General features: G+C 61.6%; 94 protein-coding genes (1 of these 94 only partly in view). 31 read left to right on the top strand and 63 right to left on the bottom strand.

What is annotated here, in order from left to right:
• The 7 genes from LVD12_RS09335 to LVD12_RS09305 form a co-directional block, all read right to left on the bottom strand.
• Positions 1 to 779: the 5' portion of an AAA family ATPase gene (locus tag LVD12_RS09335; RefSeq protein ID WP_237067429.1), read on the bottom strand. 352 nt of this gene lie to the left of the window's left edge; the window shows 779 of its 1,131 coding nt (coding positions 1-779); it begins with the start codon at positions 777 to 779; its stop codon lies off the left edge, out of view.
• Positions 780 to 1,613: 834 nt separating this feature from the next.
• Positions 1,614 to 2,669 carry a zinc-binding dehydrogenase gene (locus LVD12_RS09330; RefSeq protein WP_237067428.1) on the bottom strand — a complete coding sequence of 352 codons (1,056 nt, stop codon included), beginning with the start codon at positions 2,667 to 2,669 and terminating at the stop codon, positions 1,614 to 1,616.
• Positions 2,670 to 2,802: 133 nt separating this feature from the next.
• Positions 2,803 to 4,002, bottom strand: coding sequence for a multidrug effflux MFS transporter (locus LVD12_RS09325; RefSeq protein WP_237067427.1), 1,200 nt, complete (start codon positions 4,000 to 4,002; stop codon positions 2,803 to 2,805).
• A 100-nt stretch (positions 4,003 to 4,102) separates the two neighbouring features.
• Complete coding sequence (locus LVD12_RS09320) at positions 4,103 to 4,579, bottom strand: potassium channel family protein (RefSeq protein WP_237067426.1); 477 nt, start codon at positions 4,577 to 4,579, stop codon at positions 4,103 to 4,105.
• Complete coding sequence (tadA, locus tag LVD12_RS09315) at positions 4,548 to 5,003, bottom strand: tRNA adenosine(34) deaminase TadA (protein ID WP_237067425.1); 456 nt, start codon at positions 5,001 to 5,003, stop codon at positions 4,548 to 4,550. The genes LVD12_RS09320 and tadA overlap by 32 nt, the downstream gene beginning before the upstream one ends.
• A gap of 49 nt (positions 5,004 to 5,052) precedes the next feature.
• On the bottom strand, positions 5,053 to 5,856 hold the full coding sequence (locus LVD12_RS09310) for a putative RNA methyltransferase (RefSeq protein WP_237067424.1): 804 nt from the start codon (positions 5,854 to 5,856) through the stop codon (positions 5,053 to 5,055).
• Positions 5,853 to 7,484 carry a GMC family oxidoreductase gene (locus tag LVD12_RS09305; RefSeq protein ID WP_237067423.1) on the bottom strand — a complete coding sequence of 544 codons (1,632 nt, stop codon included), beginning with the start codon at positions 7,482 to 7,484 and terminating at the stop codon, positions 5,853 to 5,855. The genes LVD12_RS09310 and LVD12_RS09305 overlap by 4 nt, the downstream gene beginning before the upstream one ends.
• An 86-nt stretch (positions 7,485 to 7,570) precedes the next feature.
• Between LVD12_RS09305 and LVD12_RS09300 the strand changes: the two genes are divergently transcribed.
• The gene (locus LVD12_RS09300) at positions 7,571 to 8,257 is read left to right on the top strand and encodes a class I SAM-dependent methyltransferase (RefSeq protein WP_237067422.1); all 687 of its coding nucleotides are present in this window, start codon (positions 7,571 to 7,573) and stop codon (positions 8,255 to 8,257) included.
• A 58-nt stretch (positions 8,258 to 8,315) separates the two neighbouring features.
• Here the strand turns inward: LVD12_RS09300 and LVD12_RS09295 are convergent, their stop codons facing one another.
• Entirely contained in the window at positions 8,316 to 11,012 is a 2,697-nt protein-coding gene (locus LVD12_RS09295) for a family 20 glycosylhydrolase (protein WP_237067421.1), read from the bottom strand.
• A 423-nt stretch (positions 11,013 to 11,435) separates the two neighbouring features.
• Here LVD12_RS09295 and LVD12_RS09290 point away from each other — a divergent pair, with 423 nt between their 5' ends.
• Together LVD12_RS09290 and LVD12_RS09285 are read left to right on the top strand one after the other, a co-directional pair.
• Positions 11,436 to 11,924, top strand: a complete 489-nt coding sequence (locus LVD12_RS09290; protein WP_237067420.1) for a hypothetical protein — start codon at positions 11,436 to 11,438, stop codon at positions 11,922 to 11,924.
• Positions 11,925 to 12,053: 129 nt separating this feature from the next.
• Positions 12,054 to 12,548 (top strand): RDD family protein, encoded by a 495-nt coding sequence (locus LVD12_RS09285; RefSeq protein ID WP_237067419.1) that lies wholly within the window; start codon positions 12,054 to 12,056, stop codon positions 12,546 to 12,548.
• Positions 12,549 to 12,574: 26 nt separating this feature from the next.
• On the opposite strand, the gene lptG is transcribed toward LVD12_RS09285, so the two are convergent.
• Both lptG and lptF read right to left on the bottom strand, forming a co-directional pair.
• A complete protein-coding gene (gene lptG, locus LVD12_RS09280; RefSeq protein WP_237067418.1) occupies positions 12,575 to 13,636 on the bottom strand; it encodes an LPS export ABC transporter permease LptG in 1,062 nt (353 codons plus the stop codon).
• Positions 13,629 to 14,774: an LPS export ABC transporter permease LptF gene (gene lptF, locus LVD12_RS09275; RefSeq protein ID WP_237067417.1), complete on the bottom strand. Its 1,146-nt coding sequence runs from the start codon at positions 14,772 to 14,774 to the stop codon at positions 13,629 to 13,631. Before lptF ends, lptG begins: the two co-directional genes overlap by 8 nt.
• 197 nt (positions 14,775 to 14,971) lie before the next feature.
• Here lptF and LVD12_RS09270 point away from each other — a divergent pair, with 197 nt between their 5' ends.
• The 4 genes from LVD12_RS09270 to LVD12_RS09255 all read left to right on the top strand — a co-directional run bounded on the left by LVD12_RS09270 (position 14,972) and on the right by LVD12_RS09255 (position 20,882).
• Positions 14,972 to 16,438, top strand: a complete 1,467-nt coding sequence (locus LVD12_RS09270) for a leucyl aminopeptidase (protein WP_237067416.1) — start codon at positions 14,972 to 14,974, stop codon at positions 16,436 to 16,438.
• A gap of 200 nt (positions 16,439 to 16,638) precedes the next feature.
• The gene (locus LVD12_RS09265) at positions 16,639 to 17,067 is read left to right on the top strand and encodes a DNA polymerase III subunit chi (protein ID WP_237067415.1); all 429 of its coding nucleotides are present in this window, start codon (positions 16,639 to 16,641) and stop codon (positions 17,065 to 17,067) included.
• Positions 17,068 to 17,091: 24 nt separating this feature from the next.
• The gene (locus tag LVD12_RS09260) at positions 17,092 to 17,910 is read left to right on the top strand and encodes a hypothetical protein (RefSeq protein WP_237067414.1); all 819 of its coding nucleotides are present in this window, start codon (positions 17,092 to 17,094) and stop codon (positions 17,908 to 17,910) included.
• Positions 17,911 to 18,110: 200 nt separating this feature from the next.
• Positions 18,111 to 20,882 carry a valine--tRNA ligase gene (locus tag LVD12_RS09255; protein WP_237067413.1) on the top strand — a complete coding sequence of 924 codons (2,772 nt, stop codon included), beginning with the start codon at positions 18,111 to 18,113 and terminating at the stop codon, positions 20,880 to 20,882.
• 182 nt (positions 20,883 to 21,064) lie between these two features.
• On the opposite strand, the gene LVD12_RS09250 is transcribed toward LVD12_RS09255, so the two are convergent.
• From LVD12_RS09250 to LVD12_RS09230, 5 genes are all read right to left on the bottom strand, one after another.
• Positions 21,065 to 22,216: a DUF1214 domain-containing protein gene (locus LVD12_RS09250; RefSeq protein WP_237067412.1), complete on the bottom strand. Its 1,152-nt coding sequence runs from the start codon at positions 22,214 to 22,216 to the stop codon at positions 21,065 to 21,067.
• 69 nt (positions 22,217 to 22,285) lie between these two features.
• Positions 22,286 to 23,131, bottom strand: a complete 846-nt coding sequence (locus LVD12_RS09245; protein ID WP_237067411.1) for a DUF1214 domain-containing protein — start codon at positions 23,129 to 23,131, stop codon at positions 22,286 to 22,288.
• Between the two features lie 602 nt (positions 23,132 to 23,733).
• Entirely contained in the window at positions 23,734 to 25,170 is a 1,437-nt protein-coding gene (locus LVD12_RS09240; RefSeq protein ID WP_237067410.1) for a DUF1254 domain-containing protein, read from the bottom strand.
• A gap of 457 nt (positions 25,171 to 25,627) precedes the next feature.
• Entirely contained in the window at positions 25,628 to 25,942 is a 315-nt protein-coding gene (locus LVD12_RS09235; protein WP_237067409.1) for a hypothetical protein, read from the bottom strand.
• A 416-nt stretch (positions 25,943 to 26,358) separates the two neighbouring features.
• Entirely contained in the window at positions 26,359 to 27,324 is a 966-nt protein-coding gene (locus tag LVD12_RS09230) for a right-handed parallel beta-helix repeat-containing protein (protein ID WP_237067408.1), read from the bottom strand.
• Between the two features lie 424 nt (positions 27,325 to 27,748).
• On the opposite strand from LVD12_RS09230, the gene LVD12_RS09225 reads away from it, so the two are divergent.
• The 14 genes from LVD12_RS09225 (at position 27,749) to LVD12_RS09160 (ending at position 43,204) form a co-directional block, all read left to right on the top strand.
• Positions 27,749 to 28,165: an NADH-quinone oxidoreductase subunit A gene (locus LVD12_RS09225; RefSeq protein ID WP_237067407.1), complete on the top strand. Its 417-nt coding sequence runs from the start codon at positions 27,749 to 27,751 to the stop codon at positions 28,163 to 28,165.
• A 9-nt stretch (positions 28,166 to 28,174) separates the two neighbouring features.
• On the top strand, positions 28,175 to 28,828 hold the full coding sequence (locus LVD12_RS09220) for a NuoB/complex I 20 kDa subunit family protein (protein WP_237067406.1): 654 nt from the start codon (positions 28,175 to 28,177) through the stop codon (positions 28,826 to 28,828).
• A complete protein-coding gene (nuoC, locus tag LVD12_RS09215) occupies positions 28,825 to 30,648 on the top strand; it encodes an NADH-quinone oxidoreductase subunit C/D (protein ID WP_237067405.1) in 1,824 nt (607 codons plus the stop codon). The genes LVD12_RS09220 and nuoC overlap by 4 nt, the downstream gene beginning before the upstream one ends.
• A 9-nt stretch (positions 30,649 to 30,657) precedes the next feature.
• Complete coding sequence (gene nuoE, locus LVD12_RS09210; RefSeq protein ID WP_237067404.1) at positions 30,658 to 31,212, top strand: NADH-quinone oxidoreductase subunit NuoE; 555 nt, start codon at positions 30,658 to 30,660, stop codon at positions 31,210 to 31,212.
• Positions 31,190 to 32,464, top strand: coding sequence for an NADH-quinone oxidoreductase subunit NuoF (gene nuoF / locus LVD12_RS09205; protein ID WP_237067403.1), 1,275 nt, complete (start codon positions 31,190 to 31,192; stop codon positions 32,462 to 32,464). Before nuoE ends, nuoF begins: the two co-directional genes overlap by 23 nt.
• Before the next feature lie 40 nt (positions 32,465 to 32,504).
• Entirely contained in the window at positions 32,505 to 35,384 is a 2,880-nt protein-coding gene (nuoG, locus tag LVD12_RS09200; RefSeq protein WP_237067402.1) for an NADH-quinone oxidoreductase subunit NuoG, read from the top strand.
• Complete coding sequence (nuoH, locus tag LVD12_RS09195) at positions 35,381 to 36,337, top strand: NADH-quinone oxidoreductase subunit NuoH (RefSeq protein ID WP_237067401.1); 957 nt, start codon at positions 35,381 to 35,383, stop codon at positions 36,335 to 36,337. Before nuoG ends, nuoH begins: the two co-directional genes overlap by 4 nt.
• A 19-nt stretch (positions 36,338 to 36,356) precedes the next feature.
• A complete protein-coding gene (gene nuoI / locus LVD12_RS09190; protein WP_439651339.1) occupies positions 36,357 to 36,872 on the top strand; it encodes an NADH-quinone oxidoreductase subunit NuoI in 516 nt (171 codons plus the stop codon).
• Positions 36,873 to 36,901: 29 nt separating this feature from the next.
• On the top strand, positions 36,902 to 37,417 hold the full coding sequence (gene nuoJ / locus LVD12_RS09185; protein WP_237067400.1) for an NADH-quinone oxidoreductase subunit J: 516 nt from the start codon (positions 36,902 to 36,904) through the stop codon (positions 37,415 to 37,417).
• Positions 37,410 to 37,739, top strand: coding sequence for an NADH-quinone oxidoreductase subunit NuoK (gene nuoK / locus LVD12_RS09180; RefSeq protein WP_237067399.1), 330 nt, complete (start codon positions 37,410 to 37,412; stop codon positions 37,737 to 37,739). Before nuoJ ends, nuoK begins: the two co-directional genes overlap by 8 nt.
• A gap of 1 nt (position 37,740) precedes the next feature.
• On the top strand, positions 37,741 to 39,573 hold the full coding sequence (gene nuoL, locus LVD12_RS09175; RefSeq protein WP_237067398.1) for an NADH-quinone oxidoreductase subunit L: 1,833 nt from the start codon (positions 37,741 to 37,743) through the stop codon (positions 39,571 to 39,573).
• Positions 39,570 to 41,147 (top strand): complex I subunit 4 family protein, encoded by a 1,578-nt coding sequence (locus LVD12_RS09170; RefSeq protein ID WP_237067397.1) that lies wholly within the window; start codon positions 39,570 to 39,572, stop codon positions 41,145 to 41,147. Before nuoL ends, LVD12_RS09170 begins: the two co-directional genes overlap by 4 nt.
• Positions 41,144 to 42,667, top strand: a complete 1,524-nt coding sequence (locus tag LVD12_RS09165) for an NADH-quinone oxidoreductase subunit N (RefSeq protein WP_237067396.1) — start codon at positions 41,144 to 41,146, stop codon at positions 42,665 to 42,667. The genes LVD12_RS09170 and LVD12_RS09165 overlap by 4 nt, the downstream gene beginning before the upstream one ends.
• Before the next feature lie 78 nt (positions 42,668 to 42,745).
• Positions 42,746 to 43,204 (top strand): hypothetical protein, encoded by a 459-nt coding sequence (locus LVD12_RS09160; RefSeq protein ID WP_237067395.1) that lies wholly within the window; start codon positions 42,746 to 42,748, stop codon positions 43,202 to 43,204.
• Between the two features lie 171 nt (positions 43,205 to 43,375).
• Here LVD12_RS09160 and gltS read toward each other — a convergent pair whose 3' ends face one another.
• From gltS to trmJ, 26 genes are all read right to left on the bottom strand, one after another.
• A complete protein-coding gene (gene gltS, locus LVD12_RS09155) occupies positions 43,376 to 44,578 on the bottom strand; it encodes a sodium/glutamate symporter (protein WP_237067394.1) in 1,203 nt (400 codons plus the stop codon).
• A 153-nt stretch (positions 44,579 to 44,731) separates the two neighbouring features.
• On the bottom strand, positions 44,732 to 45,559 hold the full coding sequence (locus LVD12_RS09150; protein WP_237067393.1) for an MBL fold metallo-hydrolase: 828 nt from the start codon (positions 45,557 to 45,559) through the stop codon (positions 44,732 to 44,734).
• Between the two features lie 172 nt (positions 45,560 to 45,731).
• Positions 45,732 to 46,235: a protein disulfide oxidoreductase gene (locus LVD12_RS09145; protein ID WP_237067392.1), complete on the bottom strand. Its 504-nt coding sequence runs from the start codon at positions 46,233 to 46,235 to the stop codon at positions 45,732 to 45,734.
• Between the two features lie 25 nt (positions 46,236 to 46,260).
• Positions 46,261 to 46,875, bottom strand: coding sequence for a thioredoxin family protein (locus LVD12_RS09140; RefSeq protein WP_237067391.1), 615 nt, complete (start codon positions 46,873 to 46,875; stop codon positions 46,261 to 46,263).
• Entirely contained in the window at positions 46,872 to 48,893 is a 2,022-nt protein-coding gene (locus LVD12_RS09135; protein WP_237067390.1) for a protein-disulfide reductase DsbD family protein, read from the bottom strand. The genes LVD12_RS09140 and LVD12_RS09135 overlap by 4 nt, the downstream gene beginning before the upstream one ends.
• Positions 48,894 to 49,017: 124 nt before the next feature.
• A complete protein-coding gene (locus LVD12_RS09130; protein ID WP_237067389.1) occupies positions 49,018 to 49,479 on the bottom strand; it encodes a hypothetical protein in 462 nt (153 codons plus the stop codon).
• Positions 49,480 to 49,513: 34 nt separating this feature from the next.
• Positions 49,514 to 50,206 carry a tRNA (N6-threonylcarbamoyladenosine(37)-N6)-methyltransferase TrmO gene (gene tsaA / locus LVD12_RS09125; protein WP_237067388.1) on the bottom strand — a complete coding sequence of 231 codons (693 nt, stop codon included), beginning with the start codon at positions 50,204 to 50,206 and terminating at the stop codon, positions 49,514 to 49,516.
• Positions 50,207 to 50,225: 19 nt separating this feature from the next.
• Positions 50,226 to 51,689: an NAD-dependent succinate-semialdehyde dehydrogenase gene (locus LVD12_RS09120; RefSeq protein ID WP_237067387.1), complete on the bottom strand. Its 1,464-nt coding sequence runs from the start codon at positions 51,687 to 51,689 to the stop codon at positions 50,226 to 50,228.
• A gap of 50 nt (positions 51,690 to 51,739) precedes the next feature.
• Entirely contained in the window at positions 51,740 to 53,137 is a 1,398-nt protein-coding gene (gene der, locus LVD12_RS09115) for a ribosome biogenesis GTPase Der (RefSeq protein ID WP_237067386.1), read from the bottom strand.
• A 123-nt stretch (positions 53,138 to 53,260) separates the two neighbouring features.
• Positions 53,261 to 54,430, bottom strand: coding sequence for an outer membrane protein assembly factor BamB (bamB, locus tag LVD12_RS09110; RefSeq protein ID WP_237067385.1), 1,170 nt, complete (start codon positions 54,428 to 54,430; stop codon positions 53,261 to 53,263).
• The gene (locus LVD12_RS09105) at positions 54,427 to 55,164 is read right to left on the bottom strand and encodes a YfgM family protein (RefSeq protein ID WP_237067384.1); all 738 of its coding nucleotides are present in this window, start codon (positions 55,162 to 55,164) and stop codon (positions 54,427 to 54,429) included. Before LVD12_RS09105 ends, bamB begins: the two co-directional genes overlap by 4 nt.
• An 87-nt stretch (positions 55,165 to 55,251) precedes the next feature.
• On the bottom strand, positions 55,252 to 56,514 hold the full coding sequence (gene hisS, locus LVD12_RS09100; RefSeq protein ID WP_237067383.1) for a histidine--tRNA ligase: 1,263 nt from the start codon (positions 56,512 to 56,514) through the stop codon (positions 55,252 to 55,254).
• 189 nt (positions 56,515 to 56,703) lie between these two features.
• The gene (gene ispG, locus LVD12_RS09095) at positions 56,704 to 57,816 is read right to left on the bottom strand and encodes a flavodoxin-dependent (E)-4-hydroxy-3-methylbut-2-enyl-diphosphate synthase (RefSeq protein WP_237067382.1); all 1,113 of its coding nucleotides are present in this window, start codon (positions 57,814 to 57,816) and stop codon (positions 56,704 to 56,706) included.
• 176 nt (positions 57,817 to 57,992) lie between these two features.
• Positions 57,993 to 59,105 carry a helix-turn-helix domain-containing protein gene (locus tag LVD12_RS09090; RefSeq protein ID WP_237067381.1) on the bottom strand — a complete coding sequence of 371 codons (1,113 nt, stop codon included), beginning with the start codon at positions 59,103 to 59,105 and terminating at the stop codon, positions 57,993 to 57,995.
• Positions 59,095 to 59,874 carry a type IV pilus biogenesis/stability protein PilW gene (pilW, locus tag LVD12_RS09085; protein ID WP_237067380.1) on the bottom strand — a complete coding sequence of 260 codons (780 nt, stop codon included), beginning with the start codon at positions 59,872 to 59,874 and terminating at the stop codon, positions 59,095 to 59,097. The genes LVD12_RS09090 and pilW overlap by 11 nt, the downstream gene beginning before the upstream one ends.
• A gap of 83 nt (positions 59,875 to 59,957) precedes the next feature.
• Positions 59,958 to 61,085, bottom strand: a complete 1,128-nt coding sequence (gene rlmN, locus LVD12_RS09080) for a dual-specificity RNA methyltransferase RlmN (protein WP_237067379.1) — start codon at positions 61,083 to 61,085, stop codon at positions 59,958 to 59,960.
• A 170-nt stretch (positions 61,086 to 61,255) separates the two neighbouring features.
• Positions 61,256 to 61,684 (bottom strand): nucleoside-diphosphate kinase, encoded by a 429-nt coding sequence (ndk, locus tag LVD12_RS09075; protein WP_237067378.1) that lies wholly within the window; start codon positions 61,682 to 61,684, stop codon positions 61,256 to 61,258.
• 208 nt (positions 61,685 to 61,892) lie between these two features.
• Positions 61,893 to 62,087 (bottom strand): Fe-S cluster assembly protein IscX, encoded by a 195-nt coding sequence (iscX, locus tag LVD12_RS09070; protein ID WP_250459896.1) that lies wholly within the window; start codon positions 62,085 to 62,087, stop codon positions 61,893 to 61,895.
• Between the two features lie 38 nt (positions 62,088 to 62,125).
• A complete protein-coding gene (gene fdx / locus LVD12_RS09065; protein WP_237067377.1) occupies positions 62,126 to 62,464 on the bottom strand; it encodes an ISC system 2Fe-2S type ferredoxin in 339 nt (112 codons plus the stop codon).
• A gap of 89 nt (positions 62,465 to 62,553) precedes the next feature.
• Positions 62,554 to 64,413: a Fe-S protein assembly chaperone HscA gene (gene hscA, locus LVD12_RS09060; RefSeq protein WP_237067376.1), complete on the bottom strand. Its 1,860-nt coding sequence runs from the start codon at positions 64,411 to 64,413 to the stop codon at positions 62,554 to 62,556.
• 2 nt (positions 64,414 to 64,415) lie between these two features.
• A complete protein-coding gene (gene hscB, locus LVD12_RS09055) occupies positions 64,416 to 64,940 on the bottom strand; it encodes a Fe-S protein assembly co-chaperone HscB (protein WP_237067375.1) in 525 nt (174 codons plus the stop codon).
• Between the two features lie 95 nt (positions 64,941 to 65,035).
• Positions 65,036 to 65,359 carry an iron-sulfur cluster assembly protein IscA gene (gene iscA, locus LVD12_RS09050; RefSeq protein WP_237067374.1) on the bottom strand — a complete coding sequence of 108 codons (324 nt, stop codon included), beginning with the start codon at positions 65,357 to 65,359 and terminating at the stop codon, positions 65,036 to 65,038.
• Positions 65,360 to 65,375: 16 nt separating this feature from the next.
• Positions 65,376 to 65,783 (bottom strand): Fe-S cluster assembly scaffold IscU, encoded by a 408-nt coding sequence (iscU, locus tag LVD12_RS09045; RefSeq protein ID WP_237067373.1) that lies wholly within the window; start codon positions 65,781 to 65,783, stop codon positions 65,376 to 65,378.
• Positions 65,784 to 65,812: 29 nt separating this feature from the next.
• A complete protein-coding gene (locus LVD12_RS09040; RefSeq protein WP_237067372.1) occupies positions 65,813 to 67,027 on the bottom strand; it encodes an IscS subfamily cysteine desulfurase in 1,215 nt (404 codons plus the stop codon).
• Positions 67,028 to 67,090: 63 nt separating this feature from the next.
• Entirely contained in the window at positions 67,091 to 67,570 is a 480-nt protein-coding gene (gene iscR, locus LVD12_RS09035) for a Fe-S cluster assembly transcriptional regulator IscR (RefSeq protein WP_237067371.1), read from the bottom strand.
• A 110-nt stretch (positions 67,571 to 67,680) separates the two neighbouring features.
• A complete protein-coding gene (gene trmJ / locus LVD12_RS09030; RefSeq protein WP_237067370.1) occupies positions 67,681 to 68,460 on the bottom strand; it encodes a tRNA (cytosine(32)/uridine(32)-2'-O)-methyltransferase TrmJ in 780 nt (259 codons plus the stop codon).
• 189 nt (positions 68,461 to 68,649) lie between these two features.
• Between trmJ and LVD12_RS09025 the strand changes: the two genes are divergently transcribed.
• Positions 68,650 to 69,453: an inositol monophosphatase family protein gene (locus LVD12_RS09025; RefSeq protein ID WP_237067369.1), complete on the top strand. Its 804-nt coding sequence runs from the start codon at positions 68,650 to 68,652 to the stop codon at positions 69,451 to 69,453.
• A gap of 33 nt (positions 69,454 to 69,486) precedes the next feature.
• Here the strand turns inward: LVD12_RS09025 and LVD12_RS09020 are convergent, their stop codons facing one another.
• Complete coding sequence (locus LVD12_RS09020; protein WP_237067368.1) at positions 69,487 to 71,487, bottom strand: ATP-binding response regulator; 2,001 nt, start codon at positions 71,485 to 71,487, stop codon at positions 69,487 to 69,489.
• 684 nt (positions 71,488 to 72,171) lie between these two features.
• On the opposite strand from LVD12_RS09020, the gene LVD12_RS09015 reads away from it, so the two are divergent.
• Positions 72,172 to 73,320 (top strand): acyl-CoA desaturase, encoded by a 1,149-nt coding sequence (locus LVD12_RS09015; protein ID WP_237067367.1) that lies wholly within the window; start codon positions 72,172 to 72,174, stop codon positions 73,318 to 73,320.
• A gap of 179 nt (positions 73,321 to 73,499) precedes the next feature.
• Here LVD12_RS09015 and LVD12_RS09010 read toward each other — a convergent pair whose 3' ends face one another.
• The 6 genes from LVD12_RS09010 to LVD12_RS08985 form a co-directional block, all read right to left on the bottom strand.
• Positions 73,500 to 74,522: an alpha-L-glutamate ligase-like protein gene (locus tag LVD12_RS09010; RefSeq protein ID WP_237067366.1), complete on the bottom strand. Its 1,023-nt coding sequence runs from the start codon at positions 74,520 to 74,522 to the stop codon at positions 73,500 to 73,502.
• A gap of 4 nt (positions 74,523 to 74,526) precedes the next feature.
• Positions 74,527 to 76,059, bottom strand: coding sequence for a UUP1 family membrane protein (locus tag LVD12_RS09005; RefSeq protein WP_237067365.1), 1,533 nt, complete (start codon positions 76,057 to 76,059; stop codon positions 74,527 to 74,529).
• 64 nt (positions 76,060 to 76,123) lie between these two features.
• A complete protein-coding gene (locus tag LVD12_RS09000; protein WP_237067364.1) occupies positions 76,124 to 76,795 on the bottom strand; it encodes an ATP-dependent zinc protease family protein in 672 nt (223 codons plus the stop codon).
• Positions 76,796 to 77,060: 265 nt separating this feature from the next.
• Positions 77,061 to 77,384, bottom strand: a complete 324-nt coding sequence (locus tag LVD12_RS08995) for a YqcC family protein (protein ID WP_237067363.1) — start codon at positions 77,382 to 77,384, stop codon at positions 77,061 to 77,063.
• Between the two features lie 50 nt (positions 77,385 to 77,434).
• Positions 77,435 to 79,573, bottom strand: coding sequence for an ATP-dependent DNA helicase DinG (gene dinG, locus LVD12_RS08990; protein WP_237067362.1), 2,139 nt, complete (start codon positions 79,571 to 79,573; stop codon positions 77,435 to 77,437).
• 101 nt (positions 79,574 to 79,674) lie between these two features.
• Positions 79,675 to 80,844, bottom strand: coding sequence for a 1-acyl-sn-glycerol-3-phosphate acyltransferase (locus LVD12_RS08985; protein WP_237067361.1), 1,170 nt, complete (start codon positions 80,842 to 80,844; stop codon positions 79,675 to 79,677).
• A 334-nt stretch (positions 80,845 to 81,178) separates the two neighbouring features.
• Here LVD12_RS08985 and nhaC point away from each other — a divergent pair, with 334 nt between their 5' ends.
• The 3 genes from nhaC to pgi all read left to right on the top strand — a co-directional run bounded on the left by nhaC (position 81,179) and on the right by pgi (position 86,209).
• Positions 81,179 to 82,669: a Na+/H+ antiporter NhaC gene (gene nhaC / locus LVD12_RS08980; protein ID WP_237067360.1), complete on the top strand. Its 1,491-nt coding sequence runs from the start codon at positions 81,179 to 81,181 to the stop codon at positions 82,667 to 82,669.
• A complete protein-coding gene (locus tag LVD12_RS08975; RefSeq protein WP_237067359.1) occupies positions 82,666 to 83,721 on the top strand; it encodes a DUF3549 family protein in 1,056 nt (351 codons plus the stop codon). Before nhaC ends, LVD12_RS08975 begins: the two co-directional genes overlap by 4 nt.
• An 865-nt stretch (positions 83,722 to 84,586) precedes the next feature.
• Positions 84,587 to 86,209 carry a glucose-6-phosphate isomerase gene (pgi, locus tag LVD12_RS08970; protein WP_237067358.1) on the top strand — a complete coding sequence of 541 codons (1,623 nt, stop codon included), beginning with the start codon at positions 84,587 to 84,589 and terminating at the stop codon, positions 86,207 to 86,209.
• 252 nt (positions 86,210 to 86,461) lie between these two features.
• Here pgi and LVD12_RS08965 read toward each other — a convergent pair whose 3' ends face one another.
• The 6 genes from LVD12_RS08965 to sbcB form a co-directional block, all read right to left on the bottom strand.
• Positions 86,462 to 87,109, bottom strand: a complete 648-nt coding sequence (locus tag LVD12_RS08965; RefSeq protein WP_237067357.1) for a MarC family protein — start codon at positions 87,107 to 87,109, stop codon at positions 86,462 to 86,464.
• A gap of 22 nt (positions 87,110 to 87,131) precedes the next feature.
• The gene (locus LVD12_RS08960; RefSeq protein ID WP_237067356.1) at positions 87,132 to 87,893 is read right to left on the bottom strand and encodes a slipin family protein; all 762 of its coding nucleotides are present in this window, start codon (positions 87,891 to 87,893) and stop codon (positions 87,132 to 87,134) included.
• Between the two features lie 49 nt (positions 87,894 to 87,942).
• Complete coding sequence (locus tag LVD12_RS08955) at positions 87,943 to 89,436, bottom strand: NfeD family protein (RefSeq protein ID WP_237067355.1); 1,494 nt, start codon at positions 89,434 to 89,436, stop codon at positions 87,943 to 87,945.
• A gap of 110 nt (positions 89,437 to 89,546) precedes the next feature.
• On the bottom strand, positions 89,547 to 91,265 hold the full coding sequence (gene ggt, locus LVD12_RS08950; protein ID WP_237067354.1) for a gamma-glutamyltransferase: 1,719 nt from the start codon (positions 91,263 to 91,265) through the stop codon (positions 89,547 to 89,549).
• A gap of 205 nt (positions 91,266 to 91,470) precedes the next feature.
• Positions 91,471 to 92,487, bottom strand: a complete 1,017-nt coding sequence (locus LVD12_RS08945; RefSeq protein ID WP_237067353.1) for an aspartate carbamoyltransferase — start codon at positions 92,485 to 92,487, stop codon at positions 91,471 to 91,473.
• Positions 92,488 to 93,035: 548 nt separating this feature from the next.
• Positions 93,036 to 94,463: an exodeoxyribonuclease I gene (gene sbcB / locus LVD12_RS08940; protein WP_237067352.1), complete on the bottom strand. Its 1,428-nt coding sequence runs from the start codon at positions 94,461 to 94,463 to the stop codon at positions 93,036 to 93,038.
• Between the two features lie 137 nt (positions 94,464 to 94,600).
• Between sbcB and argS the strand changes: the two genes are divergently transcribed.
• Positions 94,601 to 96,337, top strand: coding sequence for an arginine--tRNA ligase (gene argS / locus LVD12_RS08935; protein WP_237067351.1), 1,737 nt, complete (start codon positions 94,601 to 94,603; stop codon positions 96,335 to 96,337).
• Positions 96,338 to 96,430: 93 nt separating this feature from the next.
• Positions 96,431 to 97,312, top strand: coding sequence for a dTDP-4-dehydrorhamnose reductase family protein (locus tag LVD12_RS08930; RefSeq protein WP_237067350.1), 882 nt, complete (start codon positions 96,431 to 96,433; stop codon positions 97,310 to 97,312).
• A gap of 93 nt (positions 97,313 to 97,405) precedes the next feature.
• Here the strand turns inward: LVD12_RS08930 and LVD12_RS08925 are convergent, their stop codons facing one another.
• Positions 97,406 to 97,708: a hypothetical protein gene (locus tag LVD12_RS08925; RefSeq protein ID WP_237067349.1), complete on the bottom strand. Its 303-nt coding sequence runs from the start codon at positions 97,706 to 97,708 to the stop codon at positions 97,406 to 97,408.
• 547 nt (positions 97,709 to 98,255) lie between these two features.
• On the opposite strand from LVD12_RS08925, the gene gcvP reads away from it, so the two are divergent.
• Complete coding sequence (gene gcvP / locus LVD12_RS08920; protein ID WP_237067348.1) at positions 98,256 to 101,147, top strand: aminomethyl-transferring glycine dehydrogenase; 2,892 nt, start codon at positions 98,256 to 98,258, stop codon at positions 101,145 to 101,147.
• Positions 101,148 to 101,216: 69 nt separating this feature from the next.
• Here gcvP and LVD12_RS08915 read toward each other — a convergent pair whose 3' ends face one another.
• From LVD12_RS08915 to purU, 8 genes are all read right to left on the bottom strand, one after another.
• Positions 101,217 to 102,437 carry an acetyltransferase domain-containing protein gene (locus tag LVD12_RS08915; RefSeq protein WP_237067347.1) on the bottom strand — a complete coding sequence of 407 codons (1,221 nt, stop codon included), beginning with the start codon at positions 102,435 to 102,437 and terminating at the stop codon, positions 101,217 to 101,219.
• A 416-nt stretch (positions 102,438 to 102,853) separates the two neighbouring features.
• A complete protein-coding gene (locus tag LVD12_RS08910; RefSeq protein ID WP_237067346.1) occupies positions 102,854 to 105,451 on the bottom strand; it encodes a TonB-dependent receptor plug domain-containing protein in 2,598 nt (865 codons plus the stop codon).
• Positions 105,452 to 105,770: 319 nt separating this feature from the next.
• Entirely contained in the window at positions 105,771 to 107,966 is a 2,196-nt protein-coding gene (locus LVD12_RS08905) for an RHS repeat domain-containing protein (RefSeq protein ID WP_237067345.1), read from the bottom strand.
• A 341-nt stretch (positions 107,967 to 108,307) separates the two neighbouring features.
• Complete coding sequence (locus tag LVD12_RS08900) at positions 108,308 to 108,679, bottom strand: MHYT domain-containing protein (RefSeq protein ID WP_237067344.1); 372 nt, start codon at positions 108,677 to 108,679, stop codon at positions 108,308 to 108,310.
• Positions 108,649 to 109,041, bottom strand: a complete 393-nt coding sequence (locus LVD12_RS08895; protein WP_237067343.1) for an MHYT domain-containing protein — start codon at positions 109,039 to 109,041, stop codon at positions 108,649 to 108,651. Before LVD12_RS08895 ends, LVD12_RS08900 begins: the two co-directional genes overlap by 31 nt.
• Before the next feature lie 263 nt (positions 109,042 to 109,304).
• Positions 109,305 to 109,979 (bottom strand): DUF1294 domain-containing protein, encoded by a 675-nt coding sequence (locus LVD12_RS08890; RefSeq protein ID WP_237067342.1) that lies wholly within the window; start codon positions 109,977 to 109,979, stop codon positions 109,305 to 109,307.
• The gene (locus LVD12_RS08885) at positions 109,980 to 110,441 is read right to left on the bottom strand and encodes a hypothetical protein (RefSeq protein WP_237067341.1); all 462 of its coding nucleotides are present in this window, start codon (positions 110,439 to 110,441) and stop codon (positions 109,980 to 109,982) included.
• A 54-nt stretch (positions 110,442 to 110,495) separates the two neighbouring features.
• Positions 110,496 to 111,332, bottom strand: a complete 837-nt coding sequence (gene purU / locus LVD12_RS08880; protein ID WP_237067340.1) for a formyltetrahydrofolate deformylase — start codon at positions 111,330 to 111,332, stop codon at positions 110,496 to 110,498.
• A 112-nt stretch (positions 111,333 to 111,444) separates the two neighbouring features.
• Between purU and pepQ the strand changes: the two genes are divergently transcribed.
• Complete coding sequence (gene pepQ, locus LVD12_RS08875) at positions 111,445 to 112,755, top strand: Xaa-Pro dipeptidase (RefSeq protein WP_237067339.1); 1,311 nt, start codon at positions 111,445 to 111,447, stop codon at positions 112,753 to 112,755.
• 257 nt (positions 112,756 to 113,012) lie between these two features.
• Entirely contained in the window at positions 113,013 to 115,058 is a 2,046-nt protein-coding gene (locus LVD12_RS08870; RefSeq protein WP_237067338.1) for an amidohydrolase family protein, read from the top strand.
• The last annotated feature ends 285 nt before the right edge of the window (positions 115,059 to 115,343 follow it).

The raw sequence follows: 115,343 nt of genomic DNA, 5'->3' as shown, positions 1-115,343 counted from the left end.
ATCACCGCAGCCGCACTGATCAGACGCTGGCTTTTGACAATTCTGCGATCGGATAGCTTGATATTCTCCTTGCGCAACAAACGGATGCAGTCCGCCAAGAGAGAATGAACGCCTGTTACGTCCGCAGACCTCGCTATAGCAGTGAGCCTATCCAAAAGCTCCATATCAATTTTTACTTCTGGAAGAACTCGATCACTTTCCCACCCCTGCGCTAGCAGTGATTCAAGCTGCGAATCTGGAACCTCGTCAACAAAATGGCGCACCAAAAATCTATCAGCGAATGCGGAAAGGGATTCATCCTCCGGCAGACTATTTGCCGCGCCTACACATATTCTTAAGGGGCACTCTTTTGATGTTTGACCACGCCTAAACCGGCGCTCATTTAGAATGCCGAGCAGAGTGTTCAATATGGCCGTAGAGCCAAGGAATACCTCATCAAGAAACACGATTTCTGCTTCTGGCAACATGCCTTCTGTGGCCGTTTCCACCACACCAACCTTTAATTTTTGTATATCGACAGGACCAAATAGTTCGCTGGGCTCTGTAAACCGGCCCAACAAATAATCGAAATAGGAGCCATTCAAAACCTTGGCAACTCTACGGACAGCCGCACTTTTTGCAGTACCGGGCGGCCCGATCACTAACAAATGTTCTCCCGCTACAGCAGATAGCAGTATCAAATCTACAAGCGATCTCCGCTCTACCAGGCCACTTGCTGCAGCCACTGCTGCTGCTCGTAGTATCTGTGCTGACTCAGCAAGCGATATATTTTCTTTCATTTATATTAAAAGCCACCAGATTCAGAAACATACGAATATATTAACTTTACAGACCCACAGCCCAACCCCTAACAAACAACAACCTCAAAATGAACACCCAAGGAAAAAATGAAAGACACGCCAGTGATGCCCCGGGTGCTGCTATCGATATGTACAGATGGAAAAATCACTAAAGTATGCCTCGCCTATAAACTTATCGCTACAGTTCTAAGTCAGTCCAAGTATGGCGCGCATTGCATCATCAGAGGGGAAGATATCGCTTGTTAAGTCGAAATACTGCTATTGAACTACAAAAAGGCTGAGCTCTCTTGGTGAAGCTTCCAAAACTATATTCATGAGCGTCATTGGTATACCCAGGCGATGTACTTGCAAGGCTACCTCCCCTGCCCTGAGCGACTATCTCATTCACTAGCGCTCTTATCACGGCACACCTATCGCCGAGCATCATGCGGCATATTCTCAACCAACAGATGTGAGCTCAGAATACAACGAAAGCCTTGCAGATAGCAGTGAGCATTTCCGTACCGCTAAGAAACCATCCATCACAGGAAAATGTATTGCATCATTGTTTAGCCTCAGGGCAGCGGAAGCGTGGCAATACGGGATGAGGCCAGTCATTTCAGATGCATAGGACTTCTAGCAGGGGTTAGTGGCCGTGCGGCCTTACCGCATCCTGAAATAGTCTCAACATTGCACCCGTGCATTTGCAGTGCAGAAAAGTTCTCCCCGGGCGAGTCTATTTCTACCTACAACCCAGTGCGGCCGCCTCTGCCACCGAAGCAATACGCTAGAGACTGTGCACGAGAAACCTCAGCAGCATCCGAACCGACTGACTTAGTTGCTATCCACTGGCGGATCGTTGAGCCGGCCTGTGTTCAAAACTACCTTCCCCACCGAACCCCCACTCCGCAAGCATGCAATCGCCTCATGCGCCTGCTCAAAATCAAACTCATGTCCCACATGCGGCGCCGGCAAACCCATTCCGGCACAACCATCCAGTAGTGCTTCAAAAAGCGACTGTTCCTGCCACAGCCAGAGCAGGTTGAAGGCCAGTACCGAGCGGTTGCTGCTGATCATATCCATGACGTCATAACGGGGCCGATTCAGGTAGAGCCAGGCGGCCTTGAGCCAGTTGGGTCTATTCCCCGGGGTAAATTCGGCAGCGCCGAAGACCACCAATCTGCCCATGGGTGCCAGGGCTTCGAAGGACTGCTTCTGGATCTTGCCACCGATGCCGTCCAATACGGCATGCAGCCGCCGGCCGGCAAGTTGTGATTTGAGCTGACTGGCAAAGTCGGCTCCGCGCACGATCACTTCATCGAAGCCCTGCTGCTGCAGGAACCGGCGCTTGCCCTCCGAGCCCGCAGTACCGATCGGGGTAGCCCCCATCTGGCGCAACATGCGCATGGCCTGCAGGCCGACGCCACCTGCGGCGCTGTGAACGAGAATATTCTGGCCCGGTTTTACAGCTCCAAGATCATTCAAAGCGTAATAAGCGGTGAGGCTCTGCACCGGGAATGCAGCCGCCTCGGCAAAGCGCCAGTCTGCCGGTATTCTCCGGCAGTGCCGAGGTAATACATCCAGGCAGTCCGTGTAGCCACCGAAGCGGGTGCAGCCGTATACCCGGTCCCCTGCGCTCAAGCCGGTATCCGCCGCTGCGCCAACCTCTGCCACGATGCCGGCAAATTCCAGGCCGGGCACAAAGCTGCCCCTGGGCGTAGCGGAATAGAGCCCGGTCAGCGCAAAGATATCGGCAAAATTGAGACCGACGGATTCAACCCGGATACGGATCTTCTCGCGATCCAAAACACCCAGCGGCTCCTCCACCAGGTGCAAATTACTGATGGCTCCGGCTTTGGCCGTGCGCCAGACGCGTCGCAATTTTGACATGGGTACCTTCCCGATTATTGGCTCATCGCCTTATCGCCAGGTGCTGGGGCAGGCATAGTCTCAGGGGGAAACGCTCCCTGACCCAGCCTTCTCCAGACGTTCTGGCAATTCCGTGCGAGCCCTGCCCCAAGGCTCAGCTTCCCCTGGCCAACTGGGGCTCAAAGCGCAACGTGATCATGGACAGACACTGTGCCAGCAGCGCACAGGTCATGATACCGGCCACCAGCGGAAGTGGTTCGCCATCGAAGAACAGACTGACCACCACGATGCCCACCGCCCCGAGTAACATCTGCAGCGCACCACCGAGGGCCGCCGCGGTACCGGCGATGGGGCCGTGTGCCTCCAGCGACAGCACCATGGTGGTGGGAACCACCAGGCCAAGGAACGCATTGCTGATCATCAGCATGGTAATGAGCAGGGGGAAGCTGTCCGCACCGAGGGAGAACAATGCGAACATCGCGGTGGCGCTCGCAGCAAAACTGGTTATCGCCCACTTCACCACCACTACCTGTCCGTATCGTTCGCCAAGGGTGGCGGCAAACTGGCTGGCGATAAAGAAACCGACCGCGTTGAGGGAGAATGCCAGGCTGAACTGGGTGGATGTCAGCCCATAATACCCGGTGTAGATAAAAGAAGAGGTGGACAGGAAGATAAAGAAGCTCGCCATACCCAAGCCACCGATGGCGGTCAGGCCCATATAGCCGCGATCGCGGAACAGGGTATGGAAAGCCCGCATCATGGCAGAAAACCGGAAAGGGACCCGCTGCTTTTCCGGCAGGGTTTCCGGCAGGCTCCAAAACGCGAGCGCCAGTCCCAGCAGCGCTGCCAATCCCACCGCAACAAACACCGCTGGCCAGCCGAAGGGAGTAATCACCAGGCTCCCCACCAAGGGGGCCAGCATCGGTGAGATGGAGATCACCAGCATGACCGTGGTCATCAGGCGTGTGGCGCGGGTGCCGGTGTAGCAGTCCCGGATCACAGCACGGGGGATGGACATGCCCGCAGCAGCGCCGATGCCCTGCAGGAAGCGCAGCGCGATCAGCCACTCGATGGACGTAACCAGCGCACAGCCAATCGAGGCCACTGCAAACAGGCCGAGGCCGAAATAGAGCGGCGGCTTGCGCCCGAACATGTCCGCTGCCGGACCGTACAGCAACTGGCTCACGCCGAAGGCAATAAAAAATGACATCAGGGTGTACTGGGTCAACTCTACCGGCGCATCCAGGCTCTCGGCGATCTGCGGCAGTGCCGGCAGGTACATATCGATGGCGAAAGGGCCAACACAACTGAGCAGCCCGAGAATCAGGGCCATCTTGATAAAACCGGGGTTCATTACTGCTTTAAACCTTATCGGCCCAGCTCCGGTGTCACGGAGCGGAGCACTTTTTATTGAATTACTGAGCCGCGCAAGGAAAACACGAGCAGAATCCGTTTCAGTGACCGGTTCCGTCTTGCCGGTGGATCCAGTATCTCTGCATCTTCAGGAACATGAATGAAGCGGTCCAGGTAATCATCACGAGACCGGTCAGCGCTTCCAGCCCTGCAGTGAATCGCAGGTGTCCCAGCGGCTCGATATCCCCGAACCCGAGCGAGGTATAGGTGGTGAAGGAGAAGTAGGCACAATCAATCAGTGTGCCGTCAAAATTTCCCTGCAAAGTCTCGAAAGACTCTGAATGCACCATGTAGAAATAGCCGATGGCGAAAAGCCAGATCTCGATAATATGGGCAATGAGCGCACCGAACACACCGATCAGCAGTGCCAGGTTACGGTGTACTGTCAGTTTCTGGCCGATTCGGAACAGGCCATTCAGGGCTTCATGGTGAATCACCACCACTGTGGCCACCAGCAGGGTATTGATCAGGAATGCCAGCGCCATCTCAACGCTTTCGTTGGAAAAAGTCCCTGACAAGATCTCCACCCTCCTCAGCCATGACACCGCCCTCGACGGCAATGCGGTGATTGAAGAATCCTGCCTGCCCCAACTGCAGCTGGCTTTCAACCACCCCGGCACGGGGCTCAGTGGCGCCGTAAACCAGCCGTGCGATCCGCGCGTGCACCATGGCCCCGAAGCACATGGTACAGGGTTCTATGGTCACGTACAGGGTGGCCTCCGGCAGGCGATAATTGCCGGCACGCTCGGCCGCACGGCGCAGGGCGACGATCTCCGCATGGGCACTGGGGTCACAGTTGCCAATGGGCCGGTTGCTGCCCTCACCGATGATCTCCCCGTTTTGCACCACCACCGCGCCCACCGGGACCTCGCCCCGCTCAGCGGCGATCTCTGCCAGCTCCAGGGCCCGCTGCATAAATCCGTAATCTCTCGGCGTTGCCATTGGCAGGGTAATTCCAGCTCGGTCTGTGATATGTTGTTTTTGGCAGGATTTATTTGCGACTCACCATGCGCCGCACGACAAAGTCCGCCTCCAGCCTGAGGGTCTCTCGCTGCTCCAGCCCCGCCCGCGCCTCCGCATCGCCCTTCCAGGCGAAGGGTGTCATGGCCAGAAAATCACGGATCGCCTCTGCTCCTCGCAGGGTGAACAGGAAACAGCAGCGCAGCTCCACTTCCGGAACGAACCCCTCCAACGGCTTGGGTGGCGCGTGTTCCCGCGGTTCCCGGTAAAGTGCCTGCTTGAGGGACCAGAGGTGCTCCGGCCCCGGTGCCACATCGACGATCGAGCCACCGGGATTGACCACTCGGTTCAGTTCCGCCGCATCACCGGGGGCAAATACCCGCAGGATATGGTCGACACTGTCTTTGACGATCGGCAGGTCGAAATTCCCGGCCACCACATACTGGCTGTCCCGCTGGGCCTTCGCCGCCATGCGCACACCCGCCTTGGCAATATCCACCCCCGCAAGCGCATCTGCCGGCCAGCCGGCCGCGCGCAGTTGGCGCGTGTAGTAACCTTCACCACAGCCGACATCCAGCAACTGGCGCCCGGACTCGTAGGGCAGCAGGGCGGTGATGGCCTCTGCCAGCGGGCGGTAGTGCCCCGCCTCGAGGAAGCTCCGGCGGGCGCGCAACATATCGGCGGAATCCCCCGGCTCCTTCGAGTGCTTGTGCTGTACCGGCAACAGGTTGACGTAGCCCTCACGCGCGAGGTCAAACAGGTGCCCACTGCCACAATGCCAGTCGTGTTCCCGGCACTCCAGGGGCAGATGGCAGAGGGGGCATTGCCAGATCATTGCAGTTCCAGTGTTTCCAGGTCGACGGCGGCAGCGCGCTCCCTGTTCAGGATTAGCTCTGCAGCCTTTTCGGCGATGGCAATCACCGGCGCATTGGTGTTGCCGCTAATGAGGGTGGGCATTATGGAGGCGTCCACCACCCGCAGTCCATCGACACCGCGGACCCGCAGCTCTGCATCGACGACCGCATCGTCATCACGACCCATTTTGCAGGTCCCCACGGGATGATAGATGGTCTCTGCATGCTGGCGGACAAAAGACTCGATGGCCTTGCGCTTGCTCAATGATTTACCCGGACTCCAGAGGCGTTTCTGGTAACGCTTGAGATCTTCCTGTTCGAGGATCTCCCGTGCCATCTCGAACCCTTCCGCCAGCACCTGCAGGTCATCCGGCTCAGCCAGATAATTGGGCTGGATTCGCGGCAGGTCCCGGGGATTATTGCTCACTAGGGTGATTTCACCACGGCTTTTCGGGCGCAGGGCACAGGCGTGCAGTGAATAACCGTAGCCACGCTCTTTTTTCAGGCCGTGTTCGAACAGCGGTGCGGACGTAAAGTGGAACTGGATATCCGGGTGCGCGCCGGCAAGGCTGGAGCTGGCAAAGCCGCCTGCCTCCGCCACATTGTTGGTGAGCGGTCCGCGGTTGGCGAACAGAAATTCCGGCAGGTGCGCCGCATTTTTCAGCATCGCCCCGAAGGACGTGGAAAAAGTCACAGGCGCCGATGCCTCCACCACCTGGGTAACATCCAGATGATCCTGCAGGTTGCGGCCGACACCGGGCAGATGGGCCTGGGGCACGATGCCCAGCTTTTTCAGTTCCGTCTCATTGCCAATCCCGGAGAGCATCAACAGTTGCGGTGACTGGATGGCCCCCGCGCTGAGAATCACTTCCCGGTTGGCCAGTACCCTGTGGCCATTCAACATTTCCACGCCGATAACCCGGTCGCCACGAAACAACAGTCGAGCGACCTGGCTCTTGGTAAAAATACTGAGGTTGGGCCGGTTCTTCACCGGATGCAGGTAAGCCCGCGCCGAGGAGCAACGCCGGCCATGCTTCTGGGTGACCTGGTAAAACCCGACCCCACTCTGCTGGCTGCCGTTGAAATCGTTGTTCAGGCGATGGCCTGCGGCCTGCGCCGCACGTACAAAGGCATTGCCAGCCTCGGAGCACCACTTGAGATCAGACACCGCCAGTGGGCCATAGCCGCTGTGATGGGCGTCGCTGCCACGCTCATTGCCTTCCGAGAGCAGGAAATATGGCAGCAAATCCCTCCACCCCCAACCGGGGTTGCCGGCGGCCTCCCAGGCATCGTAGTCGGCGCCATTGCCACGGATGTAGATCATGGCATTGATGGCACTGCTGCCGCCAAGTGTGCGGCCGCGGGGCCAGAACAGGCGGCGGTCATTGAGCTCCGGCTGCGGCTCGGTGTAATGATGCAGGTTGTAGCTCTTGCCCGGCACCAGGTAGCTGATCCCGGCCGGCATCTGGATCAGCAGGCTGCGGTCGGTACGCCCGGCCTCCAGCAGGCAGACCCGGTGTTTTTCATCGGCGCTCAACCGGTTGGCCAGCACGCAGCCAGCGGAACCGCCGCCGACAATCACATAGTCGAAGATCATCTCTCGGGGCATCGCGTTATCTCTTTTATCTTCTCCCTCGATACACTGGGACACTACACCCAGTCCCGGGAATTTCCCACCGCAGAGAAGCGTCAAACATGACCGATTCCGAATTCAGCGACGAAAAAGTACTGCGCAGCTGGCGGCGCAATGCAGAACCCTGGCAGCGGGCTATCAATCGCGCCGAGATCGGCAGCCGAGTCCGGGTCACCGATGCTGCAATTGTAGCCGCCGCCCTCGGCTACCGGCCCCGGGCGGCGCTGGATATCGGTTGCGGTGAAGCCTGGCTCTGTCGTGCGCTGGCATCGGAAGGCGTTGTGACGTGGGGTGTGGACGCGGTGCCGGCACTGATTCAGGCGGCGCAGCGCCGGTCGGAGGGAATGGATTGCCAGTTTATGGAAATGCGCTACGAGGAGATGGAATGCGCACGCTTCCCCCAGCGTTTTGACCTGCTGGTGTGCAACTTCTCGCTGATCGGCGAGCAATCGGTCCAGCAGCTGCTGGCCGCGGCCCCCACCCTGCTGCAGCCGGGCGGGCACCTGCTGATCCAGACGTTGCATCCCTGCTGGGCAGGCGACGGCGACTACCAGAGCGGCTGGCGGCAGGGGTCCTGGGAGGGATTTAACAACGAGTTCCGGGATCCCCCACCGTGGTATTTCCGCACGCTAGGGGACTGGATTGCGCTTCTGGGGAGTTCAGGACTGGCTCTTTGCCGGCTGGACGAGCCCGTCGACCCGGCGACGGGCAAGCCCGCCTCCGTCATCTTCCACGCCCGTCCCGTCTGAATCCCCGGTTCGCCGAACCTCGTATCGCTGAGGGAACGGCGGTTGGGGAAACGACAGTTCAGCGCTCTGCGGTCTGGTGGAGTGGAGGCAGCTCCACGGCGCGGCCCGGTCGCTGACCGTCACTGCTGCGGGCCCGCACCGCCAGCGCGCGTTCGGCGTCTGTTACATTCTCGACCGGCTGCCAGCGCTCGCCATCGAACACTTCTACCGGCAGGCCCGGGAACGGCAGTGCGGTGCGTAAGTCGCCATCTATCCGCACGGCGCCCAGGACCGGTACACGGTAACCCACGCCAGCGCGATCCAGCTTGGCCAGTTCCTTGTGCCCCACTGTCGCGGCAAATTCAGCCCAGTCGCGGGCGAGAGCAGCTTTATCGACCAGGTCGGTTTCGGCCGAGAAGGCCTGGCCCTCCCGCGGTGACAGCTCCCATTCAGCGCGATGCCAGGCCCGCTCTGCCAGGGCCAGCAGGCGCGGGTAGACCATGTATTCCACCTGGGCATCGGTGCGCACTACCTCACTCCAGAGCTGCCCCTGGATTCCCCGCACATGCTCGGCGAACTCTGCCGGCGCCGCAGTGGCAGACCAGCCGTTGCCGTCGCGGTCGGTGGACACCTCGGCCAGCTGGGCGGTGTTGAGCGGGGCGTAACTGAAAGTCTTCTCGGTATCGATGTAACGGGAGGCCCAGTAGTAACCGCTCTCCTTCGGGTCCACTTCGTAGGGCATGTCGAAGTAGAGGAAATCGGAATGGGACTGCACCACATCGAAGCCCGCTTCGGCCAGGTGCACACTCTCGTCACCGCCACCCCAGAACAGCGGTCCCCAGGAGTTGGCGTAGTTGTCACCGGTGGCGAGCTCGGCACCGGCCTCTTCGATGCGCTTCACTCCATCATTCCAGGCCGCCATGGTGGTGACACCGGCGTCAGCCAGCAGCGCACTCACGCGCTTGGCGTAGTGTTCACCGAGCTGGTCCAGGGATGCCACTTCGCCCTCTGCCACCAGTTTCTGGCATTGCGGCGAGCCGCTCCAGGGCTGCTGGCGCGCGGAGGCCGGTGCATCGCCCTTTTCCGGGTTCTTGCCGGGCGCGTCTTCAAAACTGCCAGACGCCAGGATATTCACCGCTTCATCCCCGCCAAAGTGCCAGGTCTCCAGGGGCACACCGGCCGCGCTGTGCATCGCCTGCACTTCCCGGATCACCTTTTCCACGAAATGGTAGGTGGAGTCGATGCAGGGGTTAATGTAACTGTCGTCGTAGTACTGTACCGAAAGGTACTGGGTATCGTCCTGCGGGTCGATCAGCCGGTACTCAGCAGCCTGCTCCGGCGCGATCTCTGCCAGGCGGCGATAGCGGGCCTCCATGGCCACCACGGCCGCACGGGCGTGGGCCGGCATGTCGAACTCGGGAATCACCTCGATATGCCGGGCGGAGGCATAGCGCAGGATGTCGACATAGTCGTCGACGGAAAACCAGCCGCTGCCGTTGTTGTCGGCAGCGGGGCCGGAACCCAGCTGCGGCAGCAGGCAGCGGTCCTCAGCCAGGTCGAAACAGCGGCGCCCACCCACTTCGGTCAACTCCGGCAGACCGGGGATCTCCAGCCGCCAGCCCTCGTCATCGGACAGGTGGAAGTGGAAGCGATTCAGCTTGTAGGCCGCCATCTGGTCCAGCAGCCTCAACACCACCGCCTTGGTGTGAAAGTTGCGCCCCACATCGAGGAACATGCCGCGGTGTTCGAACCGCGGCGCGTCCTCGACCACCACCCGGGCCAGGCTCTGCTGCCGGATGTCGGCGAGCGCCAGCAGGGATTGCAGGCCATAGAAGGCCCCCGCCTGGTCATAACCGGTCACCCTGCCCCCGGTATCCCCGGTTTCCAGCCGGTAAGCGCCGCTCACGCCCTCGGCAAAACTCTCTGCGTCGATGACCACCGAAGCGGGGTAGCCATTGGCACCCCCGGCGGTCGACAGCCCCAGAGTTTCCAGGCGCGCCTCGATCGCAGCGAGGCTCTCGTTACTAAGGGGGCCGGGATTCAGGGCGATGCCCTCCCCGACTGATACCGGCTCACCCACCACCTGCGTCCTCAGCGGCTGCGGGATGATGCGCTCACGCCAGCTGTCCACCGTCGCAGCTCCCTCTGAGGTGAAGTCCGCATAACGGCTGGCGGCATCCGCCAGGGTATTGGCGTCTGCCGCGGTGCGCTTCCAGTTGTCCGGGTCGTGCTTGCCGATGGGCTCCACCATCCCATCGATGCTGTCGCTGTCCGTGGATGCAATCACCCGCGCCTGGCCCCCGGCATCCACCACGAACAGCCGTGGCAGGAAGTCGGACTCGAACTGCCTCCAGTACTCGGCCAGGAGATCCAGTTCCAGGGTTTCACCGGCGGCGAGACCGGTGAAGCGCTCGTTGGGCACCAACCGGTGGAGGTCACCTTTGACATGCTCCAGATCGAAGTCATCGCGGTTAAGCAGGCGGAAGGTACGGCGGACACTGTGAAAGTACAGTGTCCATTCGTCTTCATCCGCGCCGATTGCCGGGCCCTCATTGGTCAGCGAGATGCGGTAGGTCGAACAGATGGCACCACTGCCCCCCGCCTTCTTGCACTCCGACCGCAGGGCCTGATCCACCCCCTGGAAGTTGGTCAGCACCTCCTGGGTTACGAGGAAGTGGTCGGCGATCCGCTTGGCGACCGGGTTCTGAACCTCTTCTGGATTGCCGCAGGCGGCGACCAGCATGGAAAGGACAAAGACGGGAAGGAGACGGTTCATAGGGCTTCTGGCTTTTATCTGATTATCGTGTGACGAGCCTCCCCATTCTGCGTCACGTGCCGACAAAAGACAACGCTGTCATCCCCACAGCGAAAAGGAATAAAGCGCCAGGCCGCTATGGTCTGCCGGTGGCGCCTCCTAGATTAAATTTGCATATCAACGATTTTTGCGCCGCCTCTCCGGTGATAAAAAACAATGGCGCAGGGGTGGTCGCAGCCCCCGGATTTTCGGCAACAATAAACGGGGCCAGCGCTCACGCGGCCTGTGACGCAATGACCAAATTCCACATCAAATCCACACAGCGGGCTTGCGCTTCTGCTGTTGGGTATGAGATACAACAGTTCGCAAAAGGGTGAACCATAATAAATTCAGCGGCGGTTAACGCGCCGCGCAGGAAGAAGTAAACACCCCGGGGTAGATCCAATGGAACTCTGCAGCAATAGTCCTCGTGCCATCCGACACCTCCCGTATGTGTTCGCCCTGTTTTTGTCGCCAATCTCTACCAATTGCCTCGCCGACGAACTTTTCATCCCCGATTCCAACACCGCCCTGAACCTGCAGGCGGACAATGCCTTCTTTGTCGACAGTGCTTTCGGAATGGACAATACCGCCCTCTACAAGTCGGCGGAGAACCTGCGCAACAACTCCATGGGCAATGTGCAGCGCCAGCTGAATTACCAGTGGCTGCAAATGTACACGAACCCCGACGAATTCGAGCCCACCACCGGTGGCAAGGCCGTCAATGAGATCCTCAAGATGGGCTGGCGCACCTGGCGGGAGCAGAATCGTCGCAGCAGCAGTAATGGCCTGCTGCGCTATACGGACGGTCATGGCAAAATCGGCCAGGCCTTTGACTACGATGTGCGCCTGTCTGGCGACAAGTTCAAGTTCTCTTTCGAGTACGAGTTCTGATACTCGATCCGCGGACACGGAAGTCCGACCACTCCTGCCCTTCCCGCATCCCCGCACGCACTGCCATCCCCTTCACCACCGGCTCTGATAGAATCCGCCGCCATACCATCAGTTCAGGCGGAGTAACCCGTGACCCAGCAGCAGCCCCCTAGCAGTTTTACCGATTTGCCCTATGCCGGTGTCGGCAGGCGCCTCGCGGCGCTGGTCTATGACGCGCTGATCGTTCTGGGTCTGCTGATGGTTTACGGCTTCCTGGCCATCATGGTGGCCTCGGCAGTTGGCGGGCTGGAATGCAAACCGGGGGAGCTGGATTACACCCCCTGTGTCGGCGGGCCGCTGGTACAGCTGGGAATGCTGGTGGTGGTTGCCGGCTACTATTTCTGGTCGTGGCGGGGCGCCGGCCAGACCATCGGCATGCGCGCCTGGCGACTGATGGTCGCGAGCCCGCAAGGTGTTCAGCTGAGCTGGAGCCAGTGCGCGATTCGCGCACTGGTGGCACCTGTCTCACTGACTCTCTTCGGTGCCGGCTATTTCTGGGCCTGGACCCGGGGCGACCGCGCCAGCTGGCACGATCTGGCTTCCGGCTCACAGGTACGGCTGCTGCCCAAACCGGGCAAGAAGTGATCGGCCGGGAGCGACCTGCAGTCGGGCTAGCGGGCCCGCCGCAACAGCATCCAGCCCAGGGCAAAGCAGAGCAGGATCGGCACCAGTACCGCCACAAAAGGTGAGAAGCCGAATACCAGCGACGACGGCCCGAGCATGTCCTGCAGGAACTTGAACACAATCCCTACGATTACGCCGGTAAACACCCGCAGGCCGGTGGTCACCTCCCGCAGCGGACCAAAGATGAAGGAGATCGCCACCATCACCAGGCTGGCGATGGTGAGCGGCTGCAGCAGCTTTTTCCAGAACTGCAGCCAGTAGCGGCCGGCATCCTCTCCCTTGCGATCGAGGAAGCGTCCGTAGGACCACAGGCTGCTGGGCGACAGGTCGGAAGGTAGCGGTACCAGCAGCGAGAACAGCTGCGGTGAGATGTCCGTCTGCCAGATCCCGCGGTCCCGGGCGTCACTCTCCACGAACTCCTCAGAGAAGCGCGTGGCGCGGCTGTTGTTCAGCACCCAGTTGTCTTCGGCAAACTGTGCCCGCTCGGCGAACTCCACCCATTCCAGTTCCCGCTCGCCGCCAAAGTGGTAGCGGGTAATACCGTACAGGCGGCCGCCGGCAATCGCCGCATTGAAGTGGATAAACTCATCGCCGTCACGCATCCACATGCCGCTTTCAAGGCCGGCATCCTCGAGGTCACCAAGGGCTATCGCCTTGCGGCTCTCCGCCGTCTGGTTGGTCAGTGGCACAACGTATTCGGCCAGCGCCAGCCCGAGAGCAATCAACAGGATGACCGGCTTCATCACCGCCCAGGCAATGCGGCCGATGGAGACACCGGCGGCGCGCATCACGGTCAATTCGCTGGTACCGGCCAGGGTACCCAGACCGACCATGCAGCCCACCAGCGCGGAAAAGCCCAGCTGCTCGTAAAGCCGGCCGGGAATGGTCCAGATCACATACTGGATCATCTGCCAATTCTGGTAATCCGCGTCCCGCTCACCCCACTCATCGACGATGGCAAAGATGATGTCCAGCCCGAGGATCACCATCAGCACGGCGCCCACGGACAGGGCCACGGTGCGGCCGATATACATATCGAGCTTATGCATGGCGCGCCTCCGTACCGGGCTGCGGACTGCCCGCTCCGGGATCTCGCTTGGGCTTACGGCCCCAGTTACGTCCGCCGAGAAGCAGCAGCCCCAGGATCAGGAATGGCGGGTGCACCAGCCAGATCACGGCCGGATTCTCAAACTTGCCATCCTCCACTGCGCCCCGGACACCCTGCAGTAATACCAGGTAAACCATGTAGAGCAGGATGGCGGGGATCATCTTGGCGTAGCGACCCTGGCGGGGATTGGTGCGGCTGAGTGGCACTGCCAGCACTGCCACCACCAGCACCAGCACCGGCAGGCTGAAGCGGTAGTGCAGGTAGGCCCGCTCCTCGCGGCCATCGCTGCGGAGCAGGTCCAGGGTAGAGGCAGCCTCGATGCGGTCGCTGGAACTCTGGCGCAGCCGCGGGATATCCAGCAGGATCTCGTAGCTGTCGAACTTCATCACCCGGTAGTCCCGCTGCCCGGGCACACCCTCGTAGCGGTAGCCGTCCTGCAGCACCAGGTAGCGCAGCCCGGTCTCAGCATCGATCTTCTGAACCCCGATGCGGGCGAAATGCACGATCTGGTAATCGGTCTCGGTATCGGCACGGGTGGAACCCAGCTCAGCCAGAAACACGTCATACATGGTGGATTTGTCCTCACTGAGCGCATCGGCGTAATAGACCGCCCTGTCGCCCTCAGTGGAGACAAATTTCTTCGGTACCAGGTGATCGAATTCGTTGCGGGACTTGTCAGCGGTCAACAGGCCGGAGGATCGCTCGGCACCAGTAGGCGTGAAATACAGGCTCATGGCGCCAACGACCAGTGCCACCAGCAGCGCAGGCGCCAGGGTGTAAGTGAGCAGCCGGCGCTCACTGAAGCCGCAGGCGTGCAGCACCGTCATCTCGCTCTCTATGTAGAGCCGGCCGTAGGCCAGCAGGATGCCGACAAAGAAACCCAGCGGCAGCACCAGCTCCAGGAAGCCAGGCAGCCGGTACCCCATAAGGGAAAACAGGATACCCGCGGACAGGTCTCCCGCCGCCGCCTCGGCCAGATATTTCACGAAGCGACCGCTCATCGCCATCAGCAGCAATACAGCGCTGACTGCCAGCGTGGCGAAAAGCAGCTCGCGGCAGAGGTAGCGGAAGATAATCACAGGATAAACGCGTTCCTTGGTGACAGCGGAGACTGGCAGTTTGGATCAAATTTGATCAAGTTTGGGGCCCTTGCAGCATTCCCGGCCACCAGGGGTTAAACTTGTGCGCGCATTATCGCCAAATTTATTTCCGATGTCTCGGTCGCGAGGCATCCCCGCGGACTAAGAGTGGGTCAATAAGAGAAGGAAAAGGAATCATGCAGTTCTCTGCCAAGGTCTCCGAAGCCAACAAACAACGTACCGCCTGCGCCATCATCCCCGTCGATGCCAAAAACCGGCTGTCCGCCAGCGGCACTGCGCTGGACGAGGCCTGTGGCGGCGCCATCAGCAAACTGCTGAAGCGTAACGACCTGGGCAGCCGAGTGGGCGCCACCCAACTCCTGCCCATGACCGAGGGCCCGGCAGAGCGCGTGTTGCTGGTGCGCAGTGGCGAGGGTGTGCTGAGCCAGGCCGATTTCCGCAAGCTGGCAAAAGCGAGTGCTGAGGCGGTCAAAGGCTACAAAGACGTCTTCAGCTACCTGACGGAACTGGAGGTCACTGAGGCAGACAGCGCCTGGCAAGCGCAGCAACTCGCCCTGGCAGCCGGCCTGGCCACCTACAAATTCACCCGCTGCCTCAGCAACGCCAAACCGCACGCCCTGGCCAAGTTTCAGGTGCATGCACCAGATCGCAAGCAACTGAAAGCGGTCAAGGATGGCGTGGCCATGGGGGCCGCCCAGGCCACCGGCAGCAATGTGGCGCGGGAGCTGGGCAACCTGCCCGGCAACATCTGCACCCCCACCTATCTCGCCAACCAGGCCAAAGAGCTGGCGAAAAAACACACAAAAATCACCACCTCCGTGGTGGATGCCAAAAAAATGCAGTCCCTGGGCATGGGCGCCTTCATGAGCGTCGCCAAGGGCAGTGACGAGCCGCCGGCGCTGATCGCCATGCAGTACAAGGGTGGCAAGGCCGGCGAGAAGCCGGTGGTGCTGGTGGGCAAGGGTATTACCTTCGATACCGGCGGCATCAGCCTGAAGCCCGGCCAGGCCATGGACGAGATGAAGTTCGACATGTGCGGGGCCGCCAGTGTGTTCGGCGTCATGGCCGCACTGGCCGAGCTGCAGCCGGCCATCAATGTGGTGGGCCTGGTGGCCGCCGCGGAGAATATGCCCAGCGGCCGCGCCAGCAAGCCCGGCGATATCGTCACCTCCATGTCCGGCAAGACCATCGAGATCCTCAACACCGATGCCGAGGGGCGCCTGGTGCTGTGCGATGCCCTCACCTACGCTGCCAAATTCAAGCCGGAAGTGGTGATCGATGTCGCCACCCTCACCGGTGCCTGTGTGATCGCGCTGGGTAACCATGCCACCGGCCTGTATGCCAACAAGGACGAACTGGCGCAGGCCCTGATCAAGGCCGGTGAGCGCACTGGCGACCGCGCCTGGCAGATGCCCCTGTGGGACGAATACCAGTCCTCTCTGGATTCCAATTTTGCCGACATGCAGAATATCGGCGGCCGCGAAGCCGGCTCGGTTACCGCCGCCTGCTTCCTGTCGCGCTTTGCCGAGGACTATACCTGGGCCCACCTGGATATTGCCGGCAGCGCATGGAATTCCGGTGGCAACAAGGGTGCCACCGGCCGTCCGGTGCCGCTGTTAATGGAATACTTACTCACTAAATAAGGTTTGGCCCTAAGCCTTCACATAGGGACAAAGCGAAGGCTCTGGGGCCGGCAGTTACTGGCGGGACCGTCGGAGGCATGGATGCCGACGCCGAGCTTACAGGGATGCATGCACAGCGTGTCCCGCCAGTAACTGCCGGCCTCAGAGCCGCTAGTGCGCCCGGATAGCTCATCCACTAAAGACTTGCCGGCACCTGCTACATGACCCGCATCGACTTCTATATCCTCTCGTCCGACACCATGGAATCCGGAGACCAGTTCGCCTGCCGGCTGGCCGAGAAAGCCTATCGCGCCGGCCTGCGGGTGCTGGTGGCGGTGGACAACGCCGAGCGGGCCGAAACCCTAGACAGGCTGCTGTGGACCTTCCGCGAGGACACCTTTGTGCCCCACGACCGCCAGCAGGCGGAGAAACAGGCCGCGGTGGAGATCAACTGCGGAGAGGACCCCGGTGCCCATCACGGCCTGCTGATCAACCTGTGCAGCGAGGTGCCCGGCTGGTTCAGCCGCTTCGAGCGCCTGGCCGAGATCGTCATCCAACAACCAGAGGCCCTTGCCCGTTCGCGCCAACGCTACAGCTACTTTCGCGACCGCGGATATCCGTTACAATCTCATCGCATCAGTAACCACTAACTCCGCTCCCCCGGGACTCAGCAGATGGCCGGCAAAAAGCATAAGCACAGACACCGCCAACAACAGCAGGGCAAGCCCGATGTGCTGCTGAACGAGCTCAGTTCCCTGCGCGACCTGCTCGGCACCGACGATCTGGGCGATATCCCGCTGCTGGATCAGGTGGCGGAGCCAGCCCCGGTCGACTCGCCACACCAGACCAGGCCCCCCGTGCGCCAGCCTGTGCAAGAACCCCTGGACGAAAGTGATCTCCCCGTCCTGTTCTCTCCCGTGGATGAAGAACTGCCGGAAGACATCAGCCCCGAACTGAACGAGGCCGACCGCGCCCTGTTGCGCCCGCTACAGGACCTGCCCTCATCTCCGGATACAGGCAAGACGGTGACCGTGGAGCAAACACCACGCCCGCAGCAAGCGGAGCAGCAGACCGACCTGTTCGATCCGCCGGCACCCAAGCCTGCAGAGAACCCCTTCCTGCCAGCCCATATCCGTGCCCGCCTGACCGGCGGCAGGGTGCCGCGGGACCCGGATCCGGCGGATACACTGGCTGAACCCGGCCATCAGCAACTGGAGCCGGCGCCCCCTGCCCCGAGAACTATCGAGACAGAACAGGAAGAGGAAGCTGCGGTTGCAGAGGCCCTGCGGGAACTGGAACAGCAGGTGACAGGTGGCCAGGCCGCCGAGCCCGGCGAGGACCGTGCCGAGCAGTCTTCCTCTGGCGATCGGGAGCGGGACCCGCAGCGGCAGAAACTGGTGGATCGACTGGTGGCCAGTCAGCTGCCGGAACTGGAACGCCAATTGCGCGCCCGTATCGAGCTGATGCTCGACGAGCTGGAAGCCAAGCGCTGACCCCCGGTCAGCCACGTCCTCCACTACGACTTTCTGGCGCCACTGAATTCTGGCGCCCTGGAGCCGCCTCCTCCCTTTTGCCGCCCGCGGCCGCGGCGGTATAATTCCCGCCTTTTTCGGCGCTGTGACAGCCTTGCCCGCACGTTCCCGTGCGCAACGCCCGCGCCCGCAGTCAGTCAACACAAGGTTTCCCCACCCGCATGGACAAGACATACCAGCCCAACGCCATTGAACAGCAGTGGTACAAAACCTGGGAAGAAAACGGCTACTTCAAGCCCAGCGGCGATACCCAGGCCGATCCCTACTGCATCATGATCCCGCCGCCGAATGTCACCGGCAGCCTGCACATGGGCCACGGATTCCAGGAATCCATCATGGATGCGCTGATCCGCTACCACCGCATGCAGGGCGACAACACCCTGTGGCAGGTGGGCACCGACCACGCCGGCATCGCTACCCAGATGGTGGTGGAGCGCCTGCTGGCTGCCGAAGGCACCACCCGCCACGAGCTGGGCCGCGACAAGTTCATCGAAAAGGTGTGGGAGTGGAAGGAGCAGTCCGGCGGCAATATCACCCGCCAGCTGCGTCGCCTGGGCGCCAGCCCGGACTGGTCCCGCGAGCGCTTCACCATGGACGACGGCTTCTACAAGGCCGTACAGGAAGTGTTTATCCGCCTGTATGAGGACGACCTCATCTACCGCGGCAAGCGCCTGGTGAACTGGGACCCGAAACTGCACACCGCCATCTCTGACCTCGAGGTACTGAACGAGGAAGAGCAGGGCCACCTGTGGCATTTCCGCTATCCGCTGGCAGATGGTTCCGGTCACCTGGTGGTCGCCACCACCCGCCCGGAAACCATGCTCGGCGATACCGCCGTGGCCGTGCATCCGGAAGACGAGCGCTACCAGCACCTGATCGGCAAGGCCATCAAGCTGCCGCTGGCCAACCGCGAGATCCCCATCATCGGCGACGACTACGTCGACCGTGAATTTGGCACCGGCTGCGTGAAGATCACCCCAGCCCACGACTTCAACGACTACGAAATGGGCCAGCGCCACAACCTCGAGATGATCAACATCCTCGATGCGGACGCCAACCTGAACAACGAAGTGCCGGAAAAATACCGCGGCATGGAGCGCTTTGCCGCCCGCTCACAGGTTGTCGATGACCTGGATGCCCTGGGCCTGCTGGAAAAAGTCGAACCGCACACCCTGAAAGTACCCCGCGGCGACCGCTCCGGTGTTGTCATCGAGCCATGGCTCACGGACCAGTGGTACGTCAAGACCCAGCCCCTGGCGGAAGAAGCCATCAAGGCAGTCGAGGACGGCAGCGTCAACTTCGTACCCAAGAACTACGAGAACATGTACTTCTCCTGGATGCGCGATATCCAGGACTGGTGTATTTCGCGCCAACTGTGGTGGGGTCACCGCATCCCGGCCTGGTATGACGACAGCGGCAATGTCTACGTCGGCCGCAGCGAAGAGGAAGTACGCCAGAAGCACAACCTCGGCGATATCGCCCTGCGCCAGGATGAGGACGTCCTCGACACCTGGTTCTCCTCCGGCCTGTGGACCTTTGGCACCCTGGGCTGGCCAGAAGACACCGAAGAACTGAAGACCTTCCACCCCACTTCGGTACTGGTCACCGGCTTCGATATCATTTTCTTCTGGGTCGCGCGGATGATGATGCTGACCCTGTATTTCAAGAAGGAAGTGCCCTTCCATACCGTATACGTACACGGTCTGGTGCGGGACAGCCACGGGCAGAAGATGTCCAAGTCCAAGGGTAACGTGCTCGACCCCATCGACCTGATCGACGGCATCGACCTGGAGAGCCTGGTACAGAAGCGCACTTCCGGCATGATGCAGCCGCACCTGCGCGAGAAGATCGAGAAGCAGACCCGCAAGGAATTCCCCGAGGGCCTGGCTGCCTACGGTACCGATGCCCTGCGCTACACCTATTACTCGCTGGCCTCCACCGGCCGCGACATCAAATTCGATGTGGGCCGCATCGAGGGCTTCCGCAATTTCTGCAACAAAATCTGGAACGCCTCCCGCTACGTGCTGCAGAACTGCGATGGCCACGACTGCGGCCAGGACGGCAGCGGTGACTTTGAGCTGTCCCTGGCGGACCGCTGGATCATCTCCCAGTTGCAGCGCACCGAGAAGGCTGTGCGCGAGGCCATGGACAACTATCGCTTCGACCTCGCCTCCCAGGCCCTGTACGACTTTATCTGGGCCGAATACTGCAGCTGGTATCTGGAGCTGTCCAAGCCGGTGCTGTGGGACGACGCCGCTTCCCCGGCGGTGAAGAAAGGTACCCGCCGCACCCTGATCCGGGTACTGGAAACCGTGCTGCGCCTGGCACACCCGATGATGCCGTTCATCACCGAGGAAATCTGGCAGAAAGTGAAAGACCTGGCAGGCCAGAGCGGCGACACCATCATGCTGCAGTCCTACCCGGAAGCAGACGAGCACCGAATCGATACCGAGGCGGAAGCCGCCATCGCGGCGCTGAAACAGGTGATCGAGGGCGTGCGCAATATCCGCGGCGAGATGAAAATCTCCCCGGCCACCAAGATCCCGCTGATCCTGCGTGGCGGCAGCGCCGAGGACCGTCAGAACCTGGACAACGCCCGTGCGCTGATGATCAAGCTGGCAAGCCTCGAGTCGGTATCCTGGCTGAACACCGGCGAAAGCGCACCGGCTTCCGCCACCGCACTGGCAGGCGACGTGGAACTGCTGGTGCCCATGGCCGGCCTGATTGATGTCGCTGCCGAATCTGCACGACTGCAGAAGGAAATCGACAAGCTGGGCAAGGAACTGTCCCGGGTCGAAGGCAAGCTGAAGAACCCGAAGTTTGTGGACAAGGCGCCTGAGGCGGTGGTTGAAAAGGAGCGCGGCAAGCTGGCGGAATTGCAGAGCGCCCAGGATCGCCTGCAACAGCAGCTGGAGGAGATCTCCAAGCTGTGAGCTGTAACGCGCTCGGCGCATTGAACACCCCGCTCTCAGGCGGCGACTTTACTGCCTGAATGGATGTCCGGGTTGAGCCGACCGCTACACTCAACCTGCAACAAGTATTAAAGGCCTGCTCCGCAAGGGGCGGGCCTTTAACATTTTGGGAGCCTATGCGGATGAGGGCCGCTGGCTCGGGTTCAATCTTCCCTGAGCTTCATCGGGCGTGACATCGTCCACTCACCCTTCATGATCTCTGGCTTCGGAAGATAGTATCGCGCGGCCACGTCGAAGGGCCCCGCAGGAACCTCCAGGCAGTTCACATCGCTGTCTTCGCACTTGACCTTGAATAAGAAGGTGAAGGTGCCGTCCGCATTCTTGACCGCGGTGGTGTTGTTGATGTGGTAGCGGTCGTCGTTGTTGGGGTGAAAACGGCCGGTGTTACTGTCATAAACGGTCACCGACCAGAAGGCGTTGACTGGAGGTGCCTCGGTGGTCAGCGCGTAATCGCCCTTGGATCCGTCGAGGGTTTCGCCGGCCGCATCGTTGAACATTGACTCATAGGCACTGTGGGAGGTGGCAGGCCCGCCCCAACCCTCCTTGGTGCCGGTAGCGAAGTTCAGATAGGAAACGTCTTTACCCGGCTCCTGACCCGGTCCGGCGATCATCTGGCTATAGGGCACGGACACCTTCGCCTGATCCATGCGCTTGTTGGCTTCCTGGACCACCCCCTTGTCGAACCCACTCAGGAGATCGACTTCAGGCATTTTGCCGATGGTCGGCCCCTCAATCGTAATGCCGTCGGAGACCTTGAGCGCATCGGCAAGATCGTCGGGATCTTTCGCGTCCTTAACCTCGATACGCACGATGAGGCTGGACAGAAGCGATGGGACTTCGACCGCCTCACCGATGATGTTCCCTGGTTTCTCACCATGGTAGAGCGTGTAGCTGCCGTGCGGACCGATGATATTCCGGTAGTTCACATTACGATCGTCTTGGAACTGGAACGAGGTGAACCGTTCCTTGGAGGGCGACGTGGAGCTCAGAACCACAGGGCCATCACCGAGGTAGATCCACGCCTGCTTGTAGAGTGTATCGTTGTTGCTCCGAACCACATCGTCGGTGCCGGCCTTGAGCAGCTTGCGCAGCGCCACGACCCAGGTATTTAGCTTGGCCGGATCCCCCCCGGTCTGTACCAGCGCGTAGCGATAGGTCTCCTGATAAGGAAATTTCTTCAGGTAGTCCCCCACCTGCTCCTCGAAATCATCCCCTGCCGAAGACGCTTCCAGTGAACAGGCTGTCATCATTAAACCGCAGGTTAAAATTACCCGGGTTTTATAGAGGTGCTTCATGGTCGGCATCCGTCTTGCACTCGCTTCCAATTTCCGCTTGGTTCGCAATAACCCATTGGCCCGCAATTTTTATTCAATGGGTTTCACTTCGGGGAATCTCCAGCTTCCATCCAGAATTTCCTTGCGCGGTTTATAAAGGCGCACAGTGGAATTCCAGCCCTCGGCAATCGGCAGATAGTTGATGCTTTGCGGGTCACCGCCGAAGTGAATGGTAAAGGAGCCGTCCTCGTTGGGCGCCCCGGTCAGGCTGTTCACGCTGTAGGAATCCTGATCATTGGGCTCGAAGTAGCCATCCTTGTTGTACAGACTGACGGACCAGAATGCATCGACCGGAACATCGCGCACGGTAAGCTGGTAGGCACCGACCGGGAGATTGGGCTCCACATTGAGGTAATAGGCTTCTTCTTCCGGCAACCCTCCCCACCCCCACGCGGTTCCCAGCAGGTGGCGCACCGGGTCGACATCCTCTTTGCTGCCGAAGGTGGCACTGGCATCCGGCATGCCTCGTCCGAGGACCAGCAGCGCATCGTAGGTGGTCTGGTAGCTTTCCTTGTCGTAGCTTGAGTGGGTGTAGGGCCGGGCGGATGTGGCCTGAATGTTCAGCTGGTCCTGCAAGGCATTCGCATTCTGGATATCCACAGAGTCGGATGCATCGACCAGGGTACGCACAGAGAGATTCACAAAGGGCGTCCCGAACTCCTCAACGGTCAACTTGTGCTCGCCCGGTTCGTGGATGACCTTGTTAATGTAGTGGTCCTCGTTAACCACCATGATCGACATATACCGGTCTCCCGGGTCGGGCACGGTGAGTGTGGCGCCTTTGCTGATATCCACCACCGCCGCACTGTAGATCGTATCCCGATTCATGCGAATGACGGTCTGTTGGTCCAGCGGCGTCGGTTCGCGTAGATGCAAGAAACGATTGACCCCGCCAGCCGCGTTTACAATACGGTCGAACTGGGCGGCCGTTTCCGCTCTGTCAAAGTTGTCGACGTTGACCTTTACGGGTTCACTCTGAGCGTCTTCGCCTGAGGCCGACTCGATAAAAAAGAGCGCGAGGAAAGCCCCGACCGATGTATTTATTCGGAAACGAGGGTTCTGCATGTACATATATTATTTTTCCAGTTAGTTGCGCTATGAATCATTCACTGAACGAGCCGAATCGTTAATTACGGCTCTGTGGCCTCGATGCAATCCGACATAGGGCAGAGGCGTCGTCGGTTCAATCCACACGTATAACTCCTGGCGTGCTGCAACGGCCATCAATCAGCGACCTATGCACACCATAGCAGCGAGCTGAAAACTAAAGCTGACTTCGGCACCGGCAACCAGTTCCGGCGCTATTTCTGGCCCCTTGGTTCGCGCGCTGCACAGAGATCCGATGCGCAACCGGGCTCTCATTGGTGCGCGATCCAGATTCAAGCTGTTGATGTCAGAAAACCACCGACTCTTCTCGTTCCGGATGATTTTGTAGCGCTGAGGATAAATCGCCACGGATGCCTGCCTTGGAGAAATTCTTACTTGGCACGCACAATAGCCGGCGGCACCCAGCTGCCATCCAGTACGCTTTCCTGCGGCACATAAAGACGCAGTGCAAGCTTGAATGGCCCGGCCTTCGGTGCGGGTAACCAGTTTGCCTGTCTGTCCTCGACCGGTGATTCGCTCTGAATATAAATCGTCAGCGAACCATCGGGATTCGCTACCATGCCGCTTCGATCACCGATGGCATAGCGATCCAGCGAGTTTTCCACCAGGTAGCCTTCCAGGTCGTAGAGAGTCAAAGACCAGAACGCATCCGCAGGCGGCCAGGCACCCTCCGGGAAGGTGAGCGTATAGCGGTGCTCGCCGCTCAGTGGTTTGCCGTCGGCATCGTTCAACGCGAGCGGATAGAAGGCATCTTCAATCCTGTTTCCGCCGATGCCGACAAAGGTCCAGGCGGCACGATACGCGTACTTAGTGCCATAACGGCCCATGTCATAGGTCAGCCCCCACTGGTTGACCATTTTTCCAAGGTTGTTCATTTCAGCCGTCATGGCTGCTTTACCCTGGGCCACTCCCTCCTCGAGGGCCGCAACCACATCGGCTCTCAGATGTTCGGTGGAGAATGGCGCGCCCGGCGCGATGCCCAGCAGGCGCAGCTTCTCAAGCATCGGAGCATCCTCGGCATAGGGCGGATTCGTTACCAAGAGGCGATTCAGGTTGCTGAAGAATTGCCCGGCATCGAGGGCCATCACCTGTGTGTTGACCAAGGTCTCGCCATCTGCATCTTCCTTCAGAGGTACACTGTCCGGTGGCGCGTGATGCTTCCCCCAGGCGGACAGAGGTATCAGTTGGTACTGGTCCTGTAGTGCATTGACGGTATCGTAATCGTCAGCGCCGGCACAATAGGTGCGGCCACCGATGCCACCGAGATTAGTCGGCGAGCGCAGCAGTTCCATGCCATCTGGAACCGTCCCCTGCCAGTCAGGCCCAGCGATTAGAAAGACATGTGGCTTGTCTCCACTGTGCGTCCGGGAGCCGGGTGCCACCGGCACACCATTCCAGGCGTCGACGATCTGCATCATCCAGTAGCGATCACCCATGACCGGCACGGTGAGCACAAGCGGCTCTTCCTCAAGATCGATCCAGGCGAGTGAGTAGAGGTTGTCCACATTAAAACCGACGATCGATCGGTTCGATGCGTCGACGAACCGGCGGTAGTGCGCAAACTGATTTATCGGTGCCCGGGCTTCCCCCGCCTGTGTGGCGTAGGTGCTGTAATCGATTTGCTTCTCAAACATCACCAGCGGCAGGCCGAACAGCCAAGCCTCCTTGGCCAGGGCCCTAGCCTCACCCGCACTGAGCTCGTCTTCTGCACCCACATTTGTACACAGAACCATCGCCACACCGCTGAGTAGCGCCAGCGCAAGTGTGCGCAGCATCGCCCTGGAGCGCAAAACAAATATCTGATACATGAGTCAAATCTCCACTGCTGGGCTCTATTGCAGCAATCTCATGATCCGATAGCACTCGCTCAAGCTAGCGCTCCGGGTCAGTGGCGAGAGCTGATCACTGGCTCCCTATGCGCTGAACTTGACCGGTGTGCTTTTGATGATGCTGATTCTTCCTCATTCACTGCAACTGCAATACAGAGATCCAATCTTTAAAGAAACTTACCTGAAAGAACACAGGAACTTGTGATGACGCCGACAATACATGATCAGCCATATTAAAAAATTAGCCTAGGGGACACTTTCCTTGGACTTTTATAGTTGACGTATAAATCTTCAGAATTTACACGCATATAAAAGCAAGTTAACGAGAGAGGAGTATCAAACCCATCCCTTTGCGGCATCTCGCGGTCGAAAATGAACGAGGGACCTGCTCTTTGGCATCCTCTACTGACGGCCAACCCCGAGACTGGAGCGGCAATCACTGCCCCAGGTCCGTGAAAACCCCCACGGCCAGCTCGGCCCATGCCCACAGAAACAGCAGGATAAACGCTCCAATCACTGGGAAACGCCAGCGGGAATCAAGCTTGCCCAGAAAGAAGATGCACAAGCTGCCAAGCCCAAACTGGAGTGCTCCCATCACCAGAAAATCGCCGAATCCCCACTGGATTTCCCCGGCCAACTGCATGGCAAAAATGGGGATCGAGAGAGCGGCGGAAACGAAAAGCAACAGCCACAGATAGCTTCTGCCACGCCCAATGCGGGCATCCCGTCTGAAAATGACCTGCTTTCCCATAACCCTCCCCTGTTCCGCATGAGTTACAGAGCCCTACCGAAAAGAGTTCCCGGTGACAGGCATTTCTCTGCTGCCAATACCTTCAGCAGAAAATACGACCATATCAAAGTGGATCGGCCAATCATCAACCATTCACGCTGCTTCAGCAAACAGAAAATTGGCACCAGAAGGCAGGAGATGGAATATCTGAGGAAAATCAAGAAAAAGCGCATCCAGAATGGCCGCGAACTCAAGGCATCATATCCACGCCAGCTTGCTCTGCGAAAATCCATCAACCACCCTTGCCTGAATAAGCGGGTCAAGCTGCGCTCAGGACACACATCCGTACCAATTGCCTTCTGCAATGCGTCATACTCAGGAACGATGACGCACCCGATCGGATGCTTACAGCCCGGCGAGTTCCCGATGCGAATCCGTCAATACGGCCACTCCGGGCAATTCGAAGTCTTGTGGTCGACGCCGTGGAAGCGGTCAACGCCATTCTGGTACTCCCGGATAAGATTTCCATCTTCGAGCCGATTGCAGGAGGCAGCATGGCCACCCTTGCCCTTGAGATATCCAAAGAGTAGTTTTCCATAGCCCAGCAGGTACATATCCTCGTAGGCCTGCTCGTAGACATTATTGCGGATCGTGCAGCTGCTTCCCTCTCCACCGCAACGGATGGTGCGCAGCCCCCAGACCCGGAAGAAATTATCCTCGATCTGAAGTTTCACCCGGGATTTCCCCTCGGCAAATATGGTATCGGTCTTTGGTCCCTCGGCATTGGCCCAGAAATAGTTGCCACGGATAATCGCTGAACCTGAAGTGGGCACCATACCGAACTGAAAACCATCTGCATGGGACTTTGGCGTCAGCGTCAGTGAGTGCATGTAGTTGTAGGTAACCTCGAGCCCATCGTTATTGCCACTGAGGAAGAACAGGTCTTCGCATCCACGGGTTTCCGTGCGATGGACCGAAAAATTCTGGTAATCGATAAGACGGAACACCTTGGTGGGAGAGGAGCACTCCACCAGACTGTACTCGATTCTAGTATTCGCGTGGTCGGTGGCCTTGACCGGATAGAAGGAGTCACAGCGGATGACCACATTCCGCAGTGTCACATTATCACTTTCAATGCGCAGGCAACCATCAATGACAACATTTTCAATCGTGGCCGGGGAACGTACCTTCATCGGTCCGCGATAGGTACGGGTTGGAAATGGTGCGACGACACCAGCCCCGATAGTGACACCGACATCCTGTGGTCGGACATGCCGGTAGGGGCCGATGACGAGTTCTGGCGGCGTCCTGGACAGAACATCTTGCTCCGTTTTACGGGTATCGTCTGCCGCCAGAGAAAAGCACGCCCCAACGGCAAGAACAATCGTCAGCAATCTTCGCATCTCAGCCTCCCTGTATCTCCTGCGCCAGCAGAATTATCGACCAAAGCATGCTTTTATGCTGACCGGGGATGGAAATCGTCGCCCGAGCCGTTTCTTTGCAAGTGCGATCGTCCCCCTCGATGCCAACCAGTCACCACCAGCTTCCCGCAAAATTCCACACTCGATACCAACCTATAGCCGGATAGTGACGACGACTCAGCCGCCGTTCACTGGCACCTGCGCCTTTTCCCTTCTATAAACCCTGCAGTGCTTTGCCTTGGGCTTTTGTCCTCCCAGCCAATTCAGGCATGGCCCAAAGAATTGTCGCGCCAAAACAATGAAAAGTGCGCTGGCAGTCTCTGAACAGGCAACTTTTACCTGCCCCTTCAAACGCATTCAGAACCAGATAGCCGACATCAATAAAACACAGGCATTGGAGCAAGCAGTGGCAGAAACAGCGACTTCCGGCGAAATCTGGCCGCTTTTCGTCTACGCATTGGCCATCCTGGGCCTGATTGCGCTGATGCTGGGCTTGTCCCACTTCCTGGGCCAGCGCCGCAGTGATCCCGCCACCCACGAACCCTACGAATCCGGCATCGTTTCCCAGGGCAGTGCACGGCTGCGATTCACGGTGAACTACTACGTCGTCGCGATACTTTTCATCATCTTCGACCTGGAGGCCGTGTTTCTTTTTGCCTGGGCGGTAGCCTTTCGCGAAGCGGGCCTCACAGGCTTCATCGAGGCAACCATCTTTATCACCATTTTGCTGGTAGGCCTCGTCTACCTGTGGCGTCTCGGGGCACTGGACTGGAGCGGCCGGCAACAAAGCCTGGAAGAGCGGCAAGGCGACAGGCCGCACTGAGGAGCAAAAATGCGCTGGACACTGACCCGGGCGCAAGCGCCCGAACCGGAACTGATCGCAAGTGAGAAGGCGGGAGACGAACCACCTGACCGCGACGTCCACCGCAATGTCCTGCTGGGCAAGCTGGAGGACCTGGTGGCCTGGGGGCGCGCAAACTCCCTGTGGCCTTTCAATTTCGGCCTGTCCTGTTGTTACGTGGAGATGGCGACCGCTTTCACCAGCCGTCATGACCTGGCCCGATTTGGCTCCGAAGTGATCCGTGCAACGCCGCGGCAGGCCGACCTTATCGTCATCTCCGGCACCGTTTTCCTGAAGATGGCACCGGTGATCCAGCGGCTCTATGAACAGATGGTGGAGCCGCGCTGGGTCATCTCCATGGGCTCCTGCGCCAATTCCGGTGGCATGTATGATATCTACAGCGTCGTGCAGGGCGTCGATCGTTTTCTGCCCGTGGACGTCTACGTGCCCGGCTGTCCACCTCGACCGGAGGCGTTGATGCAGGGCCTGACACTGCTGCAAAAGTCTGTGGCAGAGGATCGCCGCGAACTCAGCTGGGTCGTGGAGGATCAGGGAATCCGACGAGTGCCCCGTGTCAGCCAGCGGGACCTGCATCGGGAAGAGCGCATGCGTGCACAACAATTGCGTACGCCGGACTCAGTGTGAAAGGCGAAGGTGCCATGGGGGATGTGATCGCCGAATGCCAGCCGCCTCAGTCACCCTACCGGGCTGCTGCTGAGCAATTTGTGGCGGATCTACGCGAGCAACCCGGTACGCCAGGCTACTGGCTGCAACCGGACTGCCTCGATTTACCCACACTCTGGGTACAGCCGGGCACTCTGCTACCAATACTGATTGCACTGAAAAGAGAGCTCCCCCGGCCGTTTCGCATGCTCTATGACCTGAGCGCAATCGACGAGCGACTGCGAACCCGGCGTGGCCGGGAGCAAAGCCGGCAACCGGAAAGCGACTTTACCCTCGTCTACCACCTGCTCTCCCTGGAACGGGATCTGTTTATCCGCATCAAGGTGCCGCTGACAGAGACCGACCTGCGCATCCCATCCATTACCGGTATCTGGCCCAGTGCCAACTGGTACGAGCGGGAAGTATGGGACCTGTTCGGCATCGACTTCAGCGGCCACCCCAACCAGCGCCGCATCATGATGCCGGAAACCTGGCAGGGGCATCCGCTGCGCAAGGATCACCATGCCCGCGCCACGGAAAAAGATCCCTTCAGTCTCGATGAGAAAAAGGAACGGCGGGAGCAACAGGCACTGCTGTTCAAGCCGGAAGAATGGGGCATGAGCCGCTCCGGCGAAACCAGCGACTTCATGTTCCTCAACCTTGGGCCCAACCACCCCAGTGTGCACGGTGTCTTTCGTGTGGCGCTGCAACTGGATGGAGAGCGCATTGTCGATGCGGTGCCCGATATCGGCTATCACCACCGCGGCGCCGAGAAGATGGCCGAGCGGCAGTCTTGGCACAGCTACATCCCCTATACCGACCGGGTGGATTATCTCGGCGGCGTGATGAACAACCTGCCCTATGTGCTGGCACTGGAGCAGCTGGCCGGTATTACGGTGCCCCCGCGGGCACAGGTGATCCGGGTGATGCTGTGCGAGCTCTTCCGCCTCTCCAGTCACCTGGTGTTCTACGGCACCTTTGCCCAGGACGTAGGGCAGATGTCGCCGGTATTTTACATGTTCGAAGATCGCGAGCGCCTGTTCGGCATCGTCGAAGCCATTACTGGCGCCCGTATGCATCCATCCTGGTTTCGCATCGGCGGCGTCGCCATGGATCTCCCGCGGGGCTGGGAGCAGAAGGTTCGTGAGTTTATCGACTACCTGCCCGCACGCCTGCGGGAATACGAAGGGATGGTGCTGAAGAATGGCACGGTCAAGCGACGCACCCGGGGCATCGGGGTATACAACACCGAAGAGGCCATCGAGTGGGGCGTAACCGGTCCGGGGTTGCGCGCCACCGGTCTGGACTGGGACCTGCGCAAGCGCCGGCCCTATAGTGGCTATGAGCAGTTTGAGTTCGACATTCCCACTGCGGTGCACGGTGACAGCTACGATCGTTGCCTGGTACGCGCAGAGGAAATGCACCAGAGCCTGCGCATCATCCGCCAGTGCCTGGACAATATGCCCGGAGGTCCGGTGAAGGCCGAGCACCCGCTCACGACACCTCCGGACCGGCCGCGGACCATGCACGATATCGAGACCCTGATCCAGCATTTCCTCAATGCCAGCTGGGGCCCTGTCATGCCGGCGGGGGAAGTATGCGTACCCGTGGAGGCGACGAAAGGGCTCAACAGTTACCAGCTGGTCAGTGATGGCGATACCAGTGCCTACCGGGCCCGGATCCGCACGCCGTCGTTTCCGCACCTGCAGATGATTCCGCTGATTTCCCGGGGACTGATGGTGGCAGACCTGATCGCCATCATCGCCAGTATCGACTTCGTGATGGCGGATGTGGATCGCTAGGAACTGCCTATGACCAATCCAACCGGCAAAGTGTGGCAACGGATACCGGCACGGCAGGAAGGGCCAGCACCGGAACTGTCAACGGAAGAAATCCGTGCGATCGACGAGGAACGCAGTCACTACGAGAACGACGCCGCTGCCGGCCTGGAGGCACTGCGCATCGTACAGCGAGCGCGCGGCTGGATCTCCGATGACAGCCTGCGGGCGATCTCCGCTTATCTCGGGATCGCAGAGGCGGAACTGGAGGGACTGGCCACTTACTACCAGCTGCTGTTCCGCCGCCCGCCGGGCGCCGAGGTCCTTCAGCTGTGCAGAAGCTCCAGCTGTTGGATTCTCGGCTGTGAACAGCTGCAGGGTTGGCTGGAGCAGGAGCTGCAGGTGCGACCGGGAGAAACTACTGCAGACGGCATTTTTACCCTGCTGGAAAACCCCTGTCTCGGCGCCTGTGACCGGGCACCGGTAATGCTGCTCGGCGAGGCACTGCATACCAACCTGACAGAGGAAAAGCTGCGCGAGGTTCTGGCAGAAAAAAGACGACGGCATGCTGACCAATCCGCTGACTAAAAATATCGGCGCTGAGGATGTTGCGACCGACCTGCAGACCTATCGCGACAGCGATGGCTACGGTGGCTGGCTGCGCGCATTGAAAATGTCGCCGGACGAACTGACCCAGCTGGTACAGAAAGCCGGGCTCCGCGGCCGTGGCGGCGCCGGGTTCAATACCGGCCTCAAATGGAGCTTTGTTCCAACGGACCGCCGGGCCCATCCGGTCCGCTACCTGGTCTGCAACGCCGACGAAATGGAGCCGGGCACTTTCAAGGACCGGCTGCTGATGGAGCGGGATCCGCACCTGTTACTGGAGGGCATTGCCATCGCTGCCCACGCCATCGGTGCCGCCACCGCCTATATCTTTATCCGCGGCGAATACCATCTGGCGACGCAGCGCCTGCAGCGAGCCATCGACGAAGTTACTGAGTCCGGCCTGATCGCCGGCGAGACCACCAGCTTGGACCAGCCCCTGCAGATTTACCTGCACTGCAGTAGCGGCAACTACATCTGTGGCGAGGAGACCGCACTGCTGAATGCCCTGGAGGGCAAGCGCGCGATTCCGCGGGCGAAGCCCCCCTACCCGCAGGTCAGCGGCCTCTGGGGCAGGCCTACGGTGGTCAATAATGTGGAGACACTGTGCAACCTGCCGCATCTGCTCCTGCATGGTGCCGAGTGGTACCGGAAGCTCGGACGCGGTGAAGACAGCGGTACCAAGCTGTTCGGCGCCAGTGGCAAAGTGAACAATCCGGGCCTGTGGGAATTGCCCATGGGCACGCCGTTCCGCGAGGTGATCGAACACCATGCCGGCGGCCTGCGGGATGGGCTTACCCTGCGCGGCTTTTTGCCCGGCGGCGGCTCCACCGACTTCCTCGGCCCCCAGCACCTCGACCTGCCGATGGACTACGACACCGTGCGCAAAGCGGGCAGCAGGCTCGGCACCGGCACCATCACCGTGCTCGATGAGGCCACCTGCCCCATCGGTCTGGTGCTCAATCTTTCACGCTTCTTTGCCCGCGAATCCTGCGGCTGGTGCACACCCTGCCGGGATGGCCTGCCCTGGGTTGTGGAGATACTGCAGCGGCTGGAAAACGGTGAGGGGACAACCAATGACATCGAGCTGTTGCGGGAACATACCGCCCGTATGGGCCCCGGCAATACCTTCTGCGCCCTGGCCCCCGGTGCCGCGGAGCCGATCCAGAGTGCACTGAAACTCTTTGAGCAGGATTTTATCGATCATATCCAGGGCGGCGGCTGCCCCTTTCATTGAGGCCCCACCGGGCGAGCGATCACGGACGAACGACAGCATTATGCTAACCATTACCATCGACGGCGAAGAATGCGAAGCAGAGGCCGGGCAGAACCTGCTCAGTATCTGCCTTGCCCGGGGTATTGACCTGCCCTACTTCTGCTGGCATCCGGCCATGGGCTCAGTAGGTGCCTGCCGGCAGTGCGCGGTGATCGAGCACAAAGACGAGCAGGACCAGCAGGGGCAGCTGGTGATGAGCTGCATGACTGCGATCCGCGATGGCGGTCGCTACAGCGTGGACGCACACGCCGCGCGGGAATTCCGTGGCGGCATCATCGAAAACCTGATGACCAATCACCCCCACGACTGCCCGGTTTGCGAGGAAGGCGGCGAGTGCCACCTGCAGGACATGACGGAAATGACCGGGCACACGGTGCGGCGTTACCGGGGGCCCAAGCGTACTCACCGCAACCAGTACCTGGGGCCGTTCATCAATCATGAAATGAACCGCTGCATCGCCTGCTACCGCTGCACCCGCTATTACCGCGACTACGCCGGTGGCAGCGACCTGGAGGCGCTGGGCCGCAACAATCAGGTCTACTTCGGTCGCCATGAGGACGGCCGCCTGCTGAACGGCTTCAGTGGCAACCTGGTGGAGGTCTGCCCCACCGGGGTATTCACCGACAAGACCTTCAGCCGCCACTACGTGCGCAAGTGGGACCAGCAGATGGCGCCGTCGATCTGCGAACACTGCGGCGTCGGCTGTAATACCGCACCCGCGGCACGCCAGCCGGGGCGCCCCGGGGATCCGTGGCTGCGCCGGGTGACCAACCTCTACAACCGCGATATCAACGGCTACTTTCTCTGTGACCGCGGGCGCTTCGGATACGAGTATGCCAACAGCCCGGCCCGCCTGAGCCAGGTACTGGAACGGGATAATGTCGATGTGATCGGGTCCAGCGCCGGAGAGGGAGTGCTCTCCCATCGGGAAATCCCGCCCGGAGAAGGTGTCGAGGCTTTCGCCCGCCATCTGGAAGACCAGGGGCCCGGCAAACACCTGCTGCTCGGGATCGGCTCGCCGCGCAGCTCGCTGGAAAACAATTTTGCCCTGCGCACTCTGGCCGGTGCCGAACATTTCTATGCCGGACTCGGCGCCACCGACCTGCAACTGCTGCGGTTGGTGGACACCATCCAGCGCGACGACCGCATCCGCAGCGCAACAACCCCGGAAATCGAACAGGCAGATGCCATCCTGATCCTCGGCGAGGATATCGACAATACCGCACCACGGGTGGCGCTCGCAGTGAGGCAGGCGGCCCTGAATCACCGCCGCCAGCGCGCAGCAGAGCTGAAGATTCCCGACTGGCAGGATGCCGCCGTGCGTCAGCTGCCTGCACCACCGGTGCCGATCATTTTTGTCGGCTGGGAGATCCCCCCTCTGGCAGACTGCTGCACGAACCAGATGATCGGCACTCCTGAGATCCTGGTCAGTTTTGCCGAAGCGGTGCTCGCTACTATTCGCAAAGGCTCTGGCGACAAGGACATACTGCCGGCAGGTACTGAGGCATCACAGGACAGTGACATCGGTGAAGTCGCTACCGAGACGGCCCAGGCACTGGCCGCGGCAAAACGGCCACTGGTGATCGCTGGCTGTGGCGCCAGGCAACCGGGCCTGCTGCGCGCGGCGGGGCTGATCGCGACCGCACTGGCGGAGAAAAAAGGCAACGCGGTCAATACCTACCTGGCCTGCCCCGAAGTGAACAGCCTCGGACTGGTGCAACTGCTGGCATCCGGGGACATGCACCTGGAGCGGCTGCAGGGCATCGTCACGGAAGCACGACAAAAGGGCACAGCGGTGACCCTGGTCGTTCTGGAGAATGACCTCTCGCGGCGTCTGGAGCGGTCGCAGGCCCGAAACCTTCTCGCCGAGGCAGATACGGTTATTGCCCTGGACCACCTCCCCAACGATACCACCCGACGCGCGCACCTGGTCTTTCCAACCGCGGCCACACCCGAGTGCCAGGGTAGCGTGGTCAACAGCACTGGCCGCGTGCAGCGTCACTATGGCGTTTATGAGGGTATCGGCTTTATCCAGGAGGGCTGGCGCTGGCTGGCAGATGCGCTCAGTGCCAGCAACCAGCACAGTGATTCCGCCGACCAGATACGCAGCTGGCAGCACTGCGACGATGTGATCCGGACTCTGGCAGAAACCCTGCCGGTATTTTCCAAGTTGCCGGCCGTCTCAGTCACCGTGCCGGAAGGGTTTCTGGTGGCGCGCCAGAGTCACCGTGCCAGTGGCCGCACCGCCATCGGTTCAGCCAGGCACGTGGCCGAACTGCCGCCACCGGAGGATACCGATGCACCGCTCAGTTACTCCATGGAAGGCATACACGATCCCGCGGCCTCAACGCTGCAGGCAATGATCCGCGCACCAGGCTGGACCTCCAACCAGTCGATTCACCAGTTTCTTCACGGCATCAATGGACCACGCATCGGCCGGCCTGAACCGGTAACCCTGCAGAGAACCACAGCCCCCCTGCCCCACTGGCAGTCGGTGGAATTGCACGGGAGCCGCCATCAGCCCGGCGAAAACAAGGATGCTAAAGGCTTGCTCGCCATACCGCTGTATCGACTGATCGGCAGCGGTGAGCTCAGCAACAGTGCCGAAGGGATCGCCAGTGTGATGACAGAGGCCTTCGCCAAAATACATCCCGCAGACGCCGCAGCGCTGGACATCAATCAGGGTGACGAGATACAGCTCAGCCTCGGCGAAACCAGCCTGCAACTGCAATCGCAGCTGGACTTTGAAATCGCCCCCGGCGTAATCGGGCTCCCCTGCGGCCTGCCGAAATTCGGTGACATCGCGGCCCTCTTGCCTTCGCAGGCGCGCATCATAAGAGTCATCCGTTACGGCCAGAAGATGGAGGGCGACGACTGTTGAGTTCCTCCATCTTCATACAGCTGGTGAATATCTTCGGCATACTCACCACGATCGTGCTGCTGGCGGCACTGCTCACCTGGGTGGAACGGCGACTTCTGGGCTTCTGGCAGGACAGGCCGGGCCCCAACCGGGTTGGCCCCTTCGGCCTGTTACAGGTGGTCGCGGACATGATCAAGCTCTTCTTCAAGGAAGATTTTATCCCGCGCTTTGCAGACCGCCCCGTGTTCGTCCTCGCTCCCACCCTGGTGATGGCCACCATGCTGCTGGGATTTGCGGTAGTCCCGTTCGCACCGGGTATCGGTATCGTGGACCTGAATGTGGGCCTTCTGTTTGTGCTCGCCATGTCCTCGCTGGCCGTCTACAGCGTGGTGCTCGGCGCCTATGCCTCCAACAACAAATACGCCCTGCTCGGCGGCTTGCGGGCCGCGGCGCAGACGGTTTCCTACGAAGTTTTCATGGGCATCAGCCTGATGGGCGTGGTCATGCTGGCGGGCAGTTTCAATCTTCGCGATATCGTGGCTGCACAGGCCGATGGCTGGTTTGTGCTGCCGCAACTTCTGGGCTTCGTGATCTTTTTTATCGCCGGGATCGCCGAGAGCCATCGGTTGCCATTCGACCTGCCGGAGGCGGAACACGAACTCACGGCCGGCTTTCATACCGAGTATTCCAGTATGAAATTCGGCATGTTCTTTGTGGGCGAGTACCTGTCCGTCATTCTTATCTCGGCGCTGGTTACCACATTGTTTCTCGGCGGCTGGCTCGGCCCTTGGTTACCACCACTGGTCTGGTTCAGCCTGAAAACGGCACTGCTGGTCTGTGTCTTCGTACTGCTGCGTGCGGCCCTGCCGCGCCCTCGCTATGACCAGCTCATGCAATTCGGCTGGAAAGTACTGTTGCCACTGTCACTCGCCAACCTGCTGGCCACCGGGGGGATACTGCTATGGCTCCAGTAATACGAGAGGGACCGGCATCGTGATCAGTCAATTACGCAGTCTCTGGCTGGTGTTTCGCCACCTGTTTACACCACGGGTCACCGTGGAGTACCCGGACGAAAAACCCTATCTGGCACCGCGCTATCGCGGTCGGATCGTGCTGACGCGGGAACCGGATGGCAGCGAACGCTGCGTGGCCTGCAACCTCTGTGCGGTGGCCTGCCCCCCGGACTGCATTTCCCTGCAGAAAGCCGAAGACGAAAACGGGCGCTGGTACCCGGCCTATTTCCGCATCAATTTTTCCCGCTGCATTATGTGCGGCCTGTGCGAGGAAGCCTGCCCGACCTACGCCATCCAGCTCACTCCGGATTTCGAGATGTGTGAGTACGACCGCCAGAACATGGTCTACGAAAAGGAGGACCTGCTGATCAGTGGCACGGGCAAGTATCACGATTACAGCTTCTACGGTGTCGCCGGCAAGGCTGTAGTCGGCAAGGACAAGGGCGAAGCGGAAAATGAACGCGAACCCGTGGATATCCGCGGGCTGAACCTCTGACCACAGCAGGGAGGAACAGGAGCCAGGACATGTCGATATTTTTTTACTTCAGTGCAGCGATAGCGCTCATCGCCACCCTGTTCGTCATCACGGCGCGCAATGCCGTGCATGCGCTGCTGTACCTGATCGTTTCCCTGCTGGCGATTGCGCTGATCTTTGTCCTTTATGGCGCCCCCTTTGCCGCGGCTCTGGAGGTCATCGTCTACGCGGGCGCGATCATGGTGCTGATACTGTTCGTGATCATGATGATGAACCAGGGTGATGCGTCAGTAGAGCAGGAGCGCCAGTGGCTGGCGCCAGCGGCATGGATTGGACCCGGACTGCTGTCAGCGATTCTTCTGCTCCTGTTCCTGTTGCTGATCGGTACCGGTGCGCACTCTGGAGACGTGCATTACGTGGGCCCGAGGCAGGTGGGCGCGGCGCTGTTTGGCCACTACCTGCTCGCCGTTGAACTCGCGTCGATGGTGCTGCTGGCGGGCCTCGTCGGGGCCTTTCACCTGGCCCGCCGCGACAACCCGGAAGCGGAGAGACCCGGGCATGACTGACGTGACTCAGGCCAGTGCCGATATCGCCCTGCAGCACGGCCTGCTGCTGGCATCTGCGCTCTTTTGCCTCGGGCTCATCGGGATGCTGGTGCGGAGAAATGTACTCTTCATGCTGATGAGTGTGGAGATCTGCACGAATGCAGCCGCGCTCGCCTTCGTTGTGGCCGGTGCGCACTGGGGCAACGCCGATGGACAGGTGATGTTTGTTTTTGCCATCACCGTGGCGGCGGCCGAGATCGCCATTGGTCTGGCCCTGGCCCTGCACTTCTACCGCCACCACAAGACGGTGGATATCGACCAGCTGAGCGGGATGCGGGGGTGATATGCCGAGTCTGCTGGCACTGATACCACTGCTGCCACTCACCGGCTTCCTGCTGCTGGTAACCAGTGCACTGTTACGGCCGCGGCCAGTGTCAGAAACACCCGTCGCCGTGATTGCGGTCGGGGCGGTCGGCCTCTCGGCCGTCGCCAGTCTTGCACTTTTTCTCGGGCAATTTGTGCAAAACCCCGCCGCCGAACACACCTATACCGCGGGATCCTGGATGGCGGCAGGGTCTCTGCAACTGGGCTTTGACCTGTACGCCGACTGGCTGACCGTGGTCATGTTGCTGGTGATTTCCGGTGTCGGCTTTCTGATCCATCTCTACTCCACGGGCTACATGCGCGGCGACGGTGACTTCCGGCGCTATTTCGCCTACCTGAACCTGTTCGTGGCGGCCATGCTGTTGCTGGTGCTGGCGGACAATCTGGTGTTGCTCTACCTGGGCTGGGAGGGCGTGGGCCTGTGCAGCTATCTGCTGATCGGGTTCTGGTATCGCAACCGGGACAACGGTCAGGCGGCCATCAAGGCGTTTCTGGTCACCCGCATCGGGGACACCGCCCTCGCCATCGGACTGTTTCTGCTGTTCAGGGAGTACGGCACCCTGCAGATCCGCCCGCTGCTGGAGGCAGTCACCGCCAGCCCGCAGCAACCAGTCGTCACCATCGCCGCATTACTGTTGCTGGGCGGTGCAGTGGGCAAGTCGGCCCAACTGCCACTGCAGACCTGGCTCCCCGATGCCATGGCCGGCCCCACACCGGTCAGCGCCCTGATCCATGCGGCCACCATGGTCACCGCCGGCGTTTACCTGATTGCGCGCCTGCACCCGCTCTTTGCCCTCTCCAACCTGGCGATGGCCACCGTGGCGACCGTGGGCGCACTGACACTGCTACTGGCAGGCTGCAGTGCGCTGGTCCAGACCGATATCAAACGGGTACTGGCCTACTCCACCATCAGTCAGCTGGGCTACATGTTCCTAGCCCTCGGTGTCGGTGCCTGGTCTGCGGCCATCTTCCACCTGGTGACCCATGCCTTTTTCAAGGCGCTGCTGTTTCTGGCGGCAGGCTCCATCATCCTGAGTCTCCACCACGAGCAGGCACTGGAAAAGATGGGGGGCCTCTATCGCAGGCTGCCGTTCACCTTTGCCACCTTCGCCGTGGGTTGTGCCTGCCTGGCCGCCCTGCCGTCCACTTCCGGCTTCTTCAGCAAAGAAGCCATTCTCGCCGGTGCCTGGGGTACCGGTCAGGGCGCACACCTGTTCTGGTGGGCTGGCATCCTGGGCGCGGTGATTACCGGCGCCTATACGGCACGGCTGCTGCTGAAAGTTTTCTTCGGCAAGCCCGGGAGTGCCAGCACCCATTGCACCGATGCCAATCGCACGGCGATGCGACTGCCGCTGCTGGTGCTCGCGATCCTCGCACTGGCCGGTGGACTGCTCGCGCCACCATTGCAGGACGTTTTCAGCACCGGAGAAGCCCTGCATCCACCCACCTGGACGATCGTCCTTGCCAGTATTGCGCCGATCCTCGGCGCCCTGCTGGCATGGCAGCTTTTCCGTCGTCGAGCACCGCGGTTGTCGAACTCCGGGCTGGCATTTTTCTGGCGCCACGGCTGGGGCTTCGACACGCTCTACTCCTGGCTGCTGGTCCGCCCCTTTCGCTGGCTGGCACAGCTGAACCGCAATGACATCATCAACGCACTATGGGCGCTTGTCGCTACTGCCAGCCGCCACCTGCACGGCCTGCTCAGCCTGTCCCAGAGTGGACAGCTGCGCTGGTACCTGGCCACTGTTGCCGGCGGACTCACGCTTTTCCTGCTGATGGTGGTGCTGCTGTGATCCTTGCGCTGCTCATTGTCCTGCTCGCAGCTGGTGGCATGATCGCCGGCCTCTGTGAACGTGTGCGCAAAGGCAGCGCGCGCTGGCTCGCGTTGGCGATCCTGGTGGCGGCCTCGCTGCTGTTACTGGGGGAGGTGAGTGCTTTTCCCGCTTCCGACAGCGGCGCGGGATGGTGGTATGAACTTTCCCTGCCCTGGATTCCGCGTTTCGGTATTCACTTCCACCTGGCGATGGACGGACTCAGTTTCAGCCTGTTGCTGCTGACCCTGGCGATGGGGATTTTCGGTTTGCTGGTTACCTGGAACCAGGTGAGCGATCGACGCGGTTTTTTCTACGCGAACTATCTCTGGGTGCTGGCGGGCATCACCGGCGTCTTTACCGCGGTAGACCTGTTCCTGTTTTTCTTCTTCTGGGAAGTGATGCTGATACCCATGCTGCTGCTCATCGCCATCTGGGGCTATGAGGGGCGCACCGCAGCGGCGATCAAGTTTTTCATTTTCACCCAGGCCAGCAGCCTGCTGATGCTGGTGTCGATTATTGCCCTGGTGTTCATCCACTTCCGGACCACCGGCGAGGTGACCTTCGGCTACCAGGCCCTGCTCTCCACGCGGATAGACCCGGAAACCGCCTACTGGCTGATGCTCGGTTTCTTCCTTGCCTTTACGGTAAAACTGCCATCGATTCCGTTTCACCCCTGGCTGCCGGATGCGCATACCCAGGCGCCGACGGCCGGCAGCATCCTGCTCGCTGCGGTTCTGCTCAAAACCGGTGCCTATGGGCTGATGCGCTTTACCCTGCCGCTGTTCCCTGAGGCCTCGCAGGCTTTTGCGCCGGTGGCGATGACACTGGGGGCCATCAGCGTCGTTTACGGTGCGGTGCTGGCTTTTGCCCAGAGCGACATGAAACGCCTGGTGGCCTATTCCAGTATCAGCCATATGGGCTTCGTACTGCTGGGGGTCTATGCGTTCAACGCCATCGCCATGCAGGGGGCGGTGGTCCAGCTGTTTGCCCACGGGCTGAGCACCGCGGCACTGTTTGCCCTGGTGGGCGCCCTGCAGCACCGGCTGCACACCCGTGACATGAATCGCATGGGCGGACTCTGGGAACCACTGCCAAAGCTGTCGGCGTTCGTGCTGTTTTTTGCCGTTGCCTCTCTCGGCCTGCCGGGCCTCGGGAATTTCGTGGCGGAATTCCTCGTATTACTGGGCAGTTTCGGACGCAGCGCGCCGCAGGCCATCATCGCGGCGCTCGGCATGATCGGTGCTGCCCTCTATGCACTGGTCATGGTGCAGCGGTCGCTCTTCGGGCCGCCCTCGCCGAGGCAGGAAGGCAGCGCCCATGTCGGCAGCCCTGCTGCCGGGGGTGCCTCTGCGCCCCCGGTTGATCTCTCCGCACGAGAGTGGCTAGCGTTGCTGGCCCTGGCCCTGGCGCTGCTGTTCATCGGCCTGCGGCCGCAACCGTTGATGGACAGTGTCGCACCCGCGCTCGAGAAAGCGCTGGCTGACCTGCCGCCAGCAGAGGCGGCCGTCTCAGCCCGGCAAAGCCCAGGCCTCGGAGGAGGAGGAAAGCCATGACCATCATGGAACTCCATGCCATCCTGCCGCTGCTGACTCTGACCGGCGGCATTGTGTGCCTGATGCTGCAGGTCGCGTTTTTCCGCAGCCACGGGGCGGCCCTTGGCACCACCCTCGTCGTGCTATTGCTGGCAATCTGCGCCTCCCTGCTGGTCGCCGCTGGACTCGGCAACGGTATTCCCTCGGTACAGGCCACCGCGCTGTTGCTGGTGGATCGGCAGGCACTGTTGCTCTGCACGTTGCTGCTACTGGCAGGCGTCGCCGTTGCCATCCTCGGTCGCAGCTACCTGCGCAGTCGGGCAATCATCCCCTCGGCAACGGATCATCCCGAGGCGTTTTATATCCTGTTGCTGCTGTGTCTGCTGGGCGCCTGCACGCTCGCCTGTGCCAGTCACTTCGCCAGTTTCTTTCTGGCTCTGGAGCTGGTCGGGCTGTCGCTCTACCCATTGCTGGGCTTCCCCCTGACCGGCAATGGGTTCGCTGCGCAGGAGCGGGAACCGGCGATGGAATCGGCCATCAAGTACCTGCTGCTCTCGGCGCTCACCAGCGCTCTGGGGCTGTTCGGCATTGCACTGGTATACGGCGCCACCGGCGCACTGGAATTCGCCGCTGTGGCCGCCGCCATCGAGGGACCGGCAGCTGCCTCCGGACTGATGCAGGCGGGTGTCACGCTGGTCCTCGCAGCCATGGCCTTCAAGCTCTCCCTGGTGCCGTTCCATATCTGGACCCCGGACGTGTACCAGGGCGCCCCAACGCCTGTTACGGCGCTGATCGCCACCGTCAGTAAAGCCGCCGCCGTGGCGATACTGTTGCGGCTGCTGACACTGTCGGGGCTGGGTGAAGAGACGATCACCACCTCACTGCTCACGGTACTGGCGGTGGCAAGTATCCTCGGCGGCAACCTGCTGGCCCTGATGCAGGATGATGTGAAACGCCTGCTGGCCTATTCATCGATTGCCCACATCGGCTACCTGGCAGTGGCATTGCTGATCGACGGGGCTTTCGGTGGCGAGGCCGCCCTCTACTATCTGATTGCCTATATCGTCACCACACTGGGCGCCTTTGCCACCGTCAGTCTGGTGGCGGATGAGGCTGTCACCGATGTGGATCGCCACAACGCAGCGGGCATGGATCCCTGCGCGGGCACATACTTTGCCGGTTTGTTCTGGCGCGCGCCGCTGCTGGGAGGCTGCTTTGCCGCCATGCTTTTGTCGCTGGCGGGCATCCCCCTGACCATCGGTTTTATCGGCAAGTTCTATATTTTTGCCGCCGGCATCGAGGGGGAACTGTGGCTGGTGATCAGTGCGGTCATTGTTGGCAGTGCCCTGGGCCTCTTCTATTACCTGCGCCTGCTACTCGCGCTCTTCCGGCGGGATCACCAGCGTGCAGCCGCGAATGGCACGGCACGACAGGTTTCCCTGGACGGACAATTACTGTTGCTCGTGCTGTCCGTGACCCTTCTCGCACTCGGTGTCTTCCCCCAGCCCTTGATCAATTGGCTACATGCACTATATACATAGCGAGGGTATGATGATTTTCAGGACAGAAAACACCCGCTTTCGCGCCGCAAAGAACCACAACTATTCAAAGGCCCGCCGATGAAGACGTTTAAACAGGCGTATGAAGTTCTCAAGGACGCCGAGAAGTTCCACCGTGATATCGCTGACTTTTACCGCCACTTGATGGAAAAGTCGGACGATAGCCGCACCCAGCTCCTGCTCAAGCACATGATCGAGCACGAAGAGCGCATGGCAAAAAACCTGGCTAATTACGGCGAGGTCGCCCAGCACAAGGTCATGAAGACCTGGCTGCAATACACCCACGAGGAGTCCGTGAAGGACTTCATCCACGGCCTCGAGCTGAGTGATCCGCCCACCATCAAGGAGATCAACACCATGCAGAGGGCGGTGGATCGCTACTTCTCCGACCTCTACGAGGCCGTTTACGGTGCCATCGAGTCTGCCGAGGTCAAAGAGGTATTCGAGGATCTCAAGCAGATTCAGGACAAGGAACGGATCACCCTGTCTATGGCGACCAATTCTCTCTGGGATATGTAAGCGGGATACCGCCTCCCGCACTGCCCTGTGTCACTTTTGCCACGTCGCCGCTCCGGCGAGTGGCGCTCTTTTTCACAAGCAGAGTCCTGTTTGTGACATGTGTAATTTATTGGGCTTTTTGTGCCTTGTTTGCTGCATCGATGGCTGGTGCAGGGAGCTTGCCCGCAGGGACTACGAAACAAAATTGAGCATGACATTCACCACCAGCGCATTGGCAATATCGATAAAAAAAGCACCGACCAGGGGAACGACCAGAAATGCCTGGGGCGAGGGTCCATGGCGTTCGGTAACCGCCGTCATGTTGGCCAGTGCAGTGGGTGTTGCACCCAGGCCCAGGCCGGCAAAGCCCGCGGCCATCACTGCCGCATCGTAATCCCGCCCCATCACCCGAAAGACGAAAAATACGACGTAGAGGGTGATTGCGATCACCTGTCCTGCCAATAGCAGAACGATCGGTCCGGCGAGCCCCAGCAGTGTCCAGAGCTGCAGGCTCATCAGCGACATCGCCAGGAAGAGGCCCAGGCTCAGGTCTGAGATCAGCGCCAGTATGGCAGTACCGGTGGGCCATGACAGCTGCTTGAACATCAGCGGAATCGTGTTCGTCATCAGGATGCCGGCGAACAGGCAGCTGACAAAGAGCGGCATGTTGATCCCGAGATGCTTCAGCAGCATATCCAGGTGCAACCCGATCCCGATCGCGATGCTGATCATCAGGATTGCGTTTAGCACCGAGTCCACGCTGATAGTCTCGGCTTTCTTGTCCTGCGGGATCCCTACCGTGATGTGCTCATGGCTGCCGGACTTGAGCTGATAACGGGTCACGAGGAAATTCGCAATCGGTCCACCGACGATACCGCCAAGAATCAACCCGAATGTCGCACAGGCGAGTCCGATTTCCATGGCGTCGGTAATGCCATAGGACTCCTCCAGCATCGCAGCCCAGGCGATTGCCGTGCCATGCCCACCGCTGAGCGAAATACTGCCACCAAGGACGCCCACCACAGGGTCCAACCCGGCCAGGGAAACCACACCCACGCCAATCAGGTTCTGCAGGAAAAGCAGCCCGACGGCGAGCAGAAGCAGCATCAATAACGCCCGCCCCCCTGCCAGCAGGCTGCTGATACGGGAAGAAAGACCGATGCAGGTAAAGAAAACCACCAGGAAGATGTCCCGTTCCCTAAGGTCGAAAACGAAGACGCGGTCAGTGATGAGATACACCAGGAAAAAGAAGAGGGAAGCCAGTACACCGCCAGTGACTGGCTCCGGTATGTTGTAGTGGCGCAGTACGCCCGCCCTGGCGGTCAGGTATTTGCCTAGGAACAGGACCAGGATGGCGATGATGAGAGTCTGCCGCGGGTCCAGAGCATATTCCACAGGGTCCTCCCGGCCTCAGCGCATTGTTTCAGTGACAACAAAGATAGGCCAGGAACCGGTGATAGTGCAGGGGGACGTATCGCGGAAGAACAGAGGATCCCCTTTCGCCATCCGGCCAACATGAGACCAACGGTCCCGGTGTATCCGGCTGTTTCAGCTTTCAGGGGCTCCCGGATCAGCGAGGTCCACTTCCAGGCAGGAAGCAATCAGGTTGCGCTTGCTGAAGTTGTAGCGGCTCACAATCCCGACCAGATCCTCTTTGCCGAGCAGTCGACGGGTGATCGCATTGAGTTGAAAACCCTGTCGCTGGAGATCCTGTGCCTCTCCCGCGAGACTGACAAGGTAGTCATACTTTTCCTGCAGGCGCTCCCTGCCCCGCTCAACCACGCCCCGGTGGGGGCACAGGATGGTATCGAAATCCCGGGCCAGTACTGCGCGCATGCTCTTGAGCAGCGTCGCAACATCTTCATCGCTCCGCAGCATCTTGAGGTAGTTGGCGATATACAGGTCTGCACTGAAGAGCCAGCCCCGCTCCGGCAGCAGATAGCAGTGCATATCCTTCGCATGTCCGGGGGTAAAGATGGCTTCCGCCCGCTCATCTCCAATGATCAGCTGGTCCGGCAACGGGCGCGCCTCGGCCCTCCCGGCAGCACCCCAGAACAGTCTTTGCAGGGACGGGATACGGAATCCGCGCCTGAGGATGTCGGCGGTCAGTGCCGGAGCCTGGGGCTGTATACCTGTCAGCCGGTGAATCGCACCGGCGTTGCCGCTGTGATCCTCGTGATGGTGTGTCAGCAGCAACTGCTCCAGCGGCCGCGATTCGATAAAGGATCTCACATGGCGCCACTGATTGCTCGGTCCCGTATCGATCACGGTGCCGCCCAGCCGGTAGACGATAAAGGTGGTATTCACACCCAGATTGAATCGGCCGACCCGAATCCCGTCGAGATCGTGATGGCGATAGGTGGAGAGAACAGACATGGGGCTCCGATTGCGTTCATGCCTCGCGTGGCCAATGCGGTGACCCGGGACACAGGAAACAGATAATCGAACCCATTGTCATTCAGGGCAACCCGACGCTGAATAGCCAGACGGCTGTTTCCGGTTGACCAAACCTTTCCCGTTGTGAGTGGTGGGGCGAGGGGGCGGAGCTTCAGTTCGTCAATGCCAGGCGCAGCTGCAGGCCCCACTTGGATGTGGTGCCGGAGGTGACCCACGCCACCTCGCCAGCACTGTTCAGGATCACCAGGGTCGGTGTGACCCGCACGCCCCAGGTTCCGCTCAGGGCACCACTGGGATCGTTCAGTGTGGGAAGGGACCAGCCCTTGTCGGTAAGGTAATCGGCCACCTCCGTATCGCTGCCGGATTGCAGGGCAACGGTCAGCACCTGGTGATCAGCGGCGAGTTCATCCACCATCGGCGACACGATGCGGCAGTAGCCGCACCAGGTGGCCCAGAAATACAGCAGTACCGGGCCGCGGTCTGTCAGCGTGACGAGATCGACGGCGTCACCGCCGAGGGTCTTCCCCATCAGCGGCGGCAGTCGGCCGCGGGGGATATCCCGCTGCTGGTAGAGCCCCACGGCGGTGACCAGCACCGTGAGCAACACCAGGAATACGGCACCCTGGCGCAGGGTGGCCAGCCATTTGCGGGACATCAGTACAGCCTCCCCGAATCGCCGATCAGTACTTCACCGAACAACCATAGGCGCGCGAAGAGGCAACCTGGATAGCCTCGCCAGTCATGGAAGCATCCAGCGCAGCGGCCACATAGTTATTGGACTTGGGGATCACCGCCGGGTTGGCGGAGTCGTTGTCATCGATGGCGCCGGCGTAGACCACCTGGCCTTCCGGGTTGATGATGAACATATGCGGTGTGGTCTTGGCACCGAAGGCGCGACCCATGTTGCCATCGGTATCCAACAGGAAAGGCGCGCTGGCCTTGAGGTTGTGACTTTTGGCCACCTCCAGTGCCTGCGCGGGATCCAGGTGCCCCTGCTTGCCCTTGGCGGAAGAGATCACGGTCAGCCACTGGATTCCCTCGCCGGTATACTTTTCCTGCAACGCCTGCATGTTGCCGCTGCCATAGTGCTTTTTCACGTAGGGGCAGTCCTTGTTGAACCACTCGATCACCAGCCACTTGCCGGCATAATTCTCCAGGGTATGGGTTTTGCCGGCGGCATCCACTTCGCTGAAAGCCGGGGCCTGTTCACCGGGCACTGCCGCTGCCATGGCCAGGGCGGGTACAGCGAGCAACAGCGAAAATATCCAGCGGCTCAGGTTATGTGAGTTTTTCATGGTGTGTCGTCCTCTTTTGATTGACGCAGTGAATCCTCGAACAGTCCGGTAATCATGCTTTCCTGCAGTATCTGTGGCAGCAGTCGCGGACGGCTGGCACCGGGCGCATACCAGGCGTACACCGGTACGGAATTACGGCCCAGTGCTGCCAGCGCGCGGGTGATTTCCGGGTTGTGGTCGGTCCAGTCGGCCCGTACCAGATAGACATCGTTGCGCTCAAAAACCTGCTGGATCTCGGGCAGGTCGAGCACCAGTTTTTTATTCACCTGACAGGTGATGCACCAGGCGGCAGTGTAGTCGATAAAGACACCGCGCCCCTGTTGTCGGGCATCTTCAATGGCAGCGGGATCAAACGGTTGCCAGGCACCGGACTCGGCCAGTGGAGACTTGCCCTCCCGGAATTGCAGGGCGGAAAAAGCCACTACCAGTGCAGTGATGGAAACCAGGTAGCCGACAATGCGGCCGCCCCGCCTGATGGTCCGCCCCAGCCAGATGGCAAACACCAGTGCCACCAGCAGCAGCGTACCGATCAGCCAGCCGTCCTCTCCCAGCAAGCGACCCAGTACCCACAGCAGCCAGATAACGGTCAGGTAGAGCGGGAAGGCCAGGAACTGGCGCAGCTTGTCCATCCACGGGCCGGGCTGGGGCAAACGTCGCAACAGGGGCGGGCTGGCACAGAGCAACACAAACGGCGCCGCCAGGCCAGCACCCAGGGCCAGGAAAATGGCCATGGCAGAGACTGCCGGCAGTACCGCTGCCGCGCCCAGGGCCGCCCCCATAAACGGGCCGGTGCAGGGCGCCGCCACGAACACCGCCAGTACACCGGTGGCGAAACTGCCGCCGCGACTGCTGCCGGCCAGGTTCATCAGTTTATGGCCGAATTCGAACAGGCCGCTGAAAGACAGCGCCATTAGCCAGAACAGCGCGATCAGTGCCAGCACCACCGGCGCTGACTGCAACTGGAATCCCCAGCCCACTGCCGCGCCGCCAGCGCGCAGCGCCAGTAACAGCGCCCCGAGGGCGGCAAAGGTCGCGAGCACCCCGGCCCCATACAACAACGCCTCGCGCATCCGGTGACCGGCACCACTGTTGATCAGCCCGAACACTTTGATCGACAGTACCGGGAACACACAGGGCATCAGGTTCAGGATCACACCGCCGGCAAAAGCCGCCAGCACCAGCAGCCACAGGGATTGCCCCGTCGACCCCTCCGCCAGGCCGAACGGAACCTGCTCGAGGGACCAAGCCTGTGTGCCATCACTGACGACAAAACCGGCACTTTGCGCCGGCGCTGCACCGGGCACGCGCTGAAAACGAAAAACGAGGCTGCCATCCTGGCGTTGAACTTCTGGTTCGGCGGCGGTCAGCAGCGCGCCGTCCAAAGGAAATACGTCCGGCGTTTCGGCGCTGCCCTGCAGGGTGAGGACAACCTCTTCGCCCTCCTCCGCCAGACCGCTTGCCTGCCACGGGCTGTCTGCCTGCGGTTTTGGTACCCGGGCCAGGAAGCGGGCCACCAGGTCCCGGTCGCCGGCGTCCCAGGCGCTTCTCTCCATCACCGGCCGCTCCAGCCGCAGGGTGCCGAAGCCGGGAATGCAATCGATTTTACAGACCAGCCACTCCAGGTTGGCTTCCATCACCACCTGGCCGGCATCCTGCTGCGGTGTCACTGGCATCAGGTAAGCGACATTGCCCTCGTAACCGAGGATGGTGAGGTGTTCGATGGGCAGGCGTTTGGGAAAGGGCCAGAGGATATCGCCGATTTCAGCGCCTTCAGCGGTGAGGTCAAAGCGCGGCGCCGCGCCGGAGTCACCCGCGTTACGCCAGTAGACATGCCACTCCGGGTCCACCTCGAAATAGAAGCCGATGGTCGCGGGTTCTCCGGCGGCAAAGGCCTCCGGTGCCAACCAGCGCACCTGCACGTGATCGCCGCTGGCAGACTCCTGGGCAGCGACGTGTGCTGTTGCCCAAAGCAACAAGAGAGTCAAAACCGCTTTGACAATATTCTTGCGAAATAACACTAAGAACTTTCTCCCTCCAGGCAGGCTCCTGACCGGCAGACTTATCGTTTTTCTTACGCCCTCGATACCTGACTGGATCGCCTTCAGATCGGACAGACGATCCGGAAAAAAATCCAGCGCTGGCCTAGGCCCACGTGCATCGCGTCGGATGGTTGGTGGTGACGAGATGCCAGAAACTGATTTTCCAGTCACCATCTGTCTTTATTGCCGCAAAAATATTACAGATGGCTTTTACATGGGGCTCATGCGACCGTTCCCGCTCAAAAACCACCATCAATGTCGCCGTGCCATCAGCCGCAATGTTCTGACTTTCCACTCTGACCTTCCCGAAGGGATATTGGTCCAGGCGCAGCGTCTCACGTAACAGCTCAACCATCTTCGGCGCGAAATCCGGCGCCGGGGAGATACCGGGTTGCTCCCCGAGAAAGAAAACAGGGGCACCCACAAAGTACTGATCGAAAGCAACAGCCTCTTTATCCCCCTTCAGATCGATGGCAAATGCGACAATAAACTGCGACAAGCCCTCCTTATCTGATGAGAGAGCCATGGGTGCAAAAGCCAACCACAACAGTGCCAGATATCGCATTGCCAAATTCCCCTATCGCAGAGATTGCGCCACATCAGCACGGGTCAAGTGAGACCACTTTCAGCTGTGCTGGAGAAAGGTAGCGCCAGCGCAAGTCGAAGCCACAGAGCTTCATACCATAAATCCTGTCCGCGTCCGGATTCTGGTACGCGGGCTTGGGATCCTGTGCCAGCACCTGTGTGATCAGGCGGGGCAGGTCGGTGCCCCAATCGTCTTTGTAGGCAGACGCTGCTTTCAGTACCGCCTCCGGGATATCCACTGCAACCGGCTCGGGGGCTGCATCGGCGAAAGCGTTGCGGGCATCCGGCAGCGCGTCCGCATAAGGCACGTAGGGTTTGATATCCAGCACCGGTGTACCGTCCACCAGGTCCGCACCGCCGACGATCAGCTCTACCCTGGGCGAAGTGCGCACTTCCAGCAGGCGCACTACGGACAGGCCGATATTGTTGGGGCGGAAGGGGGAGCGGGTGGCGAGCACGCCGAGTTTTTTGTTGCCGCCGAGGCGCGGCGGGCGCACCTTGGCGGACCACTGGCCGGCGGCCTGGTGAAACTGGAAAATCACCCAGATATGGGTGTTCTCCTCCAGCCCGGCCACCGCATCCGCCACATCCAGTGGCGGCAGCAGCTCGATGGATGCACGGCTCGCATCGGCGAGCAGTGGCTGGCGCGGCACACCGAACTTCTCGCCGAAGCAGGAGTGCACGCGCGCGATAGGCTCGATATTCATCGAGGCTGGCGATGTCCGTTTATTTGTCGATACCGCCGAGGCAGAGGTACTTGATCTCGATGTAGTCGTCGATGCCGTACTTGGAGCCCTCGCGGCCGATGCCGGACTCCTTTACCCCGCCGAACGGCGCCATCTCGTTGGAGATGATGCCTTCGTTAACACCGACCATGCCATATTCCAGCCCCTCGCTGACACGCCAGATACGGCCGATATCGCGGGAATAGAAGTAGGAAGCGAGACCGTATTCGGTGTCGTTGGCCATCCTGATCACTTCTTCTTCGGTCGAGAACTTGTATAGGGGCGCCACCGGGCCGAAGATTTCCTCACTGAAGATCTGCATGTCGTCGGTGACATCCGTCAGGATGGTGGGCGCATAAAAACAGGCACCCATTTCACTTGGGCCGCCCTCAACCGGGGCCTTGGCGCCCTTGGAGACCGCATCCTCGACCAGGGCCTGCACGTCCTTGACCGCCTTGGTGTTGATCATCGGGCCGACCTCGACACCTTCCTCGGCGCCGTTGCCCATTTTCAATTCCTGCACGGCTTGGGCGAATTTTTTCGCGAAGGCATCGTAGACACCTTCCTGCACAAAGATGCGGTTGGCGCACACACAGGTCTGACCGGCATTGCGATATTTACAGACAATCGCGCCCTTCACCGCCTCATCCAGGTCGGCGTCATCGAAGACAATGAACGGCGCATTGCCGCCCAGTTCCATGGACGTCTTCTTGATGGTTTCTGCGCACTGGGCCTGCAACTGCTTGCCCACGACGGTGGAACCGGTGAAGGTAAATTTGCGCACCAGCGGGTTGGTGGTCATCTCCGCGCCGATTTCGCGGGAGCTCTTGCCCACCACCACGTTGAAGACCCCGGCCGGAATGCCGGCCTCCTCCGCCAGCACCGCCAGTGCCAGTGCGGACAGTGGTGTTTCAGAAGCGGGCTTGCTCACGAACGGGCAACCGGCGGCCAGGGCCGGGGCCATCTTGCGTGCAATCATGGCGCTGGGGAAATTCCACGGCGTCACCGAACAGGTCACGCCAACGGACTGCTTGATGACCACGATGCGCTTGTCCTTCGACGGCGGCGCGATGACGTCGCCATAGACACGCTTGGCTTCCTCGGAGAACCACTCCACGTAATTGGCCCCGTAGACCACTTCAGTCTTCGCTTCGGACAGCGGCTTGCCCTGCTCGGCGGTCAGAATCTTCGCCAGGTCGTCGGCGTTTTCGATGATCAGGTCGTACCAGCGGCGCAGGATCTTGGCCCGCTCCTTGACCGTGGCATCGCGCCAGGCCGGCCAGGCGCGATTGGCGGCCTCGATGGCACGGCGGGTTTCCGCTGCGCCGAGGCTGGCAATACTGGCGACCACTTCGCCGGTGGCAGGATTGGTGACGTCGAGGGTAGCGCCGGAATCGGCATCGATCCACTGGCCATCCACGTAGGACTGGGTGCGCAGCAGCGAGGGGTTCTTCAGGTCCAGCATTGCGTTCTCCTTTTGCCTGCTGGTTGGCCCCGGCGACGGGGCGGCAACCGTTATTTTTTCTTTTTCACGAACTTCATCAACCGGCGCTTCTTGGCCTTCTGCCGGTCGGTGAGCTTGTTCTTGCGGCCAGCGTAGGGGTTCTCACCGGTGCGGAACTCGATCTTCACCGGCGTGCCGTGCAGTTCCAGCGCCTTGCGGAACGTCTTTTCCAGGTAGCGCACATAGTGCGACGGCACCTTGTCGGTCTGGTTACCGTGAATCACGATCACCGGCGGATTCTGGCCACCCGCGTGGGCATAGCGTAACTTGATGCGGTGCCCGTGTACCAGCGGCGGTTGGTGCTCACTTACCGCCCACTGCAAGATGCGAGTCAGGTGGTTGGTGGAGAGCTTGTCCGTGGCAGACTGGTAGGCAGCCTCGATGGATTCGTACAGGTGGCCGACACCGGTGCCGTGCAGGGCAGAAATAAAGTGGATATCGGCAAAGTCCACGAAGCGCAGGCGGCGCTCCAGCTCGGTCTTGACGAAATCCCGGTGATCGGGATCGAGGCCATCCCATTTGTTCAGGGCCACCACCAGGGCGCGGCCCGCCTGGATCACACTGCCCATCAGGTGCATATCCTGATCGACGAGCCCTTCTTTGGCATCGATCACCAATACCACCACATTGGCGTCCTCGACCGCCTGCAGCGTCTTGACGATGGAGAACTTCTCCACCGATTCCTTGATGTTCTTGCGCCGCCGGATACCGGCGGTATCGATCAGCGTGTAGGGCTTGTCGTCACGTTCGTAATTGATATAGACACTGTCCCGGGTCGTACCGGGCTGGTCGTACACCACCACCCGTTCTTCACCCAGCAGGCGGTTGACCAGCGTCGACTTGCCCACATTGGGACGGCCGACAATGGCAATCTTGATGCCGGTGGCTTCGTCCTGCTCTTCCTCTTCCGTCGCCTGCTCCGGCAGGCCACTGGCAACACGCTCCATCAGCGCGCGCACACCGCGGCCGTGGGTGGCGGTGGTGGGGAACAGCTCGCCAATGCCCAGCTCGTAGAAAGGTGCCAGGGCGATATCCGGATTGACGCCATCGACTTTGTTGGCCACCAGCAGGGTCGGCTTGGAGCGGCTGCGCAGCTGGTCGGCAATCATCTCGTCCGCCGGGGTCAGGCCATCGCGGCAGTCCACCAGGAAAAGCACGAAGTCTGCCTCTTCAATGGCCTGCATGGACTGCTGCGCCATGGCCGCATCGATGCCTTCCTCACCGCCGGTAATGCCGCCGGTGTCCACCAGGATCATTTTCTTGCCATCGATCTCCGCCTCACCGTACTTGCGGTCGCGGGTCAGGCCGGCGTAGTTGGCCACCAGGGCATCGCGACTCTTGGTGAGCCGGTTGAACAGGGTGGATTTACCCACGTTGGGGCGCCCGACCAGGGCAATTACTGGCAGCATAACTCAGTCTTCTCTGGGCAAAACGGATTTGCCATAAACACGAACGCCCGCGGGGCGCGGGCGGTACAACGTCTCCGCGCGTGCGTGGCGCGGCGGGCGGAGACAAGCTCCGCCCGGACATTTTTACTGACGACGCTCGAGGCGCAGGGCGACAAGCTCACCGCCGTCAGAAAGGGCGAACAGGAGGTCGCCATCCACGACCATCGGGATGCGTACCGGATCGCCGTCGATCTTTTCACGACCAATGATCTGCCCGGTGGCCGGATCCATGGCGTGTAGGTAACCCTCGAGGTCGCCCACCACCACTACATCACCAAAGTAGGCGGGGCCGCCCAGTTCACGGCGCAGCAGGTCGTTGTTGTTCCACACGATCTGGCCGCTGCCCACATTGTAGGCATACACAGTGCCGCCAGCATCGCTCAAGTATACATTGCCGGCTCCCACGGCCACGCTGTGGTGGGTGGAGGCATCCCGGGCCCACAGGCCGCGACCGTCGTCCCGGGACAGGGCAACCACACGTCCCTGGTAACTGGCGGCGAAAACCAGGTCACCGCGGATTACCGGTGCGCCGTCGATATCGACGACCCGGTCCAGCTCCGCGGTCCCCTGGGGAATCGCCACCCGCTGCTCCCAGCGCGGAATGCCGTCGCGGGCATCCAGGGCGATCATTTTGCCGTTGTCGAGACCGGCGAAGACCAGCCCGGCAGTGATTACCGGAGCCGCCGTGCCGCGCAGGGTCAGCACCGGCAGGGTGGTGCTGTGGCTCCAGCGCTCGGTGCCATCTGACGCATCGAGGCCGACCAGCTTGCCGTCCACGGACTGCACGACCACCACACCGGCACCGACCGCCGGTGCTGCCACCACTTCACTGGTCAGCTGGTGGCTCCAGAGTTCGTTACCATCATTCAGGTCCAGCGCAACCACTCGACCGCGGTAGTCGGAAACCACGGCCATGCCGAGGCCGACACCGACGCCGCCGCTGATGGGCACATCCAGGTCCACTTTCCACTGCCGGCGGCCGGTAGCGCGATCCAGTGCCAGTACTTCGCCGTCGCTGCTGGCGGCGACAATCCGGCCGGCGCCGATCGCAGGCTGCAGCATGGCGTAGCGCTTGGTGTCGATATCGCCGATATTTTCAGACCAGACTTCACGCAGCTCCACTGTGGCATTGATGTCCACCAGTTCGACGGGGTCCGTGTCTTCTTTCTTCTCGTCGTTGGAAGCACAGGCGGCGATCACCGCTGCCAGCGCCACCAACACCGCTCTGTTCAGGGTGCGTGAAATCGATCTCATTGCTCGTCACTCTCCTGTGCCGGAGCTTCCTGTTGCGGAGCTTGCTGCGCGGGCTCTTCTGCCGGGCTCTCCGTTTTCTTTGCCGGGGCCACCCCTTCGGCCTTGAGGCGCAGCAACTGGGCACCGCCCGCCTGCTCCGGCGACAACTTGACCAGGGCCTGCTGATAGGCCTCGTAGGCCGCAGCCTCATCACCCTTTTGCAGCAGGATGTCGCCACGGGTTTCGGCAAACAGGGCCTCGAACGCCATGGGCACCTTGCCCTCCAGCAGTTTCAGGGCCTCATCAGGCTTGCCGCGCGCGGCGAGGACTGCAGCGAGACGGCGGGTTGCCACCAGTTTAAGGGACTCCTCATCACTGTTGGTCAGGACCCACTGCAGTTCCTTCTCGGCCGACTCCAGGTCATTGTCATCGGCCGCCAGTGCCGCGAGACGAAGCGCCGCCTGGCTGGCGTAGATGCGGCTCGCATATTCCTCTTTCAGCTGCTGGGCCAGGCTCTTGGCGGTGGTCAGCTGCTTGTTGTCGGGCTGGCCTTCATTGGCACTCATGGCCTCAACGAAGCCCTGGTAAAGATCGGAGGAGGCCTCGGCTTTCTCGCGCTCGGCACCCTGCCACCACTGGAAGCCGAAATAGGCAGCCAGTGCCAGGACCACACCAGTAATGATTCCGCGGCCGTTCTCCGCCCACCAGCGTTTCAGCGATTCTATTTGTTCTTCTTCTGTCAGATGATCAGCCATTGGTTAATTCGCCTTTCCTATCACTTCTTGGTACTTCCCGCGGAGTGGCCGCGGCCACTCCCGATGTTCAATGCCCTGTTCCGCAGGTCAGCCTTGCAGCAGTGCGGGCAGGTCGGCCAGGGCCACGGTCTGTTGAGGCTGCTCGGCGCGCAGGAACTTCACGGTCACCTGCCCTGCCGCTGCCTCGTCCTCACCGATGATGAGGGCAAAGTCCGCGTTGCTCTTGTCGGCCTTTTTCATCTGGCTCTTGAAGCTGCCACCGCCACAGTGTGTCTGCAGGCGCAGCCAGGGCAGCGCATCGCGGATCTGCTCCGCAGAGGCCAAAGCCGCCGATTGTACATCACCAACGGCCACCAGGTACGCATCTACCGGTTGATCCAGCCCCTCCGGCAACACCTCGAGGGTTTCCAGCATCAGCACCAGACGCTCGACGCCGAGGCCAAAGCCCACCGCCGGGGTCGGCTTGCCGCCCAACTGCTCCACCAGGCCGTCATAGCGCCCCCCGGCGCAGACGGTCCCCTGGGCACCGAGACTGTCAGTGACCCACTCGAACACGGTCTTGCCGTAGTAATCCAGCCCCCGTACCAGCCGCGGGTTGATCGTGTACTGGACGCCCGCGGCATCCAGAAACGACTTCAGGCTGTCGAAGTGGGCCGCAGACTCCTCATCTAGGAAATCCAGTAGACAGGGCGCATCGACCAGCAGTTCCTGGGTCTGGGGGTTTTTACTGTCGAGAATCCGCAGCGGGTTGCGCTCGAGGCGGCGCTGGCTGTCTTCGTCCAGCTGCTCTTTGCGCTCGCTCAGGTAACTCACCAGGGCCTCGCGGTAGGCGGCGCGGCTGGCGCTGTTGCCGAGGGAGTTGAGCTGCAGGGTGACGTGCTCAGCGATCCCGAGCTGCTTCCACAGGCGCGCGGTCATGATAAGGATTTCCGCATCCACGTCCGGCCCTTCGATGCCGAACACCTCGACACCAAACTGGTGGAACTGGCGCAGGCGGCCCTTCTGTGGGCGCTCGTAGCGGAACATGGGACCGAAATACCAGAGGCGTTGCGGGCTGGCCAGCAGGCTGTTCTGCATCGCCGCGCGCACTGCACCGGCAGTGCCCTCCGGACGCAGGGTGACACTGTCACCGCTCTTGTCCTCGAAGGTGTACATCTCCTTCTCGACGATGTCGGTGGCCTCTCCGACTGCACGGCTGAAAAGCTGGGTCGCTTCCAGCAGGGGCATGCGGATTTCACTGTAGCCATAGCGGGCGAAGAGCTCGCTGACGGTGCTCTCCACATACTGCCAGACCGGGGACTGGGTCGGCAGCAGGTCGTTCATGCCGCGAATTGCGCGAAGCTGTTTCAAGGTTTGTCCTTACTTAACTCAATCGGTTTCCAGTTTGAGGGGCGGGGACCCCAACAAGACTCTGAAGGGTGCTGGCGGGGCTTTTGCGGGACTGTCGGCCGGAGGGACCCGGCCGACAAGCCTCCAGGGATGGATTCACGGCGTGTCCCGCAAAAGCCCCGCCAGCACCCACTCCCCACCTGACAGGAATCAGGCCTTGGCGATGATATCCGCCTCTCGCTCGGCCTTGGCCGCGGCCTTCTCGCGGATCAGGCGCTCCAGGTCATCTACCAGGTTGTCATTCTTCAGCTTGTGGCTGGGCTTGCCGTCCACGTAAATGGCATGGCTGGGCGTACCGCCGGCAAGGCCCACATCGGCCTCTTTAGCTTCACCCGGACCGTTGACGATACAACCGATCACCGCCACATCCAGCGGCGTGGTCACATCCTCGAGGCGGGTTTCCAGCTCGTTCATGGTCTTCACCACGTCGAAGTTCTGCCGCGAACAGCTGGGGCAGGCGATGAAATTGATCCCCTTGGTGCGCAGGCGCAGGCTCTTCAACAGGTCCCAGCCCACCTTGACCTCTTCCACCGGATCCGCCGCCAGGGAGACCCGCAGGGTATCGCCGATACCATCCAGTAGCAGTGCGCCGAGACCGATGGCGGACTTCACGGTGCCGGCGCGCAGGCCACCGGCCTCGGTGATGCCCAGATGCAGCGGCTGCTCGATCAGCTTGGCCAGCTTCCGGTAGGCGGCCGTGGCCATGAAGATATCGGAGGCCTTTACGCTCACCTTGAAGTTGTGGAAGTCGAGACCATCGAGGATTTCGACATGCCGCAGGGCGGACTCCACCAGTGCGTCCGGGGTCGGCTCGCCGTATTTCTTCTGCAGGTCCTTCTCCAGGGAACCGGCGTTGACGCCGATGCGGATCGGGATATCCAGGTCCCGGGCCTTGTCCACCACCGCGCGAATACGGTGCTCGCGGCCGATATTGCCCGGGTTGATGCGCAGGCAGTCCACGCCCAGGTCGGCGACGCGCAGGGCGATGCGGTAATCGAAGTGGATGTCCGCCACCAGCGGCACCTCCACCTGCTTCTTGATTTCACCGAAGGCCTCAGCCGCGTCCATGGTGGGCACGGAAACCCGCACGATATCGGCTCCGGCCTCCTGCAGGCGCCGGATCTGGCCCACGGTGGCCTCGACATCGCAGGTGTCGGTGTTGGTCATGCTCTGCACCGAAATGGGCGCGCCGCCGCCCACAGGCACATTGCCCACCATGATCTGGCGGGAAACGCGGCGGACGATAGGTGACTCGAATTGCATAGGTCTGACCTGACGGTTTCGCAGAGTGAAAAATCGAGGAGGGATTATAAAGGTGCAGAGCGTACAAATCAGCATCAGCGGGAGCACGACTGACGGTTACGGACCGATCAGGCGATTGCCTGGGGCTGCGGGAGTGAACAATCGGCCGCTGCATCGCCGCAGCGGCCGCGTGGGCATCATTCGCCCAGGGTCATCCGGTGGGTACGGCGACCACCTATGGGATCACTGGGCACCAGCTGGCCGCGATAGCGCACTTCAGTGACTGCCGCATGACCGAGCATCAGGCTGAACGGGGGCTGGCCTTCCAGCGCCACCCGCGAGCCCGCCGGCTGCAGCCTGGCCAGCAGCACACTGCCGGAGGCATCCTTGACTTCCACCCAGGCGTCCTCGGCAAAGCTGAGCTGGACTGTCTCGACGGGACCGGAGACAGCAGCCTGCGCGGGGGTCGGCTCAGCCACCCTCGCGGACTCAGCGGCTTCCGCCGGGGCTTCCGTTGTATCTGAAGCCTCAGTCGCGGCCGCGTCAGACTCCAACTCCGCAGCGATCTCGACCTCCGGTTCCGCAGCCATCACTTCGATCTGCCCCTCTGCCGCTGCCTGCACGGTTCCAGCATCAGCAGGCTCCGCCGGCACCTCTTGCGAGGACTCAGGGGTCGCCGACTGCACGGATTCCTGTGCCTCGGAAATCTCGGGAGCGACCACTTCAAAGGTCTGCGCGCTCTCAGCTTGTTCCGCCTCAGCCAGTTCAGCCTCAGCCATGGCGGCAGCAGGCTCGGCGCCCGAATCCAGGGCCATCTCCGAAACCGCGCGCTCGGCGGCAGGAGAAACGATGTCGCTGGCAGCGTCAGTCAGCTCACGGCCCTGGAACCACCAGAAGGCACCTGCCACCAGTACCAGCGCTACCAGCGCCAGGACCCCGTAGCCGCCCCTGCCGCTCTCGTCGATCACCGACGCTTTACTGACATGGGCGATGATCGCCCGGCTCTCTTCCTCTGCAGCACTGTAACCGGAAAACGCTTCCAGCACCGGGACCGGGTCGATACCCAGCTCTTTGCAGGCATTGCGAATATAGCCGCGGACGTAGAGGGCACTGGGAAGGCGGTCGTATTCATCCCGCTCCAGCAGTTCCAGCTTGTTGCCGGTCATCCGCAGGCGGGCGGACAGCTCCTCCAGGGTCAGCCCGGCGGCTTCGCGGGCTGCACGCAGCTGGACTCCCGGGGATGGGTGCTCCTCGCGAAGCTCGGCGGATTGCGCGGCCGCTGCCGCGTTTTCAACTAGGTTATCCGTCATTGGCCATCATCTTCTTGTATTCCAGCGCTTCCGCTGAATAGGGGTAGAGGTTTCTCAGGGCCAGGGCGTAGCTGCGCTCCTTGTCCCGGTTACCAAAGATCTTTTCGATGCGAATTCCCAGCCACAGGGACTGGGGTACCTGCTGGTGTTTTTCGCTGTAACGGTCCAGGTACTGTTTGGCCTGGGCATAGGCCCCGGCCTCGTACTTCATTTCTGCCAGTTCCAGCAGCGGCTGCGGAAGGTTGTCATTCAGGGCCAGCGCACGGGTGAAGGCCCGCTCGGCCTCCTCGGCCTTACCCAGCCGCACCGCCGCACGACCGTAATTGGTCAGGGCGTAGGAGCGGCGGTTGTAGGTGAGATCACTGGCGGCCTTTTCGAAATGTTCCAGTGCCTCCTCATAGCGCTCCTGGCGGTAGAGGAAGACCCCGTAATTGGTGTGGGCCATGGAGAAGTCGTCGCCATAGCGCAGCGCCTTGCGGAAGTGGGACTCGGCCACCTCCAGTTCACCATCCACCTGGTACAGCATGGCCAGGCCGTGGTGGGCATCGGGATTGCGCTTGCCGAGTTCGAGGGCCTTGTTGAAGTGATAGCGGGCGAGATCGCGGTTTTCCCCGGACTGCAGATAGCGCAGACCCAGTTGCACATGGGTCTTTACCGCTTGGTCAATGTTGACCTCTTGGCGCTGCGGCAGGCCGGTGGTCACACAACCGGCCAGCAGGACACTGAGAATCAGACCTGCCAGGGGCAGGGAGAGGGATTTCGCCAACACTACATCACCTTTTATTTTTCTGGGAGCACACCCCGGCGATGCGCCGTTGGCCGGCCGACACTCAGGTGCCGGCCGGGAGCGCACTAGCCGACGATTCGGACCGGGCGCTCGGCATTGCGGTAGCGCTCGGAACGGCGTGTGCGGTCATTGACACTGCCGGCCAGCTGGCCACAGGCCGCGGCGATATCGTCGCCCCGGGTTGTGCGAACCGTTACCGTAAACCCTTTATCCAGCAAAATCTGCTGAAAACGTCGCAAAGCGTTGTTGCTCACACGCTGGTAGTCAGAAAGTTCAAACGGATTGAAGGGTATCAGATTTATCTTGACTGGCACATCGCGCAGGAGCTCGGCCAGTTGCTCGGCATGTTCCGGCCGGTCGTTGACCTCACGCATCAGGGTGTACTCGATGGTCATCTTGCGATGGGTATCGGGCATGCGTTCGATGTAGCGCTTGGCGCTGTCCAGCAGCATGGCAATCGGGTACTTCTTGTTGATCGGCACCAGCTCGTTACGCAATTCGTCATTGGGCGCATGCAGGGAGATCGCCAGGCTCACGTCGGTGACGTCCGCCAGGCGGTCCAGAGCCGGTACCACACCGGAGGTACTCAGGGTCACGCGACGCTTGGAGATGCCGTAGGCATTGTCCTCCATCATCAGGTTCATCGCGTCGACCACGTTGTCGAAATTGAGCAGCGGCTCGCCCATACCCATCATCACCACGTTGGTGACCTTGCGCGGGCCCTTGGGCTGCAGCTGGCCGAAAGACTGACAGGCGATCCAGACCTGGCCGATGATCTCGGCCGCGGTGAGGTCGCGGTTGAAGCCCTGCTTGCCGGTGGCGCAGAAGCTGCAGTCGAGGGAGCAGCCCACCTGGGAGGAGACACACAGGGTGCCCCGGTCACCATCGGGAATGTAAACGGTCTCGATGGCGTTACCGCCCTCTACCTCGATCAGCCACTTGCGGGTGCCGTCAGCGGAATCCCACTGTCCCAGCACCTTGGGGGCACGGATCTCGGCCACCTCTGCCAGCTTTGTGCGCAGCGCCTTGCTGACATTGGTCATCTGTTCGAAGTCATCGACGCCGTTCTGGTGAATCCACTTGAGCACCTGCACTGCGCGAAAACGCTTTTCGCCCAGGGACTCGAAGAACGCCGCCAGCTTGTCGACAGACAGGCCCAGCAGGTTCACTTTTTCGGTTTGGCTCGCAGTCATGGAATCACCTTGCACCAGACACGGTGCTGCTAGTTACAACGCGGCACGGGGCGTGCCGCCATTGACCAGCTCGGGTCAATGGAAGCACCCGGCCAGCCAGCCTGCGTACAGGGAGCGGCTGTCCGGGTGCGACGAGCGAAGGGAGCAGGGAGCCCCCTCCGATCAGCGCATCAAGCGCGCGGGCAGATTTCGTCGTCAGCAAAGAAGTAGCTGATTTCGCGCTCGGCGGAAGCCGCGGAATCGGAACCGTGTACCGCGTTGGCGTCGATGCTCTGGGCAAAGTCGGCGCGGATGGTGCCGGCTTCAGCTTCCTGCGGGTTGGTGGCACCCATCAGATCACGGTTGGCCTTGATGGCGTCTTCGCCCTCCAGAACCTGAACCACAACCGGGCCGGAAGTCATGAAGTCCACCAGGTCTTTAAAGAAAGGACGCTCTTTGTGCTCGGCGTAGAAGCCTTCGGCCTTCTCGCGGGACAGGTGCTGCATTTTCATGGCGACAATACGCAGGCCGGCTTTCTCGAAACGGCTTTCGATCTCGCCGATAACGTTCTTGGCTACCGCGTCCGGCTTGATGATGGAAAGAGTGCGCTCCAGGGCCATGATTTTCTCCAATTTCAGTATTTGCAATTTACATACAGAAAGAGCAACCGCAGTTGCTCTTCCCTGAATTCCAGTTTCTATCGCCGCCCGCACTGTGCGAAAAGCGATCAACCCCTTTTAGGGCGGGCGGATTGTACAGGGAATTGTTCGAGTTTTGTACTCCAACAAGCACCCTGCCCGGCGGAATTTGTCTGCCGGAAGCGACCGGTCAGTCCGCCTCCTCGATCCATGCGGCCTGAATCGCCTCCAGGATCTTCTCCCCGCAGCGATCCGGATCGTCATCGAAGCCCGGCAGCTCGATGACCCAATTGCGCAGGTCGACGAAGTTGACCCGCAGGGGATCCACATCCGGGTGGGTATCCACCAGCTCAATGGCAATGTCGTTGATATCGGTCCATTTCATCCGCAGCTCTCCACTAGCCAACGATTGTGACTGGGGTGTCAGTGTTTTTCCGAAACCTGGTTGATGGTGTACCTGGGAATTTCGACCACCAGATCCTCATCATCCACGATCGCCTGGCAGGACAGGCGCGACTCCGGTTCCAGCCCCCAGGCCTTGTCCAGCAAGTCCTCCTCCAGCTCGTCCGGCTCGCCGAGGGAGTCGAAGCCCTCGCGCACGACCACATGGCAGGTGGTGCAGGCGCAGGACTTCTCGCAGGCGTGCTCGATTTCGATACCGTGCTCCAGCGCTGCATCACAAATACTCACGCCACTCTCCACTTCGATTACCTTGCCCTCGGGGCAGATCTCGACGTGGGGCAGAAATACGATTTTAGGCATGGGCTTCCAACTCGCTATAGTCCAGGTGTGCCGGCACTTATCACTGCGCCGGCGGCGACTCTGCACTCCGTCAGGAGGCGAACCGCCGGTTACTCATCAAATTCATCCAGACTGTGCCCCTGCATTGCACGGCGAATGGAAGCATCCATCCGGCGCGCCGCAAACGGCTCAGAGACTTCGTTCAGGGCCTCGATGCGACGATGAATCTCATCCGCATCGCCACCATTGTGGGCGAGGCGCAGTGCTTCCATGCCCCGCTCCATGGCATTCAGTTCTTTCTCGCTCAGCAGCTCGGCACCATTCTCCTGCAGGGCTGCCAGCAGGGACTCCAGCGCGCGCTCCGCTTCTACCTGTGCCTCGCGCAGGGCGCGAGCGGCCATGTCGTCCTCGGCGTGGGCATAGGAATCCCGCAGCATGCGGGTAATGTCCTCATCTTCCAGGCCATAGGAGGGCTTGACGGTGATATCGGCACTGACGCCGCTGCTCTTCTCCATCGCTGTCACCGACAGCAGCCCATCCGCATCCACCTGGAAGGTGACGCGGATATGCGCCGCGCCGGCCACCATTGGCGGGATGCCGCGCAGCTCGAAGCGGGCCAGGGAGCGGCAGTCTTTCACCAGTTCCCGCTCGCCCTGCACCACGTGGATGGCCATGGCCGTCTGGCCGTCCTTGAAAGTCGTGAACTCCTGCGCCTTGGCCACCGGAATGGTGGTGTTGCGTGCGATCAGCTTCTCGGTGAGGCCGCCCATGGTCTCGATACCCAGGGACAGCGGGATCACGTCCAGCAACAGCAGGTCATCACCGGACTTGTTGCCGACGAGCACATCCGCCTGCAAGGCAGCGCCAATGGCCACCACCTGGTCGGGGTCGATCTCCGCGTGGGGCTGGCGGCCGAAGAACTGCTCCACCCGCTCGCGCACGCGCAGGGTACGGGTGGATCCGCCCACCAGCACCACCTCGCCGACCTCATCGACAGCCAGGTCGGCATCCCGCAGTGCCCGCTTGCAGGCCCGCAGGGTCTTGTCGATCAGCGGGTCGAGGATCTCGGCCATGGTCGCCCGGTTCAGGGTGCCCTGCCAGTCGCCGTGGGTCACGGGCACCGACTGTTCCTGTGCCAACTGCTCCTTGGCGGCGCAGGCCGTGTCCAGCAGCGCCCGCTGCGTGGTCACATCCAGGTCAGTGCCCAGACCCGCTTCTCCGGCGATCCAGCTGGCGATCGCGCGATCGAAATCATCGCCACCGAGCGCGGTATCGCCGCCGGTGGACAGCACCTCGAAAACGCCCTTGGACAGGCGCAGGATGGAAATATCGAAGGTGCCACCGCCCAGGTCATAGACGGCGATCACGCCCTCCTCGCCCTGGTCGAGGCCATAGGCCACCGCCGCGGCAGTGGGTTCATTCAGCAGCCGCAGCACGTGCAGGCCGGCGAGGCGCGCAGCGTCCTTGGTGGCCTGCCGCTGGGCATCGTCAAAATAGGCCGGCACGGTGATCACCGCGCCGTCCAGGTCTCCGCCCAATGCCTCGCGGCCACGCTGGGCCAGCACCCGGAGAATCTCGGCGGAAACCTGCACCGGATTGACGCTGCCGGCCGCGGTTTCAATCTGCGGCATTCCACCGTCGCTGTCAGCGAAGCGGTAGGGCAGCTGGTCGCCGAAACTCTTTACATCGGCAACGCCGCGGCCCATCAACCGCTTGACGGAAAGCATGGTGTTATAGGGGTCTTTGCCGGCGCGGCTGCGCGCTTCTGCACCAACGGTCACGCCCTCTGCGCTGTAGTGGACTGCGGACGGCAGGATGACACTGCCATCGGCCGCGCCGATTGCCTCGGCGGAGCCGCTGCGCACGGTCGCCACCAGGGAATTGGTGGTGCCCAGGTCGATACCAACCGCACGCTTGCGCTGGTGGGGCTCGGGGGTCTGGCCGGGTTCGGAAATCTGCAGTAGCGCCATCTTCAGTCCAGTAAGTCTTCTTCCAGTTCTTCCACCTGCCGCTGCAGCTTTGCCAGGAACTGCAGCCGGAGCAGGGAGTTCTTCGCCGCTTCCAGCTCGCCGGCGGCAAACCCACGGGCGAATGCCTGCTGTTCGCCGCCAAAAAGTCCGCTGACCTCAGCGGCGAGATCGTCGAGCGCCGCAGCGGGATCTGCCGCGTCGCGCACTTCTTCGAGCTGCTCGCGCAGCATCATCTGCTGCATCAGGAATTCCGCGTCGGCGGTGGTCTGCTCCGGGCTCACCTCGACGCCGGCCAGCTCCAGCAGATAGCCGGCCCGGGCCACCGGGTCGCGCAGGGTCGTATGGGCCTCGTTGATACGCGCCGCATACTGCATGGCCAGCATCTGTTCGCGGCTCGATTTAGCGGCGTATTTATCCGGGTGAAATTCCCGTTGCAGCTCCCGGTAGCGCTGGGACAGGGCCGCGCGATCCACGTCATACGCAGGTTTGAGACCGAAAATATCGAAATAGGTCTGCTGTGCCGACATGGCTGCCCTCTCAACGACAAATTTGTGTCCGCTTCACACAAAGAAAAGGGCCGGCCTGCAGAAAAGCAGCCGGCCCCGTTCGCGCAGCGACTGCCTCACACGTGGAAGCTTTCGCCGCAGCCGCACTCGTTCTTCACGTTGGGATTGTTGAACGCAAAGCCCTCGTTCAGCCCCTCTTTGACGAAATCCAGTTCGGTTCCGTCCAGGTACACGAGGCTCTTCGGGTCAACGATCAGCTTGACCTCACCCTGCTCGAAAATTTCGTCTTCCGCATTCGCTTCATCGACGAACTCGAGCACATAAGCCATGCCGGAGCACCCGGCGGTGCGCACACCGACGCGGATACCAATACCCTTGCCGCGCTTGGCCAGCTGCCGCGCCACATGCTCCTGCGCCGCGGCCGTCATGGTAATTGCCATTGCTCTGCCTTACTGCTTATTCGGCCGCTTCTTCCTTCACTTCCAGGCCGCGCTTTTCGCGGATGTTGCGCACCGCAGCCTTGATCGCATCTTCAGCCAGTACCGAGCAGTGGATCTTGACCGGCGGCAGCGCCAGCTCTTCGGCGATCGCAGTGTTCTTGATCTGCTCCGCCTCGTCGATGGTCTTGCCCTTGACCCACTCGGTCAGCAGGGAGCTGGAGGCGATGGCGGAACCACAGCCGTAGGTTTTGAATTTCGCGTCCTCGATCACACCGTCTTCGTTGACCTGGATCTGCAGGCGCATGACGTCGCCACAGGCGGGTGCACCAACCATACCGGTACCCACGTTGTCCGCCTTGTCGTCCATGCGGCCAACGTTGCGGGGGTGTTCGTAGTGATCGATGACTTTGTCGCTATAGGCCATGACTTTTCTCCTAACTCTTGCTGGTGCGCTTAGTGGGCGGCCCACTCGATGGTGTTCAGGTCGATACCGTCTTTGTACATATCCCAAAGCGGTGACAGTTCGCGCAGTTTTTCCACTGCCCCGCGCACTTCAGCAGCTGCGGTATCCACATCGTGCTCGGTGGTGAACCGGCCAAAGCTGAAACGCAGCGAGCTGTGCGCCAGTTCGTCATTCACGCCCAGGGCGCGCAGGACATAGCTCGGTTCGAGGCTCGCGGAGGTACACGCAGAACCGGAAGAGATCGCCAGATTCTTCAGGGACATGATCAGGCTCTCGCCCTCCACGAAAGCAAAGCTCACGTTGAGGATGCCAGCCACGCGTTGCTCCCAGGAGCCATTCACGTGCACCTCTTCCATATCCTTGATCTGGTCCCAGAAGCGATCGCGCAGGGCCAGGATACGCTTGCTCTCTGCTGCCATCTCTTCTTTCACGAGACGTGCGGCCTCACCCATGCCGACGATCTGATGCGTCGCCAGGGTACCGGAGCGCATACCACGCTCGTGACCACCACCGTGCATCTGCGCTTCCAGACGCACCCGGGGCTTGCGGCGTACATACAGCGCGCCAATGCCCTTGGGGCCGTACATCTTGTGGGCGGAGAAGGACATCAGGTCCACCTTCATCTCCGCCAGGTCGATCGGCAACCGGCCAGCACTCTGGGCGGCATCCACATGGAAAATTACTTTGCGTGCACGGCAGAGTTCGCCGATGGCGGCGATATCGTTGATCACGCCGATCTCGTTGTTCACATGCATCAGGCTGACGACGATGGTGTCATCGCGCATCGCCTCTTCCACCTGCTCCGGGTAGACGATGCCGTCCTCGCGGGGGTTCAGGTAGGTGACCTCAAAGCCTTCACGCTCCAGCTGTCGGCAGGTGTCCAGCACCGCCTTGTGCTCGATCTTGGAGGTGATGATGTGCTTGCCCTTGCCCTGGTAGAAGTGCGCTGCGCCCTTGATGGCCAGGTTATCGGACTCGGTGGCACCACTGGTCCAGACGATTTCGCGGGGATCGGCATTGACCAGCTCGGCCACGTGGCGGCGCGCATCTTCCACCGCTTCCTCGGCCTTCCAGCCAAACAGGTGCGAGCGCGAGGCGGGGTTACCGAAGTTACCTTCCATCGTCAGCTGTTCCGCCATCTTTTTGGCCACGCGCGGGTCCACCGGGCAGGTAGCGGAATAGTCCAGGTAAATGGGAAGCTTCATATTCAAATCTCTCCGCGCACTAAAACTGTTGCTCACTCGTGCTCTGTTACTGTCGCTGCCGGCTTACAGGCCGCCGAGCACCGCGACTGTCTCTTCTTTGACCGCATCGCGCATATCCTGGCGGCGGGCCACTTCCTGCACTTCCGCCCGGGCCACCAGGTCCGCGAGACTGATACCGCTCAGGAAGCTGTGAATCTGGGCGCTCAGGTCACACCACAAGTAGTGGGTCAGGCACTGCTCGCCCCCGGCACAGTCACTGTTGCCACCGCAGCTGGTGGCATCGACGGATTCGTTCACCGCGTCGACGATCTGTGCCACATAAATTTCGTCACCCTCCCGGGCCAACCGATATCCGCCACCCGGCCCACGCACACTGGACACCAGACCGGACTGCCGCAACCGGGAGAAGAGCTGCTCGAGGTAGGAAAGGGAAATGCCCTGACGCTTGGAAATATCCGCCAGGCTGATCGGCCCCTGACCGGCATGTAGTGCCAGGTCGAGCATCGCTGTGACCGCGTAGCGGCCTTTGGTTGTCAAACGCATTTCAGCTCCCGACTGATCCGCAGCCCCCAAGAACGGGCGCGAGTATGGAATAACCCACCAACCTAGTCAAGTATATAACCGGGTACTGCGCTCGGGTATTGCCGGCGGGCTCAGGCGTCCGGTCGCCCTTTGCCACCGGTGCGGTGGATGTAATTCTGGATCGCAGTCAGCATGCCGCGCAGGATCCCGAGCTCCATGTCATCCGGACGCACGCGACTGAACAGTCGGCGCAGACGGGTCATGGTCTGGCGGGGATTGTCCGGGTCGATGAAACCCAGTTCTCCCAGCGCCTGCTGCAGGTGCTCAAAGTAGAGTTCCATATCGTTGGCCTTGGCCGGGGGGCGGTCCCAGTCCGCATAACTGACCGGCGCGCCCTGCTCTGCCTCCAGAGCCGCCATGCGCACTTCGTAAGCCAGCACCTGTACCGCGGTGGCCAGGTTCAGGGAACTGTAGTCCGGGTTGGCGGGGATATGAACGTGGAAATTACAGGCCTGCAGCTCCTCATTGGTGAGGCCGCGGTCTTCCCGGCCGAACACCAGCGCCACCGGGTGGGCCGGCGCTTCCGCCACTGCGCGCTGCCCGCACTCCCGCGGGGTCAGCAGCGGCCAGGGAATACGGCGCTCGCGGGCACTGGTCGCCACCACCAGCCCACAGTCGGCCACGGCATCCTCCAGCGTATCCACCACCACTGCGGTCTCCAGCAGGTCGGCGGCACCAGCGGCACGCCAGATGGCGTTGGCGGCGGGGAATTCACGCGGCGCTACCAGATACAGCTGGCTCAGGCCCATATTCTTCAGGGCCCGGGCGGCACCACCGATATTGCCGGGGTGGGCGCTGTTCACCAGCACGATACGGATATTGTCGAGAGCGGACATGGGGGACTGAGCCATCTGGTGATTTCCCGGGTTGGCCGGTGGATGTGCGCTGCACAAACACCCTACACTTCTGAAACGGCGCGGGAGTGTAGCAAAATTGCACAGGAATCCCTACAATCCGCGACGCCCGGCGAGCCCGGAGCCCGGAGGTCAGCGCGCCTCCCGCTTTTTAACCGTTGAATACCACACAGTGCGGACTTAGTTATGGAACCCATGCTGAATATTGCCCTGCGCGCGGCGCGCAAGGCCGGAGAACTGATCGAGCGGGCCTGGGAGCGCAGCGACCTCGCCAAGCTTGAAGAAAAGGGCCGTAACGATTTCGTCACTGAGGTGGATCGTGCCAGCGAGCAGGAGATCATCTACCACCTGCGCAAGGCCTACCCCAAACACAGCATTCGCGCCGAGGAGAGCGGTATCCTCGAGGGCGCCGAACCCGATTACGAGTGGATCATCGATCCCCTCGACGGCACCACCAACTTCATCCACGGTGTGCCGCAGTTCTGCATATCCATCGCCTGCCGCTACCGCGGCCGCATCGAGCATGCCGTGGTACTGGATCCGATCAAGCGTGAAGAATTCACCGCCAGCCGCGGTCGCGGCGCCGCGCTGAACGGTCGCCGTATCCGCGTCTCGCCGCGCCAGGGCATGCGCGGCGCGCTTATTGGCACCGGTATCCCCTTCAACGGCCCGGCCCTGGAAAACATCGACCCCTACCTGGCGGCCCTGAAAGAAATCGCCGGCCAGACCGCCGGCATCCGCCGCCCGGGCGCGGCAGCGCTGGACCTGGCCTATGTAGCTGCTGGCCGCTTTGACGGTTTCTGGGAAATGTACCTGAACGAGTGGGATATCGCCGCCGGTACCCTGCTGGTGCGGGAGGCTGGTGGACTGATCAGTGACTTCCGCGGCGGCGAGGGCTACCTGGATTCCGGCAACCTGGTTTGCGGCACCCCCAAGGTGTTCAAGCCGCTGCTGCAGATCGTGGGTAAGAACCTGGGCGGCATTCGCTGACGCTGGCGCCGGTTGCGATCGGCGCCATCCGCTCTATTCAGTCGCGCCGCCCATCTCCAGCGCCCGGGCCAGCTCGCCCGGGCCGTATTCCTCGGGCAGCACCGCATCCACCGCACTGCTGCCGCCACCACCGATCTCGATCAGCCGCACACCGGCCGTGCGTGGGTCCCGGGAGAGGATCCCGGACAGGTCCGCCGCCGACATTCCCGGCAGAGCACTGTCGAACAGCAGTGCATTCACCGGTTGCCTGCGGGCAGTAAATATGGCCTCGACCGCATCGGCCGCCACCAGCAACTGCACCTGGGGAGCATCTACCAGCATCCCCCGCAGCCTGGCCAGTACCGCAGTACGGCTTTCAACCAGCAACAGGGTGCTCTTCGGGAAAGTGACATCACTGCCCGGTTCCGGCCGCAACCGCATCATATCTCCCGGAGCGTCAATCAACGGGAACTCGATCCAGAACACCGACCCCTGGTCCTCGTGGCTATCGAAGTCGATCCGCCCACCCATAGCCTCGGTCAGGCGCTTGGCAATCGCCAGCCCCACACCAGTGCCCTCGATGTGACTCCTCTCGGCACCGAGGCGGTTGAATGGCTCGAAAACCTCGGCGCGGCGCTCCTCGGGAATCCCCTTGCCGGTATCGAGAATTGACAGTCGCAGCCAGCCCTCCGACTGCGGGGCAAAATTGATCACCACGCGGCCGCCCTCGCGGTTGTATTTCACCGCGTTGCCGGCCAGGTTCAGCACCACCTGCTTGAAACGCACTGGATCGACGCGGATATAGGCAGATTCCCAGCCCAGGGGTTCGAAGATCAGGGAGACCCGCCGGGTCTCGGCAAGCGGCTCCAGCAGCCGTTTGCAGTCATTGACCAGGCTTGCCGGCTGCACCGCCTCCATGGCCGGCGCCACCTGGTTGGTATCGATCCGCGCCAACTCCAGCACGTCTCCCACAAGGTGCAGGAGATGCTGGCCGGCGCGGCGGATTTCTCCCAGTCGCTGGCGCTGGTCGGTGTTGAGGGTATGGTCCAGCTCCACCATCTGGCTGTAGCCGAGGATGGCATTGAGCGGGGTGCGAAGTTCGTGACTGAGACTGAACAGCAGTCCGGCGCGGTGCTCAGCTTCACTGCGCAGGCTGTCCAGTTCTCTCTGCAGCCGCGCTGTGGCCTCCCGGCTGCTGGTTACATCCTGCACGGTTCCCAGCACCCTCAATGGCTCATCCTGGCGGTTGCACTGGACCTGGCCGCGACAGCGCAGCCAGACAATGCCCCCGTCCCGGTGCCAGAGGCGGTATTCCACATCCAGGGGGATGCGCTCCCGCACAGCATCCTGCATGGCCTGGGAGACCCGGTCGTAATCCTCCGGCAGCATGCGCCGCTTCCATTTCGACAGCGCACTGCGGGCGTCGGCTTCGAGACTGCTGGCGTCAAACCCGATCAGGGCCCAGCAGGCGTCGTCAAACAACACCTCATCCACCCGCAGGTCCCACTCCCACAGGCCGTCACCGACCCCGGCCAGAGCCTGAACAGCACGCTCGGCAGGCAGGTTGGAGGCATCCCGTCCAATCAGGGATTCGGTGTACTCGGCACAACCGCCAAGGACGAACAGCTTCGACTGCCCACCCTCGAATGGTGCCTCAAAAGAGCGGGCCCAGATCCGCAGCCAGCGCAGCCGGCCACTACTGTCGTAGGCTCGGAAGGTCAGGTCGGCCAGGCCTCCGGCACTGTCCAGTCGCCGCCGCAGCATACGCAGGCGATCCCGGTCATCAGAATGCACCAGCCCGAGGCTTTCTCCGCTGAAGACCCCTTCGAGTGCGCGGGAGGGATCAGCGTCAAAGGGAGACCAGACCGCGCCTTCGGCGCGACAGGTACCCGCCTGCGGATGCCACTCGAAGAAACCGGAGTCCACATCCAGCAACAGGCGCTGCAGGTAATGGACCTGGCTGCGCAGCCGCCCGGCATCCAGCTCGCCCAGCTCATCCAGCGTGGCCAGCTGCAAGGGGAAGTCGGTCAGTTGATCGGGAGTGAGCTCAGTCACGAGTGCCACTTGTTGTCTTTGTTTGGCCGCGGAACGGCTGTCGCCTTTAGCACCTCCAAGTGAATCACTAATCCGGAGCCGGGGAAAGAGTTCTGAGACGTCGACATCGCATTGCCCGGTCACCCCCTTTCCACGGGCGTTCATGGTGCTGGAAGCAAATAACCGGCGGGGGCCAACAAAAAAAAGGCCCCGCATAGCGGGGCCTGAATCAGCGATGATGAGAGAAAACGGGAAGTCACGCACGTTATAAACTGGTTGCCGGCTCGCGCCGGCGATTCGCCATAACCCGGTGAGGGATTCCCGGAGCGCGGGCCTCTCGGCCCACACCCTGAGGTTTGCAACGCCCATGCCAAGTTTGACCAACAGCCGGAAATGGCCGGTTGGCGGGGCCCCCGGGTCAGAATATCTCCCTGAGCCGCATTGCGCTCTCGACTCGGGGCGACAACGGGGGGTTGCTGTGAACCAACTCGGCACAGGTTTCCTCCTGCATGCACCAAAAGCTTGCAGCGGTGACTGGAACGCCAAATCCGGTACTGACTTTTGCGGAACGGGGGTGCCATACTCGTGCCGATCGGTTAGGATCCGGCAAGCAGTGGAAGTTACGCGCTGGGCTGCCGGAGATCCTTCCGGCCGGGCTCGAGAGAGAGCCGCCTGACCGCTGTCGCGCACCAACAAGGTTGTAAGATGAATACAGTTTCCGAGGCCCCGAGAATCTGGGTCACCACCATTCTGTTCGCTACTACCGCCCTCGCCGCCCTTATCCTGGTTCCCCTGTACGGGATCATGCACGGATACCAGTGGCAGGCCTGGGCGGCATTCGCGGTGTACGGCGCCCTGTGCGGGCTGTCCATCACTGCCGGGTACCACCGGCTCTGGTCCCACCGCACCTACGAGGCCCACTGGTCCCTGCGCTGGCTGTTCGCCCTGTTCGGCGCCGCCGCCCTGCAGAACTCCATCCTGATCTGGTCTTCCGGCCACCGTCGCCACCACCGCCACGTGGATGACAACGATCATGACCCCTATTCCGCGAATCGCGGCTTCTGGTTCTCCCATATCGGCTGGATGCTGCGCGACTACCCCAGCGGCAAAGTGGACTTCGACAACGCCAAGGACCTGCAGCGCGACAAGATCGTGATGTTCCAGCACAACCACTACCTTGCGGTCACCCTGGCGATGAATATCGGCCTGCCCCTGCTGCTGGGCATCTGGGCCGGCGACATCATCGGTATGCTGCTGCTGGCGGGCATCCTGCGGATCGTGGTCAACCATCACACCACGTTCTTCATCAACTCCCTCGCGCACATCTGGGGTCGCCGCCCCTACACCGACGAGAACACCGCCCGGGACAATGACCTGCTGGCGTTCTTCACCTTCGGTGAGGGCTACCACAATTACCACCACATCTTTCAGACCGATTACCGCAACGGCATCCGCTGGTACCAGTGGGATCCGACCAAGTGGCTGATCAAGACTGCCAGCTGGGTGGGCCTGGCGCGCAACCTCAAGACCGTGCCGGCAATGCGCATCCAGCGCGCCATGCTCGACATGCAGTTCAAGCGCGCCGAGCAGAAGCTGCAGGAGTCCAGGCACAAAGAGAGCTGGCGCGCCCTGCTGGAGAAGGAAGCACAGGAGTTCTCCGCCGCCCTGAACGAGTGGAAATCACTGCAGTCACGTCGCTACGAAAATGCCCGTGAGCGCCTGCTGGCCAAGTGGGAAAGCGCCGCCATCCGCACCCGGGTGAAGGAGCTGGAATACAGCCTGAAGATGCAGCGCAAGCGCCTGTCCATCATGATGGAGCAGTTCCACCTGAGCCCAGCCCCCGCGGCGGCCTGATCCGCACCACCGCGATCGACCCTGAAAGGCGAGCCAGTTGGCTCGCCTTTTTTGTGTCCAGAAATGGACGGCAGTGTAGAGATCCGGACAAAACAGGCCGGCCTGCGGGACGGTTGCCCGCTTCACTCAAATACCAGAGATCAGATGTGAAAGGATCGGCTGCCCGGTAGCAGACAGGGTCAGGCGGACGCCTGTTGTTCCATGGTGCGGGGAGCAGCGAAGGCCTCCATGGAGTAGGCCACCCGCTCTTCAACGCTCTTCTCGAGCTGCTCGAGATCCAGCGCCTCGATATGTTTCAGGCGGGTGCGCAGACCCACACCGTTGGCCACCTGGATCGCCAGGCCGGGGCGTGCATTGGCCTCCAGCAGCAACGGTCCGCGCTTGCGGTCCAGCACGATGTCACAGCCCAGGTAACCGAGGCCGGTCATCTCGTAGCAGCTCGATGCCAGCCGCAACAGGTCACGCCAGCCCGGCACCACCAGCTCGTCGAACGGCATCTCGGTATCGGGGTGGCGACTGATGCGCAGCCCGCGCTGTACCGCGTGGCAGCTCTTGCCCGTCGCCAGGTCGATGCCGACACCAACCGCGCCCTGGTGCAGGTTGGCCTTGCCATCCGACGAGTGGGTGGAACACCGCAGCATGGCCATCACCGGGAAGCCCCGGAACACGATCACGCGGATATCCGGCACGCCCTCGAAGGAGTACTTGTCGAAGATCGGGTCAAAATCCACCAGGGCCTCGATCATCACCCGGTCCGGCTTGCCGCCGAGACTGTACAGGCCACTGTGGATGTTGCTGACATGGCGCAGCACATCCTCCTTGGTGACCTGTGCACCGGAGGGCTTGAGATAGTTCTCCCCCTCGCGGCCCACCACCACCAGGATGCCCTTGCCGCCGGAGCCCCGGGCCGGCTTGATCACAAACTGCCACAGCGGCTCGATGACCTGCAGCACCCGGTTGCGGCTGGGCTGGCTGTCGAAGGCGGCGATCAGTTCCGGCACCCGGATACCGTGGCGCCGCGCGGCGCGCTTGGTATTGAGCTTGTCATCGACGACGGGGTAGAGGTCGCGGTCATTGTAGCGGGCAATGTAGTGCACGTTGCGCGCATTCATGCCGAGCACGCCGAGGCGACGCAGGGCAAACGGGGAGACAATGCCACCCCGCAACTTGGCCAGGAACTGGTTGAGATTGAACCTGCCCATGGACCTAGCGCACCAGCTGGCGGAAACGCATGAGCTCACCGAGGCGATAACCTGTGTAGTTACCGACAATCAGGATAATGCCCAGCAGCACCAGCAGCAGCTCCGGGAAGTTGAATGTCCAGTGCTCCACAAAACGGTTCGTCATCACCCACCAGGCCAGCACCGCCACCAGCAGGCTGCCCCCGGCCTGGACCACCACCTCGTAGGGACCGTCCTCCTCCCAGACAATCGACATCCGCTCGATGGTCCAGGCGAGGATGATCATGGGGAAGAAGGTCACCGTCAGCGCCTGCTCGATACCGAGCTTGTAGCTGACGACACTGATGGCGCCCATCAATATCACCACCGTGACCACCACGGCGGCGATCCTCGCCACAAGTAACAGGTTGAGCCTGCTGAGGTAGAAGCGCACCCACAGGCCGAGCACCAGGATCAGCACGAAAATGGCCAGGCCGGTGAACAGGCGTGTCTCGATGAAGGCGATCGCCAGCAGCACCGGCATGAAGGTACCGGAGGTGCGCAGGCCGACGAACACCCGCAGAAGCACCACCACCAGCGCGCCCACCGGCACCAGCAGAATCAGCTTGAAGATACTCTGCTGCTCGATGGGCAGGCTGTAGATGGAGAAGTCCACCAGCGCCTCTTTTTCGTTGCTGGTGCTGAGCATGGCGACGTCGCGGGCCGGTACATCGTTGGAGATCACCGAGAAGGTCACGCGGGAATTGCGCCCACCCTCCACGTCCAGCAGGCTCTTGCCGCCCCGCTGCCAAATAAAAAAGTTCTTCGGCACCCCGGGGTTGCCGGTGTTGGGCTCGAATACCACCCAGCGGCGCCCGTCGTAGACTTCCAGCAGGTCCTCCGGGTCCAGCCGCCGGCGATCATCCTCCAGATAGAGGCCGCGAATGCGGTGGGCCGGGATCTCCGCCGCGGCCAGCACCACCAGTGCCACGTCCACCAGGGTGCGATCCTTGAAGTAGCCGAAGATCAGGTTGCGGTCCTGGTTGCGGGGGTCGTTGAGGGCAGTGAGCAACTGGGCGGTGAACGTGCGGGTATCCGCGGAGCGATCGCGCGCACCCTCCACCAGGCTGTAAATGGCCTGGCGCACGGCCTCCTGCTCCCGGGCGCCCAGGAAAGGCTTGTCCACCTCGGTGCTCAGTTCCAGCGGCTGCTCCAGGGGTGCCCCCGGGGTCTGGTGGACATCCAGCTGGTAGAACAGGGACTGGTTACCGCTGGCGGAACGACGTGACCAGACGGCGCGGTACTCATCGTCGTCGCGGACGATATTGAAGCCGAAACCGGAGGAGCTGAAGGTCTCTCCGAGAACCTCCATATTGCGCTGCGAGCGTGGCAGGGTGAGTGCCGCCTTCACCGGGCCGCCGTCGGCGGTAAAGCGCACCTTGGCCTCGATGGTCCAGACAGTGCGGTATTCGCCCGGCAACAGGGGAAAGCCCAGTTCGCGGTTCTTGTAGATGGTCAGGCCGGCACCCATGAGGGTGAGTAGCACGGCAAGGATGTATACCTGAGCGCGTGGCGACATTCGCCAGTCCCCGTCTGCAAGCGGGAACGGTCACGCCGTCACCCGCGGTTATCAAACTCTGTTGTTATTTTGGCTGCGGCGGCCGCGGTTGACCCTGTACCTTGCGCCGACTCACGTCGACCACGGCGGCATCCTTGAGGAAGTTGCGCCCCACCAGCAGGCTGTAATCCAGGCTGGTGCGGTCGGTCAGGTTCACTTCCACCATGTGGGTGACCTCGCCCACCGTCAGGCTCATGTTCACCACCGGACGCCGCTGGCTGTCGAAACCGGGCCGGGCCACGCGTACGTAGCGCTTGACCGGCAGCTCCACCGTTACGCCATTGTCATCGTCTTCGCCGGCACTGACCTTGAAGCGGACCCACTCCTTGCCATCCCGCTCGAAGGGTTTCAGCTCGGTCACGCTGAGGGATGAGGTAGGGGCACCGGTGTCGATCAGGGACTCGAGCAGCAAACCACCGGGCTCGATGGCCACAGTCTCCACGCTGCCCAATACCAGCTTGTCCTTGGCGACGGGCACTTCGACGACTTTTTCGAAAGTTCGTTCAATGACGCGCTCGACCACCTTCACTTCGGGCTCGGCGCAGACCACTTCCTGTACCGGCGGGCACTGCTGTGCCACTTCTTCAGGCGTGACAGATTCGGCGGGGACGCCCGGCTCGACAGCCACGGGGGTGGATTTCTGCCACGGGAAGTGCAGCGACCCGCAGCCGGCCAACAGCGCTGCGAGCAGCAACAAAATTAAGGGAGAAGTCCGCATTCTTATTAACTACCTTGGGCCTGACGGCCGTCCATTTGCGATCGTCGCAACCTGGCTATCCGTGCTTCTCTGGCGCCGGAGGGGTCCTGTCTCCGTTTTGCGCAAAGGGCGGATATTACCGCATCCATACCATACCTGAACAGCGACCGACTGTCCGGGCATCGTCACGTGCCGTTGTCCACACGGGCGGGAAGGGTAAATTCAGACGGGCAGTATAGTCCGGCCACGGGTCCTGCCGGCGGCTTCAGCCCTGCTGCAGGCGGACATCGATCTCCGTGAGCAGGGCGATCAGGGAGCCACCGCCACCGGTCTCGCGAAAGAACTCCTCGGCGATGGGCGCAATCCCGCACTGCCGCGGCAGGGGCTGCTCCAGCTCGATCAGCTGGCTCATACGCGGCAGGAAAACGAACTGCAGCCACTGCGGCAGGGTCAGGGTATCGATGCAGAAAGGCTCCGTACTGGCCAGCGCCTCCGGGGCCGGTGGCTCCGCCTGCCACAGCCCCTCCCGGCGCAACTCCATCTCCAGCTGTAACAGCTGGTCCGCGACTTCCAGGTAAATCGATTGCATCAGTTACTCCGTGTCGGGCGGGCTGGCCACCATGGCGGACCCGCGAACACCTATACGATATGACGGGTGAATGGCGGCAGCGAATCGAGGATGGCGCGGCCGTAACGGCGGGTCACGATCCGACGGTCCAGCAGCGTGATGGTGCCCTCGTCCCCTTCCGCCCGCAGCAGGCGCCCGCAGGCCTGCACCAGCTTCAGGGCCGCGTCGGGCACCGTAATCTGCATGAACGGGTTGCCGCCGCGGGCCTCGATCCACTCCGCCAGCGCTGCCTCGATCGGGTCGTCGGGGACAGCGAAAGGCAACTTCGCAATCACCACATGGCGGCAGTAATTACCGGGCAGGTCCAGGCCTTCAGCGAAACTGGCGAGGCCAAACAGCACACTGCCACCGCCCCCGTCCACCGCCTCGCGATGGAGCTCCAGCAGCCGCTGCCGCGACTGCTGGCCCTGCATCAGGATGCGGTTGCGCCAGGTACCTGGCAATGACTCGTAGACGGTCTCCATCTGTCGGCGCGAGGAGAACAGCACCAGTGCACCGCCCTCGCCGTCGAGCAGCTCCGGCAGCGCATCGACCACCGCGCTGGTGTGGGCGTCTGCATTGCCGGCGTCCACTGCACTGGCCGGCACCTGCAGTTTGGCGCGGGAGAAATCGAAAGGGCTCGGCACCACTTCATAGCAGGCGTTGTCCGGGGTCCCGGCACGCATATTGAGGCGGTCGAAGCGGCCCAGCGCCGTCAGTGTCGCCGAAGTCAGCACGGCGCCGAAGCAGCGTCGCCACAGGCTGTATTCCAGGGTCTTGCCGGCGAGAATGGGCGAGCTGCACACCTCAAAGTCCATCGAACCGCCCCAGTCCACCATGGTCACCCAGCGCGCCTGGGGCAGCGCCCCCTCCGCATCCGGGCGGGCGTAATTGGCCCACAGCTGCAGGTTGGCCTCGGCGCGGCCATACCAGCTGCCCAGTTGCGGGTACCAGCGCTCCAGGTCCACCGTCGGCACCGGCGAATGCGGGTCATCGAGTAACCGCTGGGCCGCCTGCAACATCTTGCCCAGCAGCGCCTCGAGCTCATCAAAATCTTCCCGCAGTTTCTCTGCCAGCTGCATCAGGGAGTCCGGCACCACGCCGCCTTCGAAGCGGTGGCGGACGGTGTTGCCGCGCTCATCCTCGAATTCACACAGATCTTCGATCAGCGGCCACATCTGTTCCAGCCCCTGCCTGGCAGAGGTGAGCACCGCCGGCAGCAGCTCGCCGCAGCGATCGATCTCGGCGCCATCGCCGATCTCCCCCAGCATCTGTCCCAGGTTCTTGTTGGCCTGGTCGAGCCAGCCGGTGGAGGCACCCACCCGGCTGTGGTGGGAGAAGTGGTTGAGCGCCTTTTCCGGCAGGTGATGCGCCTCATCGAGCACGTAGATGCTTTCTTCCGGCGGCGGCAGGATGGCGCCACCGCCCAGGGCCAGGTCGGCCAGCAGCAGGTCGTGGTTGGCGACGATCACCCGGGTCTTGCCCAGTCTCTCCCGCGCGCGGAAGAAACTGCAGTTGGTCACATGGGGACAGCGGCGGCCGCTGCACTGGCGGTGGTCGGTGGTGATGCGGCTCCAGTCCTCCACCTCGATGGTGTCGGACCAGTTGTCCCGGTCGCCGTCCCAGCTGCCGGTGGCCAGCTTGTCGGCCATATCGCGATAGAGATTGGCACTGTCCTCGCCGATCTGCGGCAACTCGTCCTCGTACAGTCCCATACTGGTGCCGACGCCGTTGCCACTGAAGTCGGTCAACAACTGGTCCAGCTTGCTCAGGCACAGGTAACGGCCGCGGCCCTTGGCGAGGCTGTAATCGAATTCCAGCCCGCTGTGTCGGGCGACTTCCGGCAGGTCCTTGTGGATGATCTGCTCCTGCAGTGCCACCGTGGCGGTCGACACCACCAGCGTTTTGTCGTGGGCCTGGGCCATGGGGATGGCCGCCAGCAGGTAGGCAACAGTCTTGCCGGTGCCGGTACCCGCTTCCACCACACAGATATGCTCGCCATCGGTCTTGCCGTGGTCCCGCTCGCCGGCGCCATCCCGGGCGATGCCGCCCAGGGTGCGGGCGATGGCGGCCACCATCAGCTTCTGGCCATAGCGGGCCTTGAGGGAACGGCCGGCCAGGAACTGGCTGTAGGCGGTCTGGATGGATTTCTTGTGTTGGTCGGTAAGCACTGGGGACGGCGGCACGCTGTTGTGAAACGGGAAACGCGCAATGGTAACCGATCCGGCGGCCCCACCGCGCGCTTGACAGTCGACCGGCGGGACTTCCGGAATCAGAGGTAGGCGAGCTTGGAGACCACCGGGTTGGCATAGCCCTGGATGGCCTGCCTGCGCCAGCGCTCGTCGATCCGTTCCATGCGCGCGTCGAACTTCTCGCGGATTTCCCGGTGCTCGTCCGGCCGCCATGTCCGGGCCGGCCAGGACACCGGCAGGTCCGGGATCTCGCCGTAGAGCATCTCGTAGGCGATCAGGTTGGTGGGATGCAGGACATAGTTGCCGATGATCTGGCGATCGATTTCCTCCGCAAGCGTGGCCACGTCGTCGTAGTCGCCCTCGATCGGGGTGCCGAAGGCCGCGTGCACATGCCCCTTATGGCCCACCACCCCCTTGGCGATGGACTTCAGGTCCTCGTGCTTGCTCTTGCTGTAGCCTTCCGGGTTTGACTCGAAGTAGATCTGCCGCGCTTTCAGCATGTCGCAGGGATCCCACTCATAGGAGATGGCCAGGGGCACGATATGCAGCTTGCGCCAGAAGTCCGCGAAGGAGGTTTCCCGATCCTTGGTCATGGCGAACATGGCGCACAGTGCCGGGTTGGTGCGATCGAGCCCGTCCTTGGCGCGCCCGGAGCGCTGGGCGATCCACACGTGCTCGTTGTCGTTGACCACCGAGTGATAGATGTAGTTGGACAGCTGGGTGGCGGCCTCCAGCTTCTCGCGCCGGTTACTCGACTTGCGCTTGACGGTGAAGCACTTGTTCAGCTTCATGATGTCGGTGGCAAACTGCTTGCTGAGCAGGTTGTCGCCGATGGCGATGCGCGAGGTCTCGTGCCCTTCCTTGTACATGGAGAGAATCGACAGCGCCGGGTCCATGGCGATATCGCGGTGATTGCTGACGAACAGGCAGGCGCGATCCTTGGGCAGGGTGTCGAGGCCGGAGATGGTCAGCCCGTCGCTGGTGCGGTTGACCACCATGTCCATATATTTGGCCACTACCTCCTGCACGCCGCGCACGTCGCGGGCCTTGCGGAACTCGAAGCGCAGGAACTGGCGCACCAGCCAGGCGATCGGCCCTTCCAGCCTGGCCAGCTTGGGCACCAGGAAATGGGCGGCGGCGTGGGACATTTCGGGGTCCGCAATCAAACGGTCGAGGGCCTCGCGTACCTCATCATCGCGGTACGGACGCATGTCCTCGAACTGGGCGGGATCCAAATCACTTGCTCTCATGGAATCACTTACCTGCCTACTGCGGTGCTGTGGATCAGCACTCTGGGCTTGTTCTTATCTGATCGTAGTGTAATGGCGCGCGCGCGATGGCACTTCCAGCGGGAACCGGGGCGCGCCCGGGTGGGATGACCGGCAACACGCGATCGGCGGCCGGGGCCGCGCCGGCGCAGAACATACCGGAAGCGACACGGAACTGCCAGTGCATGGCGCGACCGGCCGGTGTGGACAGGCGGCGGCGCAGCCGGGAGAATAACCGGCTTATTTGCGCTCAGACGCCGAGAACAACGATAACGAGCCCGCTGCGCCGGGCACCGCAACAGAGCAGGAGTACAGCTTGAGCCAGTCAGACACCAACCCCGGGCACCCCTTGCCGAGCCTCAGGGACTCCCTGATTCCACTGGGCATACTGATCGCCCTTCTGTCCCTGTCGGTCTACTTCTTCGGCGCCGACTCCTCCTACGGACCCAACCAGATTGCCCTGCTGCTCTGTGCCGGCGTGGCCGCCCTTATGGGCATGAAGAACGGCCGCACCTGGGAGGACATGGAAGGCGGCATGCTGCACGGCATCGGCCTGGTCTTCGGTGCCATCCTGATCCTGCTGGCCGTGGGCGCGCTGATCGGCAGCTGGATCCTGGCCGGCACCGTGCCTTCAATGATCTATTACGGCGTGCAGATCCTGTCGCCGCAGTGGTTCTACGCCGCCAGCTGCATCATCTGCGCCATTGTCGGCCTCAGTATCGGTTCCAGCTGGACTACCGCCGGCACCCTCGGCGTGGCCCTGATGGGCATCGCCGCTGCCCTGGGCCTGTCACCGGCGGTGACCGCCGGCGCGGTCATTTCCGGCGCCTACTTCGGCGACAAGATGTCACCGCTCTCCGATACCACCAACGTGGCAGCAGCGGTGACCTCCAACGACCTGTTCCTGCACATCCGCCACATGCTGTGGACCACCATGCCCGCGTTCGTGATTGCCCTGGTGGTTTTTGCCGTGATCGGCCTCTCTGCGGATACCGGCAACGCCTCTGCCTCCGACATCCAGGCTCTGCTCGACGCCCTGACAGCGGAGTTCAATATCTCCCTGGTCAGCCTGCTGCCACTGGCACTGTTGCTGTTTATGGCCTGGCGCAAGATTCCCGCCTATCCCACCCTGATCATCGGCGCCCTGGTAGGCTGTGCCATCGCCCTGATCTTCGAGCCGGAAACCGCGCGCCGTCTGGGCGGCGGTGAGGGTGCACTGGCAGGCCTCAAAGGCGCCTGGTACAGCCTGTTCGACGGCTACAAGTCCACCTCCACCAACGAGAACGTGGCGGAGCTGCTTTCCAAGGGCGGCATGAGCAGCATGCTCAATACTGTCTGGCTGATTGTCTCCGCCATGGCCTTCGGTGGTGCCATGGAGCGAGCCGGATTCCTCGAGCGCATCGTCAACTGGGCACTGTCACGGGTGAAGACGGTCGGCGGCCTGGTGAGCTCCACCGTGCTGACCTGCTTCGGCATGAATGCTGCGGCTGGCGACCAGTACATGGCCATCATCATCCCCGGCCGCATGTTCCGCGAGGCCTACAGCGAGAAGGGACTGCACGGGCTCAACCTGTCGCGGACACTGGAGGACTCCGGCACCATCACCTCGGTGCTGATTCCCTGGAACACCTGCGGCGCCTACATGAGCGCCACGCTGGGTATCGCCACTTTCACCTACGCGCCCTTCGCTGTCTTCAATCTGCTGTGTCCGCTGCTGGCCATTGCCTACGGCTGGTTCCACTTCAAGCAGATGCCGCTGGCCGAGGGCAGCATCACCGAGACCAAGGGAGAACTGAAACGCGCATGAGCAGCGCCGGAACCCTGAGTGCACTGATTGCGGAAGCGGACTTCAACCTGCGCTGGTTCGACCTGGGCCGGCGCGTACGGTCCGTTTCACGGGCCGATGCCGAAGCCTTTGAGGCCGGCACGGCACCCTGGCCCTTCCCCTACCTCCGCCACGCATGGGCCGGCATCCTGTTGTGGCCCCGGGAGGGCGGCGAGCCGGTGGTCTGGTTTCTGCGCTTCCCCCTCGATGAACAGGGCAAGCTGCAACTGCCGGTGCGCGACGGTTTCCTGCGCCGCCTGAACCTGGCGCTGAAACCCGACGGCAACGCGCAGGAAAAACACCAACCGGCCAAGGCTCTCGACGGCGCATTGCAGGCCAGTGGTCTGCTGTTTGAGCCACCTCCCGAGCGCCAGGCCGCGTTTCACGCCCGCTCCTCCCTGTTGCTCAAGCGCCCCGCCAGCGAGCACTTCACCAGAGTGCTGGCCTATTTCCGGGAACCGGGAAAGGTGGCCTGGGACCAGCTGGCACTGCAGGGCATTGCCGATCTCGCCGTGCGCTGGGAAGAGCACCGGGATCTGCTGGAGCGCCGCATGCCGGAGCTGGCCGGGCCCGTGTTCATCACCCTGTGCCAGTGTCTGGAGAGCGAGGCTATCGATCATCGCATCGCCGGCGCCATCGCCGAGCGCGGGCGCCGGCTGATGGCCGACGAGGCCGGCAAGGGACCAGAAATTGCCGCGGCCATCCGCGGCCTGTCACACTCCGTCGCCACCGGCCTGCGACAGGCCTTCCTCAAAGAAGTGCTCGCATCGAAAGCGGCCTTCGACAGCGAAGTGCTGGCGGCCATCGGCAGCCGCTGCACCATCGACCTCGAGAGCAATGAACTCACCCCGACTTGGCTGGCAGCGGTTGCCTCCAGCCAGAGTCAGAATACCTTCAACCTGCTTCTGGCCGACCTGATGACCCTGCCTGCGGTACGCGGCGCCATCCTGGATGCCGTGCGTGATCCGGCACGGCCGGACACTGTCGCCACTGCATTTGGCAACTTCCTGCATGGCAGCGGCCCGGTTCACTGAGTCGAGTCGTAACAGCAAGCCGTCATCTGACACACAATTCAACCGCCCCTTCAAAAGCTGCGCGGACTTTCCGGAGCAGCACCTCGCCGGGCAAACGGCTATCTTTGCAACGTCAGGAATGGAGCGTAATGGATTTGCTGCCCTGACTTTGTGACGCAAAAAAACTCTCCAGATTTATCTGGATTATTTTTGTTCAACTCGTGCAATGAAATTTTCGGGAGCCGGCAACCTTGCCGGGTCGGCTTTGGCAGGAAACCCCTTAAATTTAGGTGTTTTTCTGCGACAAACTGGCGCAGGATTTACCGAGAGTTACCCCTTGGCAGCTATTTAAACCGTGTGCCTATTACACTCCAATGGGCGGTATCTTTGTAGAAAATATTTTTACAAAGCTGACCAAACAGGTGACGTTTTATTGGCTATGCTGATAGCTAACATCAACGGAAAGGAGTTAGGGGATGAATTTCACTCCAGCCAAGTACTTACTCGGAATTATCAGTGCACTGGTTCTGGCAGGATGCTGTGCCGCGCCAACACCGCCGGCATCCTGTCCTCCGGGCTCTGAGCAGATTCCGCTCTCTATGGCGTGCCCGGCTGACGCGGATTGCTGGATGGCATCCGACGAGGTTCGCTGCATGAAAGTGGTCAAGTAAGGAAACTTTTCAGGTTGCTCTCGCAGTTTTCCTGAAAGGTCTTTACACGACCTGTTCCAACTAGCAATGCCGCTGTCACAAGCGGCATTTGCTTTTTTCCTACCCCCGCAATTGTCCCACCCGCTGGCCCCTCCGCAGAAATCCCGCTAGCATTGAGCCCCCTGTCCCGGCCCCGGTCGCGACCTCAGTTCAAGCAGCAATAACCAAGAATTATCATGAACACGGAAACCCCGACGGTTGATCGCACGGCGTCCATCGCCCGGCTGAAGTCCCACAAAGAGAACAACAAGTGGTCCCTCCGCGACCTGTTTTCCTCCACACCCGACCGCGCAACGCTTTTCAGCGCCGGGGCGGCCGGTATTTATCTGGACTACAGCAAGAACCACCTGCGTGGGGAAACGCTGGAACTGCTACTCGGCCTGGCCGACGACATCGACTTGCAACAACAGATACAGGATCTGATGTCCGGGGCCACCGTCAACAACACCGAACATCGCCCGGCGCTCCACACGGCCCTGCGCTTTCAGGGTGAACCGCGCACGGAGCACGAGCAGGCAGTAGCGGACTGCCGCGCGCAGATGCGCCGCTTTGTCGACGAGGTGCACAGCAAGCAGTGGACCGGCTTCAGCGGCGAGCCCATCCGCCATGTGGTCAACATCGGTATCGGTGGCTCAGACCTCGGGCCGCGCATGGTGATGGAGGCACTGCGCCCGTGGCATCGCGCGGATCTGGTCGTGCACTTCGTGGCCAACATCGACGGTGCCGACCTGAGCGATACCCTGGCCGCCCTGCCGGCGGAAAACACCCTGTTTATCGTTGCCTCCAAGTCTTTCTCCACCCTGGAGACCCGCCAGAACGCCCTGGCCGCGCGCCAGTGGATGCTGGATGCCGGTTGCCGTGAAGATCAGCTGGCCCAACACTTTGTCGCCGTCAGCAGCAATATCGTCGCGGCGCAGGATTTCGGCATCGCCCCAGAGAACATCTTTCCCATGTGGAGCTGGGTGGGCGGGCGCTATTCGCTGTGGTCAGCCATCGGTCTGCCGATTGCACTGGGTTGTGGCTTCGAGGCCTATGAGGAACTGCTGGCCGGTGCCCATGCCATGGACAGCCACTTTGCCGGGGCAGCCCTGTCCGAGAACCTTCCGGTGCTGATGGCACTGATTCACTTCTGGTACCGCCAGTGCTGGCAGACCGGCAGCCAGGTAGTGTTGCCTTACGCGCAGCGCCTGGCGAAATTCCCGGCGTGGCTGCAGCAGCTGGATATGGAGAGCCTGGGCAAGGGCGTCGACCGGGACGGGCACCACCTGAACTACCCCACCGGCAGTGTGATATGGGGCGCAGAGGGCAGCAACGGCCAGCACTCTTTCCACCAGTTGCTGCATCAGGGGACCGACATGATCCCTGCGGACTTCATTGCCATCAAGGAACCCACGTCCGGCCTGGTGGAGCAGCACCGCTGGCTGCTGGCCTGCTGTATCAGCCAGAGTCAGGCGCTGTTGCAGGGCAAGAGCCAGCAGGAAGCGCGGGAGGAACTGGAGGCACAGGGCTACACCCACCGGGAGGCCCACGCCCTGGCGCCCCACAAGGCGATCCCCGGCAACCGCCCCAGCAACACCCTGATCGTGGAAAAGCTGGACCCGTATCACCTCGGCGCACTGCTGGCCCTGTACGAACACAAGGTCTTCACCATGGGCTGCCTGCTGGGCATCAATCCCTTCGACCAGTGGGGCGTGGAGCTGGGCAAGTTACTGGGCAATGCGGTACACGACGCCATTGGCAAGGAAGCACCGGCGGAATGGGATGGCTCCAGCCGGGAACTGCTGGCCCGCCTGTTCTGACATGTAACTCCGGAGCCTAAGCTCCAAAACTGACGACAAAGTCCCAAAGCCTGAGATTAAGACAGAGTGCCAGGACCCACATTTCGAAACCGTCGGGTACAAGGACGTACCCGACGGAGCTACAGGGATGTATTCATGCGTTTTCGAAATGTGGGTCCTGGTGCTCTGTCGCCACCGGACCGGGCTGGAGGGGATGATGGATGTCAGCAAAACCTTGCGGAGCCTTAGGCCCTAGCATCTGTTGCAGGCTGCTCAACTCAGCAGTAGACCGCCCTCCTTCATCAGCGCCAGCCACCGCTCGACACCCTTCAGGATCATGTCGATGGCGAAAGAGCCGGTGAACAGCGCGGTGATCCGGCCCGCCACTTCCACATACTTGCGCACATAACGCTCCTGCCAGGTCTGCACCCAGTCGTACAGTACCTTCAGCAGGATCAGGGAAACCAGTGCACTCACCATAGCCAGGGTGATCGCCAGCGATCCCCCGACAGCACCCAGCCGGCTGCCCGCCAGCACACTGGCACTGATGGTGCCGGGCCCGACGATGAATGGCATGGCGATGGCTCCCGCCACCTCCTGCGAGTGCAGGTTGATCGACTGGATGGGTGCGCCCACCCCCAGTGTCAGGCGAATACCGATGATCAGGAAGGTAATACCGCCAAAGATCAGGAAGGCGAGGAAACGGACCTGCAGCACATCGTCGAAGATCTTCTCCCCAAACCACGCGAACAGCAGGAAAACGGACAGGCTGATCAGGAAGGCCCGCAGCAGCAGGCCCGAGAAGACCTTGAGCTCAAGGCCGCGAATCAGGTCCAGCAGGTAGACACTGAGAATGAACGGGTTGAGCAGGACCAGTAACAGTAGAAACGAGCGATTAAACTGCGCCAGGTCCAGCTCCATCGGTTACCTCCTCGACTCCCGCTCAGGGCTTCTCCCCTGCCAGGTTTTTGATCATCGGTTGGATCAAGTCTAGAGGCAGCGGGAACACAATGGTGGAGTTCTGCTCGCCGGCGATATCGATCAGGGTCTGCATATAGCGCAGCGTGATCGCATTGGCGTTTTTCGACAGCTCGTCGGCGGCCTCGGTCAGCTTCATCGCCGCCTGTGCCTCACCCTCGGCATGGATCACTTTGGCCCGGCGTGAACGCTCGGCTTCGGCCTGGCGGGCAATGGCGCGGATCATGCTCTCATCCAGGTCGATGTGCTTGATCTCCACATTCGTTACCTTGACGCCCCAGGCATCGGTCTGCTCATCGAGAATCTTCTGGATATCCACGTTGAGCTTGTCCCGCTCCGACAGCATCTCGTCCAGCTCGTGCTTGCCGAGCACCGAGCGCAGGGTCGTCTGCGACAACTGGCTTACCGCCTCGTGGTAATTCTCCACATTGATGATGGCTGACTGCGGGTCGATCACCCGGTAGTACACCACCGCGTTCACCTTCACCGACACGTTGTCGCGGCTGATGACGTCCTGGGTCGGCACGTCCATCACCACCGTACGCAGGTCCACCCGCTCCATGGTCTGGATCACCGGGATGATGATGATCAGGCCCGGACCTTTCACTGCCTGGAAACGGCCGAGGAAAAACACCACCGCCCGTTCGTACTCGCGCAGGATGCGGATCGCATACATCAGCAGCAGCGCAATGGCCGCGATCAACAACCCCAGAAAATAACTCACCATGACCTCACTCCCTTGTTGCTGTTATTCCGTATTACTGTGAGCGGTACCGCTACTCAGGCTCCACCTGCAGCCAGAGCCCGTGCTCTGCAACCACCCTGACATGCTGTCCCGGCACCAGTTCGGTGTCGCAGTGGGCACTCCAGATCTCGCCACCGATCGTCACCAGGACCTCGTCTTCCTCCACCGATTTCACCGTCGCCGAGCGCCCCACCATCGCCAGGTCACTGGCCACTTTGGGCTGGCGCAGGCTGCGTCCGACGGCCATGAGCAAACCCAGCATGGCGAGGCCACTGACGCCAGCCACGGCGCCGATCAGTTTGCGCGAGACCTGCATGCCCGGTACATCGCTGTCGATCAGCATCACCGACCCGATCACCATGGCGATCACCCCACCGATGCCCAGGGCGCCGAAACTGGGCATAAACACCTCGGCCACAATCAACAGTGCCCCCACGATGATCAGCGCCAGACCGGCATAGTTGATCGGCAGCACCTGCAGCGCATAGAAGGCCAGCAGCAGACAGATGACACCGACGATACCCGGCACCAGGGCGCCGGGGTTATAGCCTTCGAAAATGAGGCCGTAGATGCCAACCAGCAACAGAATATAGGCCACCTGCGGGTTGGTGATCAGGGCCAGCAATTCGTTGCGCCAGTCCGGCTCGTAATCCCGTATCGGCAGCTCGGCGATATCCTCCTGCACGGCCACCTCGCCGGACTCCAACTGCACCTTGCGTCCCGCGACCTGCTTGACCAGGTCAGCGGGATCCTTGGCGACGATGTCGATGACATTTTCCTCGAGCGCTTCCCGGGCGGTCAGCGTGGCCGCTTCCCGCACCGCTTTCTCGGCCCAGTCCGCATTGCGTCCATAGCGGTTGGCGAGCCCGCGGATATACGCAACCGAATCGTTGATGACCTTGCGCTCCATGGCACTGCCGGGCTTCGGTGCCTCGCTGCTGCCGTTCGCCTTATCCCCGGTGTCGGAGTTACCGTCGTCGCTTTTCGACTTGTCGCTGCCCCCCCCTTCAGAGCCCGAGGAGTCCGGCTGCTGCCCGGGAGGCTGCTGGCCTGGTGGTTGCTGACCGGGCGCGCCGCCCATCTGTACCGGGGTGGCCGCGCCGAGGGTGGTGGAAGGGGCCATGGCGGCCACATGACTGGCATAGAGGATATAGGTACCGGCGCTGGCAGCACGGCTACCGGCGGGGTACACCAGTGTGGCGACGGGAATGTCGGAGGCGAGGATGTTCTGGATGATGTCGCGGGTGGCGGCATCCAGGCCACCGGGGGTATCCACCTGCAGGATGAAAAGGCGGGCGCCCTGCTCTTCGGCTTCCTCCATCGCCCGCTCCAGGTAATCCGTGGTGGCGGGGCCGATGGCGCCATCGATGGTGAACTTCGCCACGTGCGGCCCCTTGGTCACCGTCTCTTCACTGCCTTCACTCACCTCCTGGCCGGCGGCAAAAGAGGTCAGTAGCGGCAGCAACAGGATACCGAGCACCTGCAGCAGCAAGCGGCGAGAACCCCCTGAAAACCTTTTCAACATGGCATCAATCCCGGATGCTTGGAGTCCCCTGAAAGCCTGCAACATCGGCGGCTTGTTCAGGGGATCCCTGGAGTTTCCCTGCAGGTTAACAGAAAACCTGCCCGGTCGTATCAACCGCCCGTTTCGGCACCGACGGGCTGCGGTGCTTGCCCGGCTTCCGGCAATGCTTCGCTGGCGAACACACGGGAATCACCCCGGCCACTGGACTGGGACGCGGCCTCGAGCCTGCCATTGCGATTCACGATCACCTGCAGGTCGCCGAAACCCCGCTCATTCAGCTGGTAACCCATCCCCTCCAGGTCATTCACGACCGCGCTGTCCAGGCCAGGCTGGTAGCGAATCTGGTCTTTCGGCCACAGCTGGTGGTGGAAACGCGGCGTGTCGATGGCCCGCTGCGCGTCCATGCCGAACTCGATCACGTTCAGAATCGACTGGTACACGCTGGTAATGATCGTGGTACCGCCGGGGGAACCGGTCACCATACGTATGTCACCGCCTTCCATCACGATGGTCGGGCTCATGGACGACAGCATACGCTTGTGCGGACGGATCTCGTTGGCCTCGCCGCCCATGGCGCCGAAGAAGTTGGCGACGCCGGGCTTGGCACTGAAGTCATCCATCTCGTCGTTCAACAGGAAGCCGGCACCCTCCACCACGACACCGCTGCCGAAGCCCAGGTTGATGGTGGTGGTATTGGAGACGGCGTTGCCCCAACGGTCGACGATGGAGAAATGTGTGGTCTCTTCACTCTCCGGCAAACCGGGAACGATGGCCGGCGTCGGGGAGATCCCTGCCAGGTCCAGCTCGGCACTACGCCTCGCGATATATTCCCCTTCCAGCAACGCGGAAACGGGCACCTGGTGGAAGTCCGGGTCGCCGAGGTATTCCGCCCGGTCGGCGAACACCCGCTTACCCGCTTCTGCCAGCAGGTGCACATATTCCGCGCTGTTGTGTGCCGGCTTCTCACCCAGACGCGCCAGTGCCCGGTCATAGATTTTCAGCCACTGTGCCACCGCGATGCCGCCGGAGCTGGGCGGCGACGCCGAGACGATGCGGTAGCCGCGCCAGTCAACAGCAATGGGCTCGCGCCAGCGCGCTTCATAGGCAGCCAGGTCGGCTTCGGTGATCAGCCCGCGATGGCTGCGCATGAAATCGGCGATCAGTTTGGCAGTCTTGCCGCGGTAGAAACCATCGGCACCTTCATCCCGGATCCGGCGCAGGGTCGCGGCCAGCTCGGGCTGCCGGAACACCGCACCGGCCTCCATGGAACCGAAATAGCGACCAAAGTTGATCGCGGGATCTTTGCCCTCCATGCGCTTGGCATAACTGCGCGCGTAGCGGGCCAGGGGCTCGGGGACCGGGAAACCTTTCTCGGCCAGGTCCACGGCCGGCTGCACCAGTTCGGCCCACTCGAGGGTGCCGTGGCGCTGGTGCGCCTCCCACATGCCGCGCACCGTGCCGGGCACGCCGGAGGCCAGGATGCCGTAGATCGAGGCATCCGGAATCACTTCACCCTGTTCATCCAGGTACATATCGCGGGTGGCAGCGCCGGGCGCCATTTCACGGTAGTCGAGAAAGTACTGCTGACCATCACGGTGGATCAGCATGAAACCACCACCGCCGATATTGCCCGCCTCCGGCAGGGTCACCGCCAGTGCAAACTGGGCCGCAATGGCGGCATCGACGGCGTTGCCGCCCCGCTGCAGAATGGACTCGGCCACCGCGGCGCTGAACGTATCCGGCATGGCCACCGCGGCCTGCTGCTGCGATGCCTTCGCCGGCGTAACCAGCAGGCAAAGCAAGACGATCGGGAACAGAAAACTTCTCACCCCTGACTCCTCAGTTTGTTATTTGCGCCCAAGTTAGCGCCCCACCGGGAAGAGGGCAACGCCAGCGTGCGGCAATGATCAGAGTCGAGTGAAAGGGTTGGGTAACAAGGGAATACGGGGAACCAGGGAACGGTGGAGAGAGCCCACCGAGGCGCCGATCGATCAGGAATCAGCAACGCGACGGTGGGCACAACCAAAGAACAGATCAGATCGGTGTGCGGCGGCTCTGCCAGGTCACCGGGCGAGCGTAGTCGTCCACCTTGTCCTCGACCCCCAGCAGCATGGCAAACAGCGCCATGCGCACCAGCAGGCCGTTATCGGTCTGGCGGAAGATTGCCAGGCTCGGGTGCTCGTTCAGGTCCGTGTCCAGCTCGTTGGCCTCGGCCCGGCTGTCCCGCGGCAGCGGGTGCATGATCACGGTGTTGGGCTGGGCATGGCGGGTGAAGATTTCCCGGTTCAGGCGGAAACGGCCACGGTACAGGTTGGCCTCTTCCTGGGAGGCAAAGCGCTCTTCCTGAATGCGGGTGGAGTAGACGATATCCACGTGGGAGATACTGGACTCCAGCTGGTCGGTGACGTCCACGGTATGACCCACGGCGCGCAGCTGCTCGACCAGCTCTGCCGGCATGGCCAGCTCCGGCGGCGACACAAAGGTCAGGTGCACTTTCTCAAACAGGCACAGGAGCTTGCACAGCGAGTGCACCGTGCGGCCGTGCTTGAGGTCGCCGATCATGGCGATGCGGAAGTCGTCCAGGGTCCGGCCTTTACCGGCGAGTTCCTTGCGGATGGTGTACAGGTCCAGCAGAGCCTGGGTGGGGTGTTCGTTGGCACCGTCACCACCGTTGACCACCGGCACCCGGCTGGCAGCGGCAAACTCGGCCACGGATCCGGCCTGCGGGTGGCGCATGCAGATCACGTCGCTGTAGCCGGACAGGACCCGGGCGGTATCGTACAGGGACTCGCCCTTGGCCATGGCGCTGGCAGTGATACCCACGGTTTCCCGTACGGTCCCACCCAGCAGGTTGAAGGCGGCACCGAAGCTGAGGCGGGTACGGGTGCTCGGTTCCAGGAACATATTGCCGAGGATGGCGCCCTCCAGCACCCGGGTCACTTTCTCCCGGCGCGCATAGGGCCCCATGGTGTCGGCCACCTGGAAGACCCGGTCGATATCGGCCCGCTCGAACTGGCCGACTGAAAGGATGTTGGCTCCGATAAAGTCCATCACTGCTCCAATGACTGCGCCCGCTGGCGCTTGCTTGACCGGGGCGCATTCTACTGGAAAACGGGCCGCGGCCCATCCTGATATTGATGCAGTTTAGGGTGACTTGGGCAGGGGACGGGGTGCCTGGAGGTGCCACTAAGCCAGTTCAGGGCGGCCCTGCCGCCGGGGGCGGGTTTGCGAGACACGCCGTGCATACATCCCTGTAGGCTTGTCTACGAGGTCCCTCTCGCAGACAGTCTCGCAAAACCGCCCCCGGCACCAGGCCCTTAGCTTCGCAACCATCTCCCTTTTCTCCCACTCTAGAGTCAGTGGTTGCGGAAAAGGAAGTCGAGCTCAGAACTTAAGAGCACGGTGTTCGGCGCCCCTCGCAGGACCGTCGGAGGCATGGATGCCGACGCCGAGCTTACATGGACGTATTTACAGCGTGTCCTGCGAGGGGTGCCGGGCATCGGGCTCGCCCCGGGGCCTGACCAGTACCTCCGGCCATAGCCATCAGCAAAAGTGCCAACACCGGGCGCCAACTACTCCAGGTCTCCGCCAGTCGATCGTCAAGCCAACAACCCATCACCCCAAGCTTCCAATTGATCCAGCAGGCCTGACTTGTCAGGGTATTGCTCCCGCAGTGCAGCAATCTGCTCGAAGTAAGGCTCCAGGGTAATGCTGGCCCCGGCAGCCGGGTCCGTCAGCCGGCGGTAGCGCCACTCCTGCCAGCGCTGTTGCTCTTCGGCGGCAAGCGTCTCGGGGAAGTTCCGCGCACGCAGGCGGAACAGCAGTTCCGGCAGGCGGCTGTCAGTGAAGGGGACCGGCGCCGCCAGGGCTTCCGGCCCGCGGCTCTCCAGCGCGCGATGCAGCTGCCGGCACAGATCCCGGTCCGGGTCGGAGAGGAAACCGCTGTACAGGCTCGCCTCCACATCCCGCTGCGGGAAATCCCCGTCCGCGAACACCTGCTGCAGCTTCTGCCGCAGGTCCACATCCCGCAGTGTTTGCCAGTGTCGTTCGCAGGCGGCCTTGTCGATGCCCAGTGCCGCTGCGCGGTTGTCATCGAGCATATTCGGTGGCGCCAGGATCGGGCAGCGGTTCAGGTGTATCAGTTTGAGCCCCGCCGGCAATTCCCCCTCCCCCAGCTTGTCCCGTGCGGTGTAAAGGCGCTCGCGCAAGGCATCCGCCTCCAGGTTCAGGATCGGCTCCGGATCCATGGCGAGGTTGGCGGCGATGATGGCATTGCGGTTCACCGGGTGGGCGCCAAGGGGCAGGATATAGGTGAGATGGCCCTGACTGGCCGGCACCTTGCCCGATACGTGCAACAACGGCTTGCGCGCCTGCAGGTCGATCATCGCCGCCGCCTCGCGCTTGTTGCGCAGGCGAAACACATAATCGTACAGGCGGGGTTGCCGCTCGCGGATCAGGCGGGCCATGTCGATGGTGGCGCGCACGTCGGACAGCGCATCGTGGGCGCCCTCGTGGGCAATGCCGTTGGCCGCGGTCAATTCCTCGAGGCGGAAGGAGGGAACGCCGCCCTCTTTCTCGGGCCACTGGATCCCTTCAGGCCGCAGGGCATAGGTGAGCCGCACCATGTCGATGATATCCCAGCGGCTGTTGCCCGAGCGCCACTCACGCTCGTAAGGGTCGAGCAGGTTGCGGTAGAGGGTATGGCGGGTCACCTCGTCGTCGAAACGCAGGCTGTTGTAGCCCACGCCGCAGGTGCCGGGCGCGCCCAGCTCGTCGAGGATGCGGCGGATAAACTGCAGTTCCGGTACACCCTCGGCCAGCGCCCGCTGGGGGGCGATACCGGTGACCAGGCTCGCCATCGGCTGCGGCAGGCAGTCATCCGCGGGCTTGCAGTAGAGCATCAGCGGTTCACCAACGACGTTCAGGTCCTCGTCGGTGCGGATGCCGGCAAACTGGGATGGCTTGTCAGCGCCCGGGTCGGTGCCCCAGGTCTCGTAATCGTGCCAGTAGAGTGTGGTTGCGCTCACGGGTCCCCCTTTATCGTTGTCGGCATCATACCATCGGCGCCCGCCCTTCACCGGCGCCGCCGGCACCGCGCCGGTTGCAAAGCCCCCGGGGCCCATTAAAATTCCGCGTTTCCACGAATCAAAGCAGCATCGCCCCTATGAACATTCGCCAGCTCCTCTCTGATAAAGTCCAGACCGCCATGATCGCCGCCGGTATCCCCGAGGAGTGCGGTCCTGTGGTCGCCCCGGCCAAGAAGGCGGGCTTCGGCGACTACCAGGCCAACGGCGCCATGGCCGCGGCCAAGCGCATGGGCACCAACCCGCGAGAGCTGGCCGCCAAGATCGTCGAGCAGCTGGACAAGGGCGAGATGATCGAAAAGGCAGAGATCGCCGGCCCCGGCTTTATCAACCTGCACCTGAGCGAGCAGTGGCTGGCAGACCGGCTCGAGGCTGCCGAGCGCGATTCCCGCCTCAATATCTCCGCCGAGGGCGAGCCGCAGACGGTAGTGATCGACTACTCCCACCCGAACTTGGCCAAGGAAATGCACGTCGGCCACCTGCGCTCCACCATCATCGGCGACGCCCTAGCGCGCCTGCTGGAATTCCAGGGCCATAAAGTCGTGCGCCAGAATCACATGGGCGACTGGGGCACCCAGTTCGGCATGCTGCTGGCGCACCTGTCCGACAAGCTGGAAAACAACGATGCCGAGGTGGCGCTGGCCGACCTGGAAGTGTTCTACCGCGAGGCGAAGATCCGCTTCGACGATGAGGAAGGCTTCGACGACCGCGCCCGCGATTACGTGGTGAAGCTGCAGAGCGGCGACCCCGAGTGCCTGAAGCTGTGGCAGCAGTTCATCGATATTTCCATCAGCCACAGTGAAGAGATCTACGACAAGCTCAACGTCACCCTGAAGCGCAGCGATGTCTACGGCGAGAGCCAGTACAACGAGGACCTGCCGGTGCTGGTGGACGAGCTACTGGAGAAAGGCATCGCCGTGCGCGACCAAGGGGCCGTAGTGGTGTTCCTCGAGGAAATGGCCGACAAGGAAGGCAACCCCAGCCCCATGATCATCCAGAAGAAAGGTGGCGGTTACCTCTACTCCACCACCGACCTGGCCGCCATCCGCTACCGCGCCAACCAGCTGCACGCCGATCGCATCCTCTATGTGGTGGACGCGCGCCAGTCCCTGCACCTGCAGCAGGCCTTTACCGCGGCGCGCAAGGCGGGCTTCCTGCCGGAATCCGTTTCCCTGGAGCACTGCGCCTTCGGCACCATGATGGGTGACGACGGCAAGCCGTTCAAAACCCGCACCGGCGGCACCGTGAAACTGGCCGCACTGCTGGATGAGGCCATCGAGCGGGCACAGAAGCTGGTGGCGGAGAAGAACCCGGAGCTGGATGCGGAAGCCTGTGCCGAGATCGGCCGCAAAGTGGGTATCGGCGCGGTGAAGTACGCCGACCTGAGTAAGACCCGCACCAACGACTACGTCTTCAACTGGGATTCCATGCTCAGCTTCGAGGGCAACACCGCTCCCTATCTGCAGTATGCCTATACCCGCGTGCGCAGCATCTTCCGCCGCGCCGGCGTGGAACCCGCCGAATTGACAGGCGCCATCCGCCTGCAGACTGCGGAGGAACGCACCCTGGCCATCAAGCTGTGCCAGTTTGGCGAAGTGCTGCAGCAGGTGGCCCGCGATACCTATCCGCACATCCTGTGCACCTACCTGTACGACCTGGCCAGCGCCTACATGGCCTTCTACGAGGTCTGCCCGGTGCTGAAGGAAGGCGTGAGCGAGGAAGACAGGCAGAGCCGCTTGCGCCTCTGCGACCTGGTGGCCCGTACCCTGGCTACCGGCCTGGACCTGCTCGGTATCGAAGTGATGGAGAAGATGTAAGGGCACGCCGCCCCACCCTGCTGGTGCGGCCTTCGCGGCTGCGCCAGTAACTCCTCCACTGATACCCTCGCCCCCGATGCCGGAGCCCCGCCCATGAATATTCTCGTTACCGGCGCCTCCGGCCTGCTGGGACGCAGCGTCCTCGCCCGCCTCCGCGCCGATTCCCGCTTTACCGTCACCGGCACGGCCTATTCCCGCGCTGGCAATGACCTGTTGTCACTGGATCTCATCGACCCCGGCACTGTGCGGCAAGCTCTCCTCGCGACCAGGCCCGACGTGCTAATCCACTGCGCTGCCGAGCGCTGGCCGGATCGCTGCGCCGCCGCGCCGGAGCAGAGCTGGCAGCTCAATGTCGATGCCACCGCGTCACTGGCCACGCTGTGCCGGGAGGCGGGCACGCAGCTGGTCTACATCTCCACCGACTACGTCTTCGATGGCACCGCCCCGCCCTATGCCGTGGACGCCACACCCAACCCGCTGAACTTCTATGGCCGCAGCAAACTGGCCGGCGAACAGGCGGTGCTGGAGTGTGGCAATCATTGGGTACTGCGGCTGCCGCTGCTGTTCGGCCCAGTGCAGCAACCGGGGGAGTCGGGCGTCACTGCCCTGCTGGAGACGCTGCGGGATCCGACGCCCCGGGCAATCGATCACTGGGCGGTCCGCTTTCCCACCTCCGTGGAGGAGGTGGCGGATGTGCTGGCGCAGTGCCTGGCCATGGGGATGGATGGCGAACAGTTCTCGGGTATCTATCACTGGAGCGGCGACACCGCCTGCACCCGTTACGAACTGGCGCTGAAGATCGCCAACATCGCCGGCCTCGACGCCGGCCACCTGACCCCGGACCCGGCGCCCAGCTTCGAGCAGCCGCGCCCGCGTGACTGCCAGCTGGACAAGTCGCGGCTCACCGCTATGGGGATAGTCGGGAAGGAATCACTGCAACAGCAGCTGGCGCGGGCCATCGCGCCCTTTCTTTGATCACTGTCTCTGATCGCTGCGTTTGCAGGGGTTGCCTCGGGGGGGCTGCCGTTCGCGGGCTGCCTCCCACACGATCACGGCGGGAAGATTTCGTCAGGCGATTTCCGCATTGAGCGCCGAGGGCGGAAAGGGGGGATGCCGCTGGAGGATTGGTATCGCGTCTGGCTCATCGGCCGATTCGCTGGCGAGGAACAGTTCCAGCAGACGCCGCGCGGCGGCCAGCTGGCCATCCTGCAGCACCCAGAGTTCGGAGTACCAGGCCAGGGGGGCGCCATCCTCCTCCGGCACATCGACGGCCGCTTTCTGCATCAGCGCGGAAATGCCCGCCTGTTCCAGAACATTTTGGAGGTGGAAGACCATCAGCTGGTCACTGGCGATGTAGAGTCTTTGCGCCATGGTGAAGAGTCCCGCAATCCCTGCTGGCTATCGGCGTCTGCCCTGCCAATTATCCTTATTCGGCTTCCCGCGAAGACAGCCAACTACAAACACCGCGGGTACCTTTCACCATAGTCCACGGGGGAACCACGCGCAGTTTTCACACCCCATGTCGGGTGAAAAGCCGTGCCACGTGGGCGGCGGCGCCAGGCTGTGACATAAAATCCGGGTATCCCCGTACTTTGAGGACGATTATCACAGCAACCCCGCATTTCCAGCAGTTTCAACGCCAATTACAGCCAGATTGCCCGGCGGGCGTGCGGTTGCTAAGATGCGCGCGGCTCGACCGGGCGCCACGGTCACCGCCGTTTTGGCATTCGGTAGAGCGACACGCCAGGGCCGGTTCCCGGACCCGGCTGCAGGCCCCTCCCGAGTGCGCCCACTGCCCCCTCTGCGGGCATGTCGGAAGGCGGGAATCCCGGGGCGCTCTGCTATTTTTACCCGGTGCCCCAACGCGGCACCGAGCGCAATTCCAGCGACTATTCCCTGCGATACAGGAACGAAGTTTATGACCCAGCCATCTCTTCAGCAGTTGGAACGACACGACGCATTTATTCACCGCCATATCGGCCCGGATGAGGCCCAGGTGAAAGAGATGCTGGAGACCCTCGGTGTCGGCACCCTCGACGAACTGATCGAGAAGACTGTACCCGCATCCATCCGCAAGACCGATGCGCTGGACCTGGCGGACGCCATCAATGAAGAAGAGGCACTGGCAGAGCTGCGCGGCCTGGCCAAGCGCAACAAGATCTACCGCACCTTCATCGGCATGGGCTACCACGACACCATCACGCCCAACGTCATCCTGCGCAATGTGCTGGAAAACCCGGGCTGGTACACCGCCTATACCCCCTACCAGCCGGAAATCGCCCAGGGTCGCCTGGAAGGCCTGCTGAACTTCCAGCAAATGATCATGGACCTGACCGGCATGGAACTGGCCAACGCCTCCATGCTCGACGAAGGCACCGCCGCGGCAGAAGCCATGGCCATGTGCAAGCGCCAGGTGAAGCGCAACAAGTCCAATGTGTTTTTTGTCGACGCCGACTGCCACCCGCAGACCATCGCCGTGGTCAAGACCCGCGCCGAGCACTTCGGCTTTGACGTCGTCGTCGGCGACGTGGAAAAGGACCTGCCTGCCGAGCTGTTCGGCGCCCTGTTCCAGTACCCGGGTTCCACCGGCGTGGTGCGCGACCTGACCGACCTGATTGCCAAAGTGCACGAGGCCAACGGCCTGGTTACCGTCGCCGCCGACCTGATGAGCCTGGTTTCCCTCAAGGCGCCGGGCGAAATGGGCGCTGACGTGGTGGTTGGCTGCAACCAGCGCTTCGGCATCCCCATGGGTTACGGTGGCCCGCACGCCGGTTTCTTCGCCTTCCGCGAGGCCTACAAGCGCGCCGCCCCGGGCCGCATCATCGGCGTATCCGTGGACAGCAAAGGCAAGCGCGCCCTGCGCATGGCCATGCAGACCCGCGAGCAGCACATCCGCCGCGAGAAGGCCAACTCCAACATCTGTACCTCACAGGTACTGCTGGCCGTGATGAGCGCCTTCTATGCCATCTATCACGGCCCCGAGGGGCTGAAGACCATCGCCGCGCGCATCCAGCGCCTGGCGGACATCCTCGCTGCCGGCCTGAAAAAGCAGGGCTTCAACCTGAATCACGACACCTGGTTCGATACCCTCACCGTCGTCGCCGGCGACCAGCGCGATGCCATCTACCAGCGCGCCCTGGATGCAGAGATCAACCTGCGCAAGGTGGGCGAAGACAAGCTGGGCATCAGCCTGCACGAAACCGCCCGCCTCAACGATGTCTCCGACATCCTGACCGTCTTCACCGGCGGTGAGCACGGCATGGACCTGCGCGCGCTGGACAGCGAGATCGCCGCCAAGGGCCCGCAGGGTGTGCCCGCATCCCTGGTGCGTGATACCGAGTTCCTGACCCACCCAGTCTTCAATACCTACCACTCCGAAACGGAGATGCTGCGTTACCTGAAGACCCTGGAGTCCAAGGATATCGCCCTGAACCACTCCATGATCCCGCTGGGCTCCTGCACCATGAAGCTCAACGCCACCGCGGAGATGATCCCGGTGACCTGGCCGGAGTTCGGCAAGCTGCACCCCTTCGCGCCCGCAAACCAGGCCGAGGGCTACGGGGAAATGTTCAGGCAGCTGCAGCAGATGCTGGCCGCCTGTACCGGTTACGACGCCGTGAGCCTGCAGCCCAACGCCGGCTCCCAGGGAGAATACGCCGGCCTCGTTGCCATCAAGAAATACTTCGAGGCCAGGGGCGAGAGCCAGCGCGATATCTGCCTGATCCCCGCCTCTGCCCACGGCACCAACCCGGCATCCGCCATGATGGTGAGCATGAAGGTGGTGGTCGTTGCCTGTGACAACAAGGGCAACGTGGACATGGCCGACCTGAAGGCCAAGGTGGAAGAGCACGGCGACCGCATCGCCGCGCTGATGGTCACCTACCCGTCCACCCACGGCGTGTTCGAGGAAGGCATCCGCGATATCTGCGACCTGATTCACCAGGCCGGCGGACAGGTGTACATCGACGGCGCCAACATGAACGCCCTGATCGGCGTGGCCGCACCGGGCAAGTTCGGCGGCGACGTTTCGCATCTGAACCTGCACAAGACCTTCTGTATTCCCCACGGTGGCGGCGGCCCGGGTATGGGCCCGATCGCCGTGGGCGAACACCTGAAGCCCTACCTGGCGGGCCACCCGGTGACCGGCGTGCCGGAAACCGACCCGGCCAACGGCACCATTTCTGCGGCGCCCTGGGGCTCCGCCAGCATCCTGCCGATCAGCTGGATGTATATCCGCATGATGGGCAAAACCGGCATGAAGCAGGCCACCGAGATGGCGATCCTGAATGCCAACTACGTCGCCAAGCGCCTCTCCGAGCACTATTCCCTGCTCTACACCGGCACCAACGGCTTCATCGCCCACGAGTGCCTGGTGGACCTGCGCCCGCTGAAAGAAGCCAGCGGCATCACCGAGGAAGACATTGCCAAGCGCCTGATGGACTTCGGCTTCCACGCGCCGACCATGTCGTTCCCGGTAGCGGGTACGCTGATGATCGAGCCCACCGAGAGTGAGTCCAAGGAAGAACTGGACCGCTTTATCGAGGCGATGACCATCATCCGCAAGGAAGTGGAAGACGTGGCCAACGGTGTTTACAGTGCGGACGACAACCCGCTGCACAACGCCCCGCACACCCTCGAGGACGTGATGGCCGACCAGTGGCCGCACAACTACTCCCGCGACGTGGCAGGCCGCCCGGCGGAGTGGCTCAAGCACCACAAGGTGTGGCCCGGCTCCAACCGTATCGACAACGTCTACGGCGACCGTAACCTGATCTGCTCCTGCCCGCCGGTAGAGAGCTATATGGACTGAGCCCGGTCCTGAAACGAAAAATGGCGAGCCTTTCGGCTCGCCATTTTTTTTATCTCACTGAAAAGTCTCTTACAGGTAACTCAGCCACCAGTCCTTGCGCCGCGCCTTCACTGCAGCCAGCCAGCGGCAGAAGGGGTACAACAGGGCGACCACAGCCAGCCAGAGCAGGTAGACCACCGGCAGCGGCAACCCGAACCCCTCCGGCAGTGTCCACCAGCCACCGGCTGCCACCTGCCAGCCAAGCCCCTGCCACTCGGCGATCACCAGCGCCAGTGCATGCGCAATGTAAATGTGCAGTATGTAGTACGCGAAGGGAACCCTGCCGAAGGTGTTGATGACTTCTACCAGCGGTCCGCGCAACCGTTCACTCCAGGCCAGCAACAGCAGCCCCGGCCCCAGCGTCATCAGCAGGTACAGCAGCGAAGGCGGATACTTTTCCACATTGAGGAAAGCGACCAGGCTCATGCCAAAGGTCGACTGTGTTTGCCAGGGGACCGGATCACCGTAGAGGTTCCAACCGCGTAACACCAGAAACAGCACCACGCCAGCGACACCAAGGCCAACCAGTACGTTGCGGCGCGTCTCTGCGGGCGCCCGGTACAAGTCCGACAGCAGGTACCCCAGGGGCATCACAGCGAGCCACGGCAGCAGCGGATAAACGACCACCAACGGAACACCGGCAACGCTGGTAAAAATATCCTCGTGTAATCCATACCAGAGCGGCGGGAAACCCTCCTCGGGCATCGGCAAGCGGCCGTCCAGCAGGTTGTGACCGAAGATCATGGCCAGGGCCAGCAGTAATAATGGCAGGCGGGGAAGATGGATAAACGCGGCCATGGAGATCATGCAGAAGCCGATCATCGACAGTGTCGTCAACACCAGCGCGTACCCCTGCGGCTGAATGAAACTCCAGCCAAAGGCCATCACCGTCTGTTCGATGAAAATCAGCCAGAGGCCACGGGTAAACAGGAACAGGCTCAGCTCCGCCGGGGAGCGACTTGCGCGCATAAAGCCAGCACTCATTCCCGCGAGCAGCACGAACAGTGGGGCGCAGAAATGGGTAATCCATCGACTGAAGAAATAGGCCGGGGAGGTTTCATTGAGGTCTTCCGGCGCAAAGCGGGCGGAAGTGGTGAAATCCCGCACATGGTCCAGCGCCATCAGCACCATCACCAGCCCGCGGGCAAAATCCACCGATACCAGCCGACCGGCCCTTACCGCAGGCGCCTCAGTAATTTCCCGCGGCCCGACACCAGACGCCGGATAGGCGCCAGAAGTAACACCCTGCATTGCCATCACCCCCGGGTTGGATAGTTGTATTGGTGAGGGTACTGCCGTGATCGGTTAGCATCGCCCATTTCCCGGCCGACGGCAATGACACGGCACACAGGCACAAAAAAGCCGGCAACCTGTGCCGGCCTCAGGCTGCGGACAAAATCCCGCAGCAAGAGATTAAGACAGAGGGCCACGACCTACATTTCGAAACCGTCGGGTACAGGGATGTACCCGACGGAGCTACAGGGATGTATTTATGCGTTTTCGAAATGCAGGTCGTGGCGCTCTGTCGCCACCGGACCTGCTTAGAAGGAATGGCGGGGTCTATAAACACTCCAAAATGGATGGCGAACCCGCGGGTTCGCCATCCTTCATCTCCCCCGGAAAACCAGTGATGGCCCCGGGGGAGACAGTCGATGGGCGGCTATCCCTTAAAACTCCGCGCTGGCACGCAGATACCAGAAGCCGCCGTTAAACCCGAACGGTGAAGTCAGGGACTGGCGGACACCCAGGAACTGCAGGGTGGGGTCGGCCTCGTCGTCTGGCAGGGTGTCGAAGATGTTTTCACCACCGACAGACACCTTGTAGTTGTCGGCGAGGGTGAAGGTCGCCTCGACATCCACCAGGATCTCGCTGCCATAGCTGGTGGCATCTGAGGCATCACCCGGTCCGAACAGGCCGAAAGTAGACTCCCAGCCGCTGTAGCGGTTAAGACGCAGGTAACCATTGAACAGGTTGCCAGTGTCGTAGTTGAAAGTCAGGGTCGTGCGGTCGCTCGGCACCTGATTCTCCAGGTCGTAAACCCGCGAATCGTTGATGGTGTTCGGGGCCACGCTGCTCACTTCCTGCTGGTTGTGATTGTGGCGCAGGTCCACCACCAGCAGGTTGCCCGCCACTTCGAAGTCGCTGGTCACGGCGATATCGATACCACTCACTTCCGAATCGTAGGCATTGACGAAGAAGTTGGCATTACTGCCCTGCAGCAGGGCCGCATTCTCCACACCGGCACCTTCCAGCAGTGCCACTTCGCCGGCACCAATGGTGTTGTTACGCAGCGCCAGGCGGTCGTCGATGTTGATGCGGTAGTAGTCCAAGGTCACGCTGGTGTTATCGAGCGGGTTGATCACCGCGCCCAGGGTGAAGCTGGTGGACTCTTCCGGGGTCAGCGGCTTGGCACCCAGCGCCAGGGCCACCGGGTTGTCCACCGGATAGGTACCGTTGGGGATCAGGTTGCCGCTGGCATCCGCCGTGGTGGTGACGTTCAGTGTATTCACCTGGCCCGGGGTCGGCGCGCGGAAGCCGGTATTGGCAGTGGCACGCAGGGCGAAGCGCTCGTTAAAGTCGTAGCGACCGGACAGTTTCCAGTCGGAGGTGGAGCCGAACGCATCGTAGTCCTCGAAGCGCAGTGCCGCGCCGACCGTCAGCTTGTCGGTGACGTCAGTTTCCAGGTCCACATAAGCGGCCATGCTCTCACTGCTGAAGCTGCCGGCGGCCTCGGTGGGGAAACCCTGGAAGCCGTCAGAGCCCACACCGAATACGGCAGCGGTCGGACCCACGGCAATGGATGCCTGATCGCCGGCCCCCACCTTGTAGGTTTCATCGCGCCATTCAGCCCCGAAGGCGACGTTCAGCGGCGATGCCAGGCCGGCAAGCTCGATCGGCTGCACGAAATCCGCATTTACGCTGGTCTCTTCCTGGGTCAGAGTGCCCGGGTTGAATGTGGTCGGCGACAGGGCACCGAGGCTCGGGTTGATGGAGTCCTTCAGCACATAGGACACCTCATTCTCCGCGGAGCGGGCGCGCAGGTCCCAGCTCATGCCGGAAGCCAGTTCGCCGCGGGCGCCGAACACCGCGGAGAAGTCAGTGATGTCGGCACCAAACTGTGGGTTGTAACCGCCCGGGAACTGGGTGTAGATCGGGTTGCGCAGTACAAAACCGCTGGCGCTGCTGGCATCTGCCACCAGGTAGTCCGCCGGGTTCAGGCCCTGGGCAGTGATGGAATCGATCAGTGACTGCGGTGCCGGGTCGGGCATGAAGTCGCCGTCGCCATCCGCCTGCAGGGTCGCACGGGCCCCGAATTCATACTGCGGGTCCAGTACCGGGCCGCGGTAGAAGAAGTCGGAGATGGTCTCGTTTTTGGAGTAGCCGACATTACCGTACAGCTCGACGCCATTGTCCAGGTCGTAGCCGGTGTTGACGAAGAGTTTCAGCGCTTCCACGTCCGGGTCACCCCAGCGCTGGCCGAGGCCGTCCAGGGGCACGTTCTCGACGCCCACCACGCTGCCGACAAACTCGGCATCCGGGCGCGCGGCACCACGCCAGGTCTTCTCGGCAGTGGAGTGCTCGATGGTGGTGTTCACAAAGCCCTGGTCACCGAGGGCAAAGCCGGCGTTGGCGGCCAGGCTGGTGCGGGTGCCGTCGCCCTCGAAGTATTCGCCGGTCTGGGCGGAGACACTGACACCCTCGGCATCGTCCTTCAGGATCACGTTCACCACGCCGGCAATGGCGTCGGAACCATACTGGGCAGAAGCGCCATCACGCAGGACTTCCACCCGCTCAATGGCAGCGGAGGGCAGCGCGGCAAAATCCACCGCCTGGGCGCCCTGGTTGACGGTGCCCAGCGGCGCGATCTGCAGGTTCACCAGCGCAGAGCGGTGGCGGCGGGTACCGTTCACCAGTACCAGGGTCTGGTCCGGGGACAGGTTGCGCAGGGTCACCGGGCGGATAAATGCGGTGCCGTCCGCGATCGGGAAGCGCTGGGTATTGAACGAAGGCGCGATCTTGGCCAGGGACTCGGTCAGGTCAAAGCTGGCCTGGTCGGACAGATTCTCACCGCCCAGCACATCGACCGGGGACAGTGTCTCGGTGGGAGACAGGCCCTCCACACGGGTACCGGTGGTGATCACCTCTTCCATGCGACGGTCATCGGCGGCCTGTGACTCGCTGGATTCCTGTGCGAAAGCCGTCACCGGCATTGCCAGCACGGCGGCAACGGCCAGTGACAACGGCTTGAGTGAGTAGGTCTTCATGAGCTCTCATCCTATTATCTTTTGTTGTTGTTCCCCGGGTGCCAGCCAATGCTCCCGTGTTGTGGCTTGCGGCCAGCGATTAGCCGCGGATGACAGGAGCAATACCCCAAGCTGGCTGAGGTCGTGATACGCAGCCTATTGAAATCCACAAAAGGGATCAATTGGCGGACAAAAATCACAAAAAATTAAGAAATGAGGACTTTTGATTGGTAAAATCAATGCGGATTTACGCGCCAATCGAAAGACTGTTTGCGGAAATGCGGCCAAGGGGACGACAGGGATTGTCCTTGCCTGAAGCAGGTGACAGCCAGATGGCCGGTCACCAGCGAATCAGGTCCCGGTCGCCACGCCAGACCGGCCAGAAATTGCGCTCCTCCGACCTCGCCCGGTAGTCACAGGCGTAAGGCAGCGGATAGAACTCCAGGGGTTCCAGCTTGACCACATTACCGTCCGGCCCGGCACCCGGCGGGTAGATTTGCGGGATCTCCGGGTAGCGCCGCAGGCGGAAGCGGTACTCCAGCCCACTGTCCTCGATCACTATCTCATCCCGAGTCTGCCAGAACCAGGTGAGAAGAATTCCCTCCGTGCGGATATCAGAGCGATCGCGCAGGATCACCTCGCCCGTATTGAAAAATTCCAGCGCATACGGGGTTTCGCAATTGATGCTGATGACCTCGAGGCCGCTCAGCCAGCGGAACTCCTCGTCGTTGCGGAGGATGAACTGCAACCGGCGTTCGAACGGCTCTTCGGTCTCAAAATCCGCGCGCAACCGCCGGCGCAGTGCCTGCCTGCTCGGCAATTCTTCATAGGGTGAGAAGGAATAGACCGAGGGTTTTTCTAACCAGAGCAGCGCCGCCCGCCAGTTCTCGCGTCGCAGCTCAAACGCTTTTTCAACTTCCAGCGAGCCATTGTTGCCATCATCGCGGATCACGGAGACCAGGTTGCCGCGTTCGTCATAGCCATAAATAAACGCAACCACATCGGAACTGGGCAAGAGAGGCGCTGAGGCCAGCAGGTTGGTCTGCACCTTGCGGACCAGGCGTCCATCCACATCGTAGGCATAGGCCACCTCGAAGACAGCGGTGCGGATGTCGCCGGCCAATTCGAACCACACTTCGCGCACCAGGCGTTCGTCATCGTCGTAGATGTACTCGCGGGAAAAGTCGATATCGCCGTCCTCCCTCAGGTCGACGGTATAGAGGACGAGATTGCCGCGGATGTCGTACTCCCATTCCACCAGGATGCGGTAGTCGACGAATAAAGCCCCGCTGCGGGTAAACCGCGCTCGTACCAGGTTATCCCGGGAGCCGTAAAAAAAGTCCCAGTGCCCCTCCCCTTCATCACCGATCCGCCGGCGCAAGGAAGACACCCTGCCCGACTCATCAAACTCAATCACCCGCAAAAAATCTCCGGTGCGCGGAGAAAAAATCATTTCCGAGGCGGTGCGGCCGTTCTCCTGAAAGGTGAATTCCGCCAGCAGTTCGTCATCACGCCGCACGCTCTGCAACCGGCCGCGCTCATCCAGCTGGTATTCCACCGTGAACGCCTCTTCAAACACACCATCGCCATCACCATCCCCGGAGTAAGCAATGGAGAAAAAGCGGTCGCCGAAATCGTATGCCCAGTTCCGCACCCGATCGAATGCACCATTGCCGTCTAGATCCTCCCGCAGGCTGATCAGGTTGCCTGCACTGTCGTACTCGAACTCGGCAAACTCGTCATCCACCAGGAAGGCATCGGGTTCGAAGCTCCAGGTGAGGATATTCCCGAAGTCATCGTAAGTGGCAAAGCGGGACACTCGCCGCAGAATCTCGCGATCGGAGTCGGTAATCAGCTCGGTGATATTGCCGTCATCGTCATAGGTGAGACGCTCGAATTCATCGAGGAATTCGTCGACGAAAAAGTCGCGGCTCTTGAACACCGGTACATAGAAACCGCTCACCAGGCCGACGGCCTCGTAATAGGCATCCAGCACCATACCGGTATCGACCACCGCACCGGAGTCGACCAGCCCCAACGCATCGGCTCGGTTGCGGAAGTAAATCAGGGGAATATTGTGGCGGGCAAAATCCAGTGCTTCCGCTTCCAGATCGAACAGGACGTTATCCAGCAGGTCCCGCACCCCGGGATCTAGCTCGATGCCATTTCTCAGGTCCGAGTCCCGGTCGAAAGCCTCCAAAAGGAACAGCGTATTATGGAAGCGATTGAACTCGATCCGCTCACGGGAAAACGGCGCACTGCCGTAGAGAGCACGCAACTGGTTGAAGTTGCGGTAGAGGCGCACATCGGGAAACAGATCGAGAAAGCGCAGACGCTCCTGCGCCCGCACGGCAAAGCCGATGGGGGTATCGCCGAGGAAAAACTGCACGGTCTCTCCCCGGACATAGGAGAACTCCCCCGCCGCACTGGTGATACCCGAGCGGGTTTCCGTGCGATAGGCCAGCCCGGCGATGACAACCTCCGCCAGCACACCGGTCTGGATCGCCGGCGCTGCCGCAGTGCTACTGGTTGCCACGGCAGCGCTGCTCCTGCTGCTGCCACCGCTGCTGCCTCCTCCACATGCGATCAGCGCAAGCAGGCTAATTACCACCAAGCTCCCGCGTAGAAAACCTCTCAAGACGCGACCCTCCATAGCCTCCCTTGAGTGTAACGGTTGTTTTTTAAGCAAAAGAAGGCGGCTACGCCAAAACCTGCCGGAGAGAGGAAGGGGGAAGAAAACAACGTCCAGTCGTTGCGACTGCGGGGGAATTCGCGTCTGCGTGGCGTGAGACCGCTCCGTGGCCAGCATCAAATAAAGAAGTGGACGGCGAAGACAACGCCTCGCCGCCCTCGGGAGCGGGCAGTGAGCACTGCTCCTCAGGTCGGAATAACCGGCCTTTGCCGATACCAGCGCGCAACCCAGACATTGAGCACCAGCACCATGATCGCGATCACCACAGAGGCAGCTCCAAGATATTCACCACCCAGTGCGCCGGCAAACCCTGCAACTGGCGCCTCGAAGGTCATCTTGTAAGTCGCGGCCGCCATCCCGGTGTAATGCATGCCACAGACTGCCACCCCCATGATCAGGGCACTGCCGAATTTCTGCCAGCGCCCGCGCATCTGGAAGGCCATCCACAGCGCTGCACCGGCGGCGACCACCGCAATCACGACCGAGATAATGATGATGTTCAGGTCGTATCGGATCTCCGCAGGCATCAGCATGGCCGCCATGCCGCCGTAGTGCATGCCCGCCACGCCGGCCCCATGAACACCGAGGCCGGCAACAGTTTGTCGAAATTGAATTGGCCGGTACCCGCAATCGCGAGACCCAGCGTGCAGGCCGCCACCGCAATGACGACCGATCCCAGGGTACCGAGGATGTCGTAGGCCATCGGCATATCGGTCTCAAGTGCCAGCATGCCGATAAAGTGCATGGACCAGATCGCCGCACCGCCCATCACCACTCCGGCGAGCAGGATAGCCCGGCGTCGGTCAGCGCCGGTCACCGCCTCCGGAATTGCCGTGACCAGTTGCAGCGCAGCAAATGAGCCCAGAACGGAAACAACATAGGAGAGGCCCACCAGAAGCGGGTTGTACTGGTCCAACATCGATTCAGCTACCTTTTATCATTTGAAATCTCAGGGCCCCATATAAACATGTGCGGCCCAAACCACGTCTGCTGACTACGTCAGCGCAGGTGATGCGGATCAAGAGTTTCTTCGAAAGATGTTTCCCTCAAGGCAGCGGGAGGGCATCCACTAAGCGGGTGAACAGAACGGCGTGGGTGGGGAGAGCGGCGTGGGTGGAGAGAGCGGCGGTAAGCATGGGGTCGGTCACGGAAAGTAAACATCACTCCCCGCACACCGGCTCCCTATAGCTCGCGGGCAATAGACTCCAGGAGTTGCATCAGGCCATCATCCAATTGATGGGCCAGGCCCCTCCCTTCCGGCGTGAGTGCATAGGCTAGGGCTGCCAGGTTCAGGACTACCGTCAGCCAGTAGACAACGCGAAAGGAAGTCTTGCTGGACTTGTGGCGCAGGTAGCTCTGGCCGAGGGCCGCCCCGGGCCAGCCACCGCAAAGCGACAGCAGGTGCAGGGTCTGCTCCGGGGTGCGCCAGTGCCCCCGCTGGGCTGCGCGCTTATCCCGCAGGTAGAGCAACAGGGTGAACAGGCTGAGGACCCCGTAGAGGCATAGAGTGGACCAGGGCAAACGACCGGCCAGCGACAGCCCCGCCAGTACAACGAAAAAAGCAGCGACGATCCACCAAGCACGGCGGCGCTGGCGCCCGCTGCGGTTCAGGCTGGGCTGGTAGCTGGCGGGGCGGGCGCTCTTCGCCCTCGGCCGGCCACGCGCATCCACGCCCGGGTGAAACCTCACAGCCATGCCCTGTTGCGGTCGCGGCGACCTGCGCTCGAAGGCACTGATATGCAGGAACACCCGCGGACCATCGCCATCCGGCTGGATAAAGCCGAAACCGCGATCATCGTCCCAGCTGCTGATCCTGCCGCGCTGTTCCAACGGGGAGCCGTCCGTTACCGCGGCCACCTAGCGTCTGGCACCATCCCGGCATTCACCGCGCACTTCACCGCCGCCCACAAACAGGGTCCGCTCCAGCTCGAAAAAGCCGTCACGGCAGAAACCGGTCTCCGTCAGTTTCTGGTTCAGGGCGCGGTTGAACGCCATTTCATCCACCTGCGGTCCGCGCGGGCGCTGGCCGGTACGCAGCATGGTCTGCTGTTGCATGCGGGCGCGATTGATATCTTCCCGCGTTACCGGGCGGGGCACATCGGCGCGCCGCATTTCCAGCGAATAGGTAAAGCGCTTGGCACCATTGGCAGCCACTTCGGTGTGAAAAGTCTCGGAAAGCCCCGGGATGGGAGCAGATGGTTCACTGGCACAACCCGCCAGCAATAACGTCGGCAAAGTGATAGCGAGCAGGCCGCGGCCGAAACACAGATGGCCGGAAAAGAATTGGCCGAAAAAAGTTAGGCGCTGGATTTTTATCATTGTTTTCTCCCGATGCTCTTTTTGAACCCGCCTGTTTCTCAGGCTGCTGCCGCGCTATTTGAATACCACGGTCTTGTTGCCGTGGATAAATACCCGCTCCTGCAGTACCAGTTGCAAGGCACGACTCAACACGGATTTTTCCACATCGCGCCCCGCCGCGGCCATGCCCTCTGCAGAATAACCGTGGTTCACCGGGATCACATCCTGTTCGATGATCGGCCCCTCATCCAGATCGTCGGTCACGAAATGGGCCGTGGCACCGATGATCTTGACCCCGCGCTCGTAGGCCTGCTGGTAAGGGCGGGCGCCGATAAACGCTGGCAGGAATGAGTGGTGGATATTGATGATACGCCCACTGTAGTGGGCCACAAATGCCGGGGTCAGCACCCGCATGTATTTGGCCAGCACCAGGTAATCCGGTGCGAACTGGTCCACCAGCGTCATCACCTGTTCCTCGTGCTGCTCGCGGGTCAGTCCCTCCGCCGGCAGGTGGTGGAATGGGATATCGAATTTCTCCACCAGCGGTCCCAGGTCGCCGTGGTTGCCGATCACTGCGGCAATCTCCACGTCCAGGGCACCGGAAAAGCATTGCATCAGGATATCGCCCAGGCAGTGGGCCTCCCTGGTGACCAGTAATACCAGGCGCTTTTTACCGCTGGGTACCAGCCGGCGCTCGGCACCTTTGGGCAGCACCATGTCCAGGTCTTCCAGCAGGGTCTGGTCGTTGAAGTTGCCCTCCAGCGCAGTGCGCATGAAGAAGCGCCCCTGCTCGCGATCGACGAACTCATCGTTCTTGGTGATATTCAGCTGGTGCTTGTAACAGATGTAAGTGATCTTCGCGATCAGCCCCTGGGCGTCCGGGCAATCTGTCAGCAGTATCTTCTTTTCCATGGCAAAAATTCAGGCCAAATGACTGGGAGTTGTGGATTACCAGACTATACACTAACCGGATTGACTGATTCACACCGCCTCGCCGCGCGAGAGCAACTGATTGAGGAAATCCATGGACAAGCACCTCTATTCCGAACATCTCGCCACACTCAAGAGCCGCTATGACGACATTCTCGAGCAGTGCGGTTTCGAGACGCTCAACGTGTATAGCGGCAAGCCCAGGGTCCAGTTCCTCGACGACAATTACTACCCGTTCCGGGTCAACCCGCAGTTCAAAGCGCTGGTGCCGGTTACCGACAACCCGCACAGCTGGGTGATCTACCGCCGCGGGCACAAGCCCAAACTGCTGTTCTACCGCCCGGTGGATTTCTGGCACTACGTGCCGCCCGCCCCGCAGACCTTCTGGAGCGACGAGTACGACATCGAACTGCTGAGCAAGCCCGCCGATGCCAGGCAGTTCCTGAGCGCGGAAAATGCCGCCTTTATCGGTGAGACCGACGGCCTGGATGACTGGCCACTGGGCACCCCCAACCCGGAAGAACTGCTGAACCGGCTGCACTGGGCGCGCGCCTACAAGAGCCCGTACGAGATGGCCTGCCTGCGCGAGGCCAACCGTATCGCGGTGAAGGCCCACCGCGCCGCCGAAGCCGCCTTCCGCGACGGTGCCAGCGAGTTCGAGATCAACCTCGCCTATATGAAGGCCGCCGGCCAGGGCGAAAACCAGATGCCCTACGGCAATATCGTCGGCCTGAACGAGCACGCCGCCATCCTGCATTACACCCACCTCAACACCGAGCGCCTGCCGGAAACGGAACGCCGCAGCTTCCTGATCGACGCCGGTGCCGACTGCAATGGCTACTGTGCAGACATCACCCGCACCTACGCCTACCGCGATGGTGAATACGCGGAACTGGTGGCGGCCATGGACGAGAAAGAACAGGAGCTGGTAGCCGGCCTCAAACCCGGCCTGCCCTATCCGGACCTGCACCTGGCGTGCCACCACAAGGTGGGAGAATTGCTGAACCGCTTCGGCGTGATCAAGTCTTCCGCCGAGAGCGCAGTGGAAAGCGGCCTGACCCGACCCTTCATGCCCCACGGCCTGGGGCATTTCCTCGGCCTGCAGGTGCACGACGTGGGCGGTCACCAGACCGCGCCGGAGGGCGGTATCATCCCGCCGCCGGAACAGTATCCGTTCCTGCGCACCTCACGTACCATCGAGGCGGACCAGGTCTTCACCATTGAGCCAGGGCTCTATTTCATTGACAGCCTGCTGGCGGACCTGAAAGACAGCGACCTGGCCAATGAGGTGCACTGGGACAAGGTCGAGACCCTGCGCCCCTTCGGCGGCGTGCGGATCGAAGACGACGTGATCGTGCACAAGGACCACGTCGAAAATATGACCCGCGACTGCTACGCGCAGTAACCCTACCGATTGCACCGGCTTCTCACCTCACAAACGGGAAGCCGGTTACACACTTGCCTGCCGGCCACGCTGCATAACCCGAACCTCACTCACCGCATCGCTGCTCAGCGTCCGAATCTGGAATCACTGGCGGCCAAATCACTGTTTACGTTGTAAATGGTGCCAAAGTATCCAGGTGTCACCAGATGCCATTGTCGCCCCCTCAAAAAATCCTCAGGATTGTTCGGCTAAAAACCGATACATAAAAGGTAACCACCATGAAGTTCCTGAATTTCGCTGTGGTACTCACTTCCGCCCTGCTTCTTTGGGCGTCCAAACTCTCCGCTGAAACCATCGAATACGTCTTCTACGATCCAGAAGGTGTCGCCGGACACGAGGTGATCACTCGCGAGGACAATCGCGTTTCCGGAACATTAGAGTTGGGCTGGAACAACCGGCGCATCAAGATGACTGAGGAGTTTGAGCTTGGCCCCAAGGGTATTCCCACATTTATCCATATAAAGGGTATAAGTCCCGGCGGGGCACCGGTGGAGGAGACCTTCACCCTCGCCGATGGGCTGGCTGAATGGAAAGGCAGCGATGAACGGGGTAGTGCCAAGTCCTCCGCATCCCGGTTTTTTGTCCCCAAGAACCCTACCATCGCCATGAAAGCCCAGCTGGCCAAGGCGCTGCTGGCGAGCCCCGGGCATACGCTCAAGCTGCTACCCCAGGGGCAGGCACAGCTGGAGCAGCTGGACAAGCGCACCGTTAAACAGGGGGACATGGAAAAGACCATCTACCTGTATGGCGTCAGCGGGCTCGACTTCACCCCCTTTCTCGCCTGGTACGATGAAGAAGGAGACCTGTTCGCCTCACATGACATAGCTTTTTTCGCCATATTGCGAAAGGGCTGGGACAAGTCCCACCTGCAACCACTGAAAGAGCGGGAGATGCAGGCCGGCAACGAATACCTGCAATCACTGGCGAGCAAACATACCCACCAGTCTGAAACCCCGATACTGATCAATAACGTCAACATCGTCGACGTTGAACAGGGTGAGCTGCTTCGCGATCGCCACCTGTTGATCGAAGACGGAAAGATCACCCGTATCAGCTTGCAGCCGATTCGCTTTCCCGGTGTTACCCGTATCAATGCGCGCGGCATGACCCTGATGCCGGGATTGTGGGACATGCACGGCCATATGAGCCCCGAGCACGGCCTGCTCAACATGGCCGCCGGCGTCATCAGCGTGCGTGACATCGGCAATGCGCATGAAAAAATCATGCGCACAGAAGAACTGTTCGATTCAGGAAAGGTAATCGGCGGCCCGATCTATCGGGCCGGGTTTATCGATCGCGATAGTGAAAATGCGATGCGGCTGGGCAAAACGGTCAAGAGTCTGGAGGAAGCCAAAGCCGCTGCAGACTGGTATGCCGACCGCGGCTATATGCAGATCAAAACCTACAGTTCCATGGAACCGGAGTGGATCGCGCCCCTTGCCGAGCATGTCCACAAGCGCGGTATGCGCCTGAGCGGCCATATCCCGGCGTTCATGACCGCCGAGGAGGCGGTGGATGCGGGCTTCGACGAAATCCAGCATATCAATATGCTGTTCCTCAACTTCATGGGGTCCATCGATACCCGCAAGAAATTGCGTTTTACCGAAGTCGGAGAGCACGGTCACGAGATCGACCTGGATAGCGCGGAGGTCGCCGCGTTTCTGGATAAGCTGGCGGAGAAGGGCACGGTGGTCGATGCCACGGTGACTGTATTCCGCTCTCTGCTTCAGGGCAAGGCCGGCCAGCTGGACCCGGAATACCAGGCCGTGGCCGACCATCTGCCGGTCGATGCCCGCCGCAACCTGGTCGGCAGCTGGCTGAATATCGAGCCAGAGCACCGAGAGAACTACAACAACAGTTCCGCCGCCCTGCTCAACATGCTGCGCAAACTTCATGAGCACAACGTACCCATGGTCGCCGGCACCGATGGCCTGCCCGGCTTCACCCTGCTGCGGGAGCTGGAGCTCTATGCCGAGGCCGGGATCCCCAATGCCGATGTCCTGCGCACCGCTACCATCGAACCAGCCAAAGTAGTCGGCGCGCTCGGTGAAAGCGGCACCGTGGACGTGGGCAAGAAAGCCCACCTGGTGTTACTCGACGGCAACCCACTGGAAGACATCACCGCCCTGCGCCGTTCGGTACTGGTGATCGAGGGACAAAACCTGTATCGCCCCGATGAGCTCTACCAGGCCGTAGGCATCAAGCCGTTTATCGAATCCGTGCCTTTCCGGCTGAATGGTTCGGCGGATGTAGCAACCAACTGACGCTGCGGATAAACCGCTCACAACGTTTCACCCCCAAACGGCCGCGCCAATAGCGCGGCCGTTTTTAATGGATAACACGGCGCCAAGGCGCCTTCCCTGTGGGTCAATCAAAAAACGATTGCTCACTTCGGCGTCCCCGCCTCCGTGTCCGGATCAAGTCCGGGATGACGACAGTGGATGTTGGGACGCACTGATCTCGGGCATCCCCCTTCCGTCATGCCGGCGCAGGCCGGCATCCATCGACCACTGAGCCTCGCAACCACTCCGCAACTGGACCCCGGATCA

Source organism: Microbulbifer guangxiensis (assembly GCF_021729075.1).
Classification (GTDB): Bacteria; Pseudomonadota; Gammaproteobacteria; order Pseudomonadales; family Cellvibrionaceae; genus Microbulbifer; species Microbulbifer guangxiensis.
This window is presented reverse-complemented; position numbering and strand designations above follow the sequence as displayed.

Excerpts from the sequence above, each read along its gene's own strand:
- LVD12_RS09025 (WP_237067369.1), top strand. The coding sequence starts at position 68,650 with ATGGAACCCATGCTGAATATTGCCCTGCGCGCGGCGCGCAAGGCCGGA.
- LVD12_RS09230 (WP_237067408.1), bottom strand. The coding sequence starts at position 27,324 with ATGCGAAGATTGCTGACGATTGTTCTTGCCGTTGGGGCGTGCTTTTCT.
- LVD12_RS09150 (WP_237067393.1), bottom strand. The coding sequence starts at position 45,559 with ATGTCTGTTCTCTCCACCTATCGCCATCACGATCTCGACGGGATTCGG.
- LVD12_RS08885 (WP_237067341.1), bottom strand. The coding sequence starts at position 110,441 with ATGATAAAAATCCAGCGCCTAACTTTTTTCGGCCAATTCTTTTCCGGC.
- nuoL (WP_237067398.1), top strand. The coding sequence starts at position 37,741 with ATGCCGAGTCTGCTGGCACTGATACCACTGCTGCCACTCACCGGCTTC.
- iscX (WP_250459896.1), bottom strand. The coding sequence starts at position 62,087 with ATGAAATGGACCGATATCAACGACATTGCCATTGAGCTGGTGGATACC.
- LVD12_RS09130 (WP_237067389.1), bottom strand. The coding sequence starts at position 49,479 with ATGCGATATCTGGCACTGTTGTGGTTGGCTTTTGCACCCATGGCTCTC.
- LVD12_RS09290 (WP_237067420.1), top strand. The coding sequence starts at position 11,436 with ATGGAACTCTGCAGCAATAGTCCTCGTGCCATCCGACACCTCCCGTAT.
- LVD12_RS09140 (WP_237067391.1), bottom strand. The coding sequence starts at position 46,875 with ATGAAAAACTCACATAACCTGAGCCGCTGGATATTTTCGCTGTTGCTC.
- LVD12_RS09255 (WP_237067413.1), top strand. The coding sequence starts at position 18,111 with ATGGACAAGACATACCAGCCCAACGCCATTGAACAGCAGTGGTACAAA.
- LVD12_RS09235 (WP_237067409.1), bottom strand. The coding sequence starts at position 25,942 with ATGGGAAAGCAGGTCATTTTCAGACGGGATGCCCGCATTGGGCGTGGC.
- pgi (WP_237067358.1), top strand. The coding sequence starts at position 84,587 with ATGAACACGGAAACCCCGACGGTTGATCGCACGGCGTCCATCGCCCGG.
- LVD12_RS08955 (WP_237067355.1), bottom strand. The coding sequence starts at position 89,436 with ATGTTGAAAAGGTTTTCAGGGGGTTCTCGCCGCTTGCTGCTGCAGGTG.
- hscA (WP_237067376.1), bottom strand. The coding sequence starts at position 64,413 with ATGGCGCTACTGCAGATTTCCGAACCCGGCCAGACCCCCGAGCCCCAC.
- LVD12_RS08900 (WP_237067344.1), bottom strand. The coding sequence starts at position 108,679 with ATGCACTACGGCGGCATGGCGGCCATGCTGATGCCTGCGGAGATCCGA.
- LVD12_RS08960 (WP_237067356.1), bottom strand. The coding sequence starts at position 87,893 with ATGGTGAGTTATTTTCTGGGGTTGTTGATCGCGGCCATTGCGCTGCTG.
- LVD12_RS09165 (WP_237067396.1), top strand. The coding sequence starts at position 41,144 with ATGACCATCATGGAACTCCATGCCATCCTGCCGCTGCTGACTCTGACC.
- LVD12_RS09265 (WP_237067415.1), top strand. The coding sequence starts at position 16,639 with ATGACCCGCATCGACTTCTATATCCTCTCGTCCGACACCATGGAATCC.
- ispG (WP_237067382.1), bottom strand. The coding sequence starts at position 57,816 with ATGCAATTCGAGTCACCTATCGTCCGCCGCGTTTCCCGCCAGATCATG.
- LVD12_RS09090 (WP_237067381.1), bottom strand. The coding sequence starts at position 59,105 with ATGACGGATAACCTAGTTGAAAACGCGGCAGCGGCCGCGCAATCCGCC.
- LVD12_RS09120 (WP_237067387.1), bottom strand. The coding sequence starts at position 51,689 with ATGCTGGACCTGAAGAACCCCTCGCTGCTGCGCACCCAGTCCTACGTG.
- LVD12_RS08910 (WP_237067346.1), bottom strand. The coding sequence starts at position 105,451 with ATGAAGACCTACTCACTCAAGCCGTTGTCACTGGCCGTTGCCGCCGTG.
- nuoJ (WP_237067400.1), top strand. The coding sequence starts at position 36,902 with ATGTCGATATTTTTTTACTTCAGTGCAGCGATAGCGCTCATCGCCACC.
- iscU (WP_237067373.1), bottom strand. The coding sequence starts at position 65,783 with ATGGCCTATAGCGACAAAGTCATCGATCACTACGAACACCCCCGCAAC.
- lptG (WP_237067418.1), bottom strand. The coding sequence starts at position 13,636 with ATGCATAAGCTCGATATGTATATCGGCCGCACCGTGGCCCTGTCCGTG.
- LVD12_RS09220 (WP_237067406.1), top strand. The coding sequence starts at position 28,175 with ATGCGCTGGACACTGACCCGGGCGCAAGCGCCCGAACCGGAACTGATC.
- LVD12_RS09160 (WP_237067395.1), top strand. The coding sequence starts at position 42,746 with ATGAAGACGTTTAAACAGGCGTATGAAGTTCTCAAGGACGCCGAGAAG.
- LVD12_RS09295 (WP_237067421.1), bottom strand. The coding sequence starts at position 11,012 with ATGAACCGTCTCCTTCCCGTCTTTGTCCTTTCCATGCTGGTCGCCGCC.
- fdx (WP_237067377.1), bottom strand. The coding sequence starts at position 62,464 with ATGCCTAAAATCGTATTTCTGCCCCACGTCGAGATCTGCCCCGAGGGC.
- LVD12_RS08945 (WP_237067353.1), bottom strand. The coding sequence starts at position 92,487 with ATGGACTTTATCGGAGCCAACATCCTTTCAGTCGGCCAGTTCGAGCGG.
- LVD12_RS09330 (WP_237067428.1), bottom strand. The coding sequence starts at position 2,669 with ATGTCAAAATTGCGACGCGTCTGGCGCACGGCCAAAGCCGGAGCCATC.
- LVD12_RS08930 (WP_237067350.1), top strand. The coding sequence starts at position 96,431 with ATGAATATTCTCGTTACCGGCGCCTCCGGCCTGCTGGGACGCAGCGTC.
- LVD12_RS09260 (WP_237067414.1), top strand. The coding sequence starts at position 17,092 with ATGGCCGGCAAAAAGCATAAGCACAGACACCGCCAACAACAGCAGGGC.
- iscR (WP_237067371.1), bottom strand. The coding sequence starts at position 67,570 with ATGCGTTTGACAACCAAAGGCCGCTACGCGGTCACAGCGATGCTCGAC.
- nuoK (WP_237067399.1), top strand. The coding sequence starts at position 37,410 with ATGACTGACGTGACTCAGGCCAGTGCCGATATCGCCCTGCAGCACGGC.
- iscA (WP_237067374.1), bottom strand. The coding sequence starts at position 65,359 with ATGGCAATTACCATGACGGCCGCGGCGCAGGAGCATGTGGCGCGGCAG.
- LVD12_RS09005 (WP_237067365.1), bottom strand. The coding sequence starts at position 76,059 with ATGTCGCCACGCGCTCAGGTATACATCCTTGCCGTGCTACTCACCCTC.
- LVD12_RS09325 (WP_237067427.1), bottom strand. The coding sequence starts at position 4,002 with ATGAACCCCGGTTTTATCAAGATGGCCCTGATTCTCGGGCTGCTCAGT.
- rlmN (WP_237067379.1), bottom strand. The coding sequence starts at position 61,085 with ATGACTGCGAGCCAAACCGAAAAAGTGAACCTGCTGGGCCTGTCTGTC.
- LVD12_RS09015 (WP_237067367.1), top strand. The coding sequence starts at position 72,172 with ATGAATACAGTTTCCGAGGCCCCGAGAATCTGGGTCACCACCATTCTG.
- purU (WP_237067340.1), bottom strand. The coding sequence starts at position 111,332 with ATGGAAAAGAAGATACTGCTGACAGATTGCCCGGACGCCCAGGGGCTG.
- nuoE (WP_237067404.1), top strand. The coding sequence starts at position 30,658 with ATGACCAATCCAACCGGCAAAGTGTGGCAACGGATACCGGCACGGCAG.
- trmJ (WP_237067370.1), bottom strand. The coding sequence starts at position 68,460 with ATGGCTCAGTCCCCCATGTCCGCTCTCGACAATATCCGTATCGTGCTG.
- LVD12_RS09270 (WP_237067416.1), top strand. The coding sequence starts at position 14,972 with ATGCAGTTCTCTGCCAAGGTCTCCGAAGCCAACAAACAACGTACCGCC.
- LVD12_RS08965 (WP_237067357.1), bottom strand. The coding sequence starts at position 87,109 with ATGGAGCTGGACCTGGCGCAGTTTAATCGCTCGTTTCTACTGTTACTG.
- bamB (WP_237067385.1), bottom strand. The coding sequence starts at position 54,430 with ATGAGATCGATTTCACGCACCCTGAACAGAGCGGTGTTGGTGGCGCTG.
- LVD12_RS09105 (WP_237067384.1), bottom strand. The coding sequence starts at position 55,164 with ATGGCTGATCATCTGACAGAAGAAGAACAAATAGAATCGCTGAAACGC.
- ndk (WP_237067378.1), bottom strand. The coding sequence starts at position 61,684 with ATGGCCCTGGAGCGCACTCTTTCCATCATCAAGCCGGACGCGGTAGCC.
- LVD12_RS09240 (WP_237067410.1), bottom strand. The coding sequence starts at position 25,170 with ATGTATCAGATATTTGTTTTGCGCTCCAGGGCGATGCTGCGCACACTT.
- LVD12_RS08975 (WP_237067359.1), top strand. The coding sequence starts at position 82,666 with ATGAGCAGCGCCGGAACCCTGAGTGCACTGATTGCGGAAGCGGACTTC.
- LVD12_RS09305 (WP_237067423.1), bottom strand. The coding sequence starts at position 7,484 with ATGCCCCGAGAGATGATCTTCGACTATGTGATTGTCGGCGGCGGTTCC.
- LVD12_RS09250 (WP_237067412.1), bottom strand. The coding sequence starts at position 22,216 with ATGAAGCACCTCTATAAAACCCGGGTAATTTTAACCTGCGGTTTAATG.
- hscB (WP_237067375.1), bottom strand. The coding sequence starts at position 64,940 with ATGTCGGCACAGCAGACCTATTTCGATATTTTCGGTCTCAAACCTGCG.
- LVD12_RS09010 (WP_237067366.1), bottom strand. The coding sequence starts at position 74,522 with ATGGGCAGGTTCAATCTCAACCAGTTCCTGGCCAAGTTGCGGGGTGGC.
- LVD12_RS08895 (WP_237067343.1), bottom strand. The coding sequence starts at position 109,041 with ATGTTGGACCAGTACAACCCGCTTCTGGTGGGCCTCTCCTATGTTGTT.
- pepQ (WP_237067339.1), top strand. The coding sequence starts at position 111,445 with ATGGACAAGCACCTCTATTCCGAACATCTCGCCACACTCAAGAGCCGC.
- LVD12_RS08925 (WP_237067349.1), bottom strand. The coding sequence starts at position 97,708 with ATGGCGCAAAGACTCTACATCGCCAGTGACCAGCTGATGGTCTTCCAC.
- tsaA (WP_237067388.1), bottom strand. The coding sequence starts at position 50,206 with ATGAATATCGAGCCTATCGCGCGCGTGCACTCCTGCTTCGGCGAGAAG.
- LVD12_RS08995 (WP_237067363.1), bottom strand. The coding sequence starts at position 77,384 with ATGCAATCGATTTACCTGGAAGTCGCGGACCAGCTGTTACAGCTGGAG.
- der (WP_237067386.1), bottom strand. The coding sequence starts at position 53,137 with ATGCTGCCAGTAATTGCCCTGGTCGGGCGCCCCAACGTGGGTAAATCC.
- nuoF (WP_237067403.1), top strand. The coding sequence starts at position 31,190 with ATGCTGACCAATCCGCTGACTAAAAATATCGGCGCTGAGGATGTTGCG.
- LVD12_RS09300 (WP_237067422.1), top strand. The coding sequence starts at position 7,571 with ATGACCGATTCCGAATTCAGCGACGAAAAAGTACTGCGCAGCTGGCGG.
- LVD12_RS08870 (WP_237067338.1), top strand. The coding sequence starts at position 113,013 with ATGAAGTTCCTGAATTTCGCTGTGGTACTCACTTCCGCCCTGCTTCTT.
- argS (WP_237067351.1), top strand. The coding sequence starts at position 94,601 with ATGAACATTCGCCAGCTCCTCTCTGATAAAGTCCAGACCGCCATGATC.
- LVD12_RS09040 (WP_237067372.1), bottom strand. The coding sequence starts at position 67,027 with ATGAAGCTTCCCATTTACCTGGACTATTCCGCTACCTGCCCGGTGGAC.
- LVD12_RS09310 (WP_237067424.1), bottom strand. The coding sequence starts at position 5,856 with ATGATCTGGCAATGCCCCCTCTGCCATCTGCCCCTGGAGTGCCGGGAA.
- LVD12_RS08985 (WP_237067361.1), bottom strand. The coding sequence starts at position 80,844 with ATGAGAGCAAGTGATTTGGATCCCGCCCAGTTCGAGGACATGCGTCCG.
- gcvP (WP_237067348.1), top strand. The coding sequence starts at position 98,256 with ATGACCCAGCCATCTCTTCAGCAGTTGGAACGACACGACGCATTTATT.
- nuoG (WP_237067402.1), top strand. The coding sequence starts at position 32,505 with ATGCTAACCATTACCATCGACGGCGAAGAATGCGAAGCAGAGGCCGGG.
- LVD12_RS09145 (WP_237067392.1), bottom strand. The coding sequence starts at position 46,235 with ATGTCCCGCAAATGGCTGGCCACCCTGCGCCAGGGTGCCGTATTCCTG.
- LVD12_RS08915 (WP_237067347.1), bottom strand. The coding sequence starts at position 102,437 with ATGCAGGGTGTTACTTCTGGCGCCTATCCGGCGTCTGGTGTCGGGCCG.
- tadA (WP_237067425.1), bottom strand. The coding sequence starts at position 5,003 with ATGGCAACGCCGAGAGATTACGGATTTATGCAGCGGGCCCTGGAGCTG.